Genomic DNA, 115,343 nt, shown 5'->3' with positions numbered 1-115,343 from the left:
CGTGCCTACGCGTTATGACAACGGCACCCTGATTATCGACTTTGAACCAGAGTGTTCTCAGGTGTTCTTTGCTTATTTTGCTCCTTACAGTTATGAGCGTCATCTTGATTTAATTTATTGGGCACAAAGTCATGCTATCTGTGATGTCGAAAACCTCGGTATTACCTTGGATGGTCGCGATATGACGGTGCTGCGTATTGGCGAGCCAAGCGATGATAAGAAGGCGATTTGGATCACCGCTCGTCAACACCCGGGTGAAACCATGGCCGAGTGGTTTGTTGAGGGGTTATTGCATAAATTACTCGATGACGAGGACCCCCATGCGGCGAAGCTGCTATCTAAAGCGGTATTCTACATTGTTCCTAATATGAACCCTGATGGCAGCGTGCGTGGTCATCTGCGCACGAATGCTGCTGGTGTTAACCTGAATCGTGAATGGGCCACACCGAGCATGGACCAGAGCCCAGAAGTTTACCTCGTACTAAACAAAATGCGCGAAGTTGGATTGGATATGTATCTCGATATCCACGGTGATGAAGCTCTGCCTTATAACTTTGTTGCTGGCGGCGAGGGGATCCCAAGCTATAACGCTCGCCTCGAGGATTTAGAAAACACCTTTAAAGATGCGCTTTTGACTATAACACCAGAATTCCAAGATGAATTCGGCTATGACAAGGATGCCCCTGGTGAGGCTAACCTAACAGTGGCTTCTTGCGCCGTGGGTGAGGAGTTTAAAGCCTTGGCTTATACCGTAGAGATGCCATTTAAAGACAACGCCAACTTGCCAGATATAGACTACGGCTGGTCAGACAGACGGTCCTATCAGTTTGGGCAAGACACGTTAGCCGCCATTATCGCGGTGGTTGATAAGCTAAGATAACAAAAAGGCGCGTTTAAGCGCCTTTTTTATGCTTCATTTTAATAACAAATGCTTTAACATATTCGCAACCTTGTGAGATGCTGTCATAGTTCGCAGTTAGACATAATAATAAAAGAGGAAATATACCCGTGGATGCCCTAGGAAACTTCTTTGATACCCTCGACTCCATGCTTGGTGGTTCCGTTTGGTTCCCCTATGTATTGCTTGGTGTGGGTTTATTTTTTACGATTTATCTAAAATTCCCTCAGGTTCGCTACTTCAAACATGCCGTGCGCATCGTCTCTGGTAAATATGATAAAAAATCGCACCAGGGTGATACCACGCACTTCCAAGCTCTTTCTACTGCGCTGTCTGGAACAGTGGGCACTGGTAACATCGGTGGTGTTGCTTTGGCCATCTCCATCGGTGGCCCGGCAGCACTGTTTTGGATGTGGATGACGGCATTTTTCGGCATGACCACAAAATTTGTGGAAGTAACGCTATCGCACAAATATCGCGAGAAAACCGAAGATGGCACCATGGCAGGGGGTCCCATGTATTACATGGACAAACGCCTAAACATGAAGTGGTTAGCTATTTTATTTGCCATCGCCACCGTTATTAGCTCCTTTGGTACCGGTAGTCTGCCGCAAATTAATAATATTGCCCAGGGGATGGAAGCCACTTTTGGTTTTGAACCTATGGCCACAGGGGCTGTTCTATCTATCTTACTAGCCTTAGTGATCCTTGGCGGCATTAAACGCATCGCCGCGATTACCTCGAAAATCGTACCGCTAATGGCCGCTGTCTATGTAATTGGCGCGCTCTTGGTCATTTTCTATAACATCGAAAATATAGGCCCTTCGTTTGCTTCGGTATTTACCGAGGCTTTCACAGGCTCAGCCGCTGCCGGTGGTTTCTTAGGTGCCAGCTTTGCTTATGCCTTTAACCGAGGTGTCAACCGAGGTCTGTTTTCGAATGAAGCCGGTCAGGGCTCGGCGCCTATCGCTCACGCGTCAGCCAAAGCCGATGAGCCTGTATCCGAGGGCATGGTGTCAATTTTAGAGCCGTTTATCGACACTATTATCATTTGTACGTTAACCGGTTTAGTGATCTTGTCATCAGGGGTGTGGAACGAGAAATTTGATACACACTTTGAGCGCAGTTCAATGACCGTGCTGCAAGGGAACTACTCAGACCAAAGTGATGAAGACCGTACCGATCTCTACAACTACCTTAACGGTAACGGCAGTGACGTTGCGCCTTACAACGGCACTATCAACGTAATTAACGGCAAAGCTATAAATAAAGATTTCACCATTTTGCACTCACGTTCAGTGGCTGAAGACCTTCGTTTTGGCATTACTGAGCGTCACGTCTACACCGGTGAAGTGGAAGTGAAAGGTGGCCAGATAGTCGACGACAGTATCAGTGTGATGGGTAAATCTCTGGTGCACTCCGCCGAGCTGACCACTAAAGCCTTTACGCGCGGCTTCTTGGGCGACAATGGTAAGTATATCGTGTCTATAGGCTTATTGCTGTTTGCCTTCTCCACGGCGATAGCTTGGTCTTACTACGGGGATAGGGCGATGACCTATTTATTGGGTTCGCGCTCGGTAATGCCGTATCGCGTATTTTATGTGGCCGGTTTCTTTTGGGCATCATTTGCCGACACCACTTTGGTATGGAAACTTGCCGCCGTAGCCATCGTGGTGATGACCTTGCCGAACTTGTTTGGCATCATGTTACTGCGTAAAGAAATGAAAGACTCCGTAAAAGACTACTGGCAGAAATTGGAAAAAGACAAGAGCAATTAAAACCAGTACAATGAGGCGCCAGAAGGCGCCTTTTTTTATGGGCGCGTAGTTGCAAATAGGAGTAAGCATGGCCATCATCTCATGTCCACAGTGCCAAAAGTCGATTTCCGACAAACATCAGTCCTGTCCCCATTGCAATATCGCTCTAGAACAAATGAACGAGCAAGACCAGCGCCGTTTAGCCGCGCGAACTAAACTGCAAAAGCAACAGGGGTTGATGAATCAATCTTTCATTGCTTTGATCTTTTTCCTTGGTGGTTTCTTAGTATTGTATTGGCAGCAGCCCGAGCCTGGCTCATGGCAGCAAAATGCCTGTTACGGCGCCATCGTTCTCGGGTTTATCTGGTATCTAATTAATCGCGTTCGTTTGGTATTTTTGAAAAGAAAGAAGTTATGAATATTGAGCAGTTAGTCCAAGCAATTACTCCGCAAACCTTTGAGCGCCTGCAGTATGGTGCCGCCACTGGTAAATGGCCAGATGGGACACCCCTAAGTGACGAACAAAAACAACAAACGGTGCAGTTGGTCATGTTGTATCAAGCCAAAGTACTTAAAAGCGACGAGCAGTTCACCGTCGGTGAAAATGGTGAGCTAGTACAAAAATCCAAACAAGAACTTAAGAAGCAGTTCAAAGCAGACAATGAGATAGCCAGGTTTAGTGAAAATGATCTTTAAGCAGTTATTCAAACCAAAGTGGAAGCACCCTAATGAGAGCACGCGACTAGGGGCATTGTCTCAGCTCGATAACCAACAACATCATGCTATATTGCAGCAATTGGCCAGCCAAGACCCGAGTAGTAAAGTGCGCTCGGCAGCACTAAAAAAACTCAATGACATCGATTTGTGGTGGCAGGCTTGCCAAAGTGACGCCGAGCCGGGTATTAAGCGCTTGGCCAATCAAAAAGTGGCAGAAGTGCTATTGCATTCACCTCAGGCTTTGTCGAGCGCAGATAAAGAGCGATACTTAGAGCGTTTCGCCAATGAGAAAACGTTAGAGCAACTAGCATTAGCAGAGAAAACCACAGCAACGAAAGTTAAATTAATTAATCGCCTTAATAAACCGCTGCTCACCGAACAGGTGTTCAGAGGTGCAGACGAAGCCTTGCAGCTGCAGTTGTGTCCGTTAGTGATTAATGCCCAGTTAGCAGATAAGTTGGTTAAGCATGCTCAAGGCGAAGCGAAAACACGGTTGGCACAGGCCATTGAAGAGCAGCAATTAGCAGCGCACATGCCACAACAGGTAGCGCAGCAGAGTAAACTCTTATTGGCGCAGCTGAACGCTTTGCGCGATAAAAACGACTACCAACTGGTCACGACTCAATACACTCAGTTCAGCCATCAGTTTGCTCAACTAGAGACGCAGTGGCTCGATGAAGAATTGCGAGCGCAAAACGATGAGAAATTTGCCGTTTTGAAAAACAAGCTTGAGCGTCATATCGCTATTCTTGGCGAACAATATGAGCGTCAACAGGCGCAACAACAAGCGCAGCAACGCAGTGTGTTGGCATTGGCCAATTTAAGCGCGCTAGCGGAAGAGATCAGCAATGCCATGGCGTTACGTTTCGATGGAAATGAGCAAATTCAAACCGATTGGTTACATGCCAAAGTAGCGCAAGCTGAAGATATGTTACAAAGCCCCGATTTGCAGCCTGGAGCTGAGCTGACTAGTCAGCGCCAAGAGCTCAAGCGTTTATTTAAGCAAGTTGAACAACTTAGTGCTTACGAGCAAGATGTGGAGCAGTTGCGGGAGCGACTAAAGGAATATCAAGCTATGGCTGTTGCTGAAACCTCAGCTCAGCTTGATGCAGCGCTTACGCGTGAGACTGAGCTTGCGAAAGAGATTCAACAGTGTTTGTCGGCCTTACCTAAAGAGCTTGCTGGCGTATGGCGCCAATCATACCAGCAAGCCAAAAAGGCATGGTTTGCGCAGATGCAGCCACTATTAGATACGCAGCAGCAAACCCTTAACCAAGCGCGCAAAAAGGCAAAAGACTTGCGTCGTTTAATTAATCAAGGTCGCTACCGCGTTGCTTTCGGCGTGTTTAATGGGTTAGAGACGCTGTATCAAGAGCTCACCGAGCATTACCGCCAACAAGTCAGTCGAGAATATGAAAGCTTGAAAACAACCTTGAGCGAGGCTGAAGATTGGCACCAGTATGCTGGGCAATCACAGCAAACGCAGTTGCTCGAGGCCGCGCTCGAGCTGGCGCAATCACCTTGTGAAGATGCCAATGAGCGTTTAGCCGCAGTGAAAAAGTTACGTAAAAGCTGGCAACTATTGGGCCCGCACGTAGAGGCGCAAGCCAAGCAAGAGTTTGAACAACAAATCGAAACCGCGTTTGCGCCCTGTCGCGACTACTTTGCTGAGCAGCAGGCACAAAAGGAACAAGCGGTGGCTGAGCGCGAGGCGTTGATTGCGCAGATGCAAACCCTCGATGCTCAAGCACAGCAAGCGGATCATGATATTGCATCTTTAGAAGCCCAATTTAATCAGCTACTAAAGCAGTGGCGCGGCGCTAAACGGTTAGAGAGCAAGCTTTATCATAAGCTCAACAAAGCGTTCAACGAAGCGCAAACGGCGATTGCTGAGCGCGTACAAGATTATTACCAGCATAATGCCAGTGCCAAAGAAGCTCTGCTTGAGCAGGCTCATCAGGCGCAGCAGCAAGATGTGTTTGCCGCCACCCATACATTGAAGGACTTGCAACAACAATGGCAGCAAGTCGGCTTCGCGGGTAAGAGTAAAGAACGTAAATTATGGATAGCGTTTCGACGTATAAATGATGCCGTTTTTGCCCAACGTGATGAGGCCAAAGAACAGCGCCAGCAGGTACATAATGATTTGCTCAATGAGCAACAAAAACAGTTAGCGCAACTGCAACAACAACTGAATGCATGTAAGGAAGCTGGGGATTACCAAGAAGTGGTGCATACTGTATCGGCGCTCAACGTAGAGCGGCCGTTGCAGGATATGAAAAAGCAACTACTGGCACAGGCCCAACAGTCGCTACATACACTTCAGGCGGCACAGCGCCATGCGCACTATCGACAGCTACGCAGTGCACTGTCGCAAGGACAGGCGCTTGATAAGCGTTGGTTAAGCGACAGCACGCTAGCATTAGCCGCTGAACAATTACTTGTTCGCCTAGAAGTGACAGCTAATATTGACAGTCCATCCAGTGACGCCAGTTTGCGTATGCAAGAGCAAGTGACCATGCTTGATGAAAAGCACCAAGGTGTGGCTTATGGCCTGGATGATTTGCTTATTGCCTGGCTTAACGCCGTTGGGGTTAATGAGCAACACCAATGTCTAGGGGAACAACAACAGCTTAATCGTATTGTTAGCGTGCTCGAAGCCGTGGAGAGTCAATGAAAAAGTTTTTAATCGTCGCCGTTTGGTTACTTAGCTTGGCGGGGTGTGCGTCGCACGCCCCTGTGTCGGTTTATTCGCTCAGTGCAACGCAATTGGAGCAGAACTTGCAATCTAATAGTGAGCGTTTGCAAGGTGAGGTTGAGCTTATGGGCATGCCTATGCGCATGCAAGTGAACGATGTCGGCGTTGATATTGGGCCTAAGCAACACCCCGACAGTGTGCAACTCAATGTTGATAACACTGTATTTGTCCAAGCTTTGGCATTAAAAGTTCCTGTGCGTGTACGCTTGAGTATTGCCGCAAAGCCAGTGTTCAACAATGATGACGACGCGGTTTATCTGCAAGACTTTACCATTATTAATGCCGACGTTGATGCCATGGGATACCGAGGCAAGTTAGCACCGCTGTCGCAACAGGTGCAAGACATCGTCACGCAAGCATTACGTCAATACCCGGTCTATACCCTCAATAGCCAAGATCCGAAGCAAGCTCTGTTATCGCGCTTTGATCTCGCTCTGGCTGTCAAACCCGGTGAAATTACCCTAACCAGCGGATTATAGTCAGCCGCCTCTGTTTATCTCTTTGCCAAGCGAGTATAGTAACGATATGTCGTTACCTCGCTTGGAATGAGTAATGGAGCAATCACTCAAACACTTTCTTCATGATCCTAGACTGCTGCTTGATGCTGCAGGAGAGGGTATTTATGGCTTTGACCGCGATGGTAATGCGGTCTTTATCAACCCCGCAGCAGAGCGTATGACCGGCTGGCAAGCCAGCGAGCTACTAGGTCAGCAGATCCACCGTTTTCACCACCATAGCCATGCTGATGGCAGTGATTATCCAGCCTGTGAATGTCCAATCTATCGCACCGTGGTTGACGGCCAACCCCGGACGATTAGCAACGAGGTGTTTTGGCGTAAAGATGGCAGTCAATTCCCAGTGGAATATACCTCCACCCCTATTTATAAAGATCAACAGCTTATTGGCGCCGTGGCGATATTCCGTGACGTATCACAGCAGCGCAGCACTGAGCAGGCGTTACGCGAAGCACTTTCACGAGTGAATGAGCTTAGCGAACAGTTGCAGGCAGAAAATCGCTACTTACTAGAAGAGATCAATGCACAGTGGCAAGACAGTGATTTAGTGGGTCAATCGGTCATTTTTCAACAAATGATGCAACAAATTGAGCTGGTGGCTAAAACTGACAGTACGGTATTGATCCTCGGTGAAAATGGCACTGGTAAAGAGCTGATTGCGCGACAGCTACACAATCGCTCCCAGCGTTGCAACGCACCCTTGGTTAAGGTCAACTGTGCGGCTTTTAGTGCGAGCTTAATTGAGTCCGAGTTATTTGGTCATGAGAAAGGCGCGTTTACCGGCGCTCAGCAGCGGCGCAAAGGGCGCTTTGAATTGGCGCATAAAGGCACGTTATTCTTAGATGAGGTCGCAGAGCTGCCGCTAGAGGCGCAAAGCAAGCTGCTGCGAGTATTACAAGAACAAGAGTTCGAACGGGTCGGGGGGCAGCAAACCTTGAAAGTAGATATACGCCTTATTGCCGCCACTAACCGTGATTTATGGGCCATGGTTGAGCAAGGCAGTTTCCGCATGGACTTGTATTACCGCCTCAATGTCTTTCCGCTGCGGGTGCCAGCGTTGCGCGAGCGCATTGAAGATTTAGAGTTATTGGTGGCGCAGTTACTCAGTAAGCTATCACAGAAGCTGGCCAAGCAATTCACTGGTATCAGTGCGCGCAGTCTTAATCGTCTTAAGTCCTACCATTGGCCGGGCAATGTGCGTGAGCTGCAGAACATTCTCGAACGAGCCGCTATTCTCACGCAAGGCCCTATTGTGCATATCGATGACATGCAATTATCGGAGGCGGCGCGCGAAGAAGGCACAGAGATAAGAACCCTTGATAGTGAGCAGAAGCGCTATATTGAATATGTGTTATCTATGTGCGGTGGACGCATCAACGGTGAAGGTGGAGCCGCGCAACGGCTCGGTTTGGCACCGAGTACACTGCGCTCAAAGATGCAAAAATTGGGCGTCAACCGCGAGTAAAAAATAGGCAGGGTGTCGATATATCGATAAGGGTGTCGATATATCGTCATTTTGCGTCCAGGTTATTTTTTAACTCACTGAAATTTATAGCTTTTAATGCTTATTGTTATGGCACAATACTTGCGAATACCCGCTTGTTCTCAAGCAATGACAAGCAAGTATTATGAAGTTCGATATTAAAGAAGAAGATCTCATCATTAAGCCCTATAAGCAGTCTGGGCCTATTTATGTTCGTGAACAAAAAGGCCGTTACCAACGCATTCGTAGGGTTATGAGTTGGGCATTGATGATTGCCTTTATTGCCCTTCCTTGGATTTCTTACCAAGGCCAGCAGGCGGTGTTGCTGGATGTGGCGCAACAACAATTCCGGATATTCTCTATTACGTTCTTTCCCCAAGATTTTATGATCCTAGCTTGGGTATTTATGGCGGGTGCCTTCGCCTTGTTTTTTGTGACTAATTGGCTGGGGCGCGTATGGTGCGGCTACATGTGTCCACAAACGGTGTGGATGTTACTGTTTACCTGGGTTGAGCATCGCATCGAAGGGACCCGCAATCAGCGTATAAAGCTCGACAAACAGCCTTGGGGCTTTAGCAAAGTGATTAAAAAAACAGCCAAACATGCAGCTTGGCTTGGCATTGCATTTTTCACCGCAACCACCTTTATGAGCTACTTTATTCCCGCCAAGGAGCTTTATTCACAGTTGCTAGCCTTTACTTGGGGTGGGTTAACCAGCTTTTGGGTGTTTTTATTTGCTTTATGCACCTACGGTAATGCCGGTTGGCTGCGCGAGAAAATGTGTATTTATATGTGTCCTTATTCGCGTTTCCAATCGGTAATGTTCGATAAAGACACCCTGGTCGTCAGTTACGACAGTGAACGCGGTGAAACCCGAGGACCGCGCAAGCGTAAAGCTGTACGTGAAGAGCTCGCACTGGGGGATTGTGTTGATTGTAAGCTGTGTGTCGAGGTGTGCCCGGCTGGTATCGATATTCGCAATGGTCTTCAATATGAGTGTATTAACTGTGGTTTATGTATTGATGCCTGCGACCAAACCATGGATAAATTTAACTATCCTCGGGGTCTTATCAGTTACACCAGTGAGCGCCAACAGGAGGGAGGTAAAACCTCTATACTGCGGCTGAAGCTATTGGGCTATGCAGCGATGACGGTGCTGGTATTTGTGGTCATGGCGTGGTGGTTGAGCAGCCGCACACCCTTGGAGGTGTACGTTAGTCGTGATAGGGGCGAGTTGTCGCGTACAGATTATCGAGGCTGGGTTGAGAATCCCTACCGTATCTCGGTGGTCAATAAAACCCAACAGCAGCAAGCGTATCAAATCAGTATTGCTGGCTTAGAAGGGGCGAAGCTGGCGGTGCATGGCGACCTTTCTTTAGCTCCGGGAGAGCAGAAAGAGATCCCCGTGACAGTCAGTATTGATGGCTACGAACTGGCCAAAAAAGTGAGCACTTTGACGTTTGTTGTTGAGCAAGCGAGCGATCCGAGTACGCAGCAGCGCAAAGAAACACGCTTTTACAAATAAGCACTGTGAGCTACTACGCTCATAAAGGTAAAGAGACAAAAAAAGGGTCACTGAATGTGACCCTTTTTTACGCTGAGTGCTTAATTATAATGCGGCAACAAAGGCAATAGCGTTATTGGCCGCCGCCACTTGGGCATCGATGCAGTTTTGTTCAGTTGCCTGCGGGCTATCTGGGTACACCTCAGTAGTCGTGACGTAAGGCGCTGGCGTTAAGCCCATGCACAAACCTAATTTACGTCCAGCGTATTCAATAACACCCGGTTGCACCAAATCAGCGCCGATAAGCTGGTTATTCTCATCGGCAGGGGCGATATGCGTGACCTTGGCCACGGCATCGATAATCGCGCGCTGAAATGACGCTTGCGGACGCTCGCTGTCGGCGACAAGGTAAAAGCCATCGGGGATATTCCAATTATGGTTTACGATTCCTTCGCGTGCGGCAAGTGCTGGACGAAACTCGGAATTATCGCTGTTAGTGGTTTCGTGCAAATCAATATGCAGCAGAATGTCGCTACTAAAAGGAGCGATAAAGTCTAACAACAACTGCGCTTCAGGCACCGAAGAGCCTTCAAAGAATGAGCGGTTCGGATCATTGGCATCCGGATTCCAGCGGTTAATCGTCTCGTAACCCCAAGGGCTGATGCAGGGCACAACGAGAATATTGAAGTGAGCGCTTTGCGCGTGCTCAACCTGCTTGGCAAAGGCGAGAGCGCCGTGAATACCACTGCTTTCATAGCCGTGTACGCCACCTGTCACTAAGGCAATAGGGCGGCCTTTTTGCCACTGCTTATGCTTCAGTGCGAACAAGGGGTAACTTTGCTCATAGGGTAACTGCCCATACTCAATGATATCCCAGTTGCTGGCTAGTGCCTTAACTTTCGTTACCACTTCATCGGCGTAGCTGCGCTGAACAGTTTGTTGTGCTTGCCATTGTTGACGGTGTTCGCTCGACCATGGTTGTCCAGCGATACCAATTGGATATGTGTGTTGCTCGCTCATAACCCTTCCTTAAACTCTATGGTGATGAGCGCAGCTTAGAGAGGTGTACGTGAAAGTCAACTCTGGCGAGCTGACTTGCACATTCGTGTTAGCTGCCCAGCACCAAGGGATTAAGCTGCTGTTTTACATATCGCAGCGCTTCATCATAACAGCTGAAGATGATATCGCGGGTGTTGCCTTCTAAATGCAGCGATTGACGTACCTTGTCTAGCTGGCTAATGGCAATCGCCGAGTCAATTACAAAGGCCGAAGCTTGACACCCATGAGCACGCATGTGCTTAGCCAGTGCAATCATCTTTTGCTGCGCATCTGGGGTTGCGGCGCTTAAACGCTGAGAGTTGCTAATGTAACCCCAATGGGTCAACGCGCTGTCGTTGATGATTGATTGCAATTGCGATGCGAATGATTCGAGCATGCGGCCATTAATCGCGCCAACAAAAGACGCCGTGACGATTTGTTCTTGCAAGCTGAGCTGATACGAACCATTTGTACCGTTGTAGTTAAACATTCACACTCCTTTTTGAAGAGGCGAGATTTTAATCAATCTACTCGTGATGTAAAGAGGAAAAACGACTATTTTGTCTAAAATTAATACAATTTCTTTGTGGTTTACTCAGGGTTAACATTCACACTTGCGCTATCCCCCATAAATGCTGATAATTTCAGAAAATACAGAAAATAAGGCAGCGCGCATGGAATTGACTGAAAAGATGCAAGCATTCGTCATGCATTGCGGAGAGATGGGAAGCCGCTGGGGTTTTAATCGCACAATAGGGCAAATGTACGCGCTATTGCTACTCAGTGAACAGCCACTCAGTGCGAATGAACTTTCGCAGACGCTTCATATTTCCCGTGGTAACGTCAGTATGGGCATTAAAGAGCTCAATTCGTGGCAGTTGATCGCCACCAAACATAAGCCAGGGGATCGTAAAGAGTACTATCAACCAGCAGGGACGATTTGGCAAATGGCTAATCGCGTATTTGAGCAGCGCCAAAAACGTGAAATTGACCCAACCTTAAGCCTATTGCGCGATAACCTTCTTGATGAGCCTAATAACCAGGCAGAGCAATACGCCCAGCAGCGTATGCTGGAAATTCATGATTTGTTGGAAATGATCACTCAGTGGGCCGGTGAGCTGCAACGGTTAAGCCCTGAAAAACTCTCAACGTTGATGAAACTGGGAGCGGGGGTTACCAAAATGCTTGATATGCGTGACAAGTTCACTGGTAAATCGACTCCTGAAAGTTAGCTTGGTTGAGTCAGCAGAGGGCAAGGCCGACGTACGGGGTGATTATTCAAAATTACTCAATGATATAGTTGAATGTCGCTATATAACTAAAAAGTTGAGCAAAAAAGCCAGTTTTGAGTTAATAATAAGTTAACAGGCATGCAACCAGCCAGATAGCCAACCTGAATATTCAGGTTGGTTTTCTTTTTTATAGGACTATTCAACGCGAAACTGTCTCGCTTCGCTGGACAATAGACAGCTAGAGCGCTAATTTAACTTCGATTCTAACAACAAAATACGAAAAAATTATGCTTAAAAAATCTCTCGCAGTTGCGGTATGCATTGCCCTAACGGGATGCAGCGAAAAGCCTGCTTCACAACAGCAAAATGAACAACTAGAACAGCCTGAAAAACAGGTCGCCCAGATAAACTACCCGGACACTCGCAAAGGCGACGTTGTCGATAGTTATTTTGGCGAGCAAGTTGCTGATCCCTATCGTTGGTTAGAAGACGATATGAGCGAAGAGACCGCTAAATGGGTTGAGGCACAAAACCAAGTCACTTTTGACTACCTCGAGCAAATTCCTTACCGAGACGAGCTAAAAGAGCGTCTTAAGACGCTAATGGATTACGAAAAAGTCAGCGCACCCTTTAAAGAAGGTGACTACACCTACTTTTACAAAAATGACGGCTTGCAAAACCAATACGTACTTTATCGTCAAAAAGGAGACGGTGAGGCAGAAATTTTCCTAGACCCTAACACCTTTAGTGAAGATGGCACGACGTCGCTTGCTGGCATTAGCTTTAGTGAGGATGGCTCTTTAGCAGCGTATCAAATCTCAGAGGGCGGCAGTGATTGGCGTAAAGTGATTGTGCTTGATACCGAGACTAAAAAGCAGCTGGGTGAAACCTTAGTCGATGTTAAGTTCAGCGGTATTTCTTGGTTAGGCAACGACGGTTTTTATTATTCAAGCTATGACAAGCCACAAGGCAGCGAACTGTCAGCAAAAACAGACCAGCATAAACTGTATTACCACAAGCTAGGTACGGCGCAAAAAGACGATCAACTTATCTTTGGTGGCACTGAGGCGCAAAAGCATCGCTATGTTGGCGCAGCGGTGACTTCGGACGAGCGTTTCTTGGTTATTTCCGCAGCGGTATCTACATCAGGTAACAAGCTCTTTATTAAAGATTTGACAGATGAAAACAGTGAACTGGTCACGGTGATTAATGATATTACCTATGACACCAGTGTCATTGACAACGAAGGTGACACACTGTTTTTAGTAACCAACAAAGATGCGCCGAACAAACGTGTGGTTACGGTGGATGCGAAGGACCCAGCTCCTGAAAATTGGCAAGACCTGATCCCTGAAACAGACAATGTACTCAACCTATCAAAGGGCGGCGGTTATTTCTTTGCCCGCTATATGGTCGATGCCATTTCACAAGTTAAACAGTTTGATAAAAGCGGTAAGCTAGTGCGAGAAATCGCCCTGCCAGGTGTCGGCACGGCCTCTGGCTTTGGCGGTAAACAAGAGCAACAGACCTTGTATTACACCTTCACTAACTATAAGACTCCGGGCACTATTTTTAGCTTTGACGTACAAAGCGGAGAATCTCAGGTTTATAGAGAGTCAGGTGCTAAATTTGACCCCTCACAGTACGAGTCTAAACAGGTATTCTACACCTCTAAAGACGGCACTAAAGTACCCATGATCATCACCTATAAAAAAGGCACTAAGCTCAACGGTGAGGCGCCTACTATTTTATACGGGTATGGTGGCTTTAATATTAGCTTGACGCCGCGCTTTAGCGCCACAACGGCTGCATGGCTTGAGCAGGGCGGAGTATACGCGGTAGCTAATTTACGCGGTGGCGGCGAATACGGTAAAAAATGGCATAAAGCGGGCACCCAGTTAGAAAAACAAAATGTGTTTGATGACTTTATTGCTGCCGCAGAATTCCTTATCGATAACGACTACACCTCCAGTGAGCGTCTTGCTGTACGTGGCGGTTCAAATGGTGGCTTGTTAGTGGGGGCGGTAATGACCCAGCGCCCTGATTTATTCAAAGTAGCACTGCCAGCGGTCGGTGTTCTTGATATGCTGCGCTACCATACTTTCACCGCAGGTGCGGGATGGGCGTACGACTATGGTACGGCGCAAGATAGCAAAGAAATGTTTAATTACCTAAAAGGGTACTCACCGGTTCACAATGTAAAACCAGGTGTGCACTATCCTGCAACTTTAATTACCACAGGCGATCACGATGATCGTGTGGTTCCAGCGCACTCATACAAGTTCGCAGCAGAGCTTCAAGATAAGCACCAAGGTGAGAATCCAGTGATGATCCGCATTGAAACCAATGCCGGGCATGGTGCTGGCACACCAACCAGTAAAACCATTGAGCAATACGCTGATATTTATGGCTTTACTCTATACAACATGGGTATTAAAAAGCTTTAATAATTTATCGCGTTATATACGTATCGAAGCCGAGCCTAGCGCTCGGCTTTTTTGGAGCACTAGAGCATGTCATTAATGGATTTTCATTCGTCTCGATTACAACATCAGCCATTGCGAGCAGCACATTGGCCAGTATTTTATGCCTTACATCAACACCTCGAGGTGATGCGCTATGTGGCGGATATAGGGGATATTGATGAGGTGCAAGAACGCTTTCAACAACGTTTAAACCCTACGAGTATGCAGCCTTGTTGGTATACGTGGGCCATTGCAAAGCGAAGCGGTGAGCTTATCGGGGTCACAGGGTTTTATCGTCACAGTGAGCACCTAGCAGAGTTAGGATTTATGCTCCTACCACAATACCAAGGGCAAGGGTTGGGGAGTGAGTCTCTGCATGCGTTGCTTGAGCATGGGCACAGTCAGTTTAGTCTGCGCGAATATACAGCCACAGTTACTGCCGGCAATGAGGCGTCACGAGCGCTTCTATTAAAGCAGGGTTTCACTCAGCACTGCCAAGGCTATAACGGCCATTATATCAATGGCGAAGAAGTGGAGGATTGGCTATTTAAGCGCACTTTCAGCGATGGTGAATAAAGTTTTGTGCATTTACGCACACTTGGCATTGCGCCAGCGCCATGTTTTTTTCTCAACGGCTGATTTAAGCTATTAGCAGTTATTAAGGAGAATGAGCGATGTTAAAAAATACTCAATATGGCTATGGATGGATAGCTATATTTCTGCACTGGTTAGTCGCTATAGCTGTGTTTGGGCTGTTTGGATTGGGCTTGTACATGGTTGATTTGAGTTACTACGACAGCTGGTACAAAGGCTCATTGGATTTGCATAAAAGCATCGGTATTACCCTAGCACTGGTGTTTGCGCTGCGCTTAGTGTGGCGTATTACCCAGGTGACTCCGCGCGCGGCTGATCCGACCTTGGTATGGCAAAACCGCCTAGCACACATCGCCCATGGGCTACTCTATGTGTTGTTAGCTGCATTACTGATGACCGGGTATTTAATCTCAACTGCAGATGGGCGCGGTGTCGAGGTGTTCTCGTTATTCACTGTTCCTTCAATGGGCGAATTCATTGATAACCAAGAGGATATCTCTGGATTAATCCATGAGTATGTGGCTTGGAGCTTAATTATTTTTGCTGCGTTACACGCCCTAGCGGCATTTAAACATCACTTTATTAATCGAGATCGTACTTTGACGCGTATGCTCAAAGCGACAAAAGGAGATAATCATGAATAAATCACTTACTAAACTTGCACTTGGTGCCGCTTTACTCACATCCAGTTCAGCCGCACTTGCTGCTGATTATGTGATCGATACCAAAGGGGCGCATGCCTTTGTTAACTTTAAAATTCAGCACTTAGGTTATAGTTGGTTATATGGCCGCTTTAATACTTTCTCAGGCGACTTCAGCTATGACGCTGATAAACCTAACGAGTCAAAGATCAATGTTGTGATAGACACCAGTAGTATTGATTCTAACCATGCTGAGCGTGATAAGCACTTGCGTGGTGACGATTTCTTAAATGTTGGTGAGCACCCTAAAGCGACCTTCAAAAGCACCGATATCAGCTTTAGCGATGATACTAATGGTAAAGTAACGGGCGAATTTACCCTCAATGGTGTAACCAAAACCATTAGCTTCGATATAGAAAAAATTGGTGAAGGGGATGATCCATGGGGTGGCTACCGCGTCGGCTTTTTAGGGCATACCCAGTTAGCGCTTAAAGACTACAATATTGATTATAACCTCGGACCAGCATCGACTCATGTTGACATCGAGCTATCGATAGAAGGTGTACGTAAGTAATATTTTCGACTTACTGTGCTTTTAGCCGCGTTTGCAACTGTTGTTGTAAGCGTGGCTTCAATTGTGGTGGCAGCCAGCGCATCATTACCTGCTCGTAGCTATCGGTTGCTGTTATTTTTTCTAACGCGCTGTCAATAATATCAATATGTTCAGATCCCAAGGCAGTATTGCTGCACCCCACGTAGCCGTGACTAATGGCGGCGACCTCGGCGATAGGAAAAATAGCCATTTGCTCTTTCACTCCCATTTTTGATGCCAAGTAGTAATGCTCGCTCGGGTAACCAACGAGCATATCGAGCCGTTCTTTGATCAACATATAAGTGAGGCTGGCGAGTACGTCCTTGCCCGGACGGGTGACTAGGCTGCTGCGCGGACTGTGGTTGATGATGTGGTCAAGCTCTTTGCCATAAGAGCGGTTCATCGGTAACCCTAACCGCAGGCCTTGCTCAGCGAGCAATTGGCTCAGCGATACCGGCTCACCTTCTACCAACCCTAACGTATTAGCAAGCTTCTTACGCATCACCAATGCAGGAGAAAGTCCCACAGTTGAAGCGTTATTAGTAAACAACAGTTTGTCCAGGCGACGCTGGGTTTTGTACAAGGATAAGATGCAGTAGGTATTTTGCGGGTTGCTTAGCTCATGGATAGCACGACTGCCTGGGATATGCACATAGTCGAACCGGTAATTAGGCAATTGTTGCTGCAACAGGGCGATGGTTTGCTCATCTCGCCCTTCACCTTGATGTGTGTCACTCATAATGTAATAGGGGGCAAAGTCAAACACCAGCCAGCGTATCGTTTGGCGCTCATTTGCATATGCTGCGAGCGAGTGCACGAAGCCTAAGAGCAATATAAGAGGATACCGACGCAACATAAAGCTTACTGCGTTTATTAATACCTTGTTCATTGAGTGTAGCAGCTTTGTTTATTTTTCAGAATCAAGAACATAAATAAATATAAACTTTATCAAGCTTGCTTTATAATCGTTGTTTGCTTAGCAGGGGGCGGATGATGGCTAAATTACTGTTACTCTCCGATATTTTTTCTAACACGCAGGCGACGCAAGCGCTCGCCAAGAGCCTTGATGCGACATTGCTATGTGCCAATGACACAGCGTTGCCAGCTACACAGCAACATCAGGCCTATCAGCAGTTCATTGCAAAAGGTGGCCACGATGAGTATTTGCGGCGTGTTATGCAGACCCTTGAGCGTTTTAGGCAGGTTGATGTCATTGGTTTTAGTGCGGGGGCAAGTGCCGCATGGCGCGCGATAAGTCAAAGTCGCAATGTCTCTCGTGCCCTGTTATTTTACCCAACGCAAATAAGGCATCATGTCGATTTAGTGCCAAGCTGTAACACGGACATTATTTTTGCTCGTCATGAAAGTGCATTTGACGTTAAACAGCTGATGGCGACACTGTCACACCCGCGTATCCATTGCCATCGCAGTGCCTATGAGCATGGCTTTATGAATCCACTTGCATCGAGCTCCAGCGCTCAGGCACGTGATTACGGCAACGCCCTTATTGCACAGTGGCGGCGCCCAGGTTGACCGCGCTGATGGTTAAGCGCGCTATGTGGGCCTGTTTGATAGTAGGAAAGTCACAGCGCAATCGATAGCGGCTATACAAATTTGAGAACACCCTTGTTCTTACGATGCCATCAAGGGCACTGATAAATTCTTTGGCACTGCTGCGTGGGCGAAAGCAGCAGTGATTATAACGTGCAATGACATCGCTTAGCCTCAGCTTGTGGCGTGCGAGTTCATTCTCTACTTCAATAAAATAGGCCACGCCAGACCAATAAACACGTTGATAGGCTTGGCGTTGCCACTGACTTCACTAAGCGGCCCTTGCTGGATACGTGTGTCAGCTTTACCGCGTGCTAACCCGGCTTGTAGGCGGTGTTCGAATTGCCCGCGATTGTATATTCCTGCATGGAGCATGGTGTAGTTTTGCATCAAAGTGGCAAACCCTTCGCTTAACCACCTGTCTTCAGCGGGGAGGTAGGGCATGTATAAATGCGCCAACTCATGATAAATAGTCCAGTCTTTGCGTATACGCTTTATATCGGCAAAACGTCCAATTTCGAGCACCACTTGCACCGGTGGCCCGCGTTTTATCTCCCCCCAAGGCACAGCTTCAGTGGTAAACACAGGTTGACTAATGTTCACTTCAACATGCTTATAATGAAGGGCTCCAAGCTGTTTGTGGGTATTGTCTACTGCGGTATTTACCCACGCTTGTAGCTGTTGTTGGCGCTCATCACTTGCATAGCTTTCGAAGTTCAATTGCCAGTGCGTGTCTGCACTAGTGCAGGGAGTTAGAAAGGCCAAGACTATGATGGCAACATAAATGCGCATATTGATCCTATGAATGCTAAACAAAGTCACGGTTGATTAGCGAATTGTACTGCTGATTGTTATAACAAGATCTCTGTAAGCTGAACTTTATTACAATCATTATGATGCATAATTTCGAGGTGGGCTATATTGATGGCGATGGTATCGGCCCGGAGATAATGCCGTATGTACGCGCCGTGATTGATCAGGTGGTTGCGCTTACCTACCATGGTCAGTACGGCATTGACTGGCATGCTTTATTGCTCGGTGAGCAAGCGGCTAGAGAAGGCGATGGCGAGTGGTTTCCTGAGGCCACAATCACGCAGCTAAGAGCGCTCAAAGTAGCCTTAAAAGGGCCGATGAGCAGTGCCATTGGCGGTGGGTTTCGCTCCTTGAACATTGCTTTACGTGAAGAGCTCGATTTATTTTGCAATATGCGTGTGATTAAAGCACTCGATGGCTTGCCAAGCCCTCTGAAAAATAGTGGCGCTATTGATATGGTAGTCTTTCGTGAGTGCAGTGAGGATAGCTTTGCAAGTATTGAACTGGCTGCCCAAAGCAGTGATGCGTCGCGTTTAATCGAGGTGTTGGAGCAGGAGCTAGGTTATTACAAGCTCCGCTTTGCTGATAACTGCGCCTTAGCGATAAAAAACTGCTCGCAAGCCGCGACCGAGCGACTGGTCGCGCAAGCACTCAGCTATGCCTTAGCGCATCATCGCACAAAGCTCACTATTGTACATAAAAGTAATGCTTGGCAGCTTACTGAAGGGCAATTCCAACGTTGGGCGCTGGCCTACCTGCAACAGCACCATGAGGTTACGTTGAGCACCTGCAAGCAGTATTACCAGTTATGTAGCAACACAGGCCAATGTATTGAAGTCGAGTTCATGATGCTCGATCGGGTAATGCAACGTTTACCGCAGTACGCATCAGAGTTTGACGTGTTGGTGTGTAATAATCTCGCAGGGGATTTGATTGCCGACTTAGGGGCGGCGCTGGTCGGGGGCGTAGGCATTATTCCCAGCATTAATTGTAATAACGAGATGGCTATCTTTGAGCCTAGTCATGGTCCATTTCGACGAATCGCAGGCCAAGGTGTTGCCAACCCTTGTGCAACGCTATGGGCGGGTGTGTTATTGCTACAACACTTAGGGCTGGACCAAGCAAGTACGCGGTTATTTCACGCGCTTAAGTATGTCATCAGCCACTACCCGCAGTTGTTTCAACTCGACACCCGTACTCATAAACTGCCACAGGTGTCCACAGACGCGGTGATCACGGCGATTGAGCAATATCTAAGCCGCAATCGCGCCGCGCAGTAACTGTCGTGCCCGTAAGCGAACCGCATCGGTATTGCCTAATTTCGGTGCCAGCCCTAACTCATCAAGCATGACAAATAAAATGCTCACGGGAACCGGACAATTGTCTTCATCGAGAATATCTGCAGCACGTGAGTCTACTTGGGCAGCGTTAGGATAGTGCTCGCGCAGAGCATCCAATGTTAAAGTATTATCGCCACAGGCACGACAATGGCCGCCAAACTCGTCATTCAGTTGTGCCAGTGCTTGATAAAATTCTTCAATATGGATGGCATTGCCGCAAGCATCTAACTGAGCACGAATAAAGGTATCAAGATCAGCATTAATGTGGATGCAGTCATAGTGGGTGTAGTGTCGTTGTTGCATAGTTGCCTCCGTTATGGCTCATTTTGTCAGCGTCACTATAACTGTATGGGTGAAAGTGATATTTATGAAATGGGTGGTATCCATTATTAGTATTGATGAAATCAATGTGCAAACTGCAGCAGTTGTTGGCGGAGCCAAATATGGGCATTGTTATGATGGACAAGCGGGCTCCAAAGCATGGATACACTGATGGGCACGATGGGAAAGGGCACCGGGCATATAGCGAGTTTTTGGCTGCTCGTCGCGACCAGATGTTCAGCTAAGCGTTTCGGTAGCGTAGCAATAAGCTGAGAATGTTCGCACAGGCTCGGTATTAAACTATGTTGACGTGCGTAAACACGGATATTCCGGCGCTCACCCAGTTGCATGAGCGCCTGATCAACCCAGCCAAGCTTTTGTGGCTCACGATTTTTGACCAAGGGTTCAGGCCCAAAGCCACTGCGGTTAAGCCAAATATGTGGTGCTGATAAGTAGTTCTCCAAACAGGTATCCTGTTGTATTGGGTGTGACTGATCGCTCAGGCAACAGTAATTGTCGCGCCACAAGGTTTTTTGATGGAATGAAGACGGTAGGCGCATGAAACGGTCTACAGCGATGTCTACCTGACCTTGCTCTAGTTCACTGAGAGTGACATCACTGGGATTAACTAAGTCTATGTGGATGTCTGCATAATGACAACAGAGCTCTTTGATCAGCGGCACCAACATCGAACTGACAAGAAATTCATTGGCCATTACTCGGAATGTGTGGCTACTTGTCTTGGCATCAAAAGGCTGCTGTTGTGACGTGATCCCTTGTGCGAGAGCGATGAATTGTTCGAGTTCGGGTTTGAGTGCCAATGCTTTTTGCGTGCATAGCATGGTGCTGCCGCTGCGCACAAGGAGTGGATCAGCGAATAAGTCACGCAACCGCTTGAGCGCGTTACTCATCGCACTTTGGGTAAGAGCGAGGCGGTTTGCAGCCGCAGACACACTACATTCCTCTATCAACACATTCAAATAGACCAACAAGTTTAAATCAATTTGTCTTAGGTTCATGTTCAGGTCATACCCCTTATTACTGCTGTTATTTACTCTAGCTTAGCCTACTGTATATAGCTAACTCACTAGAAAATAACGGCTATTTCCAGCAGTGATAGTGAGCAATTTTCACTTTTACTGACCCTTAAAGGGCCGTATCCTGTAACTAAAAAAGGAAGGTTTATGTTGAAATATATTGTTGGAATTACCTGTATATTTGTGGCTCATGTCACCGAGGCCCACCCGCTAGAGGGGAGCTGGCAATTTGTTAAAGGGGAGTATTACAGTGAGGGACAGGTGTTCTATGCTGAGGCTCCTGATGTGACCTCAGTAAAGGTCCTAAGTGGCGGCCACTTTAATTACATCACGCAAAAAAATGGCGAATTCCATTATGCCGCTGGTGGGCGATATGAGGTTACAGAAGATGCATTCATAGAGCATGTTGATTACGGCAACATTCCTTCTTTGTTAGGCAAAGAATTGGTTTTTGACTATGAAATCAAAGAGCAGTTATGGCATCACACGCTTTATCAAGATGGTGAACTGGTAGAGTATGAAGTATGGCAACGAGTTGCTCAGTGAGCACTAAAAAGGCGCTGTAATAGCGCCTTTTATCCTATGCTGACTGGATGGAGTCCATATCATCATCCGAGTTCTTTTTTGCGCTTTCACCGTCTTCCTCAGAACGCAAGCGTTCAAGTTCAGCGTGAGTTTCGGCTAAGCTCAACTCTAACTCACCTAGGCGGCTTTGTGCCAAGGTTGCACTTTTAGATAGGCGCTCGAGCGTGGAGCTTGAATTTTGCTTAAGAAAGGTGATTTGTTCTTTCAAGCGTTTATTCTCAGCTACAGTGTCTGCAGACTCGCTGTCCTTAGCTACCAGTTGCTCTTCAAGCTCTTTGATCTTGTGCTGATACTGCTCGTTACTTGCAGTAAGGCGCTCAATGGTAGAAGCGGAGTTGGTTTTTAAGAACCGTACTTGCTCGTGTAACTTTTCATTATCTTGCTTGGCCTGCTCAGCTTCACTTTGAATAGTGCCGAGTTGTTCGCCTTGCTCTTTGTTTTGCTCACGCAACTGACGAATATCTTCGCGTTGGCTAGCTTGGTGCTTGGCGGCTACTGCACTTTGTTCTTTAAGCAGGTTGTTTTCATTTTTCAGCTTATCAACAAGTGGCTGTTGCTCTTCGAGTTGCGCCTGTAATTGGGCAACGCTGGCGTCGAGTTGGGCTTTAAGCTCTTCGAGCTGTTGGTGCTGATGGTTTAACTCATCATGTTGGCGTTGAATTTCATCACGCTCTTGCGCCAAAGCCGCATAGTCGTTGTCAAAATTCTCAATACGCTGTTGCAAGCCTGCAAGTTTCTGCTGATGCTCTTGCTCAGTGTCTTGCGCCTGTTGGTGTAGCTGTTCAATATTCTCTGTTTGTTCAGCCAACTGCGCAGCTTGTTCGTCGAGCTGGCTCTGGCGAGCATCAACCTGCTGTTGGAGTTGTTCGTTTTGCTCAGCAAGTTGATCGTAATTCTGTTGTAGATCTTCAAGGCTTTGAATGGCTAATTGCTCAGCCTCACGCATCTCGTCAAGCTGCGCTTGCACGGGCTCGACTTGCGCATCGGCAAAGGCCTGTGTTTGCGCTTTGAAGGCATGGATAAACTGTTCAGAAAACTCGATATCTAAGTCGGTCACTTTGGTAGGCTGTTGACTATCTTGTGGCCGGGCCGAGCGATCCTCGCTACGCCACTGACGGTAATGTTCGAGTACGGTAGCGCGATCACCGTCTACACGCTCGAGCAATGTTGCTAACGTGATTGGTGTACCGGCTTGGTGCAATTCATCGCACACTGCTTTTATTTCACTATATTGTGTCATCAACCTATCCTCCCAACAGACATTTAGGATAGCATTAAAACGGCCAAGAAAAAGTGCTTCTAATAAAAATATCGGAGCTAAAAGATCCTTGGCTGCTCGTAATTACTATTTTAGTTGTAGGTTTGTCCCTTTAAAATTACGTTTACATCATACTACGATCAAACGGTATTACACAATGCTAACAATTGACTTAAACGAAAATAAACAGCTAGTTATAGCGCAAACGCCCACTGTAGCAGCGGCTCGCGGGCAAGTGTTAATAAAAGTAAACGCAGCGGGAGTGAATCGCGCCGATCTTTTACAGCGTCAAGGAAAATATCCGCCACCGCCAGGTGATAGTGAGATCCTCGGGCTCGAGGTGTGCGGAGAAGTGGTTGCATTGGGTGAGGGCGTAGCGTCGCAATGGTTAGGGCAGCAGGTGATGGCGCTTTGCGCGGGCGGAGGATACGGTGAATTTGTAGCCGTCGATGTACGTCATTGTATTGTTAAACCGGCAACATTCTCCCATGCTCAAGGCGCGGCATTTTGTGAGGTGTTTTTGACCGCTTTTGATGCCATTGCACAATACCCTGATTTTGGCGCAGAGCACACGGTTTTAGTACATGCTGGTGCGAGCGGTGTGGGCACTGCGGCTATTAGCCTTGCAAAATATTTGCAAGCGCAGGTGGTCGTGACCGTCGGCAGTGATGAAAAGAAACAATTTTGCTTAGCCCATGGCGCAGATAAAGCGATTAATTATCGTCAACACAATTGGCGTGAGGTGATGAAGACCGAAGGGCTCAGCCCCGATCTCATTATTGATCCTGTTGCCGGTGGGTATTTGAATGACGACTTATCGGTACTCAATATGGATGGTCGCATTGTCGTTTTAGCGCTGCTAGGGGGGCGCTATAGTGAGCAATTTGATGGTGCCAAGCTATTGCAAAAGCGAGCTCAGCTGATAGGGTCGACGCTGCGTAATCGTGCACCCGATTATAAAGCGAAACTGGTTGATAACCTAAAGCGTACGTTTGGCGATGCATTAAACAGTGGCCACATCGCGCCAGTCATTGATTCTATCTTCCCTTGGGAAGAGGCCATGTCAGCGCATCAAGTTCTAGAAAATAATGCTAATTTAGGCAAAGTGGTGCTTACACATGAATCGTTAGACGAGCGCTAAAGCGGACCTAAATTGAAAAGGCCAGCATATGCTGGCCTTTTAGCAGTATTACATAACCCGCATTCCAGGTTTGGCGCCATCATGGGGCTCAAGAATATATATATCCTTTTTACCTGGTCCAGCAGCCAACACCATGCCCTCGGATAGGCCAAAGCGCATTTTTCTTGGCTTAAGGTTTGCGACCATGACTGTGTGCTTGCCAATGAGTTGCTCGGGTGCATACGCTGATTTTATACCAGCAAAAACCTGACGCCGTGGGCCCCCTAAATCAAGGGTTAGCTTGAGCAGCTTGTCAGCACCTTCCACATGCTCTGCATTGGCAATTTTCGCGATGCGTAAGTCCACTTTAGCAAAATCATCAAATTCGATTTCATCGGCAATAGGGTCTTTATCAATTTCACCATTATTGGCATCTGGCGCTGGCGTAGCAGCCGCCGGTGCGAGGCTCTCTTTTGATTGCTCAAGCATAGTATTCACTTTGTCCATATCGACTCGTTGCATTAAGGCTTTAAACTTATTGATCTTATGATCAACCAAAACGGTGTCTACCTTCTCCCATGCTAAGTCGTCGTTGAGGAAGCTGCTCACTTTTGCGGCCATGCCCGGTAGGATAGGGCTTAAGTACGTCATAAGTATGCGGAATAAGTTGATCCCCACACTGCATACATCATGAGCTTGCTTCGCGGTATTTTCGTCTTTTATTAAGACCCACGGAGCTTGCGCGTCGATGTACTGGTTGGCTTTATCCGCCAGCGCCATGATCACGCGCACAGCGCGGCCATATTCTCTGGCTTCGTAGTGATCAGCGATGCTTTGGCGTGCAGCAGCAAACTCAGCGATAAGCTCAGCTTCAACGTTATCACTAGAGAGTGTACCGTCGAACTTTTTGGTGATAAACCCGGCGCAGCGGCTCGCTATGTTAACCACCTTACCTACTAAATCAGAATTAACTCGCTGGGCAAAATCTTCGAGATTTAAATCTAAGTCAGTGATGCCACTGCCGAGTTTAGCGGCAAAGTAGTAACGCAGATACTCTGGGTCCAAGTGCTCTAAATAAGTACGCGCTTTAATGAAAGTACCTTTTGACTTAGACATTTTTGCGCCATTGACGGTGACAAAGCCATGAGCAAAGATATTGCTTGGTTTTCTAAACCCTGCACCCTCAAGCATGGCTGGCCAAAATAGGCTGTGGAAATAAATGATGTCCTTACCGATGAAGTGATAGAGTTCGGCGTCGGCACCTTCTTTCCAGAAAGCGTCGAAATCTAAGTCGCTTTTATCACAAAGATTTTTAAAGCTGGCCATGTAGCCTATGGGCGCATCCAACCAAACATAGAAATACTTGCCAGGTGCACCGGGGATTTCAAAGCCAAAGTAAGGCGCATCACGACTAATATCCCACTGCTGTAGACCATCGGCAAACCATTCATCCAGCTTATTGGCCATCTCTTGTTGAATTGAGCCTGAGTGCAACCACTGTTTGAGCATGCCCTCAAATTCGGGTAAATCAAAAAAGTAGTGTTCGGAGTCTTTTAGCACTGGAGTGGCGCCGGACATCACCGAGCGCGGTGACTTCAGTTCGGTGGGTGCGTAGGTCGCTCCACAAACGTCACAGCTATCACCGTTTTGATCTTCGGCCTCACAGCTAGGGCAAGTACCAGTAACAAAACGATCTGGAAGAAAAATACCTTTTTCGGGATCGAAAAGTTGTGAGATGGTCCGCTTTTTAATATAGCCTGCAGTATCAAGACGGGTATAAATCAATTCACTCAGCGCTTTATTTTCATCTGAGTGCGTGCTGTGGTAATTATCAAACTCGATGTTAAAGTCAGCAAAGTCACGCTGGCGCTCAACACTGACTTGGGCGACCATTTCCTCAGGGGTAATGCCTTGCTTTTGGGCATTGAGCATAATGGGCGTGCCGTGCGCGTCATCAGCACACACATAGTAGGCGTCATGGCCTTGGGATTTTTGAAAACGGGCCCAGATATCAGTTTGAATATACTCTAACAAATGGCCTAAATGTGTTGGGCCATTGGCGTAAGGCAGGGCGCTTGTTATGAGAATTTTTCTCTTTGCCATAAAGTGCTCATTCCATCTCAGATAGGGTTACTCCCGCTAATATCGGGGCTTATAATGATCATAAGCGCCTCCCGAGCATCAGTGGGGTGAATAGACTGGTGTTAATGCCCCGAATGTTACATAATTTGGCGGCACTTTTCATTACGCTTCGTTAATTATTTATGCAGTTATCATGTTAGGATTTGGTTCAAAAGTGAAATCCGCACTTTTCGGTAGTCACAAGCCAACAAAATGGCCGTCTCAATATCAACAGTGTTTAGCGTCGTATCGCAGCGCCGCATTTCCAGTAGGGGTTCCCCCAGACGCTATTAGTAGTGACAGTAGCGAGACGCATTGCCACATCAACGCTCCTTTTTCATGTGCTCAAGAGGCACCGGCGCTGCGTCAGTATATCGCCGAGCAACTACAACGTGATGTGCGTGTTGACATCGATGTAACACTGCAAGAATCGCCGCGTCTTAAAACCATTAAGCACATTATTCTCGTGGCCTCTGGCAAAGGTGGGGTTGGCAAGTCGACCTGTGCTGTCAATATGGCGTTGGCGCTTCGCCGAGAGGGAGCGAAAGTGGGCATTCTCGATGCCGATATATACGGCCCTTCTATCCCGCTGTTATTGGGCTTGCAAGGTGAAAAACCTCAGGCCAAGGATGAAAATACTTTGCTGCCATTTGAAGTTCATGGCATCAAAGCGCAGTCTATCGGCTTTTTGGTAGACCCCGATGATGCCACCGTCTGGCGTGGGCCGATGGCCTCGCAAGCGCTGTCGCAACTGCTCATGGAAACTGATTGGGGCGAGCTTGACTACTTGTTGGTTGACATGCCTCCAGGTACTGGCGACATTCAATTGACCATGTCACAAAAAGTACCGGCCAGCGCGGCTATTATCGTTACAACACCACAAGACCTAGCCCTTGCTGATGCCCACAAGGGCGTGAAGATGTTTGAAAAAGTGAACGTCCCTATTCTCGGTTTGATCGAAAATATGAGTCAGTTCCAATGCCCGCACTGTGGCGAAACCAGCCACATTTTTGGCGCCGATGGAGCGCTGCAACTAGCACAGCGTTATGGCGTGCCTATATTAGCGCAGCTGCCGCTTGAGATGGGCATCCGCCAATGTTCGGAACAAGGCGCGGACTTAGGTGATGAATATCCTGAGCTATGCCACTACTTTGCTCACGCTGCGCGCATCAGCGCCAGTGAGCTTTATTACCAACAGGGCGCTAAGCAGCGCGTTGAGATTATTTTTACGGACGACTAACCATGCGTTTATCAGATACCCATATAAAACAGTACTTGGCCGAGCAGCGAATTCAAATTACCCCGACGCCAGGTGAGCAAGCCATCTCTGGCGTTAGCGTTGATTTGCGATTGGGTAATAAATTTAGAGTATTTCAAGATCATGCCGCCCCGTATGTTGATCTCAGTGGCCCCAAAGCGCAGCTAAACGCGGCCATGGAATCCATTATGAGTGATGAAATCGTACTGGGTGAAGGAGAAGCTTTTTTCCTTCATCCCGGGGAACTCGCCTTGGCAATCACTTACGAATCGGTGACCTTACCGGCTGATATTGTTGGTTGGCTCGATGGACGGTCATCGCTCGCACGCTTGGGCTTAATGGTTCATGTGACTGCCCACCGTATTGACCCCGGGTGGTCGGGCAATATTGTTCTTGAGTTTTATAATTCAGGAAAGCTGCCGCTGGCGCTGCGCCCGAACATGAAAATTGGAGCTATGAGCTTTGAAACACTCACCAGCCCAGCTGAGAAGCCATATAATGCCCGTGAAGATGCAAAATACAAAGGGCAAGACGGTGCCATCGCCAGCCGTATTGGTGATGATGGTCAGCAATAACCTTATGCTGTAATACAAAGTATTTAAATTTCATGGAAAAATCGTGCACCTCTTCCATACTGTACAAGGAAGAAGTTGCACGGGGGCTTAATGGTAAAGCAGCATAAACTGAGCGCACATTTGTGGGTCATGGTTATCGTTATGCTGGGATTTTTGGCTCCAGGGCATAGTGGTGCGCTGGCTGATGACCAACTGCATGTCAGCGTCGAGATGATGCAAAGCGAGCAGCCCCTGTCATTAGCTCAGGTAACTCAACAGCCCTTTGTAGGAAGTCGCATGGTAGCGATGGGCGAAGCAATGCTGCTTAATGCGGGAGGGGATTATTGGTTCAAGATTGCTCTGCCTGCTGATAGCTGTCCCAGTGCAAGCTGTTACTTGCGCGCGCAAAACCCCGCCATTTTTAATATCGACTTTTATCTATTTGATAATGGCCGGTTGCTGAGTCACAGTGCCGCAGGGTCATTGGCTTGGCCACCGGGGCGTGATGTTGGCGCCTCGATGGCCATTAGTGGCGCACAAGACCGTATTGTGTATGTGCACGTACAAGCGCAGCGCCATGCGCTTTTTGCACTCGAGCATCAAACAGAACTCGCATTTAATAAAGAGCAACAGCAGCATTGGCTTGGGTGGTCGTCCTTCTCAGGATTGATGCTTGGCTTCGTGATCTACTGTGTCGCTGTGTGGCTTGCCTATCGCGCTGGCTACTATGGATTTTTTGCCTTGTACATCGCCAGTAGCAGTATATTTCTGCTGGCCCAAGTTGGCATTACTAAATTTTTAACTCCCCAGAGTGTGCACAGCTTTTTGGTTCACTACACAGCGCTTAACGGCGTGATTATATGCATCTCTTTATTACTTTTCTTATCGCGATTACTCAGGCTAGATGAGCGTGCGAAAACCCTGCATAAAGTGTTTATAGCCGCGTTGTGGGTTGGCTGCGTTGCCGCGAGTGTGAGTCCCTTTATGGCGTTGGCTCACCAAGGAGTAATTATGGAGGTGTTGTTTGCCGCAACCCTAGTGTTAGCCATTATTGCTAGTGTTAAATACAGTCCGATGCAGCGCTGGGGCAGGTTATTGGCGTTTAGTTGGCTACCTTTGGCCGCAGTGGTCTTGGCGTTAGCGTTATTTTATCTGCGACCTTATGAAGTGGGCATTTATTTGTACGCCGCGTTTGCCTTTGCCTTAGTGTTGAACTGTTTGCTGATAGGCTTTGCGATGACGCTGCGAGAGCGTGGGCAAATGATGGCCCATCGCCAGATAGTGTATACAGATTCTGGAACCGGTCTGGCAAATAAGCAATTACTCAATAAAACCTTGAAGAGCGCTCGTCATGAGGCCATCACGCTGGTTATGTTTAAGCCTCGGGGGTTGGTGCAGTCGCGCGCTAATTTTGGTATTAGCCACGCGGACCGTTACATTAAATCGGTGATCCACCATGTTGAACACCAACTTGATGGGTTACCGCTATTGGCGCTGGGGCATCAGAATTCTGCTGTGGTGTGTCGCTTTAGTGACGATATTTTTGCTTTAGGGATTTGTGGCACACTGGAGCTCAGCACTATTGAGCAAGCGGTATGCGTGATCAATTCGGTATTTAATGAGGGCGTCGAGATTGATGATACCCACTTGATAGACCAGGTTGACTTTGGGGTTGCGAATTATCCACTTCATGCTCAATCTCATGAGCAATTAGTGCGTTACGCAATGCAAGCTTTATATCGTGACCGGTTACCCGGGCAGTTGTGGCACCTGTACTCTTTGGAAGACAGTATTCGCTCGCAGCGGCGCTTAAGCTTAGCCTCAGATTTAAAAACCGCCATCAGCGATAACCAATTTCGTATTTATTTGCAGCCGCAAATATGTCTGCAAGATCAGAGTGTCTATGGTGCCGAGGTGTTACTGCGTTGGCAACACCCTAGCAATGGCTTAATCACCCCCGACCAGTTTATACCCATTGCAGAGTCGGCAGGGCAAATTATGGAAATAACCGAATGGGTGCTAAGCGAATGTATTGCATTGCAGGCTAAACTCCATGAGTTCGCCCCCAAGCATGTTATGTCGATTAATATCTCCGGTCGAGACTTAAGCAATAAGAGTTTGCCGACGCATATTCTCACCTCACTACAAGAGCAACGGGTCGCACCATCGAGCATTATGTTGGAGCTGACAGAGTCGGCGACAATAGGTGGTCAGCGTAACGCTAAAACAGTGTTTGATGAATTCCGACGCATTGGTGTGAAATTAGCCATTGATGACTTTGGCACCGGCTATTCATCATTGGCATATTTAAGTTACTTAGGCTTTAACGAACTCAAAATTGATAAGCAGTTTGTGCACAATATTGCTGACTCTCCAAAAGATCAGTCAATATGCCAAGCCACCTGCGACCTTGCGCAAAGTCTTCAAGCGATGGTGGTCGCAGAAGGGATTGAGTCACTGAGCGATGCGCAGTACATGCGTAGCTATGGTTGTGACATCGGTCAAGGGTATTATTTTGCTAAACCTATGCCGGTTGCTCAGTACATGCAATGGCTTAGTCAGCATCATGACTTCGGCTTAGGGCTTGACCCAAAATCGCAAAGTAACGGCTGAAATAGGGCGCTAGCAGGCGCGCTTCATCGTCAGTAGGGTAGCCGCCAAGCTTTGCCAACTCACCTTGTTTAGTACCATTGACCAAATACTGGTTTTGCAGCGTATGGCTTTGAATATAATGCTCAAAAGCGCGTGCGCTAAGCTCTTCAGGCATCGCAAAGTAAAGGCGTCCAGCAGAATTATCAAGGTCAATGGCGCGCTTCATGTAATCGGAGCTATGATGCGCGCTGGCATCAAGAAATAAATGCCGGAACAAAGAGTTTAACGCTTGGTTCATGGGGTGTGTATTGATATCTTCGCGCGTCAGCCATAGTTTGCTGGCAAAGGCGAGCCGGCTGACCTGCGAAGTGAACAAAAAGCGGCTAATGTAATGATCAAATGCATGCCACCATTCATGAGCCAATGCACCACAGCCTGCGTTTTTCGCCAATGCCAAGGTCCGGGTGGTACTTTGATAATGGGCTTGGACACCGAGCTGGCCGCCTTGACCGAATGCCAGCGTTAAGGTTTGCCGCAGGCCAATCGCTTCGGGAGGGATGGCTAAAATCTGGGTTAGGTCCGCAAGCGCATCGTACACTAGATTAGCGGCGCGCTGACATTCCTCAGCGCTCACCCAGCGGCCAAGAGATATGGCTCGAAAGCCAAACGTGGCACGCACTTCAGCAAAATCGACATCAACGCCAAAGCGATAATCAGGCCCTCGGCGGTACTTTTTTGCCATTAACTGACTCATGATGAGTACCGCTGACGAACATGCGCAGGCATGTTTTTGAGCTGCTCCTGGACGAACCCAGCCAATAGTTGCTTTAGGGGCTGTGTTGATAGGCCCTCAAGCTGAGCCAAACAATAATTCGTCGCTTCCAACGTCGACAGGCTATCGTCACGGTTTGCTTTACGGATCCGGTACTCGCTTGCAGGTGGTTGCGCGAAAGTCAAACTAGGCAGGGCATGCAGCCAAGGGTTCAACTGCCACAACCGATGTACTTTACTCCAGGTGCCATCGAGTAGAATAATATGCTTGATGGTACCGCGCTGCTCGCTAAGTTGCTCAATGGCGTTTGCTTGCTCACTGGGGTAGACAACCGCAACGCCCTGATCAAGGATGCTTTGTACAGCCAAAAAATCCCTGGGGTTTTCACCGGTACAGACATTAATTCGCTTTAAAGCGAGCTGAAGAAGCGGCGTGGTGCTCTTAGCTTGGCTGAGCTCGTGGGGATGGCGTAAAATCCACACAGTGATGGTATTTTCAACCGCAATAACATATTTACACACGCAGTGAGAGCTTGGGTAGTGACACTGAGTGCACAGATTCCGAGCCATAAATGCCCCATTAAATTGCAAACACCGCTATTGTAATTGCTTTAAGTGCTTGCTCCAAGTTGTCCATTTGCTAATCTCAGCTTATGCTTTAAGAAATAACCTTAGGAATTAGTATCATGGAAATAAAAATAGATGAGAATGCGCTGGTTGCCATGAAAAGTTTATTGGCCGATCAATTTGATGCGACGTTGACCTTTTGCTTTAGTGAATTTACCCGCTTACATGGTGCTTTTTTGCAAAGCTTAGATAGCCAAGATAGTGAAGCGATACGTAATATTCACAGCTTAAAGTCGAATGCGGCGCAATTCGGTGCTATCACCTTAGCAGATACTGCGCGACGTATTGAGCAGGGGTTATCTCAAGGTGAGCGCCAGTCACTACAGCAGGATATTGATAGTTTGGATGAGGTCATCGCCAGTAGCGTCGTGCAAATGAAGCAGTGGCAGCAACAGAGTTGAAATTAATTCATTAATAACCCCCTGTCGCTACTGGTAATTTCCCTTTGGGCCCGATAATCTAACTGAGCATTTCGATTAAGGGGGAAGTATGTCCGAGATACTCAAAAGCCAGAAGTTACAGGGTGTGTGTTACGATATTCGTGGTCCGGTTTTACAAGCCGCAAAGGCCATGGAAGATGAAGGGCAAAAAGTCCTTAAGCTCAATATCGGGAATCCTGCGGCGTTTGGCTTTGACATGCCAGAGGACATGCTCCGAGACATCATCCGTAACCTGAGCTCAGCACAAGGTTATTGCGATTCAAAGGGTTTATACTCGGCGCGAGTAGCCGTATATCAGCATTATCAACAACGCGGCCTACACAACCTTAGCGTTGATAATATCTTTATTGGTAACGGGGTCAGCGAGCTCATCCAAATGGTGACTCAAGCGCTGGTTAATAATGACGATGAAATCCTTATTCCTGCCCCTGATTACCCCTTGTGGAGTGCCTGTGTGACGCTCTCAGGAGGGAAAGCTGTCCATTATCGCTGTGATGAGCAGGCCGATTGGTTTCCTGATATCGACGATATTCGCAGTAAAATCACCAATAAGACCAAAGCACTGGTATTAATTAACCCCAATAATCCCACCGGGGCTGTGTATAGCAATGCGCTCTTGCATGAACTTATCGCACTCGCTCGCGAGCACAACTTATTACTATTGAGTGATGAGATTTACGAGAAAATTCTATTTGATAATACGCCACATAGCTCTATTGCAGCGTTGTGCGACGATGTCCCGGTGATCACCTTTAATGGCTTGGCGAAAACTTATCGCGCAGCGGGTTTACGTATGGGGTGGATGGTACTAAGCGGGCCCACCAAAAGGATGGCAGACTTAATTAAAGGCCTAGAGATGCTTGCCTCGATGCGCTTATGTGCCAATGTGCCAGCACAAAACGCAATTCAACAAGCGTTAGGGGGCGTGCAATCCATTGATGCGTTAATCGAGCCGGGTGGTCGTTTGTACGAGCAGCGTACTATCGCTTGGCAAGGGTTGAACGATATTGACGGCATTAGTTGTGTCAAACCCAAAGGCGCGTTGTATGGCTTTGCTAAGGTCGATACAAAACGCTTTAATATCACCAATGATGAGACCATGGTGTTAGATTTGCTTACGCAAGAGAAAATTCTGTTGGTGCATGGGCGCGGTTTTAACTGGCCTGAGCCGGATCACTTCCGCATTGTGTTCCTGCCGCACAAAGATGAGTTACGACCAGCGATGGAGCGTATCGGGCGCTTTTTCAGTCGGTATCGGCAAAGCTAGCGGGGGGTTAACACGCCAGCCTATCGTTGGTGTGAAGCACCATTGGGTTTTTAATGCCCTTAGCCGTGAAAAATTTTACCGTTTTTGCTTGTCTGCTACTAAATAATTAAGCACACATGGAAACCACTATGCCTTCACTCTCTCGGTATGCTCCTTGGTTGTATGCGCTGCTGAGCATGCTCGCATTTGCTGCTAATTCCTTACTCAATCGTGAGGCCTTGGCCATGGTGCATATTGATCCGTTGAGCTTTGCCGCCATTCGCACCGTTAGCGGCGCTTTAATGTTAACACTCCTGGTGATGTGCTCTACGGGTCGGCAAGGCCAAAAAAAATCGGTGCGGGCAACAGGGGGCAGTTGGCTCGGGGCAATAAGCTTAACCGTTTACATGTTTGCTTTTTCGATTGCATACATTAGCTTAGATGCTGGCCTAGGCGCCTTGCTACTGTTCAGTGCGGTGCAGTTTTGCATGATCTCTTGGGCCCTGTTACACAAAGAGCGCTTCAGCGTTTTGCAATGGGTGATGCTACTGGTGGCGATGACAGCCTTTTTCATTTTGCTGAGCCCACAGGGCACGGATGTGCATCTAGGGTATAGCGGAATTATGATAGTCGCCGGTGTCGCGTGGGGCAGCTACAGTATACTCGGGCAAGGCCGCAAAGACGCGACCTTGGCAAGTGCAGATAATTTTCAACGTGCGGCAATGCTTTCACTGCTAATTATGGTTGGAGTATTGGTATCTCAACAAACATTATTTGCTCACCCCAAAGGGCTTGTGCTTGCTTTCGTCTCGGGCGCTATAACGTCAGCGCTTGGGTATGCCTTATGGTATCGGGTTATCCAGCGCATTAAAGCCAGTCAAGCGGCGGTGATGCAACTCAGCGTACCGCCGCTGGCGATGTTAGGTGGGGCTGTCTTGCTCGGTGAGCGCATTGATGGCACTGCCATGGTCAGTGCCGCCGTATTAGTGGCTGCAATTGGCGTGTTTATTATCGCGCGGCAAAAACAGGGCCAACATTAGTAACAAACTGCGTACACAGGGTATCGAGGTGCGCCATGATTGTCTCATTGCCAGCCACGTCACTGTCGCGCAGGGCATCGGCGATGGTGCTCGGATTTTGCCATGGCAGCAAGATACTGGCGCTGGTTATATGGCTAATGTGCCACGGCTCCGGCGCCACACCTCCGCGATAACAATCATACGGTCGGTAAAAGCCGTACTCGGCCATGTGCTCATCCAACCATTGAGATAACTGTGCAAAAGGCCCTGTGGGTGCATATTCTTGCTGCGTTAATGCCAGCGCATAGTCGTCGCTGACAGCGCCACTGTCCCAGACATCAAAGTCAGTACCAAAATGATGCCGACTGGCACCGGGGAGAGCTGAAAATAACATAATAGCTTGGCATCGTTGCAAAGTATTGAGGTGCGACAACTCAACTACCTGCTCATTGATATCTAATACACTGCGGTGGCCATTAAATTTTGCATTCCAAATAGCAGCTTGGCGTGAGAACGAACGAAACGCCGAGGCTACGCGTAAATCAATACCGTCCTTTGCAGCCCCGCGCTGCAACCGCTTCAAATCGTTTAGCGCCTCATGGTGGACAGATTGCTGTTGATAACTGACTAAGTGCTCGTCACTTCGCCCTGTGGCGCACATCGCTAGATTCATGTGAGTAAACGTTCCAAAATTCCCTCATAAATGAGCGCAAGGTTGTCTAAATCAGCACAACTGACGCATTCGTTCACTTGGTGAATAGTTGCATTACGCGGCCCAAGCTCGACGACTTTTGCCCCTGTGGGGGCGATAAAGCGGCCATCAGAGGTACCGCCGCTGGTTTGTAACTCGGCTTGATAACCCAATTGGCTATGAATTGCTTGTTGGACAGCGTCAATCAGCTCACCCGGCTCAGTGATAAAGGGTTCACCATTGTGCACCCAACTGAGCTCATAGGGGAGCTGGTGTTGTTGTAACAATTGCACAACGCGTTGCTGCAGTTGTGGTGCCGTTACTTCGGTGCTGTAGCGAAAGTTAAATTGCACCTCTAAATCCCCTGGAATTACATTTCCGGCTCCGGTTCCTGCATTTATATTGGAGATTTGCATGCTGGTGGCAGGAAAGTATGCGTTTCCCTCATCCCACCTTTCAGCGCACAAAGCCTCTAGAAAACCAGTGGCGCGATGGACGGGGTTATCGGCTAAATGGGGGTAAGCTACGTGTCCTTGTTTACCTTTGACGGTTAAAAACGCAGTTAATGAGCCACGGCGGCCGTTTTTAACAACATCAGCTAATTTATTTGTGGATGAAGGCTCGCCGACAATGCACATGTCTATGTGCTCATTACGTGCTTGCAGTGTATCGATAACTCGAGTGGTGCCATTAATAAAGGGTCCTTCCTCATCAGAGGTGATAAGAAATGAGATTGAACCTTTATGATTAGGGTGTTTTTTTACGAAACGCTCGGTTGCTACCACCATCGCTGCCAATGACCCTTTCATATCAGCGGCACCGCGCCCGTGTAAGTAACCATCGTGCTCTGTAGCGGCAAAGGGTGGGAATTGCCATTGGCTCTCATCGCCGGTAGGTACCACATCGGTGTGCCCAGCAAAGCAGACATTGGGGGGCTGATTATTACGTCGTGACCAGGTGTTTAGGGTATCAACAAAGAACATCGGCTCATTGTTAAAGCCCACCTTGGCTAAACGTTCACTGATCACATGCTGGCAACCGGCGTCATCAGGGGTCACTGAGCGCCGGCGCATTAGCTCTTTAGCTAGGTTGATGACATCACTCATAATTAGCTCTTAGCGAACATATTGTCGTAATCGGCCGCTTTATAGCCAATTAATGCCTGATCGTCAGTGCGTAAAATAGGGCGCTTGATTAACGCCGGGTGTTCAACCATTAATGCCAAGGCGCTGTCTTTATCAAGCTGCTGTTTTTGTTCATCACTGAGTTGGCGATAGGTGGTGCCTCGTTTATTGACCATGGTTTGCCAGCCAAACAGGGCTTCGAGTTGAGCCACCAGGTTACTGTCGAGACCGTGTTTGCGATAATCATGAAATGAATAATCGACGCCCAAGTTGTCTAAGTGCTTTTTCGCTTTTTTTATGGTGTCGCAATTACTAATGCCGTAAAGAATGATGCTCATGAAATCTACTTCTTGTGATAAATGAATAACAAAGGCTCAGCGCAATGTGCCTGCTTGTGGCTAAATAATATCTCTGCGCTAAAACGTGTATGGGTCACTATCATAGCGACCCGAGGTGCCGATTTAAACTGGCGTAGGTCAAAGTAAGCGAGTTGCATCCCTTTGCGTACAGGGGGGCTATTAAGCGCCGATAGTTTTGCCTTGTTCGTTAGCGTGGGCTCATCGCTGTGTAAATGCACTAATATATGCACGCCGTTATTGCTTTTAAAGCGCCATTGTTTGGCACCCATATCAACGCTGAGTAGTTGACCATCGCAAGGGGCTACCAACTTATGTGAATGCATATCGATGCACACCCCAGCGCCAAGTAACCCATGTGCCATAAGTGCACTGGGCAGGCAACTTAAAGGGTGCACCTGGCCGCTCACAGGAGCACACAGTGTTAGGGTGGGTGAAGGGGGTAACTCAGCTGGCAAGCAAAATTGACTAACTTGGCTCATGAACGAACGGTGTAACCTTCTTTTTTAAGTGTCGACATAGCATTTTTTGCCTGTACGCGTTTAACCAAAATATAGTCTGTATCAAAGGTAGATACAGCAAAAATGGAAATGTTCGCTTGTGCCAACACGCCAGAAATATTAGACAATATACCTGTAAGCGAAAAGCCAAGGGGACCCAGTACTTCAAAGGCCACCCAGCCCGGTTCTTGCTCTAAACTATCAAGCTCAATATCACTGTTGCATACAACGGAAAGTTCTTCGGCTGTTTTGGCAACGAAATAAAACTCGCTTTGGGTAATGGCTTTGGGGATCTCGCTGGTGCTCTCAAAGCTATGAATCGTAAAGTCGTTCGCAAGCAATTGTAGCGTTTGTTTAGCCATAACGATCCCCTTTGAGGTTAAAGTTAACTTATACCGAAAATAACTCGACGGGTCTAGGGACTTTGCTTTTTGCTTAGGGTCTGTTGATCTTTGCTGTTCTATTTTTGTTCTGTTTGAGCGTGCGTTTATCGCGGCGCTCGATGTGTGGCCTAGTAATCTAAGCGAATATCGAGCAACAATGAGAAAAGTGCGCTCAAAAGAACCGTTCGGCAGCGCTTGATTGGCTTTTCTACTGTGTTATCGGCTGGCTCACATAGAATAACTATGCCACGCAGCCTCTGCCTTGTATAAAACCCAATCAAGCTGCTGCAAAAACGAACTTGAAAGGTCAACAGACCCTAGTCAGATTATAAGCAAATCCAACATAAATGGGTATTAAGAGTGGAGTCGAGCAGTACGGACCATAGTGACAAAATAAGTTGCTAACAAAAGCTGTGGATAAGTTTGGGGGGTAGCGTGGTTAATAGTCTGTAACGTTATGAAAAGGCAGTACTTATTTGTACTGCCTGATTATTGTTCAGGCGTCGCTCAGTTGCTCAGCCGCTTGTTGTGCTTGAATTGCGGTCAGTGCGATGGTGTAGACGATGTCATCCACTAAGGCACCACGGCTTAAGTCATTCACCGGTTTACGCATGCCTTGAAGCATCGGGCCAATACTCACTAACTCGGCGCTTCGCTGTACAGCTTTATAGGTGGTATTGCCGGTATTCAAGTCAGGAAATATAAACACCGTTGCCTGTCCGGCTACCGGGCTATTTGGGGCCTTTTTGCGCGCTACATTTTCCATGATGGCGGCATCATATTGCAGTGGCCCATCAATGATAAGGTCGGGACGTTTTTGTTGCGCTAATTCAGTGGCAGTCCGTACTTTTTCGACGTCGGCGCCCGCGCCCGAACTACCTGTGCTGTAGCTTATCATCGCCACCCTAGGTTCAATGCCAAAAGCGGCCGCTGAATCTGCCGACTGGATAGCAATATCTGCCAATTGCTCCGCCGTTGGGTCTGGGTTAATAGCACAATCGCCATAAACCAGTACTTGATCTGGCAGCAACATGAAAAACACCGATGATACCAGTGATGAGCCTGGCGCAGTTTTGATCAACTGCAGCGGTGGGCGAATGGTGTTGGCTGTGGTATTGACAGCCCCAGACACTAGCCCATCGACTTCGCCTTCGGCTAATATCATGGTCCCCAGCACAACGTTATCTTGCAGCAATTCCTCGGCGACAACATGGGTAAGCCCCTTGTTCTTACGCAGCTCAACCATAGGTGCAACGTAGTCAGCGCGGATGCTGTCAGGGTCAACAAGTTGAACATAGTCATTGAGCTCCACGCCCTGTTGCTCAGCGATACGCGCTATCTCTTGAGGGTCGCCCAATAGCACAGTCCGGGCAATGCCGCGCTCACCACAAATAGCCGCAGCCTTGATGGTGCGTGGCTCTTCGCCCTCCGGAAGGACTACGGTTTTGTTGGCTCTACGAGCTTTATCGGTAAGCAAGTAACGGAATGCTGGCGGCGAGAGTTTACGCGTTTTCTGCGAACTTTGCGCCAAGCTATCGAGCCACTGACTATCGATATAGGTGGCTTGGTGCGCCTTAACTTTATCAACGCGCTGTTCATCATCGCAGGGCACTTCAAGGTTAAAGTTATGCAGCAATAATGACGTGCGCCAAGTATCATGCTCGGTAGCCAGAATAGGCAGGCCAGTTTGTTCCATAGCCTGTTGGCACAGCGCCATAATACGGGGCTCAGGTTCAATATCACCGGTGAGCAAAATGGCTCCTATCTTGGTGCCGTTCATCGCCGATAAGCAACCTGCAACTAACACATCTGAACGGTCCCCCGGTGTAACCAGTAACACCCCGGGGGAGATATGGTTAAGTAAGTTAGACACGGTGCGCGCACAAAAGGTTACGCGACGTAAGCGCCGATGCAATAAATCGCCTTGATGAATCACTTTAGCATCAAGATACTGGGCTAAATCGATGGCTCTTGGAGCGACCAGCTCGAAATCCCATGGGATGCTACCGAGCAAGCGAAAGGGTTGGCGACGAAATAGAGGCATCGAGGCTAAACGATGCAGCTCATTTTCTAGTTGCTCCGGGTTGAATTGCTCAACCAAGTCGGCCCGTGCTCGGCCTTGCTCATCAAGAGGCGCGTTCACTTTGTTAAAGATACAACCGAGCACACGCGGGTGACTGATGCCACCGTAATTGCCAGCGGCTATCTCAATTTTGTCTTCTAATTCCTCTAAAGAGTCATTACTGGGGGTCACGACAAACACAATATCAGCGCCAAGAGTCTGGGCTATTTCTCGGTTCACACGCCCCGCATAAGGTTGGTTTCTGGTTGGTACCATGCCCTCAATGATGGCAATTTCATCATCATGAATTGCACTTTCAAAACGCTCAACGATCTCTTCAAGCAAGGTATTTCCTTTGCCATCGCCAATCATATTTTCAGCGTAGGTCAAAGAAAATGGCTCCGGTGGATTGATGCTAGAGCCGATTTTCACGATCGCAGTTGATTTCTCAGGTCCACACTCGCCACGACGGGGTTGGGCGATGGGCTTGAAGAAGTTTACTTTGATGGCTTTTTGTTCCAAGGCCCTCACTAAGCCCACGGATACAGAGGTAAGGCCGACACCGGTGGAAACGGGAATGAGCATAATACGACGAGACATTATGACACTCCTTTTGCTAGGCGAGCGGCATCTTGGCAAATCATCCACTCCTCATTGGTGGGGATCACCACCGCCTGAGCACGGCTGGTTGCCGTGGTAATAACGCCTAGGTTGCCAAAGCGGGCCGCAAGGTTACTCTCTGGATCAACATGGATATCTAAAAAGGCTAAATGGGTGAGCACTTTAGCGCGAATAATGTCTGAATTTTCGCCAATGCCACCGGTAAAGATAAGTGCATCGAGTCCAGCAAGCGGTACTAAATAGGCAGCAATCTGCTTAGCCAATCGGTAACAGAAAATATCCAGGGCCAGGGTAGCCTTGGCATTGCCAGCTACATGCGCCTCTTCTATGGTGCGACAGTCATTGGATAATTCGCTGATCCCCAACAAGCCACTTTGCTTGTTGAGTATGTCGCTGACCTCTGCACTGGCATAACCTAGTTGGTTAGTCAGAAAGTCAAAGAGCCCCGGGTCGATATCACCACTGCGCGTACCCATCACTACGCCCTCTAAAGGGGTGAGCCCCATGCTGGTGTCAACACTGCGGCCATTTTTTATCGCACACACCGAGCAGCCATTGCCGAGGTGGGCACTAATGATGCGGCTGTTATCTGTATCTAATCCAAGCTCTTCAATCGCCATTAAACTCACATACGCATGACTGGTACCATGAAAGCCGTAACGCCGCACACCATGGCGCTCATATAGTGAGTAAGGCAAGGCATACAAATAAGCATGCTTAGGCATCGTTTGATGGAAGGCGGTATCAAATACGGCAACCTGAACGAGCTCAGGAAATGCCGCCTGTGCAGCACGAATGCCCGTTAGGTTTGCTGGGTTATGCAATGGCGCCAATTGTGCAGTTTGAGTAATGGCATCAATAATATGGGGAGTGATAATCTGCGAGCCGGTGAATTGTTCGCCGCCATGCACCACACGATGACCTACGGCGATTAAATGTTGGCTCAAAGAGAAATTACCAATAAGCGTGACCAGGGTATCGATCGCTGTTTGGTGATCGGCGCCCTTAGGTAGGGCGTTAGTATGCTTGTCGCCAGCAAATTTATACTTTAAGGTGGCGTCGTCACTGTGCAGACGCTCTGCTAATCCAGTGAGTAGTTCATCGCCAGAGTTGGCATCCATAACAGCGAACTTCAAACTTGAGCTGCCACAATTGAGTACGAGGACGTGTTGTACAGACATTAAATAGACCTGTGGTTGAATGTAGGAACGTGAACCCATCAATGAACTTAGTCGGGCACCAAAAGATTAGCTATAATCCTTAGGTGAACCTAGAGCAAAACTAGACTAAGGTATAATTGATAGGTGATATATATTTTACCTTAATTTCAGACATAGCGTTAGTTGTTAGAGGCGCAAATGCAAAAAAGTCTTATTTCGCAAATACAGCAAGGTCACCAGTACACTAAAGTGTGGCCGCTACGGCGTGAGCTAGCGCCGCTGTTTATAGAAAACAGGGTGGTGAATGCCACGGCCTTCGCTATCAAAATCATGCCTGCGGTGGCACTGACAAGTTTAGTGATTCAGCTTCAGGTGTTGGGGCAACAGTTTTTGGGGCCCGCTCTTGCATGCGCCTTACTGATCTTGTCTTTACCGGTGCAAGGTTTATTATGGCTCGGAAAACGTGCTGAGACACCGCTGCCACCAAGTATGGCACTGTGGTATCGTGAACTTCACGAGAAGATGGCGGCACAAGGATATCAAGGAGCACCAGCAAAAACTAAACCTTGCTATATAGAGTTGGCTAAGTTGCTCCGTGATATGTTTGAAAAAATGGACAAAGCCTTTCGTCAGGATATTTTTTGATACACCGTAATGAAAAACTCGGCGTCGATAGTCACCTCATCGGCGCTTGCCAAATCTGCCATTTGAATTTCACTGAACTTCCATGCAAAGGGTGTCATCAGGGCTAAATCTCTGGCATCTTCTCCAGGTAATGAAATTTGCTGTTGTAACAACTGTTGCCGTTGCCGATTGAATCCGGGCGGTGTGTCAGGAGCAGTGTGCTCGCGCACCTGTTGATATATGAGCGCTTTTAACTGCGCTAAGTGTCTTGGCCCTGGCGAAACAACAATAAGGTGGCCGTTGTCCTGCAACAAGCGTGCACTTTCATCGGCGAAAATAGGAGCAAATACGCTGCTCACCACACTGGCGCAGCCACTGGCCATGGGCATTTGTTTGGTTGACGCCACAGCAAACTGACAACCAGGGTAGCGCTTGGCTCCATAACGCACGGCAGGTTTTGCAATGTCAATGCCATGAACAAGCTCTGGGTCTTGGAATTGTTCTGCCATCGCTGCGCTATAGTAGCCTTCACCGCAGCCCATATCGACAACATAACCTGTTCCCGAGTAACACGCCGAGACTTCTTGTGCCAGCGCATCGCGCATAAATTGGTAGTGGCCCGCATTTAAAAATCGTCTTCGCGCCTGCACCATGTCCTGATTATCTCCAGGTTGTTTGGATTTTTTAAACTGTACCGGGAGCAAGTTGACGTATCCCTCTTTGGCATAATCAAATTGATGGCCCTTGGCGCACACCAATGCTTGGTTTTGACGTTGCAGCGGTTGCTGGCAAAGAGGACAACAGTAAGCACTCATTGAGAGAGGTATTCCTTATCATAAAAGGTGCGCACCCAGTGTGGCCGATAGATCACCATCAACGTCATGGCCATGCCATTTAGCATCGCTTCGGGAAACCAGATCAGGGCGCTTAAAAATAGGTAGTTTTCAGTGAGCGTTACCCAGTCATAACTACCGATAAACCAAAAATAGCCGGCACCGACAAAAATTTTCAGGCAATTAGCCAATGCTGCACACAAAAAGCTACAAACAAAAATATAGATGAACAGATGCCGGGGAAGGGCGTGATACACCACAATAAATAATAAATAGCTAAAATAAATAGGGATCAGCGCCGTCAGTATGATGAAGGTTGCTGCACTTTCAATACTGACCACGGAAAAGGCCAGCAACAAGGCCGTTGCTAATACACTGGCCAGTGTCGCTAGGCGCCAGCCTAAGATCAGAGTGACCGCAGTGACGCCAAGAATATGGATATCTGGGCCCGGGAATATACCTGCCTTGATACGCCAAAGTAGTGCCAGTACTAAGGCGCAGGCAAATAGGCCTTTTTGCCGAGCAGGATGCGCTATCAACCCGGTTAAACTGGCTTTATCGATGCTCAGGGCAAGGATAATTGCAAGTATGATATAGCTCATGGCTGCGTTTAAAAAGTGCTCCAAATTGGGGCGTGATCAGAAGGCTTTTCAATGCCTCTTAACTCATAATCAATGCCGCTGTCACTCAGGGTGCTCGCCAATGCCTTGGTCGCCAAAATTACATCAATTCGCAGTCCTCGGTTATCATCGAAGCCTTTCGAACGATAGTCAAACCAAGAAAATTGGTCGTCCGTATCTGGGTGGCATTGGCGATAGGTATCGACCAAGCCCCAGGCCAGCAGTGTATCCAGCCACTCGCGTTCTTGTGGTTGAAATGAGCATTTTCCGGTTTTTAGCCAACGCTTTTTATTCGCTTCACCAATACCGATGTCTAGGTCGGTTGGGGAAATATTGATATCCCCCATAACGGCTAATTTACTGTCAGCGTGGTAATGGCTATCCAATTCAGTCATCAAATCAGCATAAAACTGTCGTTTATAAGGGAACTTGGTTTCATGATTGATGTTATCGCCTTGCGGGAAGTAGCCATTTAGCACCGTAACATCATCACCATGGCTATCTTCCACAGTAACGGCAATCATACGTTTTTGATGATCATCGGTATCGGTAGAGAAGCCTTTTTTCACCTGCTTAGCGGGGTTTTTGGTGAGCATTGCCACGCCGTAATGACCTTTCTGCCCGTGAAAATACACGTGGTAGCCCATGGCTTCAACATCAGCGACAGGGAATAAGTCGTCATGCACTTTAATCTCCTGAAGGCCAACGACATCAGGATTGTGTTTTTCCAATAGCGCCTGCAGTTGGTGTAACCTTGCGCGAATGCCATTGATATTAAATGAGATAAGTTTCATGTCCGGAGATCCTTTTGCACTAAATAACAGCGTTGTTGGCAGTATATCAAGCCCGTCGACAAGTAAAAATGGCTAGGCTTTTGTTTCGATTAAAAATGCAGTCTTACTGAACGAGTCGACATTTTTAAGATGATCGAATTGTGAGCAAAAAGTACAGCTATTAAGCATTTGTTACATGATAAACGTGATTACGTATATGAATTGTTAATTCTTTAAAATATTTTTAATTGCATAGCTAATGCAGTTGACATCGTAGTTTGTGGATATAAAATCCAGTTCAAATTTTGATCACCCGTTCATTTTTGTGGAGTCTTACATGACCAAACTTACTGCCCTTGTTATCCCTTGTTTATTCGCTACTTCAGCTTTTGCCAGCACAGAGCGTGTTTATTTTGCTAAAAACGACAGTATTGAGTCTCAGGTTTGCGTAGCAGCTGCGAACCAAGGTTTAGCGGCAGCAAAAGAGCTAGGTGCAAAACATGGCATTCGTGTAAGCCGAGTGTCTTCTAGTTTGTACTGCAACGGTCAAGATATTCGTGATATCGCTAAAAATGTGACGGTTGAAAACCAAAACAGCGACACTGCAGTGAGCCTTTACGCAAAAAATAATCAGCGAGAAACACAACTATGTTTAGAAGCTGCACAAAAAGGTTTAAGCACACTAAGCCTACAGAACAAGCGTCTATCTAACCTTCGTTGCAATGGCCAGCCGGTTAAAGAATTTGTTAAGCGTTACCGCAATGCTGCAATCTAATGAGTGATTGAGCTCGCTCAGTCATTTTTCCACAAGTTGGATATCAAAACGCACCTTGAAAAAGGTGCGTTTTTCGTTGCATCGTTGATGACTAAGTCAATGCGGATAGGGGCAATTAATCAAGATGACTAAATACATTGGCGTTGGCCTTATCGGCGATATAATCTATCGCTCGTTGAGCGCGCACACTGTTGCCAGCCTCATCAAGTTTTGGTGAAAAGGCAGCAATAGCAAACTTGCCTGGCATCACCGCGATAATGCCACCACCGACACCACTTTTGGCCGGTAAGCCTACTTGAAACGCCCAGTCGCCACTGGTTTCATAAAGCCCTGCGGTAGCCATCACCGCCAGCACACGTTGAACATTTTCTGCTGTCATGAGCGCTTCGCCAGTGACTGGGTGCGTGCCACCATTCGCGAGTACGGAAGCCATCATTGCGAGATCTTTGGTCGTCACTCCTACTGAGCATTGACGTGTATAGATATCTAAATTCATATCCACATCACCGTAGAAGCGGTCATAAGACTTAAGCAGTTCAGCGATAGCGAGGTTGTGGCCATTGGTTGCCGACTCTGATTGATATACCTCGTTCATCACTGCCAGCTCTCGGCCAGCAAATTGATCATACCAAGTAGCAATCGACTGCCATTTTTGCTGCGTCTTATCACCTTCTAGCAGACTCACTGTGGCCATGGCCCCGGCATTGACCAGTGGATTGACTGAACGGTCTTGGTTCAGCTCGATAGCAGCAACAGAATTAAATGGTAACCCTGTGGCGTTGACACCGATTTTATCGACTATTGCTGCGCTGCCTTGCTGCTCCATGGCTAAGGCGAGCGTAAATACCTTCGAAATGGACTGAATTGAAAATGTGGCGTCAATGTTCCCTTGAGTGAATACTTGACCATCAGCAGTGACGATAGCAATGGCAAATAAACTGGAGTCCACTTTGGCCAGAGCCGGGATATAATCGGCATTGGCTCCAGCATTGGTATCTTTGTATAAAGCATGAGCAGTATTGAGCACTTGCTCGACCTTCTGTGGGTCATAAGGGCGAGCCAAGCAGGCGGTACTGCACAAAATAATGAATGATAAAAAGGCTGAACTTATCCACGTTTTCATTGTTTCACTGTCCTATTAAGGGTGTTGAGCACACACCCGGGCCGATAAAAAGGCCATAACATCAGGGCGGCGATTTAAGCACGCGCCTTATGAACCAAAGATTAAATGCTTGCTAAGCGATAACGCTAGTAAATCACCGCTTCAATACTTAAAGCCAAATGAGGTTTGCAGGCGCAGGTTATCAGCCTGCTCACCGGCAAAATTCTCTACTTCCCCGTATTGTAGCTCCACGCCTAAACGGGACATCATAGTTGGGTTCCAAATAAGGTTAATAGTGCTGTAGAGACTGTTATTAAATGCTCTAGCGTGTTGCGTAGCAAGGTTGTCAACGTCGACGTAGCTTACCCCTAGGCTAGATGTAAAGCGCTCACTCCATTGCTTATCGAGATACACAAACCCGCCACTGATACCAATTGCTTGTAAATCGCCGTTGCTGTTTAAGCCTGCATCGCTGCCCCCGGTGATAGCGCTGTATATACTGCAACACGGGTCATTGATATAGCGGGCGATGCCTTCGCCAGTTGCAAATTGGAATTTCAATAAATGAGTTTTATCAAGGGCATAATTGCCAGTGACATTGATACCCCATCCAGTTACCGAGTCTTCTTGGGTCGATGTTTCAAAGCCTAAGCTACGTAGTAATAGGGCGGCTTTTATGTAGCCATCTGTGAAACGCTGCTGATAACTGAGCGTAGCGTCTGGCCAATCGTTCTGCTCATTGAAAGAAAGGGTCGCGTGGTCGATATCTCGAGGAAATGCCAAGTCGGCGTCAGAGCGCTCCATGGTCACCATCCATGTTGCCCCCGATGCGCTTTGTTCAGTGCGATAGCGGATTTGTGGTTGACGGGTAAACACCATGGCAGTGGGACCCCAATAATCAATGATGTTGGGAAATGAATTGATGTCCATAAACCCGGAAAAGGTTTGTCCTGCTCCCCAATTCCCAAGCTCACCCCACAGGTGAGTCAGGTGAAAATCGGCATTACCTTGGTCATCAAACATATCGAATTCAAAGCGCGTGGTCATATCACCATAGTGGGTGGGCGTATGGCTGCGAAACGACAGCTTAGATTGGCCAGCGCTCAACAGCGTGTTGTCGTTGGTGGTGTTGTCATCATAAGCAATAGAAGAGGTTTGAAAGCCGGCACGATTCGTCATTTCGCCGTGATTATAGATAGCATCAAGCCAAATTTGTCCACCTAGTTGCAACGTCGTCGTTGAGTCGCTTAAGCGAATACTTTTGGCGGGGGCGGCAAAACGGTGACTCGGTCGGGTGGTGTCATTAAAAAGCACTTGCTGCGCCTCTATCGCTGAGACCTTGGCATTATTGGCTACTACTTGGGTGCGTTTTTGTTCGCGCTCCAATGCAGCGATTTTTTTATCTTTAGCAGCCAACTGCTTTTCTAGCTCGCTGAGGCGCTGTTCAAGCGCACTGAGACGCTATTCTATACTTTGTGCATGACTATTGGCGCTATAGCACAGCACAGACAAGAGCGCTGCGGTGACAACATTTAATGGCAGAAATTTCATTGGCTCTCCTAAAGTTCAACACCCAAAGAAACAATCATCTTGTAGTCATCCTGCTTGGGAATACTGCCATCGGCATTAGCCACAGGGGAGGCAAGATGATCCCACACCAATGATAAGTCCAAATCTATGTCGTTAGTTATATCAATAGAAGCGCCAGCAAGAGCATGTTGAGCATTACCACCTGAGGCGTTCTCGGCAAAGGTGAAGCGATAGTCAAACTTTAAATCTACATTGGTGCGCCATTCGTAATCCAAATTTGACTCAAAATAAAAAGAGGTGGAGGAATTACTGGTATCTTGCCCCGCAGCAACATCACTAAACTCGGTTCGTTGATAGGCTGGCCCGGCACCGATATCCCACTCCAATTTATCTGTGTCTATTAAGTAGTAGCCAAAACCAGCACCCAGGGTGTATTTGTTATCGATATTTTGGAAAGGGTCGCGGTAATACTCAAAAAATACCGGGCGAAAGTACAGTGAGCTGGTATAAAACCAATCAAAGGTGCCATTCGCTCGGAGATTGTTTTCAGTCACCTTATCGTCGTTTGCTGTGCGATCTGCCAGCGCGGTAATGAGTAACCGGTTACTGGCCGTCCGACGTTTTATATCAACACTGGCCGAGAGCTCGGTTTGTTCGGTATTCCCTCTGCTTAAATTCGCGCCTACGCCGACCTTGATAGACCAAGCGCTCAGCTCGTCTTTGGCACTAGGAGCAATAGAAACTAAGTCTTGATAGCGATATTGCGAAGGACTGTTTCCCACAACCACATAGCCTCCGGATATATTCAGCGACCCTTGTTGCACTGTGCCGTCATTAAAGCGCACGCTGTGAGAGCGCCCAGATATGACCATATAAATATCTTCTTGATCAATGATCAGGGTATCGAGAATATCGCTTTCAAATTCGACCTTTTTGTCATAGAGCGATTTCAGCTCTCCTTTAAGCCACTCTCCGGAATTTAGGCGTAACCAGTCGTATTTATCGGCTTGTTTGATAACGACCTGACGCTCCTCAAGTAAGGTATCAGGCAACGAACTGGTTGTGTTGGCATTATTGCTAGTACTTATGAGCAACGCCAGTAAGCATAAAGGGTAATGCATTGGTGTCGGTCCTTGAAAACTCAGACGTTTCGTAATTGCCCCATTAGTTTAGACGAACGTAAAGCAATTGCTGTGTTCCTATTATGTAGTTAAACACCGATGGTCGGCGCAAACAACCGTTGATAAGTTTTGTATGCATACTCATCGGTCATGCCACTGAGATAATCGCATAGCACGCGTAAAGGATTATCGCCCTGTTGCTCGGCTTTACGATAACTCAATGCGGTTGTTTCCGGCAGCAAGCGTAGGGGATCACTGGCAAATGCGGCAAATAATTCCATGATTAGTTTTTGTCCTTTAAATTCAATTTGCTGCATATGGGGAGCGCGAATAAGGCGTTTATAAATAAAGCGTTTGAGCGCGTTTAATAAACTCATGTAAGCGCTGGGCAGGGTCACTTGATAGCGCAAAATATCGCACCCAAAGCGGCTGTCTGTTTGCTCAAGTCGGGATTGGGTAATGAACAAGTTAACTAACTCACCAATGATGTCTTTGCGCTGCGCTTCACAGCCAAAGAAAAGCCGTTCAGTGATGCGGCTGTCATCTAGCCAAGGACAATCGATTTGAGCAAGTGCTGGCTCGCCATGAGCCTGCCAATCGTGGACAGTGATTTGCTCGGTGGCAATCGCATCTTCAAGATCATGCACCGCATAAGCAATGTCATCTGCCAACTCCATAATGGCCGCATCGAGTGATTTATAACGGGTTTTGTGGCGATATGCATCATACTGCTCATGGCTGGTAAAGCGTTGGCGTTGTGAGTCATCGAGCGGCGCTAAAATCCAATCAAGCAAATCTTGGTCATCATTGTATAAGCCTTTCGCCGGACGCCAATCGTGCGCTTTTATAAATTGTTGTTTGGCGTTTTGCTCTGGGTGAGTGTGCCAAAGTGTATCAATAAGCGCTGGATACTTTATAAACCCCAGTAAAGTGCGTCGGGTTAGGTTCATACCATAGCCCTGAGTGTAGGGCTCTAACTTCGCGACGATTCGCAAGGTTTGCGCATTGCCCTCGAAGCCTCCGTGTTCGCGCATCATATAATTCAGGGCAATTTCACCGCCATGGCCAAATGGTGGATGACCAATATCATGGGCTAAACACAAGGTTTCAAGTAATGACTCATCAGGAAGACAAGTAATATCTGGATGTTGTCGACTGAGATGACGTAATAGACCGCTGCCAATTTGCGAAACTTCCAAAGAGTGGGTTAAGCGAGTGCGATAAAAGTCATTCAGGCCAATACCCATAATTTGGGTTTTGGCTTGCAGGCGGCGAAACGCTGCGGCATGAATAATACGTGAGCGATCCACTTGCCAAGGTGAGCGATTGTCATTAGGTCGGTGTTTGTGTTCATCGGCGCGCCGTTGTTGCCAGATATGCTGCATGGCTTCCTCAATCTGATCCTTTGCACTGTGCAAAGTGTAAACTATAAATAAAACAAAGTCTTTTCAATCACCCGAGTGTTCAGATTGCGTTTTTAAAACAACCATGTTCGCGATATAATGCCGCGTTTTTTGATCTGGCCTTGGGGGCTCGTGGAGGATTCATGATAAAAAAGCTTGGACTGCTAATAACCGTAATAATCTGTGTGACTGCATTGTTGTACCCGTTCATATGGGGAACCCGTGTCGCAGACACTCAGCCACGTGAGGAGCAGCCCACTGTGGAAAAGCCAACAGTGCCGGAAAAACCTCTGCACAACGTTAAGCTACCTAATTTTGCTGCGATAAAGGATGTAAAACAGAAAAAGGCGGCGTTCTTCGACTTTATTCGCGAGCCTATTGAAAAAGCGAATGCTAAGTTACGCTCACAGCGTGCAGTGTTAGAAATTGCCCTGATGATGACCCAATTTGATGAGCCACTTACTGATGTGCAGATTGATAAAGTCACCGATATTTTCGCTGAATATGGGCTGGGAGATGAACAAATTAGTGAATTATCATTGCGCCAAGCATTGCGCAGGGTGGATGTGATCCCTAAAGAATTAGTCATGATGCAGGCAGCCAATGAGTCGGCATGGGGCACCTCACGTTTTGCCCGCATCGGACTTAACTTTTTTGGGCAATGGTGCTTTAGTCAGGGCTGCGGTATGGTGCCAAAGCGCCGCAATCAAGGGGCAAAACATGAGGTTGCAGTGTATCAGTCAGTGCAAGAGGCGGTGAATGCCTATTTTTACAATATCAACACTAACAGCGCGTATCGTGAATTACGCGATATTCGCGCCGACTTACGTCAAGCACAACAGCCAATCGATGCCAAGGCGCTGACGTATGGGTTGATGTCTTACTCTGAGCGCGGTGAAGCCTATATTGAAGAGCTGCAAGCGATGATTGACCATAACAGGACTTACTTCGATGAATAAATGCCTTTTTATTGCCACACTAATGTGTTCAATGGCTGTGAATGCGCAGCTAACAGATGAGCCCGTGGTAATGTCTTACGATGGCTTTTACGACCGTATGGAGGTTGTCAACGAAGGCAATTTCCAACACGCTAAAGTCGGCTTTTACTTAAAAACCTATGAAAATGCAGAAAATTGCGTTCTAAAGGAAGGTAAAATCGTGACCGAGCGCGAACGCTTTCCTTTAACTTATGATGATAACGGGCAACTGTTCTTGCCCTTTGACAAGCAACTAGATACCCACAAAGCTATGGTCATCGCCACGCCACAATCAGGGCAGTGCCAGTTGAGTATGCAAATTGAAGCACCAGGACCGTTTACACGATTAACCTATGCGCAAGCTTATACCATCGAGCAAGAGTTTGATGATTTAATTGGCGACTTATCTGGCTTTTTTGTGGGTACGCTGATGCCGTTTTTGTTACCTGAACATAAAGGTGTGCAACTACACTTTGCTGATACGCTGCCGGCGAAGGTGCCAGACAGCTGGCAGTGCCAAGGCTTGCAATGTAAGGTGCCGATTGAGCAGCAGTGGCAAGACAATAACAAAACCTTAGTAGAAGGCACGCAGATTCATCGAATTACGCCTTGGATAGCGCAGTAGAGAAAGGAATAAGGCCGCTTGAAAAGCGGCCTTATTATACTCTTACAGCTCAATGGCTTGAATTTTTACACCACTGTCAGAGTGTTCTTCTTCGGGCACAGTTGGTGTGTCGAACTGGGCTTTATCCAACGCAATATCACCGCCATCTATTACTTCACCGGTTTGCAGCTGTGCAAAGTTAAACATCGAAGTATCAGCCATATGTGAGGGCACCACGTTTTGCATGGCGGTAAAGATGCTTTCAATACGCCCAGGTGATTCTTTATGCCACTGTTGCAGCATCGCCTTGATGTTCTGTCTTTGTAAGTTTTCTTGCGAGCCACACAAGTTGCAAGGAATGATTGGAAACTCTTTTTGTTGTGCGTATGCACTGATATCAGCTTCTTTACAATAGGCCAGTGGGCGGATCACCATGTGCTGGCCGTCATCGCTCATTAGCTTGGCTGGCATGCCTTTCATTTTTCCGCCATAGAACATATTTAAAAACAAGGTTTCAATCATGTCATCACGGTGGTGGCCGAGAGCAATTTTAGTTGCTCCGAGCTCTTTAGCGGTGCGATATAAGATACCACGGCGTAAGCGCGAGCACAGCGAGCAGGTGGTTTTACCCTCAGGCACTTTATCTTTAACAATTGAGTACGTGTCTTCTTCAACAATTTTGTACTCAATACCTAAACCGTCCAAGTATTCGGGCAGCACATGCTCAGGAAAGCCGGGTTGTTTTTGGTCTAAATTCACCGCAAACAGCTCAAAGCGCACCGGCGCTGAGCGTTGTAGATTTTGTAAAATATCGAGCAGGGTGTAGCTGTCTTTACCGCCGGATAAGCACACCATGATGCGGTCGCCTTCTTCAATCATATTGAAGTCAGCAATGGCTTGACCTGTATGGCGGCGTAGCCGCTTTTGCAGTTTATTGAAGTTATATTGCGCTTTGGCTTGTGCTGAATGCGACACCTAGACACCCTTGTTACGGCTCATTTTAAAGGCGCGTATTATAGGCATACAGTTCAGCGGCATCAAGAAAAAGGCGGCATTAGCGCCGCCCAAATGACAGATAGTGTGTAATGGTTGCAGGTTAGTCCTCAAGCGGGGAGTGATAGCCATCGGGTTTCAGTGCCAGGACATCACAATCGAGACTATCGATAACATGCTCTGCGGTGTTGCCGACAAGAGCTGCACTGAGACCGGTGCGGCCCACAGTGCCCATCACCACAAGTTCACTGTCGAGCTTTTTCGCAATCCGAGGGATCACATCCTCCGGTAAACCTTCCTCCACATGTTGATGGTGTGTGGCGATACCATGTTGAGCACCTAATTCTCGCGTTGAATTGAGATGGTGCTCTTTTACCGTTTCATTGTACTGTGAGGGATTAAACTCTGGGATCTCAATGGCAATATTCACCGGTGTTGCCGGGTAAGCATTAACTAAATGCAGGTCGCCCTGAGCAAGTTGAGCGATAAATTTAGCGTCTTGAACAATGCGTTGATTAAGCGCTTGGTGTTGCTCATCATCACTGGAAGCATTAACCGCAGCCACCACTGCACCGCCAACTGGCCAGTTATGGTCTTTCACTAGCAGTAAAGGAGCCGGGCATTTACGGATCAAGTGCCAATCGGTAGGCGTAAAGATCACCGACTTTAGCGTGTCATGTTGGTGTGTGCCTTTGACGACTAGATCATAATCATGGCCGAGCACTTCGCGAATAATGGCTTCGAAAGGGCGGTTATGCCACACCACTTTGGTGTCAAATTGCACATCTTGGTATTGGTGAGTGAGGGTTTTCAACCACTGCTCTTTTTCACTGAGCACCGCTTTGCGCATGGCTTCGCGCTCTTCGGCACTGAGCATTGTGGTCATTTCATAAGAAAAATCATAGATGGACAGGAACGCGGTGATTTGCGCACCGCTTTTTCGCGCCAGTTCGATAGACCGAGACAAACTCTGTTGCTGCTCCACGGTGGGATCAACCACAGCTAAAATACGTTTAATTTTATCCATTGTGCGCCTCCTGCATTACCAAGCGAATTGTAATATACACCATTTCAGTGTAACGCAATTAACGCAATTGAAAAGGGGGCGCGGTCTGTGAGTTTGAGTTAGATCAATCGCTTGGCAAACTTATCGCAGCCGTGTGGGCCAGGGTTTCATGATCTTCAATGGTGATGAACTTACCGTCCACACGGATGAATCCCCCTTTTTGGAAGCGGCTTAATAAGCGGCTGATGGTCTCAACTGTGAGGCCTAAGTAATTACCGATTTCACCGCGCGTCATAGTGAGACGAAACTCTCTGGCTGAGAACCCACGCTCGCTGAAGCGGCGTGATAAGGTGAACAAGAAAGAGGCCAGGCGCTGCTCAGCCGTTTTTTTGTTTAGCAGCAATAACATTTCTTGGTCGTAGTTAATTTCGTTGCTCATTAAGCGCATGATCTGCTGGCGCAGCTTCGGTAACTTCCCTGCTAATTCGTCGAGCGTAGCGAAGGGAATCTCGCACACCATAGATGTTTCTAAGGCTTGGGCGAAGCTTTGATGTTTCATGGTTTGAATACCATCAAAACCAACTAAGTCGCCCGCTAAGTGGAATCCGGTGATTTGTTCCTCACCTTGCTCTGATAGAGTAAAGGACTTAAACGAGCCACTGCGCACGGCAAAAATGGACTTCAGTTCGTCCCCAGATTCAAACAGGAAATCCCCCTTGTGCAGCGGTTTTTTGCGCTCAATGATATCGTCGAGACGATCCATTTCATCGCCATTGAGGCTATACGGCAGACACAGTTGGGAAATAGAGCAGTTTGTGCAACTAATGGCACAGTTTGACTTACCTGCGTATTTACCTGAAAGGGTTGGTTTTACGTCCATTTTACTATCCAAGGTGAACTGAATGTTTGTGTTAAATCTACGTCAGTAGAGGTTGGCTTGCAACAATAAGGCTATACAACCCATACCAAAGTAATAGATTACCAAGTGCTAGGCGCACCCATGGGTGATTGAGGCTACGCTTTATAAATTGGGCGCCTAATCCTAATGCCAACATGGCAGGGAGTGTCCCAAGCGCAAAGCATAACATAAATAGTGCGCCATTAATCGCGCTTTGGCTGGTGATAGCCCAAGTTAGCGCGCTGTAAACTAAACCACATGGCAGCCACCCCCAAAGTGCACCATAACCCAGGGCCTTGGGATAGGTATTAATTGGCATTAGGTAGCGGTTTAATTTTACGATATGGCGCCACAAAGCCCATTGTCCGGCTTTTTCAACTGGGCCAAGGGCATTAAATAGCCGCATCACGTACAGGCCAACCAAAACCATAAAGACTGCGCTGAATAAGCTTAATACTTGGCTGAGGGTGTTACTCTGCTTGGCAAAGGCAGCACTTAGCCCTCCTACAAGGGCACCCGCTAGGGTATAGCTAAACAACCGACCTATGTTGTAAGCACTGGCTGCACCGACGGCATTAAGGTCCTTACTGGCCAATTGAAAACTACCGGCGATACCGCCACACATAGCAACGCAGTGGCCGCTGCCGGCAAGGCCCATAAGCAAAGCAGCGATAAAGTTAATCTCGCTCATTGCTCTTGTCGTGCTCTTCTTTGTCGTCCTCAAAGAGAATGCTGTGACCTTGTTTATCTAAGTCGGAAAATTGCTCGCTTTTGACTGCCCAAAAGAAAATGCCGATGGCAATAATCACGAACAAAATAGCGATAGGGATTAACACATAAATAATGCTCATAGGCGTAATAGTCGCAACGAGTTGGTAATAACAATAATGGAGCTGGCAGACATACCTATGACCGCCATCCACGGCGCCACGAGACCCATCGCTGCCAAAGGCAAGATAGCGCCGTTATAACACAGCGACAGTGCCAAGTTTTGACGAACAATTCGGCGTGTTTTTTTGGCAATGGTGATAAGCTTAGACACCGAACGTAAATCGCTGTTTAACAATACCACATCGGCGGTGTTCTTCGAAATATCGGCGCCGCTATCCATCGCAATCGATAAATGTGCGGCGTTAAATACCGGACTGTCATTGACGCCGTCGCCAACCATGGCACAGATATCTCCTTGATTATGCCACGATTGCATCAGTGCTAATTTGTCTTGTGGCAGCAGCGCACTGTGACATGCATCTAATTGCAGTTGTTGGCTTAATTGGGCACCTTTATCGGAGGGGTCGCCAGTGAGCATCACGCGCTCAATGCCTTGTTGTTTTAACTCCTGTTGCAGCTCTTGTGCATATTCTCTTACTTTATCTTGTAAAAAGAATGCGGCCACGGCGGATTCGTTTACATACAACACCGCCTGCGCGTTTTTAGGTTGCGGGCCTGCAAACCAGCTTGCTTTACCAATGTGTACACGCTGACCTTGCCAGATACCAGCCACCCCATAACCTGTGTGTACTTGGGCATCGGTGATGACTTGTTGGGCAGCAGCACTCGCACTCTCGGTAAACGCTTTGGCTATGGGGTGCTCGGAATACGCTTCTAAAGCGCTGGCCAATGTATGTATTTGCTGCTCGTCGTAAGCATTATCTAGTATTTCCGTGTGGTCAATAACAAAGCGCCCTAATGTCAGGGTGCCCGTTTTATCAAAGCCCACCTTGGTGAGCTTGGTGGCTGTCTCTAACACATGAGACTGTTTGATTAACACCCCGCGCTTGGTAAGGTTGGCCACAGCACATGTTAGTGCGGTGGGGATGGCCAAACTCAGTGCACATGGGCAAGTTGCAACCAACACCGCAATGGTGATCCAAAAGGCGTGCTCGGGAGCAATACTGTACCAAGCTACTGCGGTAATCGAGGCAAAAACGAGTAAGCAGGCAACAAACCACTGGGCAACTTTGTCGGTTACTTGGGCAATGCGCGGGCGTTGGCTTAATGCTGAGTGTTGCAGTCTGATGATTTGGTTGACCAAGGTGTTTTGGCCCACTTTGTTGATCTCTATCGTCAATACGCCGTCATGGTTGAGAGTGCCAGCATGGACTTGGTCGCCTACGCGCTTAGTCACAGGGTGGTGCTCGCCGGTCATCATTGACTCATCAACACTGGAATGCCCTGCAATCACCACGCCGTCAGCGGCAATGGTTTCGCCAGCTTTGACGCGTACGATGTCACCTAGAGAGAGGAGTTTGGCACTGGTTATATGTTCTTCATTATTCTCTACTTTGCGCGCTGTTAAGGGCAGTAATTTTTGCAAATTAGCAGTAAATTCACTGGCTTTAAGGCGGGCGCGAAACTCTAAATACTTACCCAGTAACAGCAAGAAGGTAAACATACAAATGGATTCGAAATACACTTCGCCTTGCTCGCTCAAAGTGGCATAACAACTGGCAAAATAGGCACCAAATATCGCCAAGGATACAGGGACATCCATATTCAATTGTTTAGCGCGAAGACCACTGATGGCATTGGTTAAAAAGGGCAGTGCAGAGTAAAAAATAACGGGCGTAGCAAGGGTTAAGCTGATCCAGCGGAAGTATTGCTCGAAGTTATCTTCCATCCCCGAGAACATGCCAAAGTACATAGCAAAGGCGAACATCATCACCTGCATGGTCATCAGGCCCGCGACGCCAAGGCGACGGATAAAGCTCTTGGCCGTTGCTTGTTTTTGTGCCGCTTCACTATCAGCTTGAAAAGGGTAACTCTTATAACCGATCTCAGCGAGACTGGTGATCAAGGTGCTGAGCTTGACCTGTTCGTCGTTCCACACCACCATGGCGCGATGAGTAGAGGTATTAACATCAACACGTTTTACGCCCTGATGGGCGAGCAGTTGCCTTTCAATAAGCCAAGCGCAGGCAGCACAACTGATCCCTTCGACACTGAGCAGCACCTCTTTATCGTCGCCTTGATGAGCCACAAACTCTTGCTGAATACTTTCTTGGTCGTAGCTTTTTATAAGTGCAAGTTGTTCTGGCACGAGCTGTTCGACTTTACCGGCAGACTCTGTGCGATACTTATAATAATCGGTCATGCCTTGGTCAACGATGGTCTGGGCGACAGCTTTACAGCCAATGCAACACATGGGCTGCGCATGACCTTGAATGGTGACCGATTCATTAAAGCCAGCCGGAACTGGCTCAAGACAGTGAAAACACGTCTTTGCGCTCATTTACTTATACTCAGGGTCAACTTTTACGGTGCCGTTCAAGGGCAGCTGAATATTTTCTTTTAGCTTCCAGCTGTCATCAAAAGGAGTAATAAAGACAGTGTAAGCGCCCTGTGGGATAGGGGAGTCTAATAGCGCTGTGAATTCACCACGGGCATTTTGCGTGAGTCTAAAACGAATATCTTTTTCTTCAATGGTGCGGTGATACAGGCCGATATTGAGTGCTGCAACTTTTGACGCGTCGCCTTTGGTAAAGCGGAACACCACACGCTCTTGGTCAATATCAAGGTCGCCGTGTAAGTAGAGCGCTTTGGCTTTATTAAACTTGCTCAGCTCGAGGTTGATGGCCTTGCCTTTTTTGTAATAATCATCCACTACCATATCAGGACCATTGCCAACAGCGAAGGTGATAAGACCGATGCAGGCTATTATTGTCACTAATGGGAAAAACAACAGAAACCAAGGCCAAAACTGCTTATACCAAGGGGGAGACACTGCTTTCATAACGCACTTCATATTGCCGAATAGTGGCTGCTATTTTACGGTATTAGAACAAAAATTCCCAAAAAAAAGCCTCCAAATTAGGAGGCTTTTTTGATTTCAATTAATCTAAGCGATTATTTTTCCTGAGACAGGCTGTATACGTATGCCGTTAACAGGTGAACTTTGTCCTCGCCAAGAATTTCTTTCCAAGCGGGCATGACACCGGCGCGACCGTTACGTAGCGTCTCTTCTACTGAACGCTTAGAGCCACTACCGTATAACCAAATGTTATCGGTAAGGTTAGGTGCCCCAAACGGTAGGTTGTGAGCAACAGAGCCTTTACCATCAGCACCGTGACAGGCAGCACACATAGCGAACTTAGCGGCACCGGCTTCAGCATCTTTTTGGTTAACTGTACGCCCGGAAAGGCTAAGTACATAGGCGGTCATCTCTTTGATACCTTGGTCACCCAATGCAGCTTCCCAGCTTGGCATGGCAGCTACACGACCATGCAGTAATGTTTCTTTGATCTTATCTGGCGAGCCACCATATAACCAATCATTATCGGTCAGATTAGGGAAGCCGTCACCGCCACGCGCATCAGAGCCGTGACATTGTGCGCAGTTTTGTAAGAACAAACGTTGACCAATTTCTAACGCCTTTTCATCCGCTGCTAAGTCAAGTACATCACGCTTAGCAAAAGACTCAAAGATAGGGCCATAGCGTTTTTCAGCGGCACGAATTTCATCGTCAAGCTGAATACGGTAGCCATTTTCTTCGGCTTCACTGACGGCTTGCTTTGACTCTTCTAAAGACGTAATGCCTTGGTTCGAGCTTTTCCACTTAAATAGGCCTTCAAAGTTACCTAAACCAGGGTAAGCAGCCAGGTAAAACACTGCCCAAATAAAGGTGGCGAAGAACATGTATGTCCACCATTTTGGTAGTGGGTTGTTCACCTCTTCAATGCCATCAAATTCGTGGCCACAACTTTCACCCTCTTTTACACCCACATAGTTTTTCAAGTTCCAAACTAGTAGAGCAAAAATGAGAGCTAGACAGGCCACTGTTAACACGATGACCCAAATACTCCAAAAGCTAGTCATTTCTCAGACTCCTTTTCCTCATGTGTGATTGTGTTTTGGTGTTTCTTTTCGTCTTCAAACACCGAGTTGGCTGCATCGTCGAAGCGCTTCTTACTGCGCTTACTGAATGCCCACAACACAATCACGATAAAAAGTACCATTATTACCAGAGTTAAAATGCCTCTGAACGTGCCGTAATCCATAATAATTACTTCAAGTGTGTGCCAAGTTGCTGCAAGTAGGCGATTAAGGCTTCCATTTCGGTTTTGCCTTGAACCGCTTCTTTGGCGCCTTGAATGTCTTCATCCGTATAAGGCACGCCAAAATCCTGGAATACTTCCATTTTCTTAGCCGTTAACTCGCCATCAAGTACGTTTTCATCCAACCAAGGAAAAGCTGGCATGTTTGACTCTGGAACCACAGCGCGTGGGTCCATAAGGTGGGCGTAGTGCCAATCGTCAGAGTAGCGCTCGCCTACACGTGCAAGGTCAGGACCGGTACGTTTTGAGCCCCATTGGAAAGGGTGATCCCATACCGACTCACCGGCCACCGAGTAGTGACCATAGCGCTCTACCTCGTCACGGAAAGGACGGATCATCTGTGAGTGACAGTTGTAACAACCTTCACGAACATAGATATCACGGCCTTCAAGCTCAAGCGCTGTGAGTGGGCGTAGCCCATCTACAGGCTCAGTGGTGTCTTTTTGGAACATCAGCGGGGTGATTTCCACAAGCGCACCAAAGCTAATCGCGAACACCGTTAGGATGGCCATCAGGCCGACGTTCTTTTCAACAATTTCGTGTTTGTTGCTAGAGTTTTTATTGCTCATCATCTACCCCTTAAGCTGGTTGTGCCTGTGTATCGTCAGCGATTGCGCCTTTTTTGGCAGCAATGGTGCGATAACAGTTATAAGCCATAACCAACATACCCGTTACGATGAATACACCGCCTAGGAAACGCATGATGTAGAAGGGATAAGACGCTTCTAGTGATTGTACGAAGCTGTACATTAAGGTGCCGTCTTCGTTCACTGCACGCCACATTAGACCCTGCATTACACCTGAAATCCACATTGCAACGATGTAAAGTACAACGCCCACAGTGTGTAGCCAGAAATGCGTGTTAACCAGCTTGATGCTGTACATGCGACCATGGCCGAACAATGCCGGGATTAGGTGATAGATTGCACCAATAGAAATCATCGCTACCCAACCAAGCGCACCAGAGTGTACGTGACCTACGGTCCAGTCAGTGTAGTGAGATAGGGCGTTTACCGATTTGATAGCCATCATCGGACCTTCGAACGTTGACATACCGTAGAACGATAGCGATACAACTAGGAAACGAAGTACTGGATCGGTACGCAGTTTGTGCCACGCGCCCGACAGGGTCATGATACCGTTGATCATACCACCCCAAGAAGGTACGAATAGAATCACCGACATCACCATACCCAGCGACTGTGTCCAGTCTGGCAGAGCAGTGTAGTGTAGGTGGTGAGGACCAGCCCAAATGTAAAGAGATACAAGTGCCCAGAAGTGTACAACCGATAAACGGTACGAGTACACAGGACGCCCCGCTTGTTTAGGAACGAAGTAGTACATCATCCCAAGGAAGCCCGCTGTCAGTAGGAAACCTACTGCGTTGTGGCCGTACCACCATTGCACCATGGCATCCACTGCACCGGCATAAATGGAGTATGACTTGGTCAGCGAGACCGGCACGGCCATGCTGTTCACAATGTGTAAAACGGCTACCGTGATAATGAAACCAGCATAGAACCAGTTTGCCACGTAAATGTGTGACACCTTACGCTTGATTAGCGTGCCGAAGAACACCACGGCATACGAGACCCACACGACGGCAATCAGAATATCAATTGGCCACTCAAGCTCAGCGTACTCTTTTGAGCTAGTAATACCCATAGGTAAGGTAATTGCTGCAAGTACGATGACAAGTTGCCAGCCCCAGAACGTGAAGGCCGCGAGTTTGTCGGAGAAAAGACGGGTTTGGCAGGTGCGTTGCACAACGTAATAAGACGTTGCAAAAAGGGCACTGGTGCCGAAAGCGAAGATAACTGCGTTCGTATGTAACGGACGAAGTCGAGAGTAAGTTAGCCATGGGGTATCGAAGTTCAACGCTGGCCAGGCAAGCTGGGCGGCAATCAGAACACCGACACTCATGCCAACGATGCCCCAAATCACTGTCATAATAGCGAATTGGCGAACAACTTTATAGTTGTACTCAGTTTGTGATGCTACTGTTTGGCTCATTGTCAGGTTTCCGCTGCATTATTATGCGATTAGAAATGAATTACCTATTCTACGCGAATAGGCCCTACTGATTGTGCTCCAAGCCCGCTATCTAAAACCCTCAACACTTTGAGCATTTCAGAAAACACACTCGAAACACGCTTATTATTTTCGGCCGAAATGATAAAATTTTTGACCTTAAAAAGATAGCGCAAATGGCTAAAATAATGACTTCAATCAAATTATCCCAAGAAGTTGGGGAAAATTTAACTGACTTCTGGTGTAATAAAGCATCAGCCGAATAATGTGTTAGCTACAAGTACGTAATACAGTGACAGAATCGATTACTTCACCACGCGTTGAGCGTGAAAAAAAATACCACTCAAGCGGCCACCCCCTTCGCTCTGGTGTTGGCGCACTGTTCTGCACATTATTGCTTATCGCTGGTTGTGACAGCGACTCGACGACAAGTATAGAAAATCTCAGTACGAATACCAGTTGTTGCGAGCATCAGCAGCAAACACATCAAAACATTACCTTTGCCTTGAGCGCTGAACAGGTTCACCCTGAGAGCCCGTTCGCGATAAAACTAATACTGCCTGAGCACACTCAAGTAGTTAAAGCGCACCTAGAGGGTGTTGGCATGTACATGGGACGTATCCCGGTTTTGTTCAACAAAGTAGGTGCGGATACCTGGGTTGCAAGCACTCAAGTAGGGAGTTGCAGTGAACCAACAATGCGCTGGCGACTCGTTGTTGAAACTGCACAAAACACTCAACAGCAAACTCATCACTTCCAATTTACCTCGACCCCACCATATTAACTCGACCTCAGCATATTAAAAGGCAAAGGCACTGGCGCACTCGGTGTCGATAAGCTGATGCGATAAGTCTTTATTGCACAGGGAATATCTGCGTGTCTGTGAAGTAACGTGCATAAAAAATCATCCAAACCTGTATTAAATTCGTTCAAGTTAAGTGTTTGTACCACGCTCACATCGATCGCGAACGCTGTGCGCTTATAAAAAATAGTGGAGGTTTTTGAATGGGGTAATAAGTTTGTGTGTATAGGTTGTAAATAATCATTTAAGTTAAAACAATTACCGCCGGTTACATTGAATTACAAAATGCGTACACATAGTTTCATTAGTCAAATAAGTGTATGAAAGTAGGGTGGAGGGACTGCTTTTGCTGGGTTGTGGGTTGATACATTTATAACATTTCTTTACATGGGAAATGTATCTATATACCTATAGCTTAGCTAGGTTAAAATTAAATCTTTCATTCAGTTATCATTCATTTAAATAGTCCTAAGTTGCGTCTCGTTATGCAGTACCTTCATATAAAAATGAACTGCTATCGGCCCGATATGGGTAAAAATTCAACAAGTAGGGTTTAATATGAAAAAGACACAACTAGGGCTAGCCGTTGCTGCGGCACTGCCTATGTTCTCAAGTGTTCAAGCAATTGCGGCAGATTCTTCAGCTGAAGCAATTGAAAAAATTCAAGTGACCGGCTCACGCATCAAGCGTGCCGACATGGAAACTGCTAGCCCAGTTACATTGATTGGCGCCGATGACATCAAAGCGATGGGCGCAACCAGCATCGACAGCGTTTTGCAAAAAATGACTGCGACTGGCGGTGCCATGACCAACCCAGGTATCAACAATGGTTCAGGCGGTAACGCGCGTATCGACCTACGTGGTCTTGGTTCTCAGCGTACGCTAGTACTGGTAAATGGTCGTCGTATGATTAACTCTGGTACTGGTGCAGCGTCAACTGTTGACCTTAACACTATCCCAGTATCAATGATTAAATCAGTTGAAGTACTGAAAGATGGCGCATCTGCAGTATATGGTACTGACGCGGTAGCGGGTGTTGTTAACATCATCCTTAAAGACAACTTCGAAGGTCTAGACATGAACCTTAACACTGCGATGAGCGGTGAAGGTGATGCAGAAGAAAGCTCATTCGACGTTACACTAGGTAGTTCTTTTGACCGTGGTAACGTTGTAATCGGCATGCAATACACAGATCGTGGTGAAGCATCTCAAGGCGATCGCGATTTCTCTACCTGTCCTCTTGCTGAAGGTGCAAATGGCTTATATTGCACAGGTTCTTCGTACAACGAAGGTGGTCACATTTGGAACGGCAATGGTGAAAAAGGTAAAACTGTTAACGCTAAAGGCGAAGACATTGAAGTTTCACTTATTGACGACAATGGTGTAACCGGTCGCGGTGGTGAATATCATCGTTACGGCAACGAAGATGCTTACAACTACTCACCAGCTAGCTACCTTTACACGCCAATGGAGCGTTTAAACTTAACTGGTATCGCTACTTATGACCTAACTGATGACACTCGCCTATTCAGTGAGTTCACTTACACCAAGCGTTGGTCAGAGCAGCAAATGGCTCCTCAGCCAGTATGGTTTGACTTTGACTACACAGAAGCGATGGGCGATGCATTGCTAAGCCAAAGCTATGACAAGCGTGTAGACCTTGATGGTGACGGTTACCTAGATAAAGATGCTGATGGTAACTATGTAACTCAAGAAACAAATTACCAATACGGTGACACTATCTCTTACGGCCGCCGTATGAGCGATACTGGTGCACGTTTCTTCGAACAGTCTGTAGACACAGTTCGTGCCGTAATTGGTGCGGAAGGTTTCATTGGCGATTACGCATGGGATGTATCAGCTAACTTTGGTCGTAACGACTCAGTTGATAAGCTAAGCAACCTACACAACATGGGTGCTATCCAAGACCAAATCACTGAAGGTACTTTCAACCCAATCGATCAAGCCGCTTGGGTGTCGGAAGAATTCCGTAAAAACGTTTACACTGAAGTAAACAACGGTGGTAGCCAACTATTCATCTTGTCTGCGTCTGTATCTGGCGAAATGTTTGAAATGCCAGCGGGTTACTCAGCATTTGCTGCAGGTGTTGAGCGTCGTCAAGAAAAAGCATGGTACACGCCTGATTCACTAACAGCACAGGGTCTGGCCAACGATCCACCAGTTGAGCCAACCTCAGGTGGATTCGATGTAAACGAAGCGTACGTAGAATTTGCTCTACCACTTCTTGCAGACGTGCCTTTTGCTGAAATGGTTGACCTAAGCGCAGCAATCCGTGCGTTCGACTACAGCACGTTCGGTAGCGATGAAACATGGAAACTAGGTCTTACTTGGAAAGTCAACGAAGAGCTAATGCTACGTAGTGTTGTTTCAACAGCATTCCGTGCGCCAACTGTTGACGAGCTATACTCTGGTAACTCTCCGTCATTCGAGCAGATCACCTTCCCAGGTGCGCAAGACCAGGCGGAAGTAACTGTAGGTGGTAACCAAGACTTGACTCCTGAAGAAGCTGATACGCTAACTGCAGGCCTAGTATACGAGCCAAGCTGGTTCGAAGGTTTCTCAATGACTTTCGATTACTACGATATCGAAATCGAAAATGCGATTGCTAGCGTGAGCTCAGAGACCATCCTTCAGCAGTGTCTTGCAACAACTGACAACGCCAATAGCGCACTATGTCAGTCAGCAAACGTTACTATGGACTCAACTGGCCGTGTTAAATTCAACAACCAGCTACAAAATATCGGCTCAGAGCAAACTTCTGGCTACGATATTAACCTAGCGTACACGTTTGAAGCAGCTGGTCTTAACTGGCGCACAAGCCTAGATACAACTGTACTTGATGAGTATGTTGTTGAAGTAGACGGCACTATCACTGATTATGCTGGCTTAATTACAGCTGGCGACGGTGGTTTTGCAGAGTTGAAGTCTAACTTCACTCTAAACATCGCTGGTGATAACTGGGATATGCAGTATCAAGCTCGTTACATTAACGGTATGGATAGCCAAAACTGTTTGGCAGACCCAGCAGCTTGTTACGCACCAACTACGCCAAGTGTGACTTATCATGACCTAAGCGGTTCATACATCGTTTCTGACATGGTTACTTTGACAGGTGGTGTGAACAACTTGTTTGACAAGCAACCTCCATACTACTCAGGTAACAATGACTCAAATACTGACCCGTACACTTATGATGTACTAGGTCGTCGCTTCTTCGCAGGTGTGAACGTTAAGTTCTAAACTGCGCTAAGCTACGAGTAATAAAATGCCCATCAGCTTGCTGATGGGCATTTTTTATGTGTCTAAACAATGGTATAACTAAGTTGAATTCAGCAACTCAGGTACGGCTCCTTTGCATCATCATATTAGCTTCAAACAAGATGAAGGCCTCAGGCTGCAAATCAGTCAATCGCTGTTGCCAAAGTCTCATTCGCTCGTGGAGTTGTATCTTTGCATTCCCAATGAAATGGGGATCAATCCTAATACTTTAAGTGAAGAAAGCTTTTATCATAACCATGTGAAAACGCGCATGGCTTATAACGCCAGTGGCATCCACCTGCCTTTGGTGCGTAGTCGTTTTATAAGTAAAAACCGAGGTGATGAGCAAGACTATCGGCAGAACCTCAACTTGTATTGTTATCAAGTAAGGTTGGCGTTAGATACCGATGTCAATGAGGCGCTGGCAATAAAGGAGCCGGATGCATTTTTTATCCGTGTTCAAGCCATGCAACAGGAAACTGAGCGACTATTAAAGCGTTTACGGCGATATAAGCCCAAAGAGGAAAAGCTGTTGTCGTTTTTTTACAATGCCGACAATTTTCTTAGTTGGCACGCTGAGCAAGTGATTTTAAAGCTCCTTGATAAAGGACCGAAAAGCAGTGAACATGGTGTTGAGCGCAAGCAATTACTTCAGTTTTGTGAGGCAGAAAACGGCTACCGCGAACAAAAACGTTATAACTCTGTATCCACTGTGGATGACCCCAATCGGCTAGCGAATAAAATGCATTTGTTGCAACGCTTAATCGAGCATGGGGTGGTGCTCAGACGAGAAACTAGAAACTTAAACACCTTATTAAGACGCGTTGTTAAAGGCTCGGTTACCGCGATTATGATGGCCTTTGTCATGTTATTGGTGCTGACTGCACGGACCAACTTCACTCAGGTAACTATCGGTTTAGTCGCTTTATTAGGCACCATTTACGGGCTCAGGGAGATCTTTAAAGAAGACATCACGCGTATTATTTGGCGTCGTATTATTATGGGCCGTGCTAAATGGTTACAGTCTTTTTATAACTCCACTACGAAAGTGAAAGTGGCGAAACAAAAGGTATGGTTGGAATATATAAAACCAACGCGGATCCCCAAAGAGATAGCGGCTATCTTCTCTAAGCGTCGACAGCAAAATAAGCAGGCAGCGCAATGGATGTATATGCGCTTTGAATGTGATGTGCCCGTGAATACCTTTATGCCAGGCTACGATGCCTTGCACCAGAGCATAAACATTAGCATGGCGCCGATGGTGCGCTACTTACGTAAAGGGGAAGGGCGGGTATATGAGTACAGCGGCAAAAAAATCCGCAAGCATGCCGTTGAAAGGCGTTATCAAATCAATGTAGTACTAGTAACGCGTGATGATAACCACGAGGCTCAGGCCCAGCGCTATAAAATTACCCTCAATCGCTCACAAATAGTTGCCCTGGAAAAAATCGGCTCACCCAGTGCGTGAGCCGTGGCCTTGTTACAGCCCTTTTTCTGAATAGAGTGTTACTTTGTCGGAAACTAAGGTTATTTGGATATTCTTGCTTTCAGAGCCCCAAATACAGTTAGTGTGAAGCGCTTTCTTTTCACACGCATCAGCTTCTCCAAGCAGGGCTTCGACTTCGGTTTTGTCCATGCCGACAGACAGTTGCTCGTAATTTTCCAGCGTTACTTTCGAGCAGCCACTCAAGGTGAACACGGTGGCTAAAGAGAGAAAGAGAGATTTTTTCATTGTTTTTCCTCACATTGAATTAATGGTTAAAGCGCCTTATTTGCACCAGCATGCCTAGTTGTGGGTGGTCAAAATAATGGATTTCGCCGGAAATAACACGACGAAATTGCGAAAACTCGCCACTCAAGTGTGTTTCTGTATCCCCAGTCTGACGCAATGTTAACGCTGAGGTAATATAGAGGTAATGGTTTAGATGCACCTTTAAAAAGCCATCTAACTGCCAAATTAAGTTATATTCCGCACGTATTGGGCTCAAAAAATCTGCGCTATTAGGCACGTTTTTTGGCACTCGAGCGATTAACTCGCCCCCGTACAAGCGGAATTTAGGGGCCGTTCGTTTCGACTGCCCAGGAAAGCGCCAACCTGTGTGCAAAAGCACTTGCCTACCAATGCGCGCCAGCTGATCACGCTTATCGCTAAATTGCAATTGCGATTGGGCTAGCACATAAGGCGTATCGGTATGTTCATGCACCTCACCATCGACGACCTGAGGTAAACGGGTCAGTGCGGTAAAATTCTCTTTGCTGTATTCACACGCTGCGGATACTTGGTTTTCACTTGCGAGCAGAGGTTTGTCAGGCGTAGCGGGTGGGTCAATCTGCCCCGCTAAACACTGCTTGGTGAGCGTCGTGATATAGCCCTCAGTGATAATATCGTCATTACTGTGATAATCATCGAGTTTGGCATTGTCATTCGCTAAGGTCTCACTGATTAACGCATCAGGTTGGCTAAACACCAAGACCTCAATTTCGAACCAGCGCCCATCGGCGGCGTAGCTCAGGCTACTAAAACACCCAGCCATCAGCATGGCTATTATTCTTATCATTTACTTCCTACCTTGGCTTCGAAATCCGCAATCATTGCGGTGATCAGTTTTAAGCGCTCTTGAGCATTGGCTTCATCAATCATAAAGCGTAACCGATTGGCGCCTTCCATTCTATAGTGCTGTGGATCAGCTTGGATTAAACCAATAATAAATTCGGGGCTAACCTTGGTCTGCTCACTAAACTCAAAGTACCCGCCCTTAGGATTGGCCTCAACCTTAGTGATACCCAAGGCCCCAGCGCGGATTTTCAGTTGCTGCACGGCAAATAAATTCTTGGTGGCATCAGGGAGTAGGCCGAAACGGTCAATAAGTTCGACCTTCAGCTCATCAAGGGCATCAAAATCACTGGCACTGGCGATACGCTTATACAGCCCCAAGCGCAGATTAACATCACTGATATAATCATTGGGCAATAGCGCAGCCAGTTTAATATCAACTTCGGTGTGCGATTTAATCAGCTTATCTAAAGTGGGTTCTTGGCCATTTTTTAGCGCTTCCACCGCTTGTTCTAACATCTCCATGTACATGCTAAATCCGATGGTCTGGATTTGCCCGCTTTGCTCATCGCCAAGTAGTTCACCGGCGCCGCGAATCTCTAAGTCATGGGTGGCCAAGGTGAAGCCCGCACCGAGGTCTTCAAGGGACTCGATGGCTTCTAAGCGTTTTTGCGCGTCTTTCGACATCGCTTTAGGACCCGGGGTGAGCAAATAGGCATAGGCCTGGTGGTGGCTACGGCCGACGCGCCCGCGCAACTGGTGCAATTGCGCTAAGCCGAGACGATCCGCGCGGTCCATGATAATGGTATTGGCACTGGGGATATCAATGCCAGTCTCTATGATGGTGGTACACACCAACACATTAAAGCGTTGATGGTAAAACTCGCTCATTAGGCTTTCGAGTTCACGCTCACGCATTTGTCCGTGAGCGACGGCGACACTGGCCTCAGGCACGACTTTACGAATATCCTCGGCAGTGCGCTCGATGGTTTCAACGTTGTTATGGAGGAAATACACCTGACCACCGCGTTTAATTTCCCGCAAAATAGCTTCACGGATCATGTCATCGTCTCGTTGGCGCACAAAGGTCTTCACCGCTAAACGTTTGGCTGGCGGCGTGGCAATAATGGATAAGTCACGCATGCCACTCATGGCCATGTTTAGGGTTCGTGGAATTGGCGTGGCCGTTAGGGTGAGAATGTCGACATCTGCACGTAGGGCCTTAATTTTTTCTTTCTGACGCACCCCGAAACGGTGCTCTTCATCGACAATAAGTAATCCAAGGTCGGCGAACTTAATGTTTTCTTGCAACAACTTATGGGTGCCGATAACAATATCGACTTGGCCATCTTTTATTTTGGCTAAGGTGGCATTTTGCTCTTTGGTGGATTTGAACCGTGACAAAATATCGACTTCCACAGGGAAGTCGGCAAAGCGGTCACGGAAGTTCTCAAAGTGTTGCTGCGCCAACAGTGTGGTGGGCACCAATACCGCCACTTGCTTAGAATCGGCAACGGCAGTATAGGCTGCGCGCATCGCCACTTCGGTTTTACCAAAACCGACGTCACCACAGACCAAGCGATCCATGGCATTTTTGCTTTGCATATCGCTGAGCACGGCATCAATAGCATTCTGCTGATCGTCGGTGGCCTCAAACACAAAATTATCGCTGAATTGTCGATAACCGGCATCATCGAGAGCAAACTTATAGCCTGGCTTAGCTTGGCGTTTGGCATAGATATCGAGCAGCTCAGCGGCCACATCACGGACTTTCTCGGCAGCGCGGCGTTTGGCTTTCTCCCAGGCATCAGAGCCAAGTTTATGTAATGGCGCGCTGGCTTCCTCTCCCCCGGAATAACGACTGAGCATATGCAATGCCGATACCGGTACATAGAGCTTGGCATCATTGGCATACATGATGGTGACGAATTCCGTGGCAACACCCGCTGCGTCCAACGTTTCTAAGCCCACATAGCGGCCCACACCATGGTCTAAATGGACGATTGGCTGGCCTTCTTTGAGTTCTGCTAAGTTGCGGATCAGCGCGTCACTGCTGGCCTGGTGTTTATGTTTACGGCGGCGGCGTTGTGATACGCGGATCCCGAGCAGTTCTTGCTCGGTGATTAAACTGACACGGGCATTGTGAGTAAGCACCACGCTTTGCTCAAAAGGTGCCACCAGTAAAGAAATATCCGCGTCGCTGTCTAGGCATTGTGCCAAGGTATCAAAGGCGCGAATTTTCAAGCCGCTGGGTTTGAGCAACGTCAGTAGCGCTTCACGACGGCCATCGGATTCTACGCACAGCACGATACGCGCGCCTTGGCGCTTTTGCTCTACGGCATAATCTAAAAAGGCGCCATAGGGAGGCTGCTTACTATGATCTATGCGTACCTCGGGCAACGGCTCGCAGGGAAGATTAAAGTAGCCGGCTTTGGTTGGCAGCTTCGCTTGCGATAAATCAATGCGCGGATAGGCTTTGCACTGCTGGTTCAACTCTTCAATGGGCAAGTAGAGCTGGTTAGGTGGTAACAGCGGTCGCAGAGGGTCCACCTTGCGGCTTTCATAGCGGCTGTGTACATCATCTAAAAACTGCTGGGCACCATGTTGGGTATCGCCCATATGCATAAATACCGCTTGCTCGGGTAGATAATCAAATAAGGTGCCCAAGTGATCAAAAAATAGCGGCAGGTAGTACTCAATACCCGCAGGCAGGGCGCCTTTGCTGACTTGCATATATACCGAGTCTTGCTCGGCACTGGCACCAAAAGCCTCGCGATATTGGATGCGAAAACGTTCAATGTCGCTATCCGTGGTGCCAAATTCATGCGCCGGTAATAAATTGATGTGGCTTATATTATCGCTAGAGCGCTGGCTGTCGACATCAAAGTGACTCATGCTGTCTATTTCATCGTCGAACAAATCAAAACGCACAGGCGCGTTTTGACCCATTGCGAATAAGTCGACCACCGAGCCGCGCACCGCATACTCACCATGGGCCATCACCTGCTGGGTGTGGATGTAACCGGCATCATCAAGCTGTTTGCGCAACTTGTCGATGTTAAGCGTGTCACCAACCTGATAAACAATGGCATTGCCATAAATAAATTCTTTCGGCGCAGCACGCAGCATAAGCGTGGCAACGGGCACAATCAGCACGCCGTGGCTGATATTGTTCAAACGACTGAGGGTATGCAGCCGGGTAGAGACAATGTCTTGATGAGGTGAGAAATGATCATAAGGCAATGTTTCCCAGTCAGGAAACACCATCACTTCATCACGGCTCAAGGTCGCATGTAATTCATGCTCGAGCTTCAACGCACTGGGGGTGTCCGGTGTCACTAACACCACTAACTGCTGATGTTGCTTAACCGCTTCGCCAATGCTCAGAGCGAGGGCACTGCCATGTAGCTGGCCCCACTTTATTTTGTCTTGTTGTGTCTTTACCCAAGGCAATTCAATGAACTGCGCTAACTGCATGGAATACTCCGTTTTAATCGCGATAAAGTTTGGTTAAATCACCATAATGATCGATGCGGCGATCGCGTAGGTAGGGCCAAATGCGACGGACTTTTTCGCCGCGCTGTAAATCAAGCTCTGCCACTAATACTTCGGGTTTATCATCACAGGCTTTAGCCAGTAACTCACCCTGCGGCCCGGCGATAAATGAGTGACCCCAGAAATCGATCCCGGCGCTGTGCCCGCTTGGATCGGCCTCAAAGCCGGTGCGGTTGGCACTGATAACATAGACACCATTGGCTACTGCGTGGGCGCGCTGGGAAATAACCCAGGCATCTTGCTGGCGTTGTTGCTCAGCAGCGTCATCATTTTTATCCCAGCCAATGGCGGTCGGGTAAATCAAGATTTCAGCGCCTTTAGTGGCCATTAATCGCGCTGCCTCTGGAAACCATTGATCCCAACACACCAACACCCCTAAGGTGCCAAGCGAGGTTTTTATTGGCTCAAACCCTAAATCACCGGGCGTGAAGTAAAACTTCTCATAGAACCCGGGGTCATCAGGAATATGCATTTTGCGATACTTACCAGCAATACTGCCATCCGTTTCCAGCACCACGGCGGTGTTGTGGTACAAGCCGGCGGCGCGACGCTCGAATAGTGAGGCAACGATCACTACCCCGAGCTCTTTTGCAAGCTCGCCAAAGACTTGTGTGCTCTGACCAGGTATGGTCTCAGCCAAATCAAATTGCTCTACATCTTCGCTTTGACAAAAATATAAGCCAGTATGCAGCTCCTGCAGGACCACCAACTGGGCGCCTTGCGCGGCTGCTTCACGAATGCCGTTAATAGACTGTGTTAGGTTGTAATCACGCTCGGCGGTATTTTGCTGTTGCACCAAGGCAACACGCAATGATTGTTGGGTTGGGGCGCTCATCGTTCCTCCAAAAAGCCATGCGGTAGTTGCATGGTTATACAGTGTAAGCTGCCAAATTGTTCAATCAGCGCGCGACAATCGATACCGATCACCTCACGCTCAGGATACGCCTTGGCGATTTGCTTAAGCGCCACGGCATCATGTGGGTCGTTATAGGTTGGCACCAACACCGCGCCATTGATAATTAAATAATTCGCATAGGTGGCCGGTAAGCGTTGACCCTCGGCGTTGGTGATGGGTCCGGGCCAGGGTAGGGCAATAAGGTGGTAAGGCTCATTATCGAGCCCTCTTAGTGCCACGAGCTCCTCACGCATCGCGCCCAAAGCCTGATAGTGCTCATCGTTAGGGTCGTCGCAATGCATGTATACCAGCACATTATTTGGAGCAAAACGCACTAAAGTATCAATGTGGGAGTCGGTATCATCGCCAGCTAAGTAGCCGTGCTCTAACCACAGTATTTTTTGTGCTCCTAGTAGTTGCGCTAAGGTGCTGTCGATTTGTGCGGCCGATAACTGTTGGTTGCGATTCTCATTGTGAACACATTGACGGGTACTCAACAGCACCCCATGCTCGTTGATTTCAACGGCGCCGCCTTCAAGGATAAATTCACTGCGCTCTACGTTTACTTGAGCGCTAAGGGCCTGAGCGAATACTTGCTGGTTAATGGCGTTGTCTTTCTCGGCTGCATATTTACCGCCCCAAGCGGTAAACTGACAGTCGAGGGCTTTTAGCCCAGTGCCATCACTTAGAGTCAGTGGGCCATGGTCACGCGCCCACGTATCGTTGCACTGAGCGCGGACAAAACGCACCTGATTCAAATCGGTGTGCTGTGCTGTCAATCGCACCCGGATATGGGCTTCAAGCGCTTCGTTGTCGACAACGATAAGCAGCTTTTGACGCTGGCTAATATGATCGCACAGCGCTAAATACACGCTCTCGACAGCTGGCAAATTCGCCGCCCAATCGGTATTCGAATGCGGCCAGGTTAACATCACGGCATCCTGCTGATGCCACTCAGGGAGGAGTCTAAACGTCATTTCAATGAATCACAGAAAAACAAGCCGCTAGTTTAGCACTTACAGCTTGAATGTCAGCTAAATAAGGCCCGGAATTATTATCATGGAGCACCGCCAAAAACGGGTAGGTATCTAAGCGTTAATTTTCGCGTTGCTGTTCATGGCGCTTTTTCAGTTGTCGAGTTTGAGCGTGTAAACTGGCGCGTACGAGAAGCTCTTGGTCTTGCTCGCGAATAGTAGCAAAGAGAATCTTGTGCAAACAGCCATCGTCCTGGGTATCAACCGCAATGACTTCGCCATAGCAGTAGATGGCGGCGGCCTCTTGCTCTAAAAACAACTTACACCGCACATACTGGCCAACCTCCATTGGCTGTTCACGTCGTAAGGTAAACCCTGAGCCTCCGTAACTTTGGCAGCGTTCATTGGGCTGGTCGGTACTTTCCTGCATCAAAATATGGCTAAGAATGAGATCGATTTTACGGGACTGCAGTGATAAGTAGTGGGCGAGTTCATTGGCGGTTTCACCGAGCAGCCGCAGCGGTCGAAGCGCTGATTGTTCGAGCGTATTGACTTCATTGGCGAGGCGAAAAAGCGGCGGGATATCGCGCTCTAGAGCGTCGGCATCGGTGGGAACGAGGTCGGACTCTATGCTCTCTACGACGACATTCACGCTTTCTTGAATTTGAAAAAACTCGGCGAATAACTCGCTTTTTTCATTGCTCATGTTGCTCACTTATCTCAACCACATTACTTAAATGACCTTGTCGGCACAGTCATTGTTGCACAGCACTATGAGCAGCGCTGCCATGAAGCCTTACCCTACTGCTGAAAGTAAGTTTTAACTTGCTGATTTTTCTATAGTAGCTTTCATTGCAACGTTTGAAAAGAAAAGGCGCTATAACAGCGCCTTTGGGAGCAGTTTTGGTAGCGGCTAAAGTAGGCCTTCGTCAGTTTCTACCTGCTCCTTTTTATGTTGCGCTGCGATTTCCTCGCTCAGCGCTTGGCGTGAGCGCTTTTCACCAATACGGCGCTCGGTGAGCCAATAGAAGAACAGTGGGACAAAGAACACGGCTAGGAAGGTCGCGGCCATCATCCCGCCCATCACCCCGGTTCCCACACTATGACGGGCACCGGCGCCAGCACCGGAGCTCAACACTAAGGGCACAACGCCAAGAATAAAGGCCAATGAGGTCATAATTATGGGGCGAAAACGCAGCCGGGCTGCTTCTAATGCGGCGGCGGCAGCGCTCCAGCCTTGCTGATGTTTGAGCAAGGCATACTCAACAATCAAAATGGCGTTTTTGCCTGCTAAGCCCAGCAGGGTGACCAGACCAATTTGGAAGTAAACATCATTTGTGAGCCCTGCCACCCAAATTGAAATCAGTGCGCCAAAGGTGCCAAAAGGCAAAGCCAGCATCACCGACAAGGGCAGTGACCAACGCTCGTATAAGGCTGCAAGAATCAAGAACACCATGATCACTGCTAATCCTAATGCTAATCCGGTGGTGCCAGAACTGCGTTTTTCTTGAAACGCGGTGCCGGTCCAGTCATAGGTCATACCCGCTGGCAGCACTTGCTCGGCAATACGTTCAATTTCGGCAATCGCTTGTCCGGAGCTGTAACCCGGGGCAGCTTCACCGAGTAACTTTACGGCGGGTAAATTATTATAACGACTCAAGCTATCCGGCCCCCGGGTAAATTCCACCGTGGTGAAAGCCGACATCGGGACCATGTCACCAGAGTGACTCTTGACGTAAATTCGGCCGATGTCTTGCGGCTGCATACGATATTCGGCGTCGGCCGACATTAATACTTGCCATGCACGTCCAAACTTATTGAAATCATTAACATAGTAAGTACCCAGCGTACCGGCCAGCGTATTGAAAGCATCATTGATGTTTACACCCATCGCTCGCGCTTGCTCCCGGTCTATATCCACTTTAAGCTGTGGAGCATCGGGGCGCCATAAGGTTTGCACGCTGCCGACAATTGGGCTTTTTTGCGCTTCACTCATAACCAGCTGCATAGCTTGTTGAAGCTTCTCTGGGCCACCTGCGCCTTTATTTTGAATGTAAAACTCAAAACCACCGGTGGTGCCTAAACCGAATATAGCGGGGGGATTAAAAGCCAGTACTAAGGCTTCATTAATGTGTGCGGTTTTGCCAAACAACTCTGCCACTAAGGCCTTAGTATCGACCTCGCGGTCATCCCAATGGGTTTGCGTAACAAATAAGGTTGCGGCGGAGTTTTTATAGCCGCCCCCGATAAAGTCAAAGCCAGTAAAAGCAGCGACATTTTCGTTGGCGGGGTTGGATTTAACCGCCGCGACTACTTCATCAACCACCGCTGCGGTGCGCTCTAGTGATGAACCATCCGGTAGAAAAACAGCGGCAATATAGAAGCCTTGATCTTCATCGGGTACCAAGGAGCTCGGCGTTTTTTGCCAAATGCCAACAGTTGCGCTGACCATGGCTATCATTAACACCAGCCCAAGCACGCCACGACGCACCATAAACCCAACGGCGCCCACATATTTATGGGTCACCGCGCTGAAGAACTTATTAAACCAAATGAAGAAACCGGCTGTTTGTTTATGCTCATGCTTTAAAATCATCACACAAAGCGCCGGAGTCATGGTTAACGCAACCACACCAGAGAGACTCACAGAGATAGAGATGGTAATCGCAAATTGGCGGAAAAGTTCACCGGTTAGCCCACCCAGAAAAGCAATCGGCACGAACACTGAACACAGCACCAACACAATGGCTACCACTGGCCCAGAAACCTCTCGCATCGCCTTGATAGCTGCTTCGTGAGCACTGACATGCTCTTCGTGCATGATGCGCTCAACATTTTCAAGCACCACGATGGCGTCATCAACCACAATGCCTATAGATAACACCATGCCAAATAGCGTCAGCGTATTGATGGAATAACCCAACATATACATGCCAGCAAAGGTGCCTAATAACGAGACCGGGACCGCTAACGTAGGGATAAGTGTGGCACGCCAGTTCTGTAAAAATAAGAACACCACCAGAAATACCAATAACATGGCTTCGGCCAGGGTTTTTACCACCTCTCGAATGGACACCTCGACAAAGCGGGTGGTGTCGTAAGAGACCACATGCTCAAGACCCGTAGGGAACTGCGGTTTGAACTCAGCCATCACGCCGTTGACTTCTTTGGCTACGTCCAGCGCGTTGGCGCCGGGTTGCAGAAATATTCCCAACAGCACCGCTTCTTTGCCATTGACGGTGCCGTTAAAGTTGTAGTCCTTGGAGCCGAGCTCAACTCGAGCAACGTCTTTAAGGCGTAAGCTGCTGCCGTCAGGGTTCGAGCGAACAATGATATTCTCGAATTCTTGTGGCTCAGACATGCGCCCGCGTGCGGTGACACTATAAACCAAAGATTGCGGTGACTTGGAAGTCGGGGTCGCACCAATTTTACCCGCTGCATATTGCGAGTTTTGCACCCGAATCGCATTAGCCACCTCATCCACGGTAACGCCCAGTTGGCTCATTAAGTCAGGACGTAACCAGATACGCATGGCGTAATCTTTAGCGCCAAATATTTGTACATTGGTAGTGCCAGGGATGCGTTTAATACGATCGAGAATGTTAAGGGTGACATAGTTCGACGTCCACAATGACGAGCGTGACCCATCAGGGGAGTAAAACGCGTGCACTTGCAAAAAGCTCGACGAGCCCTTTTGCACCACCACGCCTTGCCGTCGAGTCTCCTCCGGTAAGCGAGCTTCCACCTGTTTCACGCGGTTGTTCACATCCACAGCGGCTTGGTCGACATCAGTGCCGATTTCAAAGGTCACCTCAATGGTGGTTGCGCCGGCGCTGCTGGAGGTTGAGGACATATACATCATGCCCTCAACACCGGTAATGGCATTTTCGATCGGCGCCGCCACTGTTTGCTCCAAAACTTCGGCGGAAGCGCCAGGATAACTGGCTGTGACTTGCACCACAGGAGGGGCAATTTCCGGATACTGAGCTATGGGCAGGGCACGCATGGCAGCTAAACCGGCAAGGACAATGACAATGCTGATCACAAAAGCAAAAATCGGCCTATCAATAAAATAACGAGAAAACATAATGCTGCTTATCCCTGCTGTTGCTGATTAGACACGGTAATGGGCATACCTGGGAAGAAAATGCGTGCCATGCCTTCGACAACAATTTCATCTCCGGCATTAATGCCGCTGCGAATAATCCATAGGTTCTCAGTCTTGTCACCATTTTGTTTACGATACCATTCGCCTACTTGCACAGGAGCGGGACGAGCGATGGTTGCACCTTGTTCATTTTTGCCCACAACATACACAAACTTGCCGGTACCATTATCCAACACCGCACGTTGGGGCACCACGAAGGTGTTGTTACGCACCGCGCCGATAAGCTCTACTTGCACGAACTGACCAGGGCGCAAACTAAACTCAGGGTTTGGCACAATAGCCTGAAACTCTGAGGTGCCGGTATTAGGATTGATGCGCACATCAGTAAAGTTAACCTCGCCACCGTGATGGTACTCACTGCCGTCTTGCAAACGCAGGCGCGTTTGCCATTGGCCATCTTCAGGTAAGCTCAATTCACCCTTTTTCTGCGCTTGACGCATCATCAGTTGCTCACGTTCTGAGAGGCCAAAACGCACTCTGACTGGGTCTAATTCGGTAATATAGGTCAGCAGTAACTCAGGCCCTGGCACGAAGGTTCCCTCAGATACTAATTCTCGGCCCATCACCCCGGCAACGGGAGCTTTGACTTGGGCATAGTCCAAGTTTAATTTTGCCTCACGCAGCTGCACTTTGCTGGCTTGTAAATCAGCAGTGGCGATTTGGACACTGGAAATGGCGTTATCGTAATCGCGCTGTGATACTGATTTGTCTTCGCGTAATTTTTTCAGTCGCTTGGTTTCTCGCTGCGCTTGTTCTAACCGCGCTTGTGCGGCATTGACAGCCGCTTGGGCTTGCTCATAAGCGAGCTGGTAGGGGGCAAGGTCAATGGTGAACAGGGATTGGCCGGCATCGACCGTTTGACCTTCAGAGAAGTTTCGAGATTCCAGCACGCCGCTGACCCGAGCACGTATCCCCACCTCTTTAGAGCCTGATACCGTGGCTGGTACAGAGATAATAAAAGGCGCATCCACCGCTTTGGCGGTAATGGTTTCGACTTGGGCATTAGGCATGCCCCCTTGAGATTGTTGTGCTGGCTGCTCACAGGCACTTAACAATAATAAAGAGCTGAACACCAGTGTAACTGGACGTAATACAGTAGTAATAGAATAACGACGCATGAGTGAAGCGTTTCCCTTTGCAAATTGAATGATATGGGTCAGACGTTGTTATAGCGTGCTCTCGCAGGCGAGTTGCCAAGCCACACCGAGGTGGCAATTCGCGGTTATTCTACGCGGGCGCAGGCTTTTTTTGGTGCATGTCATGCGCTCAAGTGCATCGGCATTACTGTGCATGAGCACAACATTGAAGACACAAATCGTGGCACGACCGCCAACGCTCAGTGTAGATGACAGCCGAAAATTTTTACATATTTAATTACGGGTGTTAGCACTGAGTAAACGAAAGTGTATACTTATTTTCATCTCAGGTATACATCTTCGTTTACTATTGCTGCGAATAATCATTGGTTCCGTTATACTGCGCAGCAAATCGTTGAGGGGCGGAATATGAGTAGTAATAAGCAGCAGGCGGTGATCACCGCTGCTATCGCATTATTTGCACAACACGGCCTTGCAGGTACCACTATGGAAGCGGTGGCGGGCAAGGCAAAGGTATCAAAGCGCACTTTGTATAAATATTACTCCAGTAAAGAGCATTTATTTGATGGTGTGGTGGACCTACTCATAGAGCGTATTCGTCCACTGCAAGAAAACCATTTTTGCGCGCAAACCCCGATAAAAGAGCAATTGCAAGCACAGGCCCATGTCGGCTTACAATTGACACAAGACAAAGACTACCTGACCTTGTCGCGCATTGTTATGATTGAATCGTTGCGTTCGAAAAAGCGCGCGGCCAAGCTGCAAGAGCGGTTTCAAAGTTTTGAGCAAGGTTTGCACTCATGGTTTTATGAGGCGCAGCAGCAAGGCGCTTTGGGTGAGACGCCCGCCGAAATTGCTGCTGCCGTGTTCCACGGGGGTATGAAAAAGTTGGCTTATTGGGAACAGCTCATCAAGTGGAAACCGCCGGTGGAAAAAGAAAAGCTCGACCAGCTAGTCGAGCTTACCTGTCGGATGTTCACTCGCCATTAAAATAATCGGGCGTGCCATGTGCTTCAATCCCGTCACTGAGACGTTTGAGTGCGACGGCATAGACCGCATCGCGAAAGTCGAGTTCTTGGCGCTGTACTTGCTCGTTTGCGCGCGCAAATGCACGGCGCATCACTTGCTCTAGTTCTTGCTCAACACGCTCTCGCGACCATTGGTATCCGCAGCGGTTTTGTACCCACTCGAAGTAGCTGACAGTAACACCACCGGCGTTGGCCAAAATATCAGGGATCACAATGACACCCTGTTGTTTTAGTATACTGTCGGCGTCACTGGTCACTGGGCCATTAGCTATCTCAACGATATATCGAGCTTTGACTTGCTCAGCATTATCAGCGGTGATCACGCCGCCTAGTGCAGCGGGTATTAAAATATCCACATCGCAGTGCAGCAGCTCTTCATTAGAGAGGGTGTCGTAGTCCTGGCTTTCACACACTGAGCCTTCACAATAGACCGCTTTAAGCTCTTTATGTTCTTGCTTTTGCTGATAGACGCTCTCAACGTTGAGACCTTCTTGGCGATAAATAGCTCCTTTAGAATCACTAACGGCCACTACTTTGTAGCCATCGTTGGCGAGTAAACGGGCAACATGATAACCGCCGTTACCGAAGCCTTGCACTGCCACTGTGGTTTGCTGAGGGTCGAGATTGTCACGTTGTTCTAATTCTTTAATACATAGATAAGCGCCGCGCCCAGTGGCATCGTCGCGGCCGATACTGCCGCCGAGTGCCAATGGTTTACCGGTGATCACGCCGGGATTTTTAACTCGAGTAATTTTTTCATACTCATCCATCATCCAGCCCATAATAAGGGCATTGGTATACACATCCGGTGCTGGAATATCACGCTCAGGGCCAATAAAATCGGCCATAGAGCGCACATAGGCACGTGATAAGCGTTCAAGTTCAAAGGGAGACAAGGTTTTCGGGTCGACACTCACACCGCCTTTAGCGCCTCCAAATGGAATATCGACGACAGCGCATTTGAGCGTCATCCACAGCGCTAGGGCTTGTACTTCTTCGCTGTCAACTTCGGGGTGAAAGCGAATACCGCCTTTGGTCGGGCCGAGCACATTGTTGTGCTGGCAACGGTAGCCAGGAAAATACTGAACATGGCCATCATCCATACGCACTTCAACGTTCACGTGCATCATTGCCTGCGCGTGACTTAGCGTGTTGAGAACTTGTTGTGAGCACTGGATGGCATCCCCGATGCGTTTTAATCTTGTCACTGCGTCGTCAAAAGTTGTGCTACTCATTGGGCCTCCATTGGCGCGATTCGATTTTGCTTAAGAGCAAGGTCGAACTATTTAGAGCAATTATTTTTAGTACCTAAATCAAACGTCTATATAGCGTTTGTGGTTCACTTTTTAAGGTTATTTAATTTCTGGGATTGAAATAGATAAAATCAACCCTATCTCTAAGAGGCATTCAATATCGGCGATTAGCCGAGTATAAATATAAGTAAAAGGCACCCATGCGCAACGGTATAATTATGGTCATCGTGTTAATGACGCTGCTTTTGAGCAGTGCATCCGCACTTGCCCATACCCATACCACGACAGCCGAATCATCGCTCTGCTCGTTGATAGTGCAAGAACCAATGCAGTGCAGCTTTGATGATGTCAGCGCCGATGGCGCCTCAGAGCACCAGCGCCCAGCACCGCACCCCGCGCAATTGCCAGAGCGCGCTATGCGTACTCACCCCAGCTATTTTTTACACCCGGAACAACAACCACTTTACTTGTTGGCGTACACATTGGCGCAACACACTGCGCCGTTTAAACAGCGCTTTAAGGCGCCACCCGCCAGCCATTTTGAACCTTGGTATATCGCCAGGGAGCAGAAAAAATGTGGCCTTATCAATCACTGTCAGGCCGCAAACTTAACTTATCGTAGCCGGCTTCACTACGAGTCCTGAGTTAAATCGACCTTCGTTCTATTAATACCGAAATCAAGATTTAACACGCTTGCTGAGCAAGCGACAAGGACTCTCAATGAGACAACAACCTCACTCGCAGCAGCGAGTCAAAGGCGCGTCGGCGCTGAGCAAACAGCTGCGCTTATTTACTGTTATTAGTATTATTTTAGTGCTTTTTCTTAGTGCGCTCCCCAATATATACCCCGATCATGCCGTAGTGCATGTGGCGTCTGTGCACACCCACAGCGACACCGTTAATATTAAAACAGAGCTGACAGAGGCGGGTTTTACCCTCGCAAAGGCGCACTATGATGCTGGCGAGCAACGCTTTGATATTCGTTTAACTGATCCCGCACGCAGTGCCGAAGCCGCACGTACCTTGCGTGAGTATGGGCATGATCAGGTCAAAGTCGTCAGCCAAAGCAGCACACCACAGTGGCTGCAAAGTTTGGGCTTAGCGCCGATGAAGCTCGGTCTGGACTTAGGGGGAGGGGTGCTTTTCGTATTGCAAGTGGATACTGACCAAGCACTCGCCACACGGTTAAAAAGCATTGCCGAAGAGGCCAATACGCTGAGAGTTAAAGCGCGTTTACGGGGCATAAAAATACACTCGCCGCAAAATAACGAAGTACGCTTAGTGGCCGCGCCAGCTAACCAAGCGCACTTACAGCAATTGGCTGATAAGTTGCAAGCGGCCTATCCAAAACTGGATATCGGTCGCGCGCAGCAAGGCAGCTTAGAAATAGTATCTTTACGCTACCCGAGTGCGCAGCAACAGCAATTTGCTCAGGCAGATATGACACAAGCGTTGTCTACTTTGCGCTCGCGTATTGAGGAGCTAGGCATAACCGAAGCTGTGGTGCAACGCCAAGGCGAGCGGGCTATTCGTATTGAGCTACCCGGCGTGCAAGACCCCAGTGAGGCAAAACGTATTATTGGTGCCACTGCACAGCTTTCTTTTCACGGCCTGCAAGAAATTGGCGGTAAGCGGGTGCGCACAGAGCAAGGGCACAGCATCGCCATAGAGAGTAAAGCGATATTTACGGGTGCAGATATCACCGGTGCTCAAGCTGGTCGAGATGAAATGGGACAGCCGATGGTGCAGTTGCAGTTATCTTCAGCAGGAGGAGATAAAATTAATCGGTTCTCGCGTGCGCACATAGGTCAACCCATGGCCACCTTGTACAGTGAATATGTAGCAGATGCGCAAGGTGAGGTGCAAATGCGCGAGCAGGTCATATCTGTGGCGACCATTAACGAAGCCTTGGGAACACGTTTTAGTATTACCGGGCTGGGCACCTGGCAACGGGCTCAAGACTTAGCCTTAGTATTGCGCGCAGGCTCATTAGAAGCACCCATTACCATAGTCAAAGAGCAAACCATGACCCCCAGCCTCGGTAAGCAAAACATAGAGAACGGTTTTAACGCCTTGTTATTGGGCTTGGCGTTGACATTGTCGTTTATGCTGCTGTGGTATCGGCGTTTAGGGATTGTCGCCAACCTTGCATTGGTAATTAACCTAATTGCTTTGGTGGGGCTAATGTCACTGCTACCCGGCGTGGTTTTAACGCTACCTGGGATCGCCGGTTTGGTGCTGACCATTGGCATGGCGGTGGATACCAACGTCATTATCTTTGAGCGTATCAAGGAGGAACTGCGCTTAGACAGAACCCGCCTACAGGCGCTCAAACGTGGCTATCAAGGCGCGATGAGCAGTATTATTGATGCCAACTTAACGACATTTATCAGTGCCTTAGTGCTTATCGGTGTGGGCTATGGCCCAGTTAAAGGTTTTGCCATTACTTTGGCGCTGGGCATTCTCACCAGTGTATTTAGCGGTGTATTGGTGTCTTCTTACTTGTCACAGTGGTTGTTCGCAGCTGCGAAGGAGGTGCGTCATGGCTAATTATTTAACGCGATTACGCCATCTGGGAATGGCGGTCAGTATGCTTATGCTAGCACTCGCCGGCTCTGTGATTGCTATCAAAGGAGTACCGCTTGGCCAGGATTTTACCGGCGGTTATGTGCATCAATTTCAAGCGCCTGAGGCGCTCACTCAGCAGCAACTACAAAGTCAATTAGAGGGCATACTCAGTGGCGATTTTCAATTAAGTGCGCACAGTGATAATCAATATCAATTGTTTCAACCACCGAGCGAAGGGCAGAGCAACCCTAAGTGGCTCGATGCCTGGGTCAATGACAACGCATTGGTGCTACTGGATAGCAGCTTCTTAGGTGCACAGGCCGGTGACGAGCTCATCGACCAAGGGCTGATGGCGCTGTTATTCGCAACCCTAGCGGTGATGCTGTATTTAGTTTGTCGCTTTGAATGGCGTTTGGCGCTGGCGGCCACTTTGGCGCTGGTGCATGACGTTGCACTGACGCTGGCGGTGCTAGTGCTCTTTGATGTCTCCTTCACCTTAACGGTGTTAGCTGCCATCCTTGCCATCATTGGTTATTCGCTCAATGACTCCATTGTTATCGGTGATAAGGTGCGTGAGATTGTCCGCGCTAAGCCTGCACAATCAGTGGCGGTGAGTATCAATACCGCCATAGCCGCATCCATGAGTCGCACGCTGATTACCTCAATGACCACACTGGCGACGATTGTCAGTATCTGGGCGTTGGCAGGGCCACCTCTGCAAGGGTTTGCCATCACCTTGTTTGTGGGTGTGCTGGTGGGCACTTGGTCATCGGTGTTTATCGGTGCCACCGTGCCGCATTGGTTAGGGCTTAGCGCCCAAAACTACAGCAACCAAGACAGTGATGAGGTGAAACGACAACTCGCTCAACCTTAGCGTTACTGCCTATCTAGGAGGCTTGGCCTCCTAGATTATATCCCGCCTAAAGTCGCATTTTTATCTCCATAGCCTAGTATAAAGTGACATAAACAAGCAGTTTTACAAGCACTTGGAGTGAGCATTGCTAGAGTCATTGGTAGCCAGCGTAAATGCGCTGTTATGGGGAGAAGGGCAGGTCCTTATTTATTTACTGCTCTTTGCTGGTGTGTGGTTTTCGATTTCGCTCAAAGGGATTCAGCTCACTCATTTTACCCATATGTTTTCGCTATTAAGAACTAGTGCTCAGGCGGGTAAAAACCAAATAAGCTCATTTCAAGCGCTGTGTACCGGCCTAAGTGCTCGTGTGGGCACTGGCAACCTCGCCGGGGTGGCCGTGGCTATTTCTTTGGGCGGCAGTGGTGCGGTGTTTTGGATGTGGGTGATTGCCATACTCGGTATGGCCACCGGTTTTGCCGAAAGCGTACTAGGGCAAGTGTATAAGGTACGTGATAGCCAAGGCGAATTTCGAGGCGGCCCTGCGTACTACATTCAAATGGGACTGGGGCAAAAATGGTTAGCCATTGCTTTCGCGCTGTGTTTGTTTCTCGGTTATGGCTTTAGCTTTAGTGCCATGCAAACCAACACTATCACCGATGCGTTGCATCACGCCTTTGGCATGGACCGATTTTATGCCGGTTTGGTTATCACCTTAGTCACAGGCAGTATCATCGCCGGTGGCTTTAAGGCCATTGCCCGTTTTGCCGAGCGAGTGGTGCCGCTAATGGGGTTGATTTTTGTGTTTAGTGCCCTGGTGGTGACGATGATCAACTATGAACGAGTGCCGGCGATGCTCAGTGATATTTTGCACAGTGCGCTCGGCCTGCAAGAAGCGGGAGCTGGGGCGCTCGGAGCGGCGATTAAAAATGGCATTCAGCGCGGCCTTTATTCCAATGAGGCTGGAGCCGGGAGTGTCCCCCACGCAGCAGGTGCGGCAACACCAACGCCAAATCATCCAGCCACACAAGGGTATATACAAATGCTGGGGGTGTTTTTCGATACCATAGTGCTATGCAGCTGCACGGCGGTGATTATATTACTGGCGGATATCCCCATCAGCGGCGATATGGAGGGCATTCGCCTCACTCAGGATGCGATGACCGCGCATATGGCCGATGCCGGTGTGTATTTTGTTGCGGCGGCAATTACTTTGTTTGCATTTACCTCAGTGGTGGCAAACTTCGCCTATGCCGAGAGCAACTTGCACCTTTTTGCTCTGGATAATCGCATGGGCAGAGGCCTGTACATGCTCAGTTATCTGGCGATGATGCTGTGGGGAGCCAGTGCCAAGCTTGAGCAGGTGTGGAGCCTAGCAGATATGGCCTTAGGTTTAATGACGCTGGTTAATATCATCGCGATTGTGCAGCTTACGCCGACAATTAAACGCGTTACATCAGACTACCATCGCCAGCGTAAGCAGGGTAAAGCTCCTGAATTTTGCGTAGCAAAGGTCAAGATACAGGGGCAAACAGAGTCAGGAATTTGGCAAGATAAAAGTATAGATAACTGAGCTAAAAGCATTTTCAATTATTCATGGCAATTTTTGTTACACTCACGGCTTTGATGACTGTCGCCGTTAAGGTGTTAAGGAAAACCATGAGTAAACTACGAATTAGTCGTGATAGTGGCTATGCAGATAGAGCTAGAAAGTACACGGTTATGTGTGAAGGTAAGGCGTTGGGTAAAATTGGTAATGGCGAAAGTGTTGAGTTTGATGTGCCACCAGGCGAAAAAGAAGTTTATTTAAAAGTGGACTGGTGCCGCTCTAATAAAGTGCGTATTAACGTGCCAACAGAAGGGACGGCGCAGCTAAGCGGAGGTTCAAACTTACGTGGTCCGCGAATTATGCTCGCCATTGTTTATGTACTTTTTAAGCCGCATGATTACCTATGGCTAACTGCGCAAGCAGACTAGCCGTTCAATCTTCTTCTGTTTTAGGTGGTGATGGCTAGCGCTGTCACTACTTAATAGGGCGATGATTAAAAGCGCCGCTCAGACCTAGGTTTTTGTCGATAAATTTCATTCAGATTAATTAAAACTACTGTTAACGAAATTCACTGCTCATCGGATGTTTTTGCGTTTATTCTAAGCTGGCAACATGCAACCCAACCCATAAAACGAGCTCTGTAGGCTCATTTTATAATACGGGACGGGTCACTTTCCAAGCATTAGAGGCAGCGATGAAGCAAATACTCATTACACTCATGATTTTATTTAGCACCAGTGTATTGGCTGAAGACCAACTAACCAAAAACAAACAACTGGTCATTGATTTTTATACCGATGTGGTACTCGCCGAAGACGGGACACATATCGATAAGTACCTAGGTCCGCGCTATATCCAGCATAACCCCATGGTCGCAGATGGTAAAGAAGGGCTGCGGGCGTTATTGCGCAGCTTGCCTAAACGAGATAAAAGCGCCGGACCCAGTGGTGAAATAGTGCGGGTGATAGCTGAGGGCGACTTGGTGGTATTACATGTTAAAAGTGACCATTGGCCGCAGCCGAATGGCGGTGCCATTGTTGATATATTTCGTGTGGAAAATGGCAAAATTGTTGAGCACTGGGATGTCATTCAAGCCATCCCTGAGCAAGCCAAAAATACCAATACCATGTTTTAGCTTTAACAATAAGCAGCGCAACCCGAGGCCTAATTATACTGCCTCAGGTTGTGGCTCGGGCTCTTTCCATCGATTGACTGCTTTTAAGCCAACTTCAAAACCTAGGCGATAGTCCTCTTCTAAAGTCTCGATACTTGAGCCTAACACCATAGATTGTAATGGCCGAGTTGGGGCTATTTGAACCACGTTAACACCTTCAGGTGGTGACCTCATAAACTCAACAGCCTCGGCGTAGCGCTGCTGATAGTGATGATAAATTTCAAACATCCGTGGTGATTGGTTGATGCGCCTCATAATAGGTTTAAGCCTCTCCAACACCGGCATCTTGCCATCATCATGAGCTTCAACTGTGCGGATCACCCAAATGGTTTTCGCGCCTTTTTCATGAGCCCACCGCACCGGCAGGGGGTCGGCAACGCCACCATCCATCATGCCATGGCCTTCGACTTTTACGCCGGGACGATACAAAAATGGGATGGCGCTTGAGGCTTTTAGGTGCGCAAACATATTTTCATGCCAAGTATGTAAGTAATGCGGCTCAAACGAGTCGTAGTGGCTAGCTACCGCATAAAAATTACTCTCTGGCGTGAGGTTATTAGGCTCAGTAGGGAAGCGCACCTTGCCGTTGTGCTCAACTTGATGAAAATACCAGTCTAGGTCAATAACATTACCACCGGTGAAAAACCGGGCCGGTCGAAAAAACTGTTGCTCTGTGGTGAGGTGCTCAATCGCTGTTTGCGCGTATTGGCGCGCCCGAGCACAGTAAGCAGCGAGGTTTTGGGCGCCTGCAGAAACACCGACTTTTAAATCGAAGGGCGCAAATTTCTTTTCTAGGAAAGCATCGAGCACGCCTGCGGTAAAAATGCCTTTTTGTCCACCGCCTTCGGCAATAAGTGCGGAGCGTATATGTGTTGTCATGTTGTACTCTTCTATTAATTATTAATGTGTGAAGAGGTACACATTTCACCAAAACCAATTACGTGCAGAGATTTTCGCCGTCAGCTTTGGTCAATTGTGTTTCATCCCCCACTGAATGTGGAATATTAGCTGTATTATGGGCGATAGCGATGAATTTCAAGTTAATCAACAATAATAGCGGCTAAAAGTTGTTCGCCCATTTGTGTTAACAGGGCTTCATCTGGCTGTGTAAAAGCATAGGTGCGCATGCCGTAAATGCCCATGGCCAAAAAGCGCGCTAGCTTCATCGCGTCATCTTGGTTCACGGCTTCACCTTGGTGTTGAGCGCGGCGAATTTGCGCAGCTAGGTTCTGCTCCAATTGCTTGAGGTTTTGTGCAAGAATATTGGCCACTTCCGGGTCTTGGCCTTCAATTTCATTTAAAGAGCGAGTGAGCAAACATACCTTCGCACAGGTCTTTTGCACGCACTCAGTCACCGTGTTGGCGATAAATTCACGCAAACTATCAACAACCGGGCGTTGGGCGTTAAAAATGGTGTCGAACGCTTGTTGTTTTTGCTGATGGTAGTGACTCACCGCCTCGATAAACAGGCCTTTTTTACTGCCAAATGCGCAATAAATAGAGCCCGGATGCAACCCCGTTGCTTGGGTTAGTTTTTGCATGCTGGCTTTGCTGTAACCATGCTCCATAAAGGTTTGCATGGCTTGTTGTAAAACGTGGGCTCGGTCAAATTCGGCGCTGCGCATAAAAACGACATGATGCTGCTAACTAAGATAACCAACATGGTACCATTTATTTTCAATATTTACTTGAATTAGCATTCAATAATCCATACGTTGAATATACATTCAAAAAACAAATATGCTTTATATGACCGATCTTCTTTTACAACCTTATGCTTTAAATGACGAACTGACTCTTAAAAATCGCATTCTTATGGCGCCGCTTACGCGCTGTATGGCGGATGAGAATCTCGTACCAACGGAAAAAATGGCGGCTTATTATGCTCGTCGCGCTGATGCTGGGTTGATCATTAGTGAAGCCACAATTATTCGCCCTGATGCTCAAGGCTATCCGAATGTGCCGGGTATATTCACCAGTGAGCAAATACAAGGTTGGCGCAATGTCACCGAGCAAGTGCATGACCAAGGAGGCAAGATATTTTGCCAACTTTGGCATGTCGGCCGTGTCGCCCATCCACACTTTTTTGCAGGGGATGTGCTCGGTGCCAGTGCGATTGGTATCGAAGGCACTGTGCCGCGCATGCGTGAATTAAGTTATCAAACACCTAAAGCCGCGAGTGAAGCGCAAATCGAACAGCTTGTGGCTGATTACGCTAAAGCAGCAGAAAACGCGATAGAAGCTGGTTTTGACGGCGTTGAGATCCATGGTGCTAATGGCTACCTGATTGATCAATTCCTGCACCACAGTAGCAATCAACGCAACGACAACTATGGCGGCAATGCTGCCAATCGCGCACGTTTTGCACTTGAGGTGGTCGACGCTGTAATCGCGCGTGTGGGTGCTGCGAAAGTTGGTTTACGGTTATCCCCTGGGGCGTACTTCCTGCTCGATGAGGGCGATGAGCAAGATACCGCCGTGTTCGACTATTTACTGGAGCAGCTGAATCATCGAAACCTTGCGTATCTGCACTTGGGTATTTTCGATGACAGCATGCGTTTCCCTTATCTTGGTGGCAACGGCAGTGCCTCGCAATATCTACGTAAACACTATAACGGGAACTTGGTAGGTGTTGGCAGTTATACGCCGGAGCAAGGCGCCGAGGCAATCAGTAATGAAGAGTTTGATTTACTTGCCTTAGGTCGTCCTTTTATTGCCAACCCCGATTTGGTCGCCAAAGTGAAAGCGCAAAAACCACTCACGCCATACACTGATGATATGTTGGCTGAACTTTACTAAAAAGGCTGCGCTCGCTTTGCAGTGCCGCTATTTTTTTGGTGGTGAGCGAAGAAAATGCAAAAATATGACCCTTGTCATGAATTTGCAATTTTGGCGCTTTATGATGAGTGGCAAGTAATGACGTATGTGTTGCTTGAACTCTGATTAGACCCCGACTTAGCCGCTGATAACAGCGGCTTTTTTTTGTGCCGATTTTTGCACATGTAAATCACATATCGAGTAGACATTCACAGGCAGGCTAGGGCGGCGCTTATCGCTGATGTTGAATTCATTTTCAGTGGAGAGCAAATTACACTGCAATTGCGACAGGGTTTCTTGTAGCACGAAGTTGTCTAATTCATGGTCAATGGCGGTGTACCATAACACGTACTGTTGGCCTTGGTAGCGCACACTGATGTCCTGCCATAAGCGCTCAGGAGGCTCGCCAAAAACAGGGTGCTCTGTGGTCATGGGGGCAAAGTAAAAGTGTCCGCTGCTGTCTGTTTTCGCGCGGCTAACGAATTGCTGATCGCCCACCGATAAGGTGCGGGTAATTTCGACATTGGCCAGCTCAGAGCCGCCCAAAGCAAGCTTCCCCTTCACTTGCGGGGATAGGGTTTGAGATTGGGTCACTAAATCAGAGATAAGTGGGCGATGTTGCCCAAAATCACCAAGCAGCGTCACTGAGCAAGCAAGTAAGCCGGCACAAAAAAGGCTGAAAGCAATCAATCGCATTGGCACGCTCCTGTGTGCTAATTCATTCCATTGTGGTTATAACTTAATCTATGTTCCTAAAATATGCAAATTCAAGATGTTACCGAATATTTTGCTATTAACTTAGGCGCAACAATGAAGCCGCTTAACAATCACCAATAAGGTGAAAATACACTGTGATGTCAACCTAGTGCCCGTCATTAAAATTGCGTACACTGGCTATCTAGGCATTCCAATAATACCGATAACACATGCTGCATATAATACAGTCAAACCGTATGGAGATTCTCAGCGCCCAGCTCTGCGCGTTGCTGGCTAATACCAGCAGTTCTAATATTTTCCATAAAGAGCAAGTATTGGTGCATTCTCCAGGAATGTCACAATGGTTGAAACTTGAGCTTACAGCGCAGTTAGGCGTATGTGCACAGGTCGACTTTCCATTACCTTCGAGTTTTATCTGGTCTTTGTACCAGCAAGCTTTGCCTGATGTTCCGCCAGAGTCGTCGTTTAACAAAGCCAATATGACATGGAAGCTCTACGAACTGTTGCCGCAAAAATTAACACAGACTCATTATCAACCCCTAATGCGTTACCTTGATGGTGACGATGATGGTCACAAACGCTATGCCCTGTGTGAAAAAATTGCCGATGTGTTCGATCATTATCTAATGTATCGACCACAGTGGTTGGCTCGTTGGCAAGCGGGTGAAGATCAACTAGATGACGTTGATATTAGCCATGCACCTTGGCAGCCCGATCTTTGGCGTGCTTTAGTCGCGCGTGTTCAAGAGCTGGATCAAAGCCCATACCATCGCGCTAATATGCACCAAGGATTACTGGATGCACTGGCGGCAGGGCAGTTGCAACTGCCGCCACGTATTTGCTTGTTTGGTATCTCCGCTTTGGCGCAATCGCAGCTAGCGATCTTTCAGGCGCTCAGTGAGCACACGGATGTGTTGATATTTCTGTTCAACCCCAGTGAACATTATTGGGGCGATATCGTCGATGAGAAAACGCTGGCTAAAATACACACTCAATATCAACGTAAGCCTAATATCGACGCGGCTGAATCTGAGCAACAATATTTTATCGTCGGTAATCCGTTATTGGCATCATGGGGTAAGCTTGGCCGCGATTACCTAGAGCAACTGCTGCAATTAGATGGCAAGTGGCTGGATGGTTTCGATGATGAATTTGCGCCGCATTTATTGGGTCGTCTACAGCAAGAGGTATATGAATTAGCTTTCAAAGGTGAAAGCTTAGCGCAAGACCCTAGCTGGTTTATCAGTGAGCAGGGCAAGATAGCATTGGCGCAACAAGATCATTCCCTGTTAATCAGTAATTGCCACACCGCTTTGCGCGAAGTGGAGTGCCTACACGACCATCTACTTGCTGAGTTTGCCCGCGACCCAACCCTAACACCTAAAGACATCATTGTGATGATGCCTGATGTCGGCCAGTACAGCGCTTTTATTGAAGCGGTGTTTGGTGGCGCCAAAGGCGAGCGCCATATTCCCTATGCCATTGCCGACTTATCCATTGCCCAAGAGCAGCCTATTGTTAATGCCTTGGTGAGCTTGGTGAATCTACCCTTTAGCCGCTTTGGTGTCAGTGAGTTGATGGATTTATTATACATTGAGGCCATTAGCCAGCATTTTGGCTTTGTCGCCAGCGAACTCGAGCAGTGCCAAGTGTGGCTTGAGCAAGTCGGGGTGAAGTGGGGAATTGATGGCGCGCACAAACAAGAATTCAACCTGCCAAGTATTGATCTCAACACCTGGCGTTTGGGAATAAAGCGATTATTGTTAGGCATCGCGGCCACCGATGCGCCTTATCATGGGGTTTATCCGGCTGACGCAGTTGAGGGCATGGCCAGTGATACATTGAGCAAACTCTTGGCCTTTATCAATGTGTTGTTGCAGGCCAAGCAGGCACTTAGTGGTGAGGCAAGCTTATTGGATAAGTGTACCAGTTTGCGCGCAATAGCCAGTGAAGTGATGGCAATAGAGCATTTAAGCGCAGCGGACTTAGCCTTGTTAGATGGCCTCTATAGTGACATTGAAAAGCACTATGATAATGGCGACTATCAAGGGCCTATCTCGGCACGGATCTTCGCCACCTTGATTCAACAAGGTGTCGAGCAAAAAGGGGTGGGGCAGCGGTTTTTAATCGGTAAAGTTAATTTTTGTACGCTGATGCCGATGCGCGCCGTGCCCTTTAAAAAGGTCTGTATCTTGGGGCTGAACGATGCTGATTACCCGCGCAGTGTACAGCCTATTGGTTTTGACCTGGTGCCTTACAGTCAGCGACGCAAAGGCGACCGCTCACGTCGCCTAGACGACCGCTATTTATTTTTAGAGGCCTTGTTGAGCGCCAGAGATAGCTTATATCTCAGTTACATCGGTCGCTCTAGCCGCGATAACAGCCCCCGAATGCCCTCGGTATTAGTCAGTGAGTTGTGCGAATATTTGGACCGCAGTTTTTGCTGGCAAGACAGCGATGATGCGTTCACAAGCCGATTAGTGATAGAGCACCATCTGCAGCCGTTTCATCCGCAGTATTATCAAAAGGACAGCCGTTGGCAAAGCTTTAATCCGGTGTGGGCCTTGCCGTTAACGGGCGCACAAGTACATCAACAACAGACTCAGCCTTTGGCTGTCACAGCGCCACAACTGTGCGAGCTCGATACCTTGCTGCAGTGCGCTACTCGCCCACAACGTTATTTTTATCAACAAGTACTTGGGGTGCGCATCGATGGCATTGATGCACACGATGAAGATATCGAACATTTTGATTTAGATGCCTTATCGCGTTATCAATTACTCGATGAGCTGCTTGAAGGACAACTGCACGGTAGCGCCCCGAGTGATGAGGAAATTATCCAGCGCGGGGTGCTGCCCCAAGGCGTGTTATCGACATTGACCTTGCAGCAACTGCGTAGTCGTATCAGCCCACTAGCAGAGCAGGTGCAGCTGCGTACGCAAGGGCAAATGGCGCAAATGCTGGAAGTGGATATCATGGTTGCTGGGGTACGCTTGCAAGGCTGGTTAGCGCATCTCTATGGCAGTCAACAGGTGTTTTATCGCAGCGCCAGTATTAAAGCGAAGGATAGGATCCAAGGGTTTATTTATCACTTACTCGCGCAGCTGTGTGGGGAGGCACTCACCACCGTGGTGATGGGCTTAGACGAGCAAGTGTCTTTTGCCCCGATGCATGCTGAGCGTGCCGCACAGTTATTAGCGCCTTGGCTAGAACTGTTTACTAGCAGCCATCAAAGCAGTGTGGCATTTTTCCCCGCCAGTGGCTGGGAGTGGATACAAAGCCAAGATATGAATAAAGCCAATATTAAGTTCGTCGGCAGTCCTTATGTGGGGGTCGCCGAGCGCAGCGACCCTTACATCGCCACCGACTTTGCCGACCTTTTCCAGTGCGAGCAGGAATTCTGTGACTGGAGTACGCGATTGTTGCAACCCATAGCGCAATCAGGCGAGGAGCAACGCTATGCAGACGCTTAATCCTGTCACCCTTGCCTTTGATGGACAACAGCTTATTGAGGCCAGTGCCGGAACCGGTAAAACTTATACCATCACTGGGTTGTATTTGCGCTACTTATTGGGCCTGTATGAAGATGCCCAGGGCAACCAAGGCGAGCCCCTGACGGTGGAGCAAATATTGGTGGTGACCTTTACCGAGGCCGCCACCAGTGAAATCAAAGACCGGGTACGGGCGCGCATTAGCATGGCAAAAAACATGCTGCTAGGGGAGCACAGCAGCGATGAGCTATTGCGTGACTTGATAGCGCAGCTTGACGATCGTCAACAGGCATTTAATCGTCTCGATATGGCAGCGAAATCCTTGGATGAAAGTGCCATTTACACCATTCATGGATTTTGTCAGCGTATGCTTAAACAACATGCGTTTGAATCGAATATGGCCTTTAATTTGCGCTTCACCCTGGATGAAAGTGAGCTGCATGAACAGGCGGTATTCGATTTTTGGCGACAGTTTGTGTATCCGCTGCGTGCAGAGCAAGCGCAGGCGGTCCTCGCTCATTACAGCTCGCCGCATAGCTTGCTAAAAGAGCTGCGTGCGCTCATTAATCGCGAACAGCTGCAGTTACAACCGCACATTGATGACCCTGAGGCTGAGCTGACCCGAGTGTGGAAATGCCAAAGCGAATACCTAAAGGCTTTGCCCCAATTCAAACAGGCACTGCGCGAGGGCGATTTCTTCAATGCCATTGCCGCCAGTGACATCAAAGGCAATGCCAAACCTAAGCATAAAAGTAATTTGGCGGGCTTGGTAGCGTTTAGCTACAATGATGATACCCAGTTGAGTTTAGGCGCGGCCAAACACTCCTTTAGCTTATGGAGTGCGCAAAGCCTTGAGGACCCCAGCATTTATAAGAAAAATGGCCAACCTTTTTCTCATCCTTTGGTGGTGGAATTTGAACGTATGGCGCAGCTTAGCCAGGGCCTGGGTGAGCGCCTTGCGCAGGTGATATGTGTCTTGGCGCTCGCCTATGTGCGTCGCCATGTGCAGAGCAACAAAGCGCGCACCGGCATTATCGCCCCTGATGACCTGCTTAGTCAGCTCTATGATGCGTTGCACAACGACAGCGACAACCAGCTGCAACAGCAAATTCGCCGCCAATACCCAGTGGCGATGATCGATGAGTTCCAAGACACCGATCCCATTCAGTATGGTATTTTCAGCACTATTTATCGCCCCAGCGATGAACAGTTCACTAACCTCACCATGATAGGGGATCCCAAGCAGGCCATTTATGGCTTTCGTGGCGCCGATATTTTTACCTATATCGATGCCAAGCAACAACTGAGCGCGCAGCAGCAGTATACTTTGGCAAAAAACTTCCGCTCGGCAACGCCATTAGTGGAAAGTGTCAATAACTTATTCAGCAGTCACCCGCAGAGCTTTATCTTTAACGATGCCATTCCTTACCAAGAGGTGAAAGCGAATGGCAAAGATAAAGCGCTGTTGTATAAAGGCGAGGCGCTCGGTGCCATGGATTTTGCCTTTTACGGCAGCGGTGCTGAGGTGTTATCGAAAGAGCAAGGACAAAGCGCCCTGGCCGAGGCATTTGCAAAACGGGTTCATTTTTTGTTGGCGGCGGCGCAACAAGGCGACTTGCTGCTGGGTGAGACACCACCGTGCGCCGGCGATTTTTGCATCTTGGTACGCGACAGAGGCGAAGCGGCACTGATGAAACAGACGCTCACCCGCCAAGGCGTTGCCAGTGTTTATCTAGCCCGCGAAAGTGTGTTTAAGCAACCGCTGGCGCAACATCTTTACCGCTTGTTGGCAATTATACACGGTCCCTATGATGAGCGCGCACTGCGGGGCTTGCTGGCAGGGCCATTTTATAACTTCAATAGCGCACAACTGCTGGCACTGAGCGATGATGCCGAGCAGTGGCAGCAACAATTGCAGCACTTCGCCGAGCTCAAGCGGCGTTGGTACCGCGATGGCGCGTTGGCAATGCTCGAGCAGCTGTTATGGCAAAATCAATTACCGCAAGTATGGGCCGAGCACGGGTGGGATGTTGAGCGCCTATTAACGGATTTTCGTCATCTCGGTGAAATTCTCCAGCATAAGCAACTTGAACTGGATGGCACGGCGCGGTTGCTGAAATATTTTCACCAGCAATTGACCCGTGATAGCAGTGAGGGTGACAGCGCCCAGCTGCGTTTGGAGTCCGATGCCCAGCTGGTGCAAATCGTGACCATGCATGCTTCTAAAGGATTAGAATACCCCATTGTGTTTATGCCGTTTGCGGTCAATTTCCGCAGCGCCAGTGCCGCTTATTATCACCACCAAGGGCAGCTGTACTTAGATTTATCTAAACAACAAGAGAACCTTGCGCGCGCTGAGCGCGAGCGTTTAGCCGAGGACTTAAGGTTACTGTATGTGGCCCTGACCCGGCCCATCTATCACTGTGCTTTAGGGCTTTATAATTTGGGTAAACATAAACGCTCGCAGCTTTTGCAAAGCGCGCTAGGGTACTTATTATTTCCAGGGGCTGAGGGCACGGAGAATGTTCGTGAGCTGCTGCAGGCTCGGCTCGCGCCTTACCCGGACATGAGTTTAACCGATGCAGATCATTATAAATCGGGTGAGAATCTGGTACAGGAAAACGCGGCCGATGAGCGCCATGTGCGCGCCCAACAGGCGGTCATTGAGCGCAACTGGCGGGCCACCAGCTTTAGCGCCTTGAGCTTCAAGCACAGTGATTATCATGGTGCCAGTCACAGTGGCGGTGATGATGAGGATCACCGTTTGCAGCAAAGTTTAGTGCTTAAGCAGGCCCTCCCGGTGGCGCAGCTAACGGCTTATGATTTTCCCAAAGGCCCGGGGCCTGGCAGTGCACTGCACGATATACTCGAGCAAATCTCTTTTCGCGGCGTGCTCGCCGGTGAGGCGCAGGCCATGGAAGAGCTTGAGCAAGTGATCGTCCATACCCTGCATAAATACGCACTGGATGAGAGCTGGCATGCGCTGCTGTGCAGCTGGATGGCGGCGATTATGCGCTGCCCCATACTCGAGTCAGGGCTTTATCTGGGGCAATTACAAAGCGATGATTGTTTAGTGGAGATGGAGTTTCATCTCGCGCTCAATGAGCTTGATGCCCAACATTTCAATGCCTCCATGATAAGCCTGTTTGGCTATGACTTTGGTCTTGATTTTGAACGTGTTAAAGGCGTGCTAAAAGGCTTTATTGATTTAATCTTTTGCTATCAGGGGCGCTATTACGTGCTTGATTACAAATCGAATTACCTCGGCGAAAGCGCCGATGATTATAACGATGAAGCCTTAACGCACGCCATGAATGCCCATAGCTATCATGTCCAAGGGGCGATTTATATGGTGGCATTGCACCGCTTGCTGGCGGCGCGATTGCCTGATTATGACCCCGCTAAGCACCTAGGTGGCATGGTGTATACCTTTTTACGAGCGATGCCCGAGGGACACGGAGTGTACTATCGGCCATTCAGTGTTGCTGAAATCGACACCTTAGACGGGCTTTTCGCCAAAGGAGCGCACTATGCTTGAGGTACTGTTAGAACAGCGTAAAGTGCGTACCGTGGATGTCGAGTTGGCGGCGTTACTCGTCGATGAGCAGCAACCACCTTACAGCGAGGGATTTTATATTATCCTGCTGTTGCTCAAAGCTATGCATGAGCAGCATACCTGCTTAGATTTGCACAGTGTGAACTGGGACAACCCCTTTGAGCTCGACACCCGCGCGCCAGTGCCCGCGTTTTTTGCGCCTGACTTTGATGCCCTCGGCTGCCTTAATGCCTTGCCGTGTACTGGGGCTGAAAAACCGCTGCGCATACATGGGCAGCGCGTCTATCTGGCGCGCTATGATGGCTATGAAGCGCAGTTAACCGCGCGCTTTTTGCAGTTAGCTAAGCAGCCTTTGGAGCTTGACTTGCCGGCGCTCAAAGCGCTGTTGGCCCATTACTTTAACAATCAAAACAGCGAACCTGACTGGCAAAAAGTGGCCTGTGCTCTGGCGGCCACCAGTAAGTTTTGTGTGATCACCGGCGGTCCGGGTACCGGTAAAACCACCACCGTGACGCGTTTGTTGGCGATTTTACAATCGCTCTATGCCCAAGCCCCTTTGCACATTGAACTGGTTGCTCCAACCGGCAAAGCAGCAGCGCGCCTAAGCGAGTCTATTCAAGGAGCAAAAGGCGGCTTAGCTCAGACCGACCAGGCGGTATTAGAGAGTATTCCCGAGCAAGCGCAAACCCTGCATCGGTTGTTAGGCACGGTGCCCATGTCCAATCATTTTCGCCATCACCGGGGTAATCCGGTGCATGCCGATTTAGTGATTGTCGATGAAGCGTCCATGGTCGATATTAGCCTGATGAGTAAATTGGTAGACGCCTTAGCACCGCACACTCGGTTAATTTTATTGGGCGATAAAGACCAGCTGAGTTCGGTGGACACGGGCAATATCATGGCTGATATTTGCAGTGAATGTACCCTTGGCCAGCTGCCGCACTACAGTGACCAGCGCGCCGAGCAACTTGGCTATTTATGCGGTGAGCATTCTTATCACAGTGGCCAGCAATCTCCCTATGCGTTAACCGATCATGTTGCCTTTTTGCAGCACAGCTATCGCTTTGATGGCGACAGTGGCATAGGCCAACTGGCGTATGCAATTAACACAGCCGATAGTAAAAAAGCACGATCCCTACTGCAAAGCGGCGCCAGCGATATTAGTTATTACCCCTTGGATGAGGGGTTTTACAGCGCACTCATTGCCCGCTGCGCCGAGCAGTACAGCCACTACTTAGCATTGATTGCAGCCGGGGCAACGCCCGCACAGGTGCATGACGCATTTGCTCGCTTCCAGTTACTTGCCGCACTGCGAGAGGGGCCCTTTGGTGTGCATGCGCTTAACCAACTCATTGAATATCACCTCGCTCAGCAGGGGAAAATCAATGTGCAGCAGCGCTTTTATATCGGTATGCCGTTGATGATCACTCAGAACGACTATCAGCTTAACCTGTTTAACGGTGATATTGGCATTATTATGGCGGATGACAACGGCGAGCCTCAGGCCGTTTTTATGGGCGCGCAGGGCGAGGCCAGGGCATTCTATCCGGGGCGTTTACCGCAATTTGATAAAGTCTTTGCTATGACCATTCACAAGTCACAAGGCTCTGAGTTTGCCCACACCGCCATGGTGCTGCCGCCGCTGCATCGGGGTGGCCAAGGACTTAATCGCCAATTAGTATATACCGGCGTGACCCGTGCCAAGGCGCATATTGAATTGATCTGTGATGCGCGCACCTTGGCCCATGCCATCGCCACGCCAGTGCGCCGGGCTTCGGGGTTGTATCAACGTTTATGTGAGTATTAGCGATGTGGTTTTATGTCATTTTAGCGGTGGTGCTTATTAAAACCTCGTTATTGGGGTTAGGTGTGGTGTCCATGGCCATTGCGTTGTGCGCATGGCTACTGCTGCGCTTGGGGGTGGTTGCTATTCATCCGAGTATGAAGCAAGGGTTTAAGCGCTTGTTTAAAATCGCGTTTCTTTTGCATCTTAGCGTTTATGTGGCGCTCATACTTAAGCTGCTGCTGATCGACTCCTTCGACGATATCCCGGCCTTTATTGTCGGCCACTTACTGATACACCACCTGATGTCAGCCGTCATCGGCGCCACGGTGATCTTTATGCTTATCCGGCGATACTTTTATTACAAGGGCTTACATAAGAGCACGAGTTAAGCCAGCGACTCCTAGTTTTTAATGGCAATAGCGCAAATAGGAACAAAAGGAGAGAACTATGGCTATCGATACAGGACTCGTTGGCTCGGTAATTAATGCCCTGCCATTGGACCGCATGATAGGGGGGCCATTGCATGCAATGATCACCGCCCAAGTACAGGCAAGTCGGGCTTACGCCGAATTTTTGATGACCGTGTGCATTAAAGATGGCAAGGCGGTGAACGTTGAGTTCGAATACGATGAAACCCAAGTGGATACCGAAGGTAACTTCAAGGGCACCATACGTAAGACCATGCGGGTGCCGCTACTTGCAGCGATCACCCACCCCAATATTTGTGTCGAAGAAGGATCAATTGACTTTGAACTGGAAGTGACACAATCAGAAGAAAGCCACAGCGAAACCAGTGGTGAGGGTGGCTTTGAGGCAAAAATGGGCTGGGGTCCATTCTCGGTTAAAGTACACGGCAAGGTGTCTCATAAGTCGGAGCAAACCCGTAAAACCGACACCCGAGCTAAATATTCAATTCATACCGCAGTAAAACGCCAAGGGCCGCCTGAAGCATTAATGCGGGTTATTGATTTTCTCACCGATGCGGCTACTAAGCCCGTGGTTATTGGTGAGGGTAAACCTTCTGCTACTGATGCCTTACCTGCGGACACGAAAGCTGAAATCGCACCGCCTTCTGGTAAAGATGGTAAAAAGGGTGGCAACTAAAGTGCAACTAAAAAATGCTTGGCGGCGGTGCTGGCAGGCCATCAGTGCATTGTGGCCAATACCAAGCCGATATTGGTCTACGCACTGTCACACCAAACAGACAAATGTGGTGCTGTTACATTCCGAGCACTCTGGGCGCGCAGGTGATACGCGCGCCTATGTTAACGTGCAGCTGCATGCTCAAAGTCATTTTCTTAACACTGAGTTATTACAGCGGCTGCGCACTCCCAATGTCATTTATAGTAAGGACTTATGATGTTTGGCAAAGAAAAGATGAATGCGCAAATGCTCACCGATATCACTCGGGGGATCCACCATGCGGTGAACACCACCGGGACCATGATATCGCAACAATATGTGATGCAATTGCAGCAGTTCTTCGATACTCAAGAGGATGGCTCGCTAGCGGCGAAAATGGTGAAAGTGCAAGTCGACGAGCAACACGATATGTATGTGCCGCTTATTGCCTTAGTACAGCCGCAAGGCATAGCCCTAGATAAAATGCGCTTTGACATGTCGATTCAAATCAGTGAAAGCGAGTTGAAACGGGCGACGCACCAAGTGGATGGGTTTAATGCCGAGCGAGTGGCATTCAAGGTGAACCTTTCGCCGAAAACCAGCGACAGCAACCGCCGGCGAACCGATATTGTTGATGTGGAGATGCAGTTTACGCGTTGTGAAGCACCAGAGGGAATGCATCGGCTCATTGAACAATACGCCAATATGATCCAGCCCTTTAAAAACGGTGAGCCAGTGTCCGATGAGCCTAATTCTCCACCGGGGCAGGGACCATTAAAGAGCGCCGCTGCGAGTGAGCGCAAGCCCAACTTAGTACGCATGAATACCCATGCCACTGGCAATCTTGATGAGGGCGAGCGAGACGAGCCAAAAATATAGGCAAGTTAGGGGTTTTACTCTAAACTGAGCACAAGGTTAATAATAAAAAAGGTGCTAACACCATGAAAACCTTGGTTACCCAATTAAGTAATTACGCTCGTTATCATCGTGATAAACGTAATATATACACCCATTTTATCGGCATACCCTTAATCGTGTATGCCTTGCTGGTGCTGCTCTCTCGCCCGAGTTTTACCGTTTTAGCGCTCAGCCTCACTCCAGCTGTGTTGGTCGTGAGTATTACCTGCCTTTATTATTTAAAGCTATCCCTCAGGCTAGGCCTGCTAATGAGCGCATTGTTGGTGCTGGGCCTGCTCGGGGCTGCGCCCGTGGCGATGCTTAGCACGTGGCTGTGGCTGTCCGTTGGTATCGGATTATTCGTCGTGGGCTGGGTATTCCAATTTGTCGGTCACTATTACGAGGGCAAAAAACCTGCCTTCGTGGATGATTTAATCGGCTTGGTTATTGGGCCCTTATTTGTTGTCGTTGAAGCCTTATTTTTAATGGGGCTTTGCAAAGAGCTGCAAGCGCAAATTGAACACCAAGCAGGAGCGATAAAATGAACTTAGATGGCAAACGGGTGTGGTTAAGCGGCGCATCATCGGGCATTGGTGAGGAGCTGGCTAAACAACTTGCGGCCAAAGGCGCTAAGCTGGTGTTATCGGCGCGCAACGAGCAAGCCCTTGAGCAGGTGAAAAATAGCTTGGTGGGGCAGGGACATGTTGTCTTACCTTTGGATTTGAGCGCCGCTGAGAGCCTACTCAAAGAGCTCCCCGAGCAGCTTGCAGCCATCGGTGATATTGATATTTTGATTAATAATGGCGGGGTGTCGCAACGTAGCTTGTTTGCCGACACCGACTTTGCTACTTACCAGCAATTAATGGCGGTCAACTACTTTGGCACTGTGGCCCTGACTAAACTGGTGGTTGCGCAAATGCAGGCCCGAAAGCAGGGGATGATCGTGGCAATCAGCAGCGTCGCGGGCAAAGTGGGCTCTAAGTTTCGCTCCGGTTATTCCGGCTCCAAATATGCGGTGGTCGGCTTTATGGATTGCATTCGCGCTGAGCTTGCCGCTGATGGCATTCATTGCCTCACCGTGTGTCCTGGCTCGGTGCAAACCCGCATTGCTCATAACTCCTTGAACGAGAAAGGGGTGGCGCAGAATCACAGTGAACAGTCGATTGAAAACGGTATGCCGGTGAGCGCCTGTGTGCAAGAAATCATCATCGCGATTGAAAAGCAAAAGCAAGAAGTGGTGATTGGCCAAGGCTTAAGTTATTGGGCACCCACCATCAAGCGTTTTTTTCCCAGGTTATTTAATCGCCTAACCGCCCGGCTGGAGTATCGATAACACCGCGATGGCTGTTGGTTCAGGTAGCAACTATGTTAATATTGCGATCATTATTTCTTAATCGAGCAAGGCCATGGTCAGGCGTTCGAAGGCTGATGCCGAACAAACCCGCAGTGCTATCTTAGATGCCGCTGAGCATCAGTTTTACCAGCATGGTGTGTCACGGACCACCTTGGCACACATCGCCAGCGCCGCAGGCGTCACGCGCGGCGCAATCTATTGGCATTTTGACAACAAAGCCGATCTGTTCAACGCCATGTTAGACCGTATTCGTCTGCCGTTTCGACAAATGCTCAGTGAGCTGCAAAGTGCCAATGATCTGAGCGCTTTGGCGCAAATAAAAGACGTGATGCATCGCGCCTTGGTGATAGTGCAACAAGACCCCCAGTATCATCGCGTGCTAACGGTGGTGTTCCATCGCTGTGAATATGTTGACGAGCTTAACCCCGCAGTACAACAACAAGAACAACTCAATCAAGAAGTGCAGGACACGCTCACACTGGCGTTCGCCAGAGCATTGGAAAATGGTGAGCTTAACCCCGCTATTGAGCCGCGAGTCGCGGCAGCGGCGATGAACTCCCTCGTCGGTGGCCTTATCAGTAAATTCCTGCAACACCCAGGTTATATTGACCTTATTGAGCAAGCGCAAGCCCTCCTTGATACCTTGTTTTTAGGCATAAAAAAGCCGGACTAAAAAGTCCGGCTTTGGGGTTGGGTGCAGTTACTTTCGAACAAAGAGCTTTTGCACCACGAGATAAAACACGGGAACTAAAAAGATAGCCAAGAAGGTGGCACTGAGCATGCCGCCAAGTACGCCAATACCAATGGCATTGCGACTGGCTGAGCCGGCACCGGAGCTTATCGCCAATGGCAAAACCCCGAGCGAGAACGCCAGAGAGGTCATGATGATGGGCCGTAAACGCAAGCGCACGGCTTCGAGCGTGGCGTTGATCACCGAGCGACCTTGTTGCTGTAAATCTTTGGCAAATTCGACGATGAGAATCGCGTTTTTCGATGCCAAGCCCATGGTGGTCAATAAGCCCACTTGGAAATACACGTCGTTCTGAAGACCGAACAAGAAGGCGGCACTGAGCGCCCCGATGATCCCCAGCGGCACCACCATAATCACTGAAAATGGGATAGCCCAGCTCTCGTATAGGGCGGCTAAACATAAGAACACCACCAAAATCGACAAGGCATAAAGCATCGGCGCCTGGGAGCCAGACATTTTCTCCTGGTAAGAGGTGCCGGTCCATTCAAAGTCAATGCCCGGTGGCAACTGAGCAACCAGCTCGGCCATGGTTTGCATCGCCACGCCGGAGCTGTACCCTGGTGCTGGCTGACCTTGAATTTCCATGGCTGAGATGCCGTTGTAACGCTCTAGACGTTGCGGGCCATACACCCAGCGGCTGGTGGCGAAGGTATCAAAAGAGACCATTTCACCTTCGTTATTGCGCACATACCAATGGCTTAAATCTTCCGGGGTCATGCGGTACTCGGCATCGGCTTGCACATAAACCTTTTTAACACGGCCTCGGTCGGTGAAGTCATTGACGTAACGCGAGCCCCAGCCAATAGACAACGCTTGGTTTATCTCGCTAATCGAGACTCCTAACGCTTGCGCTTTAAGCTGGTCGATATCCACCTGTAACTGCGCCGCATCTTCCATGCCGTTAGGGCGCACAGCCATCAGCTCAGGGCGCTGCGCCGCCATTCCCAACAGTTGATTACGGGCCTGCAGTAGCGCGTCATGGCCTAAGGCGCCCCTATCTTGCAAGAACAGGTTGAAGCCTGTGGCTTGTCCTAGCTCTTGAATAGGAGGCAAGTTAAAGGCAAAAATTTGCGCCTCTTTAATGGTAGAAAAATACCCCATCGCCCGGCCAATAGTGGCTTGTACGCTTTGGCTGTCGTCGCGCTCACTCCAATCTTTAAGGCGCACAAAGGCAAGGCCGACGTTTTGTCCGCGCCCGGCAAAGCTAAAGCCGCTGACGGTGAACACCGAGCGCACTGAGTCTTCGCCATGATAATAATCGGCGACCTTAGTCATTATTTCTTCGGTACGCTCTTGGCTGGCACCACTTGGCAGCTGCACCATGGTTAAAAAGATACCTTGGTCCTCATCGGGCAAGAATGACGAGGGCAGGCGGGCAAACATCAATGCCATCACTGCGATAATCGCGCCATATAACGCCATTGAGCGCACCGGACGCTTAAGCAGGCCACCTACTGCCCCTTGGTAACCATCGTTAGAGCGATCAAAGGTACGGTTAAACCAGCCAAAGAAGCCGCCTTTTTCCAAATGGTCGCCTTTGATGGGCTTCAAAATGGTGGCACACAGGGCCGGCGTGAAAATAATCGCCACCAACACCGATAACGCCATGGCCGAAACGATGGTAATAGAGAACTGCTTATAGATAGCCCCGGTCGCGCCGCCGAAAAAGGCCATCGGCACAAATACGGCAGAGAGCACCAAACCTATGCCCACCAAGGCGCCGGTGATTTGTCCCATGGATTTGCGTGTCGCTTCCACAGGCCCCAAGCCTTCCTCGCTCATGACCCGTTCAACGTTTTCGACCACAACAATGGCATCATCCACCAACAAGCCGATGGCCAGCACCATACCAAACATGGTGAGGGTGTTTATCGAAAAGCCCATCGCCGACATAATGCCAAAGGTGCCGAGCAAGACCACAGGAATCGCTAGGGTCGGAATTAAGGTGGCGCGGAAGTTCTGCAAGAACAAATACATCACCACAAACACCAAAAGCACGGCTTCAAACAGTGTTTGCACCACCGAGCTGATAGAAAGCTCAACGAATGGCGTGGTGTCGTAGGGCACTTCAATCTTGAGCCCTTCTGGGAAATAAGGCTTTAGTTCGTCAAGGCGATCGCGCACCGCTTCAGCGGTATCGAGGGCATTGGCTCCGGTGGCCAACTCGATGGCGATCCCCGTTGCTTGCATGCCGTTATAGCGCGCCATAACGGAATAGTCTTCACCGCCGAGCTCAACGCGAGCCACATCTTTAAGCTGCACTCGTGAACCATCTTCGTTAACCCGTAATAGGATTTGGCCAAATTCTTCTGGGCTACTGAGGCGGCTTTGTGCGGTGATAGCGGCATTGTATTGCTGCCCGGGTAATGCCGGGGCGCCGCCAAGCTGTCCGGCTGTCACTTGATTATTCTGCACTTTAATGGCAGCGGTGACATCGGTGGGGGTCAGTTGATATTGGTTAAGCTTTTGCGCATCAAGCCAGATACGCATGGCATACTGGCTGCCGAATACGGTGACATTGCCCACCCCTGGGGTGCGGCTAATTGGGTCTTTAACATTAGAAACCACATAGTCGGCGATGTCTTCGCGGTTCATCGAACCATCTTCGGAGATAAAGCCAATAACCATTAAGAAACTGCCATTAGACTTGGCCACCGAAACCCCTTGCTGCTGCACTTCTTGCGGCAACAGAGGAATTGCCCGTTGCAGTTTGTTTTGCACCTGAACCTGAGCAATATCGGGGTCAGTGCCGGTTTCAAAGGTGAGCGTCAGGCTGACATTGCCCACCGAGTCACTTTGTGACGACATATACATGAGGTTGTCCAAGCCGTTCATGGCTTGCTCTATCACCTGGGTAATGGCGTTTTCAGCTGTTTGTGCGGTGGCACCAGGGTAGCTGGCATTAATGCTGACCGCCGGTGGCGCAACTTTAGGGTATTGCTCAACGGGCAGCTGTTTTACCGATAGCAGGCCCGCAAGCATGATCACGATGGCGATCACCCAAGCAAAAATAGGCCGGCCAATGAAAAAATTAGCCATAAATTATGCCCCCGTGCCCTGTTTTGCCACTGTCACTTTGCTACCGGGGCGAACCTTTTGCAGCCCGGCGACTATTACTTGGTCACCGGCTTGTAGACCGGAGTGGACTTGCCAGCTTTGGTTTATCTCTTGACCGAGCTCAACTACGCGAGTTTGCGCTGTGCCTTCTTTGCTGACCACCATCACTGTGGCCTCACCTTTGGGCGTGCGCACAATGGCTTTTTGCGGTACCAATAAGGCGTCATCATCTTGGCCGGTAGCTAACTGCGCTCGTACGAACATGCCTGGCAGTAATTCACCATTGGGGTTGGGGAACACTGCGCGCATGGTGACCATAGACGTTGATGGGTCAACGCTTACCTCGGAGAACTTCAGCTCACCGGAGAGCGCATACCAGTCGTTATTTTCTAATCTCAGTTTAACCTCGGGGTTTTGGCTGAGGTTGCCTTGGTGCATGGCACTGCGCAAAGAAGATAACTTGGAGGCGGCGCGCGTCATATCAACGTAAATAGGATCAAGCTGGCGAATTATCGACAGCGCAGCGCTTTGATTGGCCGTCAGCAACGCCCCTTCGGTAACACTAGAGCGACCAATCTGACCGTCAATGGGAGCACGGATTTGAGTGTAATCAAGATTAATTTCGGCGCTCAGTACAGCGGCTTTGGCGGCTGCTAAATCGGCCTTTGCTTGTAGCAAGGTGGCTTCGGCATCATCATAGTCTTGCTGGCTGACCGATTTATTACCTAATAAGCCTTTGATACGTTCAGCCTTCATGCGAGTGTTGCGAACACTGGCTTGGGCTTTGGCGAGCGCCGCTTTGGCACTGGCAAGTTCAGCTTGGTAGGGAGCTGGGTCAATCCGATATAACACATCTCCTTTGCTCACCACTTGTCCTTCTTCGAACAGTCGCGCCTGTAAAATACCGCTTACTTGGGGGCGGATCTCAGCTTGACGAAAATCGACCGTGCGGCCAACCAGCTCGGTGCTGAGGTCAATACTTTGTGGCGACAACGTTATGGCCTCGACTTCAACGGCAGCGGGGGCCGTTTGGGCTTGTTGTTGTGGTTGCTCCTGGCAACCACTTAAGCTAAGCGCCGCAAGTACTGTGACTGCGACCAGCGTTTTTACATTCATAACCTACCTTTAGCTGAACAATTTATTAAACCGACTAGAGCAGGAATATACATACATGAATGTATGTAAGCAAGGTAAACTATCTCGTTTACTTTTAAGGTTTTGATATAAATGGTAAAAAAGTCTTTTTCGCAGAAGGAATAAAGCGCTAAATTAGGCTGGTGGGGGACTGAGCCAAGCAACAAAAAAGGCCGCTCAATAGCGGCCTTGTTAATGTTTTTATCGTGCAGTTATAGGCTGTAGCTCAGGTGCTGATAAAAGCGGGTGTTGATATCTTGGCGCTCTGGGTTCACCTGTAAGCTATTGCACAGCGCCTTGATCACGCTCTCGACTTGATTCATAAAGCGGCCATAGCCCATATCATGATGATCCTCGACGCCAGCAACAATCACAAAGTCAATGCTCTGTACCAAGTTGGCGGCATCAAAGAGTACGTGACTTTGGGTTTCGCCTTTGCTGGGTTCAAAGCTGAGCTTTTCCAGTTCCTCATTGTGAGCGCTGGTGTCGATATCACGGTGGCGAATAAGCGGTGTGCGGCCATTGGCCACCATTGCGCGGCGCGGTAGGCGCTTTGCTTCACAGGCGCTGATAAACGCATCTTCAATGTGGCTATAAAAGTTTCCGTAATCCGTGGCGCTGGCATCCAATAGCTGCGTTTTTAACTGCCGTGTGAGTGGCAAAGTAAAACGCGCATAAGTCAGGTCGCGATGGCTGGGTAAGGGGCAGCCACGGGCTTCATAGCGTGGTGCCAGTGCTCTAAGTTTATACCCATAGCTCTCTTTATGCCCTTTGGCGCGGGCGAACAAATCATAGGTTAGGTGCTGATGGTCACGCACTTTCAACTTATTGGCATCGCCGGGAAGTTGCTCTTGCAGTGCGCTTAGCACTTTGGCAACGCGGCGGTGAAAATCGGCAGAATGAGCACGAATGTCTTCACCTGTAGCGAGGAATAGCAACCGTACTTTGCGTGCTCGGCTTTCGCAGCAGCCATGTAGCTGATGAGCCTCGTGATATCGCGGATTATAAAAGAACAGCTGCTGCCGTTGAGTCTCTAAGCAATATGCCTCTTCATGAAAGCGCACAATGGGCAGCTTGTCGTTGACCAGCATATGCACATTGTAGAGCTCGGCATCGTCACATAACGCGAACAGTTGTCGGGCAACGCGCTGATATGCGCTGCGATAATCGCTAAAGCAGGCGTAAAAATCATCATCCGGTTTAAACTCGGCGAGAATATACTGGTTGGCGCGAGCATTGGTCGGTATATAAACGCGATGTTGATTCTGTGAAGCCATGGTTATTCCTTGTTCCTAGGTTTGTTAAATTCGCCTCAAGTGTAGGGCAGATAAATGTCAGCGATGTTGCGCTAGATTAAACTTTTATGACTTTTTCAACAGCTCAACGCTTAGGCGCACAAAGTCTGAAGAGGTGAGTATGCCGAGCAGTTTTTGCTCCTCAACCACCGGCATACAGCCATGACGATTATTGAAAAAAAATTCAGCGATATCACTTAAAGCATCACCGGGGGCCACGGTATCAAAATCTTGAAGCATAATATCGCCCACTTGCGTTTGCTTCTCTTTGCGCTCAAGTGCCGGTGCACCAAACACTGAAATAATGCGCATCACTTGGGCAATCATCAGTTTTTGCGTCAGCATGCCAATAAGTGTGCCGTGCTCATCGGTAACGGGAATATGGCGAATATTGTGCTCACGCATTAATGCATGGGCATCATGCAACGAGGCATCAGCGGTTACGGTCAGCGGCGCTGGGGTCATTAAATCTGCAGCAGTATGCAATTGCATCACGGCTCCTTTAGCGTTGTAATGAATGTCTCTGTAGCATAGCTTAGCGTGACGCACAGTGATTAGATCCTAATCAATAAAAGGAGCATTCAATGCAATTACACGGGCTAGACCATGTTGTGCTGCGCACCGATGATGTACCTCGCATGTGCGCATTTTATGAGGAAGTACTTGGCGCTCAGTTAGAGCGCGTATTGGAGCAAGAGGGGTTGTATCAGTTGCGTGCCGGTCAGGCCCTGATTGATATTCTTAGCACTCAGGGCAGCATAGATAGCAAGCAACCGGTGCAGGTGCGCACCTCGCCACTGGCGCATTTTTGCTTGCAAATCAGCGCCGCGAGCGAACAGGCGGTGATCCGCACCTTAAAAGCCAAAGGCGTAAACCAGTCGTTGCAGTTCGCTGAGCGCTACGGGGCCACTGGTTTTGGTCGTTCTTTATACATTCTTGACCCAGACGGCAACACCGTTGAATTAAAGCTGGTGTGACCTTACTAAAAGCTGTAAGTTAAGCGCAGTATTTGTCATAATGCGTGGGTTATAAGTCACGCAGAATTCAGAGGAAAGTATCCCAATGGCGGAGATTGAGAATCGCCCAACGAACTTTATTCGTAACATCATTGACGCAGATTTAGCCTCAGGCAAACATCAGCAAACGCACACGCGTTTTCCACCCGAGCCAAATGGCTTTTTGCACATTGGCCACGCCAAGTCTATTTGCCTGAATTTTGGCATTGCACAAGACTACAACGGGCTGTGTAATTTGCGTTTTGATGATACCAACCCAGAAAAAGAAGACATCAACTATGTGAACTCAATAAAAGAAGACGTGAACTGGTTGGGTTTTCAGTGGAGCGGTGAGATTCAATACTCTTCTAACTACTTTGACAAGTTGTATCAGTACGCTGTTGAGCTTATTGAAAAAGGCCTCGCTTATGTGTGTTTCTTAACACCAGAGCAAGCTCGCGAGTACCGTGGCACGTTAAAAGAGCCGGGTAAAAATAGCCCTTATCGCGATACACCTGTGGCGGAGAACCTAGCGTTATTCGAAAAAATGAAAAACGGCGAGTTCAAAGAGGGCGAGTGTGTACTGCGAGCCAAAATCGATATGGCCAGTTCTTTTATGGTGCTGCGCGACCCGATTATTTATCGCATTCGTTTTGCCCACCACCACCAAACCGGTGATAAGTGGTGCATTTACCCAATGTATGACTTTACCCATTGTATTAGCGATGCGCTTGAAGGCATTACGCACTCATTGTGTACCTTGGAGTTCCAAGATAACCGCCGTTTATACGACTGGGTGTTAGATAATATCAGCCTAGAGTGCCACCCACAGCAAATCGAGTTTTCACGACTGAACCTTGAGTACACCATTATGAGTAAGCGTAAGCTTAATCAGTTGGTGGTTGATGGCCATGTTGATGGTTGGGACGACCCGCGTATGCCAACGATTGCCGGGCTACGCCGACGCGGTTATACCCCAGGCTCTATTCGTGAATTCTGTAAGCGCATTGGTGTAACCAAGCAAGATAACCTAGTAGAAATGGGCATGCTTGAAGCCTGTATTCGCGATGATTTAAATGAAAACGCGCCACGTGCCATGGTGGTATTAGACCCGGTGCGCGTCGTGATCGAAAATTACCCACAAGAGCAAGTGGAAATGCTCGATGCGCCTAATCATCCGAACAAAGAAGAAATGGGTTCGCGTCAGTTGCCATTTACCCGCGAGGTGTTCATTGAACGCGAAGACTTCCGTGTTGAAGCGAATAAGAAGTTTAAGCGCTTAGTGCTAGGCAAAGAAGTGCGTTTACGTAACGCTTATGTGATTAAAGCAGAGCGCATTGACGAAGACGAGCAAGGCAATATCACCACCATTTATTGCTCTTATGACCCGGAAACACTAGGCAAAAACCCGACTGATGGCCGCAAGGTTAAAGGGGTTATTCATTGGGTGAGTGCCAGCCATTGTATTGAAGCCGAAGTGCGCCAGTACGACCGCTTATTCAATGTGCCTAACCCAGGTGCGGCAGAGGACATTACCGATGCCCTTAACCCAGAGTCACTAAAAGTGGTTAAAAATGCCAAATTAGAGCCTAGCCTAAGCGAAGCGGCTGCCCTAAAAGGGTATCAGTTTGAGCGTACCGGGTATTTCTGCCGTGACGATCACTTTTCACACTTAGTGTTTAACCAAACCGTAGGGCTACGTGATTCTTGGGCCAAGATTGAGCAACAAGATAAAGGCCAATAGGGCCTTAATGCGTTAATACGCAACCCAGTAGAACCAATAAAAAAGGTGCGCTATGCTTAGCGCACCTTTTTTTGTTTTATAGCAGGCGACAAGGATGAAAAATAATCACGAAATGCTGAACTATGTGGAATACCCTGCGCGCGACCTCGAGGCCACAAAAGCATTCTTTACCCATGTTTTTGCATGGCAATTTACTGACTACGGCCCAGATTACACAGCCTTTAGCGGAGCAGGGCTCGATGGCGGCTTTTATCGTAGCGACTTAAACGCTCAGACCAGCAAAGGCAGCGCATTATTGGTTTTTTATTCCAGCGATATTGCGCAAACCCAAGCTAAGATAGAGCAAGCGGGAGGCGAGATCTCCACAGCGTTATTCGACTTTCCAGGCGGGCGACGGTTTCACTTTGTGGAGCCCAGTGGTAATGAGTTTGCGGTATGGTCGGAGCCTGCTTAGCGTAATGTGCACTGCTGCATGGGCGTGTTGTACTGCCATTGCACAAAGGCACTATCGCCTTTTTGCCAAAAAACCTGATTGCGGCCTTGGTATTTAGCACCACTGGCGGCAATCACGCGCTGCATCAGCCATTGTTGCTCACCCTCGCGCAGGGCAATAAATTGTGGCGTGGTATCATAAAAATCAACACTTACCTGTTTGCCCTCGCAATCATACTGAAGGTGGTCCACAGCCGTGGTGAGTTGATACTGCACTTGCAGTGAAGCGTTGCGATGCTGATAGGCATCAATAATGCACTGTTTTACGTTATCTGCTTGCCAGCACGCATCGCGGCCTTTTATCCAACCACGTTGCATGGCCCGTAACGTGCTTTTATGTTTATCACTATCGGATTGTGCCAGTGCTTTTTCGAAGGTGTCGGCCAATTGCGCATCTAACTCACTCAGCCTTGGCGACTGGCATACTTGGCGGGCGATATCACTTTGTGCTTGCTCACAGTTAAAGCTGGCTGAGGTGTTCGCTTGGTTTGCCACCCATTGGCACCACTTAGGTGTTAATAATGGCGGCTTATCTGCATGGTTATTGATATCTAAACGGTACTCCACACTGTTTGCCCATTCCGCAGTGCCAATATCCGGGCCGTGTCCACTGCCATCGCCAGTACTGACTAGCTGCTCAATTGCATTGAGATTAGCTTGGGTACATTGGGTCAATGTGAGAATTTCTGCTGGTGGGGATTCACCGCTTGGTGCGGTAGCAACATGACAGGCGGCAAGAGTCAGAACGGCGGTAACAATGGCTAAACGTTTCATAATTAACAATAGCGAGAGTAAAAACGCAATTATAGAAAAGGGGTATTAATAGAGGGTGAATAGCGCGATACGTTGCGCTGCTCCGCTAGGCAGCGCCAGAGTTCTGAGTATGTTTAACCATTTAAAAGTTTAAAACCCCTTATCCACATCGAGTAAACTTTTTCCGTTCCTAAGCTGTAACGTCTTGTTCTTAGCTCAGCGCTTACCGATTCTAAAAATAGGAATGAGGGCATAACAAAACCAAAAGAAGCTGTATGTAACGGTAAAGATGGCCTTTATCAAAAAAGCAAAAACAAGCCATGTTATGCAAAGTAATATCAGCCGCGACTAAACCAATAGCATTTTTAAGGTATTGAAATATAGCTTTTTATTTATATTTAGCAAGCCAAACTCCGCACGATTATCTTATTGCAGGCTTGTAAACCACACCACAGCGTATCGACATGGCGACACTCAGCTGATAACTTAATGATTTATTAACAATAAATGAACGTTAACGTGGTCCAGTAGCCAAAGGTTGTTTGGCTCCGAAATGCACGCTAATAAGCTGTTAGCCACTCAAGGAGGTACTGGTGAGGTTTTCAGAAAGATTTGGATACAAACAAGCTAGGGATAGTATTCAATTAGAGTCAGTCGACGAAGCACTCTTAAACTCACTTTGGAGCTTGTTGAAAGTATCGATTTGGGATGATATATCCTATTCACATGGTGGATACACTATCAGTAGAGATAGTAACCCTCAAATTTATAGCCTCTGTGAAAAACTTTGGCTTAATTATTTCAAATATCCATTAGATACCCTGAGTCATCGCTGGAACGAGGTTCAGAGCCAACTTAGAGATTACTTTTTCGGATGTAGCTGGTATGAAGTTTATGACTTCATTGAGTTTTGTTCGCAAAATTACGGGAAATATCAGTTTCGTGACCGTTTTCCAGAAATCTGCAATAAGATTTTAGAACGGGAAATGTCGGCATATCGATTTGTCGGTGGTCAAATTGCTCAAATAACAGAAAGGGAGCAATTAGAAGAAATAGATAAAGCCATATCAAATAATGAAGAAGCAGTAAGGTTGCATTTAGAAAGATCTTTACAGCTTCTATCAGATAGAAATAATCCTGATTATCGCAACTCCATTAAAGAATCGATAAGTGCCATAGAGAGCTTGGTTTCTATTATCACAGGAAAAAAGGAAACTCTTGGTCAACTGATAAAAATACTCGATAAGCAAATAGCTCTCCATCCTGCATTGAAAACTGCATTTTCAAGCTTATATGGGTTTACTTCAGATGAAAATGGCATTCGTCATGCACTACTTGAACAAAGTAGAATTACATTCGACGATGCAAAATTTTTCTTAGTTGTATGCTCAGCTTTTTCTAATTATGTACTTAGTAAAGTCGAAGTGAGTGGCTAACAAACAACTGTTGGCGCTCACTGCGTTCGCTGGGACACAAACACATGGGCTCCCTCGCTTCGCTCGTTATTTTAGCCCATGTATTTGTGCCCCAAAGTTGGGGCGTTAAGCC

The 115,343-nt window shown here is 48.3% G+C and carries 103 protein-coding genes (1 of these 103 running past the window's edge); 51 read left to right on the top strand and 52 right to left on the bottom strand.

All coding sequences use genetic code 11. The features are described from left to right. The 8 genes from W04_RS14205 to ccoG form a co-directional block, all read left to right on the top strand. Positions 1-880, top strand: the 3' portion of a protein-coding gene (locus W04_RS14205) for a M14-type cytosolic carboxypeptidase (RefSeq protein ID WP_053911281.1). 248 nt of this gene lie to the left of the window's left edge; 880 of the gene's 1,128 nt are visible here — the last part of the coding sequence; its start codon lies off the left edge, out of view; its stop codon occupies positions 878-880. A gap of 128 nt (positions 881-1,008) precedes the next feature. Then, on the top strand, positions 1,009-2,676 hold the full coding sequence (locus W04_RS14200; protein WP_082342247.1) for a sodium:alanine symporter family protein: 1,668 nt from the start codon (positions 1,009-1,011) through the stop codon (positions 2,674-2,676). Positions 2,677-2,743: 67 nt separating this feature from the next. After that, positions 2,744-3,073 (top strand): hypothetical protein, encoded by a 330-nt coding sequence (locus tag W04_RS14195; RefSeq protein ID WP_022943607.1) that lies wholly within the window; start codon positions 2,744-2,746, stop codon positions 3,071-3,073. Then, a complete protein-coding gene (locus W04_RS14190; protein WP_022943608.1) occupies positions 3,070-3,351 on the top strand; it encodes a YeaC family protein in 282 nt (93 codons plus the stop codon). The genes W04_RS14195 and W04_RS14190 overlap by 4 nt, the downstream gene beginning before the upstream one ends. After that, positions 3,341-6,049, top strand: a complete 2,709-nt coding sequence (locus W04_RS14185; protein WP_053911279.1) for a DUF349 domain-containing protein — start codon at positions 3,341-3,343, stop codon at positions 6,047-6,049. Before W04_RS14190 ends, W04_RS14185 begins: the two co-directional genes overlap by 11 nt. Continuing rightward, positions 6,046-6,609, top strand: coding sequence for a DUF1439 domain-containing protein (locus W04_RS14180; RefSeq protein WP_053911278.1), 564 nt, complete (start codon positions 6,046-6,048; stop codon positions 6,607-6,609). Before W04_RS14185 ends, W04_RS14180 begins: the two co-directional genes overlap by 4 nt. Positions 6,610-6,682: 73 nt before the next feature. Then, complete coding sequence (locus W04_RS14175; RefSeq protein ID WP_053911277.1) at positions 6,683-8,110, top strand: sigma-54-dependent Fis family transcriptional regulator; 1,428 nt, start codon at positions 6,683-6,685, stop codon at positions 8,108-8,110. A gap of 163 nt (positions 8,111-8,273) precedes the next feature. Next, on the top strand, positions 8,274-9,653 hold the full coding sequence (gene ccoG / locus W04_RS14170) for a cytochrome c oxidase accessory protein CcoG (RefSeq protein WP_053911276.1): 1,380 nt from the start codon (positions 8,274-8,276) through the stop codon (positions 9,651-9,653). A gap of 84 nt (positions 9,654-9,737) precedes the next feature. On the opposite strand, the gene W04_RS14165 is transcribed toward ccoG, so the two are convergent. Together W04_RS14165 and W04_RS14160 are read right to left on the bottom strand one after the other, a co-directional pair. Beyond that, a complete protein-coding gene (locus tag W04_RS14165; RefSeq protein ID WP_053911275.1) occupies positions 9,738-10,652 on the bottom strand; it encodes a M14 family metallocarboxypeptidase in 915 nt (304 codons plus the stop codon). A gap of 88 nt (positions 10,653-10,740) precedes the next feature. Beyond that, positions 10,741-11,160 carry a hypothetical protein gene (locus W04_RS14160; RefSeq protein ID WP_045978637.1) on the bottom strand — a complete coding sequence of 140 codons (420 nt, stop codon included), beginning with the start codon at positions 11,158-11,160 and terminating at the stop codon, positions 10,741-10,743. A gap of 184 nt (positions 11,161-11,344) precedes the next feature. On the opposite strand from W04_RS14160, the gene W04_RS14155 reads away from it, so the two are divergent. The 5 genes from W04_RS14155 to W04_RS14135 all read left to right on the top strand — a co-directional run bounded on the left by W04_RS14155 (position 11,345) and on the right by W04_RS14135 (position 16,176). Then, on the top strand, positions 11,345-11,902 hold the full coding sequence (locus tag W04_RS14155) for a GbsR/MarR family transcriptional regulator (protein ID WP_022943615.1): 558 nt from the start codon (positions 11,345-11,347) through the stop codon (positions 11,900-11,902). A 287-nt stretch (positions 11,903-12,189) separates the two neighbouring features. Next, the gene (locus W04_RS14150) at positions 12,190-14,349 is read left to right on the top strand and encodes a prolyl oligopeptidase family protein (protein WP_053911274.1); all 2,160 of its coding nucleotides are present in this window, start codon (positions 12,190-12,192) and stop codon (positions 14,347-14,349) included. Between the two features lie 66 nt (positions 14,350-14,415). Further along, complete coding sequence (locus tag W04_RS14145; protein WP_053911273.1) at positions 14,416-14,943, top strand: GNAT family N-acetyltransferase; 528 nt, start codon at positions 14,416-14,418, stop codon at positions 14,941-14,943. Positions 14,944-15,041: 98 nt separating this feature from the next. Beyond that, positions 15,042-15,605, top strand: a complete 564-nt coding sequence (locus W04_RS14140) for a cytochrome b (protein ID WP_053911272.1) — start codon at positions 15,042-15,044, stop codon at positions 15,603-15,605. Continuing rightward, positions 15,598-16,176, top strand: a complete 579-nt coding sequence (locus W04_RS14135) for a YceI family protein (protein WP_045978641.1) — start codon at positions 15,598-15,600, stop codon at positions 16,174-16,176. The genes W04_RS14140 and W04_RS14135 overlap by 8 nt, the downstream gene beginning before the upstream one ends. A 10-nt stretch (positions 16,177-16,186) precedes the next feature. Here the strand turns inward: W04_RS14135 and W04_RS14130 are convergent, their stop codons facing one another. Further along, positions 16,187-17,083 (bottom strand): TIGR02285 family protein, encoded by an 897-nt coding sequence (locus W04_RS14130; RefSeq protein WP_082342246.1) that lies wholly within the window; start codon positions 17,081-17,083, stop codon positions 16,187-16,189. A 104-nt stretch (positions 17,084-17,187) separates the two neighbouring features. Between W04_RS14130 and W04_RS14125 the strand changes: the two genes are divergently transcribed. Beyond that, positions 17,188-17,727 carry a dienelactone hydrolase family protein gene (locus tag W04_RS14125; protein ID WP_197275971.1) on the top strand — a complete coding sequence of 180 codons (540 nt, stop codon included), beginning with the start codon at positions 17,188-17,190 and terminating at the stop codon, positions 17,725-17,727. Positions 17,728-17,946: 219 nt separating this feature from the next. Here the strand turns inward: W04_RS14125 and W04_RS14120 are convergent, their stop codons facing one another. Beyond that, entirely contained in the window at positions 17,947-18,537 is a 591-nt protein-coding gene (locus W04_RS14120) for a hypothetical protein (RefSeq protein ID WP_053911270.1), read from the bottom strand. A gap of 101 nt (positions 18,538-18,638) precedes the next feature. Here W04_RS14120 and W04_RS14115 point away from each other — a divergent pair, with 101 nt between their 5' ends. Further along, positions 18,639-19,838 (top strand): isocitrate/isopropylmalate family dehydrogenase, encoded by a 1,200-nt coding sequence (locus tag W04_RS14115; protein WP_053911269.1) that lies wholly within the window; start codon positions 18,639-18,641, stop codon positions 19,836-19,838. On the opposite strand, the gene W04_RS14110 is transcribed toward W04_RS14115, so the two are convergent. Both W04_RS14110 and W04_RS14105 read right to left on the bottom strand, forming a co-directional pair. Beyond that, entirely contained in the window at positions 19,812-20,201 is a 390-nt protein-coding gene (locus W04_RS14110) for a hypothetical protein (protein ID WP_045978644.1), read from the bottom strand. The two genes, W04_RS14115 and W04_RS14110, sit on opposite strands and share 27 nt — an antisense overlap. Before the next feature lie 101 nt (positions 20,202-20,302). Next, positions 20,303-21,238, bottom strand: coding sequence for a LysR family transcriptional regulator (locus W04_RS14105; RefSeq protein ID WP_053911268.1), 936 nt, complete (start codon positions 21,236-21,238; stop codon positions 20,303-20,305). A gap of 165 nt (positions 21,239-21,403) precedes the next feature. Here W04_RS14105 and W04_RS14100 point away from each other — a divergent pair, with 165 nt between their 5' ends. Further along, positions 21,404-21,802 (top strand): hypothetical protein, encoded by a 399-nt coding sequence (locus W04_RS14100; RefSeq protein WP_197275970.1) that lies wholly within the window; start codon positions 21,404-21,406, stop codon positions 21,800-21,802. A gap of 34 nt (positions 21,803-21,836) precedes the next feature. Here the strand turns inward: W04_RS14100 and W04_RS14095 are convergent, their stop codons facing one another. Continuing rightward, complete coding sequence (locus W04_RS14095; protein ID WP_053911267.1) at positions 21,837-23,081, bottom strand: DNA-binding protein; 1,245 nt, start codon at positions 23,079-23,081, stop codon at positions 21,837-21,839. Positions 23,082-23,256: 175 nt separating this feature from the next. On the opposite strand from W04_RS14095, the gene W04_RS14090 reads away from it, so the two are divergent. Next, on the top strand, positions 23,257-24,240 hold the full coding sequence (locus tag W04_RS14090) for an NAD(P)H-quinone oxidoreductase (protein WP_053911266.1): 984 nt from the start codon (positions 23,257-23,259) through the stop codon (positions 24,238-24,240). Positions 24,241-24,288: 48 nt separating this feature from the next. Here W04_RS14090 and metG read toward each other — a convergent pair whose 3' ends face one another. Next, positions 24,289-26,322 carry a methionine--tRNA ligase gene (gene metG / locus W04_RS14085; RefSeq protein ID WP_053911265.1) on the bottom strand — a complete coding sequence of 678 codons (2,034 nt, stop codon included), beginning with the start codon at positions 26,320-26,322 and terminating at the stop codon, positions 24,289-24,291. Between the two features lie 172 nt (positions 26,323-26,494). On the opposite strand from metG, the gene apbC reads away from it, so the two are divergent. The 3 genes from apbC (at position 26,495) to W04_RS14070 (ending at position 30,765) form a co-directional block, all read left to right on the top strand. Continuing rightward, on the top strand, positions 26,495-27,580 hold the full coding sequence (gene apbC / locus W04_RS14080) for an iron-sulfur cluster carrier protein ApbC (protein ID WP_082342245.1): 1,086 nt from the start codon (positions 26,495-26,497) through the stop codon (positions 27,578-27,580). A gap of 2 nt (positions 27,581-27,582) precedes the next feature. Continuing rightward, positions 27,583-28,173: a dCTP deaminase gene (gene dcd / locus W04_RS14075; protein ID WP_022943631.1), complete on the top strand. Its 591-nt coding sequence runs from the start codon at positions 27,583-27,585 to the stop codon at positions 28,171-28,173. 90 nt (positions 28,174-28,263) lie between these two features. Beyond that, positions 28,264-30,765, top strand: coding sequence for an EAL domain-containing protein (locus W04_RS14070; protein ID WP_053911264.1), 2,502 nt, complete (start codon positions 28,264-28,266; stop codon positions 30,763-30,765). Here W04_RS14070 and W04_RS14065 read toward each other — a convergent pair. Both W04_RS14065 and W04_RS14060 read right to left on the bottom strand, forming a co-directional pair. Beyond that, a complete protein-coding gene (locus W04_RS14065) occupies positions 30,707-31,498 on the bottom strand; it encodes a CLCA_X family protein (RefSeq protein ID WP_045978650.1) in 792 nt (263 codons plus the stop codon). The two genes, W04_RS14070 and W04_RS14065, sit on opposite strands and share 59 nt — an antisense overlap. Next, complete coding sequence (locus W04_RS14060; protein WP_082342244.1) at positions 31,495-32,085, bottom strand: tRNA-uridine aminocarboxypropyltransferase; 591 nt, start codon at positions 32,083-32,085, stop codon at positions 31,495-31,497. Before W04_RS14060 ends, W04_RS14065 begins: the two co-directional genes overlap by 4 nt. A gap of 116 nt (positions 32,086-32,201) precedes the next feature. On the opposite strand from W04_RS14060, the gene W04_RS14055 reads away from it, so the two are divergent. The 3 genes from W04_RS14055 to W04_RS14045 all read left to right on the top strand — a co-directional run bounded on the left by W04_RS14055 (position 32,202) and on the right by W04_RS14045 (position 34,868). Further along, on the top strand, positions 32,202-32,543 hold the full coding sequence (locus W04_RS14055; protein WP_022943635.1) for an Hpt domain-containing protein: 342 nt from the start codon (positions 32,202-32,204) through the stop codon (positions 32,541-32,543). A gap of 88 nt (positions 32,544-32,631) precedes the next feature. Continuing rightward, on the top strand, positions 32,632-33,849 hold the full coding sequence (locus W04_RS14050) for a pyridoxal phosphate-dependent aminotransferase (protein WP_022943636.1): 1,218 nt from the start codon (positions 32,632-32,634) through the stop codon (positions 33,847-33,849). 128 nt (positions 33,850-33,977) lie between these two features. Next, positions 33,978-34,868, top strand: a complete 891-nt coding sequence (locus W04_RS14045) for a DMT family transporter (protein ID WP_053911262.1) — start codon at positions 33,978-33,980, stop codon at positions 34,866-34,868. Here W04_RS14045 and W04_RS14040 read toward each other — a convergent pair. The 7 genes from W04_RS14040 to W04_RS14010 form a co-directional block, all read right to left on the bottom strand. Continuing rightward, on the bottom strand, positions 34,837-35,520 hold the full coding sequence (locus W04_RS14040; RefSeq protein WP_053911261.1) for a M15 family metallopeptidase: 684 nt from the start codon (positions 35,518-35,520) through the stop codon (positions 34,837-34,839). The genes W04_RS14045 and W04_RS14040 overlap by 32 nt on opposite strands. Further along, positions 35,517-36,644 (bottom strand): succinyl-diaminopimelate desuccinylase, encoded by a 1,128-nt coding sequence (dapE, locus tag W04_RS14035; protein ID WP_053911260.1) that lies wholly within the window; start codon positions 36,642-36,644, stop codon positions 35,517-35,519. Before dapE ends, W04_RS14040 begins: the two co-directional genes overlap by 4 nt. 2 nt (positions 36,645-36,646) lie before the next feature. Then, positions 36,647-37,000: an ArsC family reductase gene (locus W04_RS14030; protein ID WP_053911259.1), complete on the bottom strand. Its 354-nt coding sequence runs from the start codon at positions 36,998-37,000 to the stop codon at positions 36,647-36,649. Positions 37,001-37,005: 5 nt separating this feature from the next. Further along, positions 37,006-37,500 (bottom strand): PTS glucose transporter subunit IIA, encoded by a 495-nt coding sequence (locus W04_RS14025; RefSeq protein WP_053911258.1) that lies wholly within the window; start codon positions 37,498-37,500, stop codon positions 37,006-37,008. Further along, the gene (locus W04_RS14020; RefSeq protein ID WP_022943642.1) at positions 37,497-37,880 is read right to left on the bottom strand and encodes an ACT domain-containing protein; all 384 of its coding nucleotides are present in this window, start codon (positions 37,878-37,880) and stop codon (positions 37,497-37,499) included. The genes W04_RS14025 and W04_RS14020 overlap by 4 nt, the downstream gene beginning before the upstream one ends. A 517-nt stretch (positions 37,881-38,397) precedes the next feature. Continuing rightward, positions 38,398-40,563, bottom strand: a complete 2,166-nt coding sequence (gene pta, locus W04_RS14015) for a phosphate acetyltransferase (RefSeq protein ID WP_053911257.1) — start codon at positions 40,561-40,563, stop codon at positions 38,398-38,400. Next, positions 40,563-41,765: an acetate kinase gene (locus W04_RS14010; RefSeq protein ID WP_053911256.1), complete on the bottom strand. Its 1,203-nt coding sequence runs from the start codon at positions 41,763-41,765 to the stop codon at positions 40,563-40,565. Before W04_RS14010 ends, pta begins: the two co-directional genes overlap by 1 nt. A gap of 177 nt (positions 41,766-41,942) precedes the next feature. Between W04_RS14010 and yfbV the strand changes: the two genes are divergently transcribed. After that, positions 41,943-42,389 carry a terminus macrodomain insulation protein YfbV gene (gene yfbV / locus W04_RS14005; protein WP_053911255.1) on the top strand — a complete coding sequence of 149 codons (447 nt, stop codon included), beginning with the start codon at positions 41,943-41,945 and terminating at the stop codon, positions 42,387-42,389. Here yfbV and rlmA read toward each other — a convergent pair. From rlmA to xthA, 3 genes are read right to left on the bottom strand one after another with little or no spacing between them, the layout of a single operon-like run. After that, on the bottom strand, positions 42,374-43,183 hold the full coding sequence (gene rlmA, locus W04_RS14000) for a 23S rRNA (guanine(745)-N(1))-methyltransferase (protein ID WP_053911254.1): 810 nt from the start codon (positions 43,181-43,183) through the stop codon (positions 42,374-42,376). The two genes, yfbV and rlmA, sit on opposite strands and share 16 nt — an antisense overlap. Next, positions 43,180-43,803 carry an energy-coupling factor ABC transporter permease gene (locus W04_RS13995; protein WP_053911285.1) on the bottom strand — a complete coding sequence of 208 codons (624 nt, stop codon included), beginning with the start codon at positions 43,801-43,803 and terminating at the stop codon, positions 43,180-43,182. The genes rlmA and W04_RS13995 overlap by 4 nt, the downstream gene beginning before the upstream one ends. An 8-nt stretch (positions 43,804-43,811) precedes the next feature. Further along, positions 43,812-44,615 carry an exodeoxyribonuclease III gene (gene xthA / locus W04_RS13990; RefSeq protein WP_045978660.1) on the bottom strand — a complete coding sequence of 268 codons (804 nt, stop codon included), beginning with the start codon at positions 44,613-44,615 and terminating at the stop codon, positions 43,812-43,814. 316 nt (positions 44,616-44,931) lie between these two features. On the opposite strand from xthA, the gene W04_RS13985 reads away from it, so the two are divergent. After that, positions 44,932-45,369 carry a hypothetical protein gene (locus W04_RS13985; protein ID WP_053911253.1) on the top strand — a complete coding sequence of 146 codons (438 nt, stop codon included), beginning with the start codon at positions 44,932-44,934 and terminating at the stop codon, positions 45,367-45,369. Between the two features lie 115 nt (positions 45,370-45,484). Here W04_RS13985 and glsA read toward each other — a convergent pair whose 3' ends face one another. The 4 genes from glsA to W04_RS13965 all read right to left on the bottom strand — a co-directional run bounded on the left by glsA (position 45,485) and on the right by W04_RS13965 (position 50,507). Next, positions 45,485-46,492 carry a glutaminase A gene (glsA, locus tag W04_RS13980; RefSeq protein ID WP_053911252.1) on the bottom strand — a complete coding sequence of 336 codons (1,008 nt, stop codon included), beginning with the start codon at positions 46,490-46,492 and terminating at the stop codon, positions 45,485-45,487. A gap of 141 nt (positions 46,493-46,633) precedes the next feature. Continuing rightward, a complete protein-coding gene (locus tag W04_RS13975) occupies positions 46,634-47,887 on the bottom strand; it encodes a DcaP family trimeric outer membrane transporter (protein WP_053911251.1) in 1,254 nt (417 codons plus the stop codon). A 143-nt stretch (positions 47,888-48,030) separates the two neighbouring features. Further along, positions 48,031-49,122, bottom strand: coding sequence for a YdiY family protein (locus W04_RS13970; RefSeq protein WP_053911250.1), 1,092 nt, complete (start codon positions 49,120-49,122; stop codon positions 48,031-48,033). Between the two features lie 89 nt (positions 49,123-49,211). Further along, positions 49,212-50,507 carry an anti-phage deoxyguanosine triphosphatase gene (locus W04_RS13965; RefSeq protein WP_053911249.1) on the bottom strand — a complete coding sequence of 432 codons (1,296 nt, stop codon included), beginning with the start codon at positions 50,505-50,507 and terminating at the stop codon, positions 49,212-49,214. A 161-nt stretch (positions 50,508-50,668) separates the two neighbouring features. On the opposite strand from W04_RS13965, the gene W04_RS13960 reads away from it, so the two are divergent. Both W04_RS13960 and W04_RS13955 read left to right on the top strand, forming a co-directional pair. Further along, complete coding sequence (locus tag W04_RS13960) at positions 50,669-51,484, top strand: glucosaminidase domain-containing protein (protein WP_045978664.1); 816 nt, start codon at positions 50,669-50,671, stop codon at positions 51,482-51,484. Next, the gene (locus W04_RS13955; protein WP_053911248.1) at positions 51,477-52,127 is read left to right on the top strand and encodes a DUF2987 domain-containing protein; all 651 of its coding nucleotides are present in this window, start codon (positions 51,477-51,479) and stop codon (positions 52,125-52,127) included. The genes W04_RS13960 and W04_RS13955 overlap by 8 nt, the downstream gene beginning before the upstream one ends. 42 nt (positions 52,128-52,169) lie before the next feature. Here the strand turns inward: W04_RS13955 and ttcA are convergent, their stop codons facing one another. The 11 genes from ttcA to ccoN all read right to left on the bottom strand — a co-directional run bounded on the left by ttcA (position 52,170) and on the right by ccoN (position 62,070). Next, the gene (gene ttcA / locus W04_RS13950) at positions 52,170-53,081 is read right to left on the bottom strand and encodes a tRNA 2-thiocytidine(32) synthetase TtcA (protein WP_053911247.1); all 912 of its coding nucleotides are present in this window, start codon (positions 53,079-53,081) and stop codon (positions 52,170-52,172) included. Between the two features lie 121 nt (positions 53,082-53,202). Continuing rightward, entirely contained in the window at positions 53,203-54,126 is a 924-nt protein-coding gene (uspE, locus tag W04_RS13945; protein WP_045978667.1) for a universal stress protein UspE, read from the bottom strand. A gap of 103 nt (positions 54,127-54,229) precedes the next feature. Continuing rightward, positions 54,230-54,985 carry an FNR family transcription factor gene (locus tag W04_RS13940; RefSeq protein WP_022943658.1) on the bottom strand — a complete coding sequence of 252 codons (756 nt, stop codon included), beginning with the start codon at positions 54,983-54,985 and terminating at the stop codon, positions 54,230-54,232. A gap of 37 nt (positions 54,986-55,022) precedes the next feature. Continuing rightward, entirely contained in the window at positions 55,023-55,694 is a 672-nt protein-coding gene (locus W04_RS13935; RefSeq protein ID WP_053911246.1) for a sulfite exporter TauE/SafE family protein, read from the bottom strand. Then, a complete protein-coding gene (gene ccoS, locus W04_RS13930) occupies positions 55,681-55,854 on the bottom strand; it encodes a cbb3-type cytochrome oxidase assembly protein CcoS (RefSeq protein ID WP_022943660.1) in 174 nt (57 codons plus the stop codon). Before ccoS ends, W04_RS13935 begins: the two co-directional genes overlap by 14 nt. Next, positions 55,851-58,235 (bottom strand): heavy metal translocating P-type ATPase, encoded by a 2,385-nt coding sequence (locus W04_RS13925; protein ID WP_053911245.1) that lies wholly within the window; start codon positions 58,233-58,235, stop codon positions 55,851-55,853. Before W04_RS13925 ends, ccoS begins: the two co-directional genes overlap by 4 nt. Next, positions 58,236-58,736: a FixH family protein gene (locus tag W04_RS13920; RefSeq protein WP_022943662.1), complete on the bottom strand. Its 501-nt coding sequence runs from the start codon at positions 58,734-58,736 to the stop codon at positions 58,236-58,238. A gap of 113 nt (positions 58,737-58,849) precedes the next feature. Further along, positions 58,850-59,818 (bottom strand): cytochrome-c oxidase, cbb3-type subunit III, encoded by a 969-nt coding sequence (gene ccoP / locus W04_RS13915; RefSeq protein WP_022943663.1) that lies wholly within the window; start codon positions 59,816-59,818, stop codon positions 58,850-58,852. Further along, positions 59,815-60,000 carry a CcoQ/FixQ family Cbb3-type cytochrome c oxidase assembly chaperone gene (locus W04_RS13910; protein WP_045978669.1) on the bottom strand — a complete coding sequence of 62 codons (186 nt, stop codon included), beginning with the start codon at positions 59,998-60,000 and terminating at the stop codon, positions 59,815-59,817. Before W04_RS13910 ends, ccoP begins: the two co-directional genes overlap by 4 nt. 5 nt (positions 60,001-60,005) lie before the next feature. Then, on the bottom strand, positions 60,006-60,626 hold the full coding sequence (gene ccoO / locus W04_RS13905; RefSeq protein ID WP_022943665.1) for a cytochrome-c oxidase, cbb3-type subunit II: 621 nt from the start codon (positions 60,624-60,626) through the stop codon (positions 60,006-60,008). A 10-nt stretch (positions 60,627-60,636) separates the two neighbouring features. Continuing rightward, the gene (gene ccoN, locus W04_RS13900) at positions 60,637-62,070 is read right to left on the bottom strand and encodes a cytochrome-c oxidase, cbb3-type subunit I (protein WP_022943666.1); all 1,434 of its coding nucleotides are present in this window, start codon (positions 62,068-62,070) and stop codon (positions 60,637-60,639) included. A 310-nt stretch (positions 62,071-62,380) separates the two neighbouring features. Here ccoN and W04_RS13895 point away from each other — a divergent pair, with 310 nt between their 5' ends. The 3 genes from W04_RS13895 (at position 62,381) to W04_RS13885 (ending at position 67,637) form a co-directional block, all read left to right on the top strand. Next, positions 62,381-62,872, top strand: coding sequence for a hypothetical protein (locus tag W04_RS13895; protein WP_053911244.1), 492 nt, complete (start codon positions 62,381-62,383; stop codon positions 62,870-62,872). Positions 62,873-63,448: 576 nt separating this feature from the next. Then, on the top strand, positions 63,449-66,151 hold the full coding sequence (locus W04_RS13890) for a TonB-dependent receptor (protein WP_022943668.1): 2,703 nt from the start codon (positions 63,449-63,451) through the stop codon (positions 66,149-66,151). Between the two features lie 112 nt (positions 66,152-66,263). Beyond that, positions 66,264-67,637 (top strand): hypothetical protein, encoded by a 1,374-nt coding sequence (locus W04_RS13885; protein ID WP_053911243.1) that lies wholly within the window; start codon positions 66,264-66,266, stop codon positions 67,635-67,637. Between the two features lie 12 nt (positions 67,638-67,649). Here W04_RS13885 and W04_RS13880 read toward each other — a convergent pair whose 3' ends face one another. From W04_RS13880 to W04_RS13845, 8 genes are all read right to left on the bottom strand, one after another. Beyond that, positions 67,650-67,901, bottom strand: a complete 252-nt coding sequence (locus W04_RS13880) for a hypothetical protein (protein WP_053911242.1) — start codon at positions 67,899-67,901, stop codon at positions 67,650-67,652. Between the two features lie 19 nt (positions 67,902-67,920). Then, positions 67,921-68,727: a CsiV family protein gene (locus tag W04_RS13875; protein WP_082342242.1), complete on the bottom strand. Its 807-nt coding sequence runs from the start codon at positions 68,725-68,727 to the stop codon at positions 67,921-67,923. Continuing rightward, a complete protein-coding gene (gene mfd / locus W04_RS13870) occupies positions 68,724-72,200 on the bottom strand; it encodes a transcription-repair coupling factor (protein WP_053911240.1) in 3,477 nt (1,158 codons plus the stop codon). The genes W04_RS13875 and mfd overlap by 4 nt, the downstream gene beginning before the upstream one ends. Before the next feature lie 13 nt (positions 72,201-72,213). Then, positions 72,214-73,113, bottom strand: coding sequence for a carbon-nitrogen hydrolase (locus W04_RS13865; RefSeq protein WP_053911239.1), 900 nt, complete (start codon positions 73,111-73,113; stop codon positions 72,214-72,216). Next, entirely contained in the window at positions 73,110-74,150 is a 1,041-nt protein-coding gene (locus W04_RS13860; protein WP_053911238.1) for an agmatine/peptidylarginine deiminase, read from the bottom strand. Before W04_RS13860 ends, W04_RS13865 begins: the two co-directional genes overlap by 4 nt. 118 nt (positions 74,151-74,268) lie before the next feature. Then, a complete protein-coding gene (locus W04_RS13855; protein WP_053911237.1) occupies positions 74,269-74,853 on the bottom strand; it encodes a PilZ domain-containing protein in 585 nt (194 codons plus the stop codon). Between the two features lie 207 nt (positions 74,854-75,060). Continuing rightward, a complete protein-coding gene (locus tag W04_RS13850; protein ID WP_053911236.1) occupies positions 75,061-78,234 on the bottom strand; it encodes an efflux RND transporter permease subunit in 3,174 nt (1,057 codons plus the stop codon). Between the two features lie 8 nt (positions 78,235-78,242). Then, complete coding sequence (locus W04_RS13845; protein WP_053911235.1) at positions 78,243-79,433, bottom strand: efflux RND transporter periplasmic adaptor subunit; 1,191 nt, start codon at positions 79,431-79,433, stop codon at positions 78,243-78,245. Positions 79,434-79,820: 387 nt separating this feature from the next. On the opposite strand from W04_RS13845, the gene W04_RS13840 reads away from it, so the two are divergent. Further along, entirely contained in the window at positions 79,821-80,402 is a 582-nt protein-coding gene (locus W04_RS13840; protein WP_053911234.1) for a TetR/AcrR family transcriptional regulator, read from the top strand. On the opposite strand, the gene W04_RS13835 is transcribed toward W04_RS13840, so the two are convergent. Next, positions 80,389-81,675 (bottom strand): Glu/Leu/Phe/Val dehydrogenase, encoded by a 1,287-nt coding sequence (locus W04_RS13835; protein WP_053911233.1) that lies wholly within the window; start codon positions 81,673-81,675, stop codon positions 80,389-80,391. The two genes, W04_RS13840 and W04_RS13835, sit on opposite strands and share 14 nt — an antisense overlap. Before the next feature lie 218 nt (positions 81,676-81,893). On the opposite strand from W04_RS13835, the gene W04_RS13830 reads away from it, so the two are divergent. From W04_RS13830 to W04_RS13805, 6 genes are all read left to right on the top strand, one after another. After that, positions 81,894-82,337, top strand: coding sequence for a hypothetical protein (locus W04_RS13830; RefSeq protein ID WP_053911232.1), 444 nt, complete (start codon positions 81,894-81,896; stop codon positions 82,335-82,337). A gap of 76 nt (positions 82,338-82,413) precedes the next feature. Then, on the top strand, positions 82,414-84,243 hold the full coding sequence (secD, locus tag W04_RS13825) for a protein translocase subunit SecD (RefSeq protein ID WP_053911231.1): 1,830 nt from the start codon (positions 82,414-82,416) through the stop codon (positions 84,241-84,243). Beyond that, positions 84,236-85,135 carry a protein translocase subunit SecF gene (secF, locus tag W04_RS13820; RefSeq protein ID WP_053911230.1) on the top strand — a complete coding sequence of 300 codons (900 nt, stop codon included), beginning with the start codon at positions 84,236-84,238 and terminating at the stop codon, positions 85,133-85,135. Before secD ends, secF begins: the two co-directional genes overlap by 8 nt. Before the next feature lie 124 nt (positions 85,136-85,259). Continuing rightward, the gene (locus W04_RS13815; RefSeq protein ID WP_053911229.1) at positions 85,260-86,684 is read left to right on the top strand and encodes a sodium:alanine symporter family protein; all 1,425 of its coding nucleotides are present in this window, start codon (positions 85,260-85,262) and stop codon (positions 86,682-86,684) included. Positions 86,685-86,770: 86 nt separating this feature from the next. Next, entirely contained in the window at positions 86,771-87,088 is a 318-nt protein-coding gene (locus tag W04_RS13810; RefSeq protein WP_022943764.1) for a hypothetical protein, read from the top strand. A gap of 266 nt (positions 87,089-87,354) precedes the next feature. Beyond that, positions 87,355-87,795 carry a nuclear transport factor 2 family protein gene (locus tag W04_RS13805; protein ID WP_053911228.1) on the top strand — a complete coding sequence of 147 codons (441 nt, stop codon included), beginning with the start codon at positions 87,355-87,357 and terminating at the stop codon, positions 87,793-87,795. Positions 87,796-87,828: 33 nt separating this feature from the next. On the opposite strand, the gene W04_RS13800 is transcribed toward W04_RS13805, so the two are convergent. Further along, on the bottom strand, positions 87,829-88,713 hold the full coding sequence (locus W04_RS13800) for a patatin family protein (RefSeq protein WP_022943766.1): 885 nt from the start codon (positions 88,711-88,713) through the stop codon (positions 87,829-87,831). A 161-nt stretch (positions 88,714-88,874) separates the two neighbouring features. After that, the gene (locus tag W04_RS13795) at positions 88,875-89,459 is read right to left on the bottom strand and encodes a TetR/AcrR family transcriptional regulator (RefSeq protein ID WP_022943767.1); all 585 of its coding nucleotides are present in this window, start codon (positions 89,457-89,459) and stop codon (positions 88,875-88,877) included. A gap of 124 nt (positions 89,460-89,583) precedes the next feature. On the opposite strand from W04_RS13795, the gene W04_RS13790 reads away from it, so the two are divergent. Beyond that, positions 89,584-90,633, top strand: coding sequence for an alkene reductase (locus W04_RS13790; RefSeq protein ID WP_053911284.1), 1,050 nt, complete (start codon positions 89,584-89,586; stop codon positions 90,631-90,633). A gap of 156 nt (positions 90,634-90,789) precedes the next feature. Here W04_RS13790 and W04_RS13785 read toward each other — a convergent pair whose 3' ends face one another. After that, positions 90,790-91,347: a DUF6795 domain-containing protein gene (locus W04_RS13785; RefSeq protein WP_053911227.1), complete on the bottom strand. Its 558-nt coding sequence runs from the start codon at positions 91,345-91,347 to the stop codon at positions 90,790-90,792. 230 nt (positions 91,348-91,577) lie between these two features. Between W04_RS13785 and recC the strand changes: the two genes are divergently transcribed. The 9 genes from recC to W04_RS13735 all read left to right on the top strand — a co-directional run bounded on the left by recC (position 91,578) and on the right by W04_RS13735 (position 104,247). Beyond that, on the top strand, positions 91,578-94,841 hold the full coding sequence (gene recC / locus W04_RS13780) for an exodeoxyribonuclease V subunit gamma (RefSeq protein ID WP_053911226.1): 3,264 nt from the start codon (positions 91,578-91,580) through the stop codon (positions 94,839-94,841). Then, positions 94,828-98,397 carry an exodeoxyribonuclease V subunit beta gene (recB, locus tag W04_RS13775; RefSeq protein ID WP_053911225.1) on the top strand — a complete coding sequence of 1,190 codons (3,570 nt, stop codon included), beginning with the start codon at positions 94,828-94,830 and terminating at the stop codon, positions 98,395-98,397. The genes recC and recB overlap by 14 nt, the downstream gene beginning before the upstream one ends. Then, positions 98,390-100,222 (top strand): exodeoxyribonuclease V subunit alpha, encoded by a 1,833-nt coding sequence (recD, locus tag W04_RS13770; protein ID WP_053911224.1) that lies wholly within the window; start codon positions 98,390-98,392, stop codon positions 100,220-100,222. Before recB ends, recD begins: the two co-directional genes overlap by 8 nt. 2 nt (positions 100,223-100,224) lie before the next feature. Then, a complete protein-coding gene (locus W04_RS13765) occupies positions 100,225-100,590 on the top strand; it encodes a hypothetical protein (RefSeq protein WP_053911223.1) in 366 nt (121 codons plus the stop codon). Positions 100,591-100,648: 58 nt separating this feature from the next. After that, the gene (locus W04_RS13760; RefSeq protein WP_197275969.1) at positions 100,649-101,305 is read left to right on the top strand and encodes a DUF2589 domain-containing protein; all 657 of its coding nucleotides are present in this window, start codon (positions 100,649-100,651) and stop codon (positions 101,303-101,305) included. A 252-nt stretch (positions 101,306-101,557) separates the two neighbouring features. Next, positions 101,558-102,202, top strand: a complete 645-nt coding sequence (locus W04_RS13750; protein ID WP_081604450.1) for a DUF2589 domain-containing protein — start codon at positions 101,558-101,560, stop codon at positions 102,200-102,202. A 62-nt stretch (positions 102,203-102,264) separates the two neighbouring features. Then, positions 102,265-102,765, top strand: coding sequence for a DUF962 domain-containing protein (locus W04_RS13745; protein ID WP_045978688.1), 501 nt, complete (start codon positions 102,265-102,267; stop codon positions 102,763-102,765). Further along, the gene (locus W04_RS13740; RefSeq protein ID WP_053911221.1) at positions 102,762-103,553 is read left to right on the top strand and encodes an SDR family oxidoreductase; all 792 of its coding nucleotides are present in this window, start codon (positions 102,762-102,764) and stop codon (positions 103,551-103,553) included. Before W04_RS13745 ends, W04_RS13740 begins: the two co-directional genes overlap by 4 nt. A gap of 73 nt (positions 103,554-103,626) precedes the next feature. After that, entirely contained in the window at positions 103,627-104,247 is a 621-nt protein-coding gene (locus W04_RS13735; protein WP_045978690.1) for a TetR family transcriptional regulator, read from the top strand. Positions 104,248-104,274: 27 nt separating this feature from the next. On the opposite strand, the gene W04_RS13730 is transcribed toward W04_RS13735, so the two are convergent. The 4 genes from W04_RS13730 to W04_RS13715 form a co-directional block, all read right to left on the bottom strand. Then, entirely contained in the window at positions 104,275-107,364 is a 3,090-nt protein-coding gene (locus W04_RS13730; RefSeq protein ID WP_053911220.1) for an efflux RND transporter permease subunit, read from the bottom strand. A 3-nt stretch (positions 107,365-107,367) separates the two neighbouring features. Beyond that, positions 107,368-108,498 (bottom strand): efflux RND transporter periplasmic adaptor subunit, encoded by a 1,131-nt coding sequence (locus tag W04_RS13725; RefSeq protein WP_053911219.1) that lies wholly within the window; start codon positions 108,496-108,498, stop codon positions 107,368-107,370. Between the two features lie 230 nt (positions 108,499-108,728). Beyond that, positions 108,729-109,793 (bottom strand): DUF3083 family protein, encoded by a 1,065-nt coding sequence (locus tag W04_RS13720; protein ID WP_053911218.1) that lies wholly within the window; start codon positions 109,791-109,793, stop codon positions 108,729-108,731. Positions 109,794-109,877: 84 nt separating this feature from the next. Next, complete coding sequence (locus tag W04_RS13715) at positions 109,878-110,303, bottom strand: HPP family protein (protein ID WP_053911217.1); 426 nt, start codon at positions 110,301-110,303, stop codon at positions 109,878-109,880. 92 nt (positions 110,304-110,395) lie between these two features. Here W04_RS13715 and W04_RS13710 point away from each other — a divergent pair, with 92 nt between their 5' ends. From W04_RS13710 to W04_RS13700, 3 genes are all read left to right on the top strand, one after another. Beyond that, positions 110,396-110,788, top strand: a complete 393-nt coding sequence (locus W04_RS13710) for a VOC family protein (protein WP_053911216.1) — start codon at positions 110,396-110,398, stop codon at positions 110,786-110,788. Positions 110,789-110,873: 85 nt separating this feature from the next. Further along, positions 110,874-112,550, top strand: coding sequence for a glutamine--tRNA ligase (glnS, locus tag W04_RS13705; protein WP_053911215.1), 1,677 nt, complete (start codon positions 110,874-110,876; stop codon positions 112,548-112,550). A gap of 94 nt (positions 112,551-112,644) precedes the next feature. Next, positions 112,645-113,004, top strand: coding sequence for a VOC family protein (locus tag W04_RS13700; protein ID WP_053911214.1), 360 nt, complete (start codon positions 112,645-112,647; stop codon positions 113,002-113,004). On the opposite strand, the gene W04_RS13695 is transcribed toward W04_RS13700, so the two are convergent. Beyond that, positions 113,001-113,816 (bottom strand): MliC family protein, encoded by an 816-nt coding sequence (locus tag W04_RS13695; protein WP_053911213.1) that lies wholly within the window; start codon positions 113,814-113,816, stop codon positions 113,001-113,003. The genes W04_RS13700 and W04_RS13695 overlap by 4 nt on opposite strands. A 572-nt stretch (positions 113,817-114,388) precedes the next feature. Here W04_RS13695 and W04_RS13690 point away from each other — a divergent pair. Continuing rightward, positions 114,389-115,231, top strand: coding sequence for an AbiJ-NTD4 domain-containing protein (locus W04_RS13690; RefSeq protein WP_082342241.1), 843 nt, complete (start codon positions 114,389-114,391; stop codon positions 115,229-115,231). Positions 115,232-115,343 lie beyond the last annotated feature (112 nt).

The sequence above is a fragment of the Pseudoalteromonas sp. SW0106-04 genome (assembly GCF_001293805.1).
GTDB classification, from domain to species: domain Bacteria; phylum Pseudomonadota; class Gammaproteobacteria; order Enterobacterales; family Alteromonadaceae; genus Pseudoalteromonas; species Pseudoalteromonas ruthenica.
The sequence above is the reverse complement of the archived record's forward strand: the minus strand, read 5'-3'. Positions and strand labels throughout refer to the sequence as shown.

What these genes read in the sequence shown, in the direction of transcription:
- W04_RS14195 (WP_022943607.1), top strand. Translation starts at nt 2,744, where the DNA reads ATGGCCATCATCTCATGTCCACAGTGCCAAAAGTCGATTTCCGACAAA.
- W04_RS14190 (WP_022943608.1), top strand. Translation starts at nt 3,070, where the DNA reads ATGAATATTGAGCAGTTAGTCCAAGCAATTACTCCGCAAACCTTTGAG.
- W04_RS14185 (WP_053911279.1), top strand. Translation starts at nt 3,341, where the DNA reads ATGATCTTTAAGCAGTTATTCAAACCAAAGTGGAAGCACCCTAATGAG.
- W04_RS14180 (WP_053911278.1), top strand. Translation starts at nt 6,046, where the DNA reads ATGAAAAAGTTTTTAATCGTCGCCGTTTGGTTACTTAGCTTGGCGGGG.
- W04_RS14175 (WP_053911277.1), top strand. Translation starts at nt 6,683, where the DNA reads ATGGAGCAATCACTCAAACACTTTCTTCATGATCCTAGACTGCTGCTT.
- ccoG (WP_053911276.1), top strand. Translation starts at nt 8,274, where the DNA reads ATGAAGTTCGATATTAAAGAAGAAGATCTCATCATTAAGCCCTATAAG.
- W04_RS14165 (WP_053911275.1), bottom strand. Translation starts at nt 10,652, where the DNA reads ATGAGCGAGCAACACACATATCCAATTGGTATCGCTGGACAACCATGG.
- W04_RS14160 (WP_045978637.1), bottom strand. Translation starts at nt 11,160, where the DNA reads ATGTTTAACTACAACGGTACAAATGGTTCGTATCAGCTCAGCTTGCAA.
- W04_RS14155 (WP_022943615.1), top strand. Translation starts at nt 11,345, where the DNA reads ATGGAATTGACTGAAAAGATGCAAGCATTCGTCATGCATTGCGGAGAG.
- W04_RS14150 (WP_053911274.1), top strand. Translation starts at nt 12,190, where the DNA reads ATGCTTAAAAAATCTCTCGCAGTTGCGGTATGCATTGCCCTAACGGGA.
- W04_RS14145 (WP_053911273.1), top strand. Translation starts at nt 14,416, where the DNA reads ATGTCATTAATGGATTTTCATTCGTCTCGATTACAACATCAGCCATTG.
- W04_RS14140 (WP_053911272.1), top strand. Translation starts at nt 15,042, where the DNA reads ATGTTAAAAAATACTCAATATGGCTATGGATGGATAGCTATATTTCTG.
- W04_RS14135 (WP_045978641.1), top strand. Translation starts at nt 15,598, where the DNA reads ATGAATAAATCACTTACTAAACTTGCACTTGGTGCCGCTTTACTCACA.
- W04_RS14130 (WP_082342246.1), bottom strand. Translation starts at nt 17,083, where the DNA reads ATGAACAAGGTATTAATAAACGCAGTAAGCTTTATGTTGCGTCGGTAT.
- W04_RS14125 (WP_197275971.1), top strand. Translation starts at nt 17,188, where the DNA reads ATGGCTAAATTACTGTTACTCTCCGATATTTTTTCTAACACGCAGGCG.
- W04_RS14120 (WP_053911270.1), bottom strand. Translation starts at nt 18,537, where the DNA reads ATGCGCATTTATGTTGCCATCATAGTCTTGGCCTTTCTAACTCCCTGC.
- W04_RS14115 (WP_053911269.1), top strand. Translation starts at nt 18,639, where the DNA reads ATGATGCATAATTTCGAGGTGGGCTATATTGATGGCGATGGTATCGGC.
- W04_RS14110 (WP_045978644.1), bottom strand. Translation starts at nt 20,201, where the DNA reads ATGCAACAACGACACTACACCCACTATGACTGCATCCACATTAATGCT.
- W04_RS14105 (WP_053911268.1), bottom strand. Translation starts at nt 21,238, where the DNA reads ATGAACCTAAGACAAATTGATTTAAACTTGTTGGTCTATTTGAATGTG.
- W04_RS14100 (WP_197275970.1), top strand. Translation starts at nt 21,404, where the DNA reads ATGTTGAAATATATTGTTGGAATTACCTGTATATTTGTGGCTCATGTC.
- W04_RS14095 (WP_053911267.1), bottom strand. Translation starts at nt 23,081, where the DNA reads ATGACACAATATAGTGAAATAAAAGCAGTGTGCGATGAATTGCACCAA.
- W04_RS14090 (WP_053911266.1), top strand. Translation starts at nt 23,257, where the DNA reads ATGCTAACAATTGACTTAAACGAAAATAAACAGCTAGTTATAGCGCAA.
- metG (WP_053911265.1), bottom strand. Translation starts at nt 26,322, where the DNA reads ATGGCAAAGAGAAAAATTCTCATAACAAGCGCCCTGCCTTACGCCAAT.
- apbC (WP_082342245.1), top strand. Translation starts at nt 26,495, where the DNA reads ATGTTAGGATTTGGTTCAAAAGTGAAATCCGCACTTTTCGGTAGTCAC.
- dcd (WP_022943631.1), top strand. Translation starts at nt 27,583, where the DNA reads ATGCGTTTATCAGATACCCATATAAAACAGTACTTGGCCGAGCAGCGA.
- W04_RS14070 (WP_053911264.1), top strand. Translation starts at nt 28,264, where the DNA reads ATGGTAAAGCAGCATAAACTGAGCGCACATTTGTGGGTCATGGTTATC.
- W04_RS14065 (WP_045978650.1), bottom strand. Translation starts at nt 31,498, where the DNA reads ATGAGTCAGTTAATGGCAAAAAAGTACCGCCGAGGGCCTGATTATCGC.
- W04_RS14060 (WP_082342244.1), bottom strand. Translation starts at nt 32,085, where the DNA reads ATGGCTCGGAATCTGTGCACTCAGTGTCACTACCCAAGCTCTCACTGC.
- W04_RS14055 (WP_022943635.1), top strand. Translation starts at nt 32,202, where the DNA reads ATGGAAATAAAAATAGATGAGAATGCGCTGGTTGCCATGAAAAGTTTA.
- W04_RS14050 (WP_022943636.1), top strand. Translation starts at nt 32,632, where the DNA reads ATGTCCGAGATACTCAAAAGCCAGAAGTTACAGGGTGTGTGTTACGAT.
- W04_RS14045 (WP_053911262.1), top strand. Translation starts at nt 33,978, where the DNA reads ATGCCTTCACTCTCTCGGTATGCTCCTTGGTTGTATGCGCTGCTGAGC.
- W04_RS14040 (WP_053911261.1), bottom strand. Translation starts at nt 35,520, where the DNA reads ATGAATCTAGCGATGTGCGCCACAGGGCGAAGTGACGAGCACTTAGTC.
- dapE (WP_053911260.1), bottom strand. Translation starts at nt 36,644, where the DNA reads ATGAGTGATGTCATCAACCTAGCTAAAGAGCTAATGCGCCGGCGCTCA.
- W04_RS14030 (WP_053911259.1), bottom strand. Translation starts at nt 37,000, where the DNA reads ATGAGCATCATTCTTTACGGCATTAGTAATTGCGACACCATAAAAAAA.
- W04_RS14025 (WP_053911258.1), bottom strand. Translation starts at nt 37,500, where the DNA reads ATGAGCCAAGTTAGTCAATTTTGCTTGCCAGCTGAGTTACCCCCTTCA.
- W04_RS14020 (WP_022943642.1), bottom strand. Translation starts at nt 37,880, where the DNA reads ATGGCTAAACAAACGCTACAATTGCTTGCGAACGACTTTACGATTCAT.
- pta (WP_053911257.1), bottom strand. Translation starts at nt 40,563, where the DNA reads ATGTCTCGTCGTATTATGCTCATTCCCGTTTCCACCGGTGTCGGCCTT.
- W04_RS14010 (WP_053911256.1), bottom strand. Translation starts at nt 41,765, where the DNA reads ATGTCTGTACAACACGTCCTCGTACTCAATTGTGGCAGCTCAAGTTTG.
- yfbV (WP_053911255.1), top strand. Translation starts at nt 41,943, where the DNA reads ATGCAAAAAAGTCTTATTTCGCAAATACAGCAAGGTCACCAGTACACT.
- rlmA (WP_053911254.1), bottom strand. Translation starts at nt 43,183, where the DNA reads ATGAGTGCTTACTGTTGTCCTCTTTGCCAGCAACCGCTGCAACGTCAA.
- W04_RS13995 (WP_053911285.1), bottom strand. Translation starts at nt 43,803, where the DNA reads ATGAGCTATATCATACTTGCAATTATCCTTGCCCTGAGCATCGATAAA.
- xthA (WP_045978660.1), bottom strand. Translation starts at nt 44,615, where the DNA reads ATGAAACTTATCTCATTTAATATCAATGGCATTCGCGCAAGGTTACAC.
- W04_RS13985 (WP_053911253.1), top strand. Translation starts at nt 44,932, where the DNA reads ATGACCAAACTTACTGCCCTTGTTATCCCTTGTTTATTCGCTACTTCA.
- glsA (WP_053911252.1), bottom strand. Translation starts at nt 46,492, where the DNA reads ATGAAAACGTGGATAAGTTCAGCCTTTTTATCATTCATTATTTTGTGC.
- W04_RS13970 (WP_053911250.1), bottom strand. Translation starts at nt 49,122, where the DNA reads ATGCATTACCCTTTATGCTTACTGGCGTTGCTCATAAGTACTAGCAAT.
- W04_RS13965 (WP_053911249.1), bottom strand. Translation starts at nt 50,507, where the DNA reads ATGCAGCATATCTGGCAACAACGGCGCGCCGATGAACACAAACACCGA.
- W04_RS13960 (WP_045978664.1), top strand. Translation starts at nt 50,669, where the DNA reads ATGATAAAAAAGCTTGGACTGCTAATAACCGTAATAATCTGTGTGACT.
- W04_RS13955 (WP_053911248.1), top strand. Translation starts at nt 51,477, where the DNA reads ATGAATAAATGCCTTTTTATTGCCACACTAATGTGTTCAATGGCTGTG.
- uspE (WP_045978667.1), bottom strand. Translation starts at nt 54,126, where the DNA reads ATGGATAAAATTAAACGTATTTTAGCTGTGGTTGATCCCACCGTGGAG.
- W04_RS13940 (WP_022943658.1), bottom strand. Translation starts at nt 54,985, where the DNA reads ATGGACGTAAAACCAACCCTTTCAGGTAAATACGCAGGTAAGTCAAAC.
- W04_RS13935 (WP_053911246.1), bottom strand. Translation starts at nt 55,694, where the DNA reads ATGAGCGAGATTAACTTTATCGCTGCTTTGCTTATGGGCCTTGCCGGC.
- ccoS (WP_022943660.1), bottom strand. Translation starts at nt 55,854, where the DNA reads ATGAGCATTATTTATGTGTTAATCCCTATCGCTATTTTGTTCGTGATT.
- W04_RS13925 (WP_053911245.1), bottom strand. Translation starts at nt 58,235, where the DNA reads ATGAGCGCAAAGACGTGTTTTCACTGTCTTGAGCCAGTTCCGGCTGGC.
- W04_RS13920 (WP_022943662.1), bottom strand. Translation starts at nt 58,736, where the DNA reads ATGAAAGCAGTGTCTCCCCCTTGGTATAAGCAGTTTTGGCCTTGGTTT.
- ccoP (WP_022943663.1), bottom strand. Translation starts at nt 59,818, where the DNA reads ATGACTAGCTTTTGGAGTATTTGGGTCATCGTGTTAACAGTGGCCTGT.
- W04_RS13910 (WP_045978669.1), bottom strand. Translation starts at nt 60,000, where the DNA reads ATGGATTACGGCACGTTCAGAGGCATTTTAACTCTGGTAATAATGGTA.
- ccoO (WP_022943665.1), bottom strand. Translation starts at nt 60,626, where the DNA reads ATGAGCAATAAAAACTCTAGCAACAAACACGAAATTGTTGAAAAGAAC.
- ccoN (WP_022943666.1), bottom strand. Translation starts at nt 62,070, where the DNA reads ATGAGCCAAACAGTAGCATCACAAACTGAGTACAACTATAAAGTTGTT.
- W04_RS13890 (WP_022943668.1), top strand. Translation starts at nt 63,449, where the DNA reads ATGAAAAAGACACAACTAGGGCTAGCCGTTGCTGCGGCACTGCCTATG.
- W04_RS13880 (WP_053911242.1), bottom strand. Translation starts at nt 67,901, where the DNA reads ATGAAAAAATCTCTCTTTCTCTCTTTAGCCACCGTGTTCACCTTGAGT.
- W04_RS13875 (WP_082342242.1), bottom strand. Translation starts at nt 68,727, where the DNA reads ATGATAAGAATAATAGCCATGCTGATGGCTGGGTGTTTTAGTAGCCTG.
- mfd (WP_053911240.1), bottom strand. Translation starts at nt 72,200, where the DNA reads ATGCAGTTAGCGCAGTTCATTGAATTGCCTTGGGTAAAGACACAACAA.
- W04_RS13865 (WP_053911239.1), bottom strand. Translation starts at nt 73,113, where the DNA reads ATGAGCGCCCCAACCCAACAATCATTGCGTGTTGCCTTGGTGCAACAG.
- W04_RS13860 (WP_053911238.1), bottom strand. Translation starts at nt 74,150, where the DNA reads ATGACGTTTAGACTCCTCCCTGAGTGGCATCAGCAGGATGCCGTGATG.
- W04_RS13855 (WP_053911237.1), bottom strand. Translation starts at nt 74,853, where the DNA reads ATGAGCAATGAAAAAAGCGAGTTATTCGCCGAGTTTTTTCAAATTCAA.
- W04_RS13850 (WP_053911236.1), bottom strand. Translation starts at nt 78,234, where the DNA reads ATGTTTTCTCGTTATTTTATTGATAGGCCGATTTTTGCTTTTGTGATC.
- W04_RS13845 (WP_053911235.1), bottom strand. Translation starts at nt 79,433, where the DNA reads ATGCGTCGTTATTCTATTACTACTGTATTACGTCCAGTTACACTGGTG.
- W04_RS13840 (WP_053911234.1), top strand. Translation starts at nt 79,821, where the DNA reads ATGAGTAGTAATAAGCAGCAGGCGGTGATCACCGCTGCTATCGCATTA.
- W04_RS13835 (WP_053911233.1), bottom strand. Translation starts at nt 81,675, where the DNA reads ATGAGTAGCACAACTTTTGACGACGCAGTGACAAGATTAAAACGCATC.
- W04_RS13830 (WP_053911232.1), top strand. Translation starts at nt 81,894, where the DNA reads ATGCGCAACGGTATAATTATGGTCATCGTGTTAATGACGCTGCTTTTG.
- secD (WP_053911231.1), top strand. Translation starts at nt 82,414, where the DNA reads ATGAGACAACAACCTCACTCGCAGCAGCGAGTCAAAGGCGCGTCGGCG.
- secF (WP_053911230.1), top strand. Translation starts at nt 84,236, where the DNA reads ATGGCTAATTATTTAACGCGATTACGCCATCTGGGAATGGCGGTCAGT.
- W04_RS13810 (WP_022943764.1), top strand. Translation starts at nt 86,771, where the DNA reads ATGAGTAAACTACGAATTAGTCGTGATAGTGGCTATGCAGATAGAGCT.
- W04_RS13805 (WP_053911228.1), top strand. Translation starts at nt 87,355, where the DNA reads ATGAAGCAAATACTCATTACACTCATGATTTTATTTAGCACCAGTGTA.
- W04_RS13800 (WP_022943766.1), bottom strand. Translation starts at nt 88,713, where the DNA reads ATGACAACACATATACGCTCCGCACTTATTGCCGAAGGCGGTGGACAA.
- W04_RS13795 (WP_022943767.1), bottom strand. Translation starts at nt 89,459, where the DNA reads ATGCGCAGCGCCGAATTTGACCGAGCCCACGTTTTACAACAAGCCATG.
- W04_RS13790 (WP_053911284.1), top strand. Translation starts at nt 89,584, where the DNA reads ATGACCGATCTTCTTTTACAACCTTATGCTTTAAATGACGAACTGACT.
- W04_RS13785 (WP_053911227.1), bottom strand. Translation starts at nt 91,347, where the DNA reads ATGCGATTGATTGCTTTCAGCCTTTTTTGTGCCGGCTTACTTGCTTGC.
- recC (WP_053911226.1), top strand. Translation starts at nt 91,578, where the DNA reads ATGCTGCATATAATACAGTCAAACCGTATGGAGATTCTCAGCGCCCAG.
- recB (WP_053911225.1), top strand. Translation starts at nt 94,828, where the DNA reads ATGCAGACGCTTAATCCTGTCACCCTTGCCTTTGATGGACAACAGCTT.
- recD (WP_053911224.1), top strand. Translation starts at nt 98,390, where the DNA reads ATGCTTGAGGTACTGTTAGAACAGCGTAAAGTGCGTACCGTGGATGTC.
- W04_RS13765 (WP_053911223.1), top strand. Translation starts at nt 100,225, where the DNA reads ATGTGGTTTTATGTCATTTTAGCGGTGGTGCTTATTAAAACCTCGTTA.
- W04_RS13760 (WP_197275969.1), top strand. Translation starts at nt 100,649, where the DNA reads ATGGCTATCGATACAGGACTCGTTGGCTCGGTAATTAATGCCCTGCCA.
- W04_RS13750 (WP_081604450.1), top strand. Translation starts at nt 101,558, where the DNA reads ATGATGTTTGGCAAAGAAAAGATGAATGCGCAAATGCTCACCGATATC.
- W04_RS13745 (WP_045978688.1), top strand. Translation starts at nt 102,265, where the DNA reads ATGAAAACCTTGGTTACCCAATTAAGTAATTACGCTCGTTATCATCGT.
- W04_RS13740 (WP_053911221.1), top strand. Translation starts at nt 102,762, where the DNA reads ATGAACTTAGATGGCAAACGGGTGTGGTTAAGCGGCGCATCATCGGGC.
- W04_RS13735 (WP_045978690.1), top strand. Translation starts at nt 103,627, where the DNA reads ATGGTCAGGCGTTCGAAGGCTGATGCCGAACAAACCCGCAGTGCTATC.
- W04_RS13730 (WP_053911220.1), bottom strand. Translation starts at nt 107,364, where the DNA reads ATGGCTAATTTTTTCATTGGCCGGCCTATTTTTGCTTGGGTGATCGCC.
- W04_RS13725 (WP_053911219.1), bottom strand. Translation starts at nt 108,498, where the DNA reads ATGAATGTAAAAACGCTGGTCGCAGTCACAGTACTTGCGGCGCTTAGC.
- W04_RS13720 (WP_053911218.1), bottom strand. Translation starts at nt 109,793, where the DNA reads ATGGCTTCACAGAATCAACATCGCGTTTATATACCGACCAATGCTCGC.
- W04_RS13715 (WP_053911217.1), bottom strand. Translation starts at nt 110,303, where the DNA reads ATGCAATTGCATACTGCTGCAGATTTAATGACCCCAGCGCCGCTGACC.
- W04_RS13710 (WP_053911216.1), top strand. Translation starts at nt 110,396, where the DNA reads ATGCAATTACACGGGCTAGACCATGTTGTGCTGCGCACCGATGATGTA.
- glnS (WP_053911215.1), top strand. Translation starts at nt 110,874, where the DNA reads ATGGCGGAGATTGAGAATCGCCCAACGAACTTTATTCGTAACATCATT.
- W04_RS13700 (WP_053911214.1), top strand. Translation starts at nt 112,645, where the DNA reads ATGAAAAATAATCACGAAATGCTGAACTATGTGGAATACCCTGCGCGC.
- W04_RS13695 (WP_053911213.1), bottom strand. Translation starts at nt 113,816, where the DNA reads ATGAAACGTTTAGCCATTGTTACCGCCGTTCTGACTCTTGCCGCCTGT.